The sequence below is a fragment of the Myxococcus sp. RHSTA-1-4 genome (assembly GCF_020037125.1).
Lineage (GTDB): Bacteria > Myxococcota > Myxococcia > Myxococcales > Myxococcaceae > Myxococcus.
Genome location: NZ_JAIQDG010000013.1, coordinates 1 through 115,343, shown reverse-complemented (window position 1 = coordinate 115,343; position 115,343 = coordinate 1). Strand labels below are relative to the sequence as shown.

Sequence of the window (115,343 nt, the reverse complement as noted above, 5' to 3'; positions counted from 1 at the left end):
GGCGGAAGAAATAGTCGCCAGTGCGCGAGGCTGTCAAGCCGGCCACCCGGCCGCCTAGGATGCCCGCGCATATGCGCAAGGCGAAGATCATCTGCACCCTGGGGCCGTCCTCGGACACCCCGGAGGTCATCGAGGGCCTGATCCGCGCGGGGATGAACGTGGCGCGGCTGAACTTCTCCCACGGCACGCATGAGGAGCACCGCCAGCGCGTGGCCACCATCCGCAAGGTGGCGAAGCGCCTGGGGATGCCGGTGGCCATCCTCCAGGACATCCAGGGCCCGAAGATCCGCCTGGGCAAGTTCGAGGGCGGACAGCTCACCGTGAAGACGGGCCAGACGGTGACGGTGACGACGCGCGCCGTCGTGGGCCAGGGCACCGTCATCCCCACGCCCATCAAGTCGCTGGTGAAGGACGTGGTGCGCGGGGACGACGTCCTCCTGGACGACGGCCGGGTGCGGCTGCGGGTGCTGAAGGTGTCGGGTCCGGACGTCACCTGCCGGGTGGAGGTGGGAGGCCTGCTGAAGGACAAGAAGGGCCTGAACCTGCCGGGCTCGCCCATGTCGGTGCCCACGATTACGCGCAAGGACGCGGAGGACCTGGCCTTCGGCCAGGAGGTGGGCGTGGACTACGTGGCGCTCTCCTTCGTGCGCACCGCGGCCGACATCCACAAGGCGCGCGAGCACGTGAAGAAGAACAAGACGCCCCTCATCGCCAAGATTGAAAAGCCCCAGGCGGTGGAGTGCCTGGAGGCCATCGCCGCGGCGGCGGACGGCATCATGGTGGCGCGAGGCGACCTGGGCGTGGAGATGCCGCTGGAGCAGCTCCCGGCCATCCAGAAGCGCATGGTGCGCGAGGTGAACCGCCAGGGCGGCCTGGTCATCGTCGCCACGGAGATGCTGGAGAGCATGGTGGGCAACCCCCGGCCCACGCGCGCCGAGGTGTCGGACGTGGCCAACGCCATCCTCGACGGCGCGGACGCGGTGATGCTGTCGGGCGAGACGGCGGCGGGCCGCTACCCCACCGAGGCCGCGGCCACCATGGCGCGCATCGTGGAGGAGACGGAGCGCGGCGTGGTGCGGCACCTGCACCACTCGCCCTTCGAGCGCTCGGAGGACCTGGGCACCGGCGTGGCGGCGGCGGCGGTGGCGGCGGCGACGCAGCTCAACATCGAGACGATTGTCGCGTACACGGAGAGCGGCCACACCGCGCGCCTCATCTCCGAGTTCCGGCCCCAGGCGCGCATCATCGGGCTGACACCGAACGAGGCCACGGTGAACCGGATGGCGCTCTACTGGGGCGTGACGGGCCACCAGGTGGGGCGGGTGACGTCCACGGACGCCATGCTCCGGCAGGTGCGCAAGCTGTGCCACGCGGAGGGCATCTGCAAGCCGGGCACGCCCGTGGTGGTGGTGGCCGGGGTGCCGCTCAACGAGCCCGGCAACACCAACCTGATGAGCATCCACCGCGTCTGAAGCAGCGGACGCCCTGCCCCGGCCCCTCGCTCACACGCGGGGGCCCGGGCCGGACCTCAGAGCACCTTCTGCTCGAAGTCGTAGAGCTTCTCCACGGGGAGCTGGCGGTAGCGCTCCACGTTGAGGGCGCGGCGGGCGCACTCCCAGACGAGCTCGTTGGGCGTGCGCTCCGGCTCCTTCTTCTTGCGGCGCTTCACCTCGGCCTTGATGGCCTTCACGGCGACGCGCGGGTGGTAGCAGAACGCGGAGGAGAACAGCAGGTGCCCGCCGAAGGGGATGAGGCGGGCCTCGATGATGTCCCCCGTCTCCAGTCCGGCGATGTGGCGGCGCTCCGTCACGTCGAAGTCCTTGCCGGAGTACAGCTCGCGCAGGCGGACTTCACCCTTGCCCAGCTTGCGGACCTCGAAGAGGCCATGGACGGTCTCCGTGAAGCTGCGGAAGGCGTTGGCCTCCTCGGGAGGCGCGTTCGCCAGGCGCTGCTCGTACAGCTCCGCGGCCGGCGTCCTGCCGGTGAGCGGCGAGACGCGGTCGTAGAGGTAGTAGTCGAGGAACGACGCCATCCGCAGCTCGAACAGCTTGTCGTCCTCGAACACCTCTCCCGTCAGGCGGAAGTAGTCCGCCTTGGCGGCGAGGAGGTCCTCCTTGCGGGGCTCCTGGCTGCCAAAGGCGATGAGCTGGTCCAGGTACGGCTGATACGAGAGCGGTGACAGCGGAGAGTCCATAGACGGTGCGCCATCCTACCCCGCCATCAGCTTCGCGAACCGGCCGAAGAGATAGCGCGCGTCATGCGGGCCGGGCGAGGCCTCGGGGTGGTACTGCACGCTGAAGGCGCGCGCGTCGGGGACGGCCAGGCCCTCCACCGTGCCATCATTGAGGTTGATGTGGGTGACGACGGCCAGGCCCTTGAGGCTGGCGTCGTCCACGGCGAAGCCGTGGTTCTGCGCGGTGATCTCCACCTTGCCCGTCGTCAGGTCCTTGACGGGCTGGTTGGCGCCACGGTGGCCGAACTTCATCTTGTACGTCCGGCCGCCCAGGGCCAGGGCCATGATCTGGTGGCCCAGGCAGATACCGAACACCGGAACCTTGCCCAGCAGGGCCGCCACGGTGCGGTCCGCGCCCTTCACCGCGGCCGGGTCGCCAGGGCCGTTGGCCAGGAACACGCCGTTCGGCTTGCGCGCGAGCACCTCTTCCGCCGTGGTGTTGGAGGGCACCACCGTCACCCGGCAGCCCGCGTCCACCAGGAAGTGGAGCATGGACTTCTTCAGGCCGAAGTCATAGGCGACGACCTCGAAGCGGGGCGTGGGCGGCGCGTGCATCTCCCCCACCCCGGTGAACACGTCCGGCGACGGCGTGGTGAAGGTGTACGGCGTCTTCGTCGACACGCCGGTGGCCAGGTCCAGGCCCTCCATGCCGTGCGCGGTGCGGGCGCGCTCGACCAGGGCGGCGTGGGAGTGCCCCTCGCTGGAGATGACGCCCATCTGCGCGCCGTGCGTGCGCAGGTGGCGCACCAGGCGGCGGGTGTCCAGGCCCTCGATGCCGGCCACGCCGTGGCGCTTGAGGTACGCGTCCAGCGACTCCCTCGCGCGCCAGTTGGAGGGCTGCTCCGCGAGGGCACGCACCACCATGCCCACCGCGTGCACCTTGGAGCCCTCCTCGTCCTCCGGGTTGGCACCGACGTTGCCCATCTCCGGGTACGCCATGGTGACGATCTGCCCGACGTAGGAGGGATCCGTGAGGACCTCCTGGTAGCCGAACATGGACGTGTTGAAGACCACCTCACCCACCGTCTCGCCGACCGCGCCAAAGGCCCGGCCCTCGAAGGTGGTGCCATCCGCCAGCGCGAGCACTGCCCGCTTCGTCATCACCGCGACTCCTTGCTCAGGCCGACCTGGCCGTTCTCGAAAACCTTGCGGCCACCCACCCACGTCTGCACGACACGGCCCTTCTGCTTGCGTCCGTGGAAGGGCGTATTCCGGCTGCGGGAATAGAACCGGTGGGCGTCCACCGTCCACTCCTCCGAGGGGTCCACCACGGTGACGTCCGCCGGGGCCCCGGGGGCCAGGTGACCGCCCGGCAGGCCGAACGCCTTCGCCGGCCCGTGCGTCAAGAGCTCCACCGCCCGGTTCGGGGTGAGCACGCCCGCGTGGACCAGCTCCATCGTCAGCCCCAGGGACGTCTCCAGCCCGACGATGCCGTTGATGCCCTTCTCGAACTCCACCAGCTTGTCCAGCACGCCGTGCGGCGCGTGGTCCGTGGCGATGGCCTCCACCGTGCCGTCGGCGATGGCCTCGCGCAGCGCCTCCACGTCCCGGTCCGAGCGCAGGGGCGGCATCATCTTCGCGTGGGTGTCGTAGCTGCCCACCGCCCGGTCATCCAGGATGAGGTGGTGCGGCGTCACCTCGGAGGTGACGCGCAGGCCGCGGCGCTTCGCCTCGCGGATGAGGCGCACGCTGCCCTCGCAGGACACGTGCGCCAGGTGCAGCCGGGCGCCCGTCTCCTCCAGCAGCACCAGGTCGCGCGCCACCATGGACACCTCCGCCGAGGCGGGAATGCCGCGCAGGCCCAGGCGCGTGGAGGTGGGGCCCTCGTGCATGGCGCCCCCGGCGGACAGCGTCAGGTCCTCCTCGTGGACCATGACGGGGACGTCGAACTGGGTGGAGTACTGGAGCGCGCGCCGCATCAGCGCCGCGTTCATCACGGGGCGGCCGTCGTCGGTGATGGCCACGCAGCCGGCGGACACCAGCTCGCCCATCTCCGCCATCTCCTCGCCCTTGAGGCCCTTCGTAATCGCCCCGGCGGGATACACGTGGCAGAGGTTGGCGGCGCGGGCGCGCGACAGCACCAGCTCCGTCACCATGCCGTTGTCGTTGACCACCTTGGTGTTGGGCATGGCCACCACGGCGGTGAAGCCGCCCGCCACCGCCGCGCGGCAGCCGGTGAGGACGGTCTCCTTGCCCTCCTCGCCCGGCTCGCGCAGGTGCACGTGCAGGTCGATGAAGCCCGGCAGCACCCACTTGCCGTGGGCCTCCACCACCTCCGCGCCCGGGGGCACGGGCAGCGGGGCCTCGGACACCTCGGCCACCTTGCCGTCGCGCACCAGCACGTCGCGGACGCCATCCACTCCATTGCGCGGGTCGATGACCCGCCCCCGACGGAAGAGCACCGTGGAGCTCATGACGCACACACCTCCAGGATGGCCCGCCGCACGGCCACGCCGTTGGACACCTGCTCCAGGATGACGCTGCGGGGCCCGTCCGCCACCGCGGGGGCAATCTCCACGCCGCGGTTGATGGGGCCGGGGTGCATCACCACCGCGCCCGCCTTCATCCGCTCCTCGCGGGCCGCGTTGAGACCGAAGAGGCGGGAGAACTCGCGCGTGGAGGGCAGGAAGTTCTCGCTCTGCCGCTCGAGCTGCAGGCGCAGGCACATCACCGCGTCCGCCTGGGGCAGCACCGCGTCCAGGTTGTGCGTCACCTCCGCGCCCATCGCCTCCAGCCCCGGGGGAATCAGCGTGGGCGGACCGCACATCACCACGCGCGCGCCCAGCGCCTTGAGGCAGAGGAGGTTGGAGCGGGCCACGCGGCTGTGCAGCAGGTCGCCCACGATGAGCACCGTGCGCCCGTCCAGCGAGCCCCAGCGCTGGCGCAGCGTGAAGGCGTCCAGCAGCGCCTGGGAGGGATGCTCATGGGTGCCGTCACCGGCGTTGATGACGGCGCAGCGCACGTGCTTCGCCACCAGGTGCGGCGCGCCGGAGGACTTGTGCCGGATGACGATGGCCACCGGCCCCGTCGCCTCGATGTTGCGCGCGGTGTCCAGCAGCGTCTCGCCCTTGGACACGGACGAGCCCGTCTGGGTCCAGTTCATCACGCTCGCGCCCAGGCCCTTGGCGGCCATGTGGAACGAGGTGCGCGTCCGGGTGGAGTCCTCGAAGAAGAGGTTCGCCACCACCTTTCCGCGAAGGACGTGGGTGGTATCCGGTTTGCCGGGCAGGTGTGCCTGCGCCCTGTCGAGCAGTGCTTCCAGCTCGTCCCGGCGCCAGCCTTCGATTCCGAGGAGGTGTCTCATGGCCGGGGCCGCCGCGTACCCCGCGCCGCACGGCGCGTCAAGCACCGTGCGCGAAGCGCCGGGCCGGCTGCCCGCGGGGTGTGCGTCAGCGGACCGGCTCGAAGAAGCGGTCCACCCGCAGGCCGGTGCCGCCGAAGAAGCCGTGCAGCAGGCCGTGGTAGCCCAGCGACAGCCACACCACCATGGCCTTGCCCTTGATGTGGCCGTACGGGACGTACTCCGCCCTACCGTAGCCGGTGACGCCCAGGCCGTGGCGGCTGTCCGCGCTGTAGTCCCGGTGGTCGCCCATGACGAAGACGTGGTCCGGAGGCACCTCGTAGGGGCCCTCGCGGTTGGGCATGCGCGACATCTCCTGGAGCATGAGGTGCTCCATGTCACCCAGCTTCTCCCGGAAGAGCGTCTCCTGCTGGTCGTACCAGCGCCCGTCGTCCGTGATGTTGTTGACGGTGTAGTCGGCGGCCACGCGCTCGCGCGTCTGCGGCTGGCCGTTGATGTGGATGACGCCGTCGACGATCTCCAGCTTGTCGCCGGGCAGCCCCACCACGCGCTTGATGTAGTCCTTCGACTCGTCCACCGGGTTGTTGAAGACGATGACGTCCCCTCGCTCCGGCGGCCGGACGATGACGAACGGCACCACGTTGGCGAAGGGGACGCGCACCCCGTAGATGAACTTGTTGACGAAGACCTGATCGCCAATCTCCAGCGTGGGCAGCATGGAACCGGACGGAATCCGGTACGGCTCCACGATGAAGGTGCGGATGACCAGGGCGATGAGCAGCGCCTTGCCGAAGCCGCCCACGAAGTCCAGGGCGGACTGCTTGCGGTAGGGCCCCAGGTGCTCCGCCGTCAGGTCCTCCAGCCCCTTCAGCTCACGGCGCAGCCGCTCCGGGTCGGCCTCCACGGACGCGGACTCCACTCGCAGCGCCTGCTCGGTGATGCGCTCGGGGACGTGTCCGCCCAGCTTCTCCCGGACGTGCGGCTTCTGGAGGATGCGCTCGTTCTCGGAGATGAGCTCGTGCGCCTCGTGGCGCAGCCCGCGCAGCGCCTTCTCCTTCGGGGACACGTTGCGCCACACCAGCAGCGCCACGAAGTACGCCACCATCAGCAGGCCCAGTCCCTTCATGGCCGGCTGCGCCCAGGCGGCCGCCGCGGGCACGTACTCGATGAGGACGGTGTACGGGATGAAGGCCAGGCCGATGATGCACAGCGGCGCCCAGAGGCTGGTGAGCAGCTCGCGCCACAGCAGGAGGCGGCGGGCGCGGAGCTGCTCGGGCGTGCGGCGGGCGGCCATCGCCGCGGCGAGCTTCACGGGAGGGGTGGCGGAGGGACTGGCCGCGTTCATGGACTACTGCTCCGTCTTGAGGACCGCGAGGAAGGCTTCCTGCGGGATGTCCACCGTGCCGACCTGCTTCATGCGCTTCTTGCCCTCCTTCTGCTTCTCCAGGAGCTTGCGCTTGCGGCTGATGTCACCGCCGTAGCACTTGGCGAGCACGTTCTTGCGCATGGCGGAGATGGTTTCACGGGCGATGATCTTCGCGCCAATCGCCGCCTGGATGGCCACCTCGTACATCTGCTTGGGGATGACTTCCTTCAGCTTCTGGCACACCTCGCGGCCGCGCAGGTAGGCGCGCTCGCGGTGCACGATGACGCTCAGCGCGTCCACCGGGTCCCCGTTGATGAGGATGTCCAGGCGGGCGAGGTCCGCCTCCTGGTACCCGGACAGCTCGTAGTCGAGGCTGGCGTAGCCGCGCGACACGCTCTTCAGCTTGTCGAAGAAGTCGAACACCACCTCGGCCAGGGGCATCTCGTACGTCACCTGCACGCGCTGGCCGGTGCTGCCCAGGTACTTCATGTCCTTCTGCACGCCGCGGCGGTCCTGGCACAGCTTGAGGATGGCGCCCAGGTGGTCGTTGGGGACGTGGATGTGGCAGGTGAGGATGGGCTCCTCGAACTTCTCGATCGTCTGCACCGGCGGCAGCTTGGCCGGGTTGTCCACCAGCAGCGTCTCACCCTTGCTGGTGGTGATGCGGTACACCACGCTGGGCGCGGTGGTGATGAGGTCCAGGTTGTACTCGCGCTCCAGGCGCTCCTGGACGATCTCCATGTGCAGGAGGCCCAGGTAGCCGCAGCGGAAGCCGAAGCCCAGCGCGGTGGAGGACTCGGGCTCGTACGTGAAGGCGGAGTCGTTGAGCTTCAGCTTGGCCAGCGCGTCGCGCAGGTTCTCGTACTCCGCGGAGTCCACCGGGAAGATGCCGGAGAACACCATCGGCTTCACTTCCTGGAAGCCGGGGAACGGGGCGTCCGTGGGGCGCGCCTCCTCGGTGACGGTGTCGCCCACCTTGGCGTCCTGCAGCTCCTTGATGTTGGCGACGAGCACCCCCACCTCGCCGGCCATGAGCTGCGACACCGGGCGGGAGAACGGGCTGAACACACCCAGCTCCTGCACCTCGAAGACCTTGTTGTTGCTCCACAGCTTGATCTTCTGCTTGAGCTTGAGCGTGCCCTCCAGCACGCGCACCAGCGTCACCACGCCCCGGTAGTTGTCGTACCAGGAGTCGAAGATGAGGGCCTTGAGGGGCGCGTCCGGTGAGCCGCTCGGGGGCGGCACGCGCTGCACCACCGACTCGAGGATCTCCTCGATGCCGATGCCCTCCTTGGCGGAGGCCGGCACGGCGATGGAGGCGTCGATGCCGATGACGTCCTCAATCTCCTCCCGGGTGCGCGCCACGTCCGCGCTGGGCAGGTCGATCTTGTTGATGACCGGGATGATCTCCAGGTCGTGATCCAACGCCATGTAGACGTTGGCCAGCGTCTGGGCCTCGACGCCCTGGGACGCGTCCACCACCAGCAGGGCTCCCTCGCACGCGGCCAGGCTGCGGCTCACCTCGTAGGCGAAGTCCACGTGTCCCGGGGTGTCGATGAGGTTGAGGACGTACTGCTTGCCGTCCTTGGCGGTGTAGTTCATCCGCACGGACTGGGCCTTGATGGTGATGCCCCGTTCGCGCTCGATGTCCATGTTGTCGAGGAACTGAGCCTGCGCCTCGCGCTTGCTCAGCGTCCCCGTCTTGTCGAGAAGGCGGTCCGCCAACGTCGACTTTCCATGGTCGATATGGGCGATGATGCAGAAGTTGCGGATGTGCGCGTTTTCAGCCGGCATGTTCGGGGCGCTCGTCGGAAGAAGCGGGCGTGAGTAACAGGGAATCGCGCGAAAATCTACGCGCGAACGCCCGCCTCGCGAGCAACCCGTCAGGGGAGCCCGTTTGTTCCCCGGCTGTCACGAGCGCCCGGAAGCACCCCCGCCCCACCTCCCCCCGAGCGCCCAGGCGCGGCAAATGCCCTCCCCCGCCGTCCGCCCGGGCTACACGGGGCCCTGGGCGGAGGCGCGGGGAGACACGGCCGCGTGGACCGGCCCTCAGCCGTGGGCGCGGGCGGGCGAGCCGGCCTTCTGCCGGAAGAACTCGATGGTGCGGCGCAGGCCCTCGCGGATGTCCACGGTGGGCTCCCACCCGAGCACCTTCTTCGCCAGGGCGTTGTCCACGCAGGAGCGCATCTGCTCGCCCGGCTTGGCCGGCGCGTGGGCCACCGCGGCGGTGGAGCCGGCGGCCTCGGCCAGCAGCGCATAGAGGCGGTTGATGTCCGTCTCCACGCCGGTGCCGATGTTGATGGCGCCCACGTAGTCCTTCTCGAAGGCGAGCCGGTTGGCGCGGGCCACGTCCGGACCGAAGACGAAGTCACGCGTCTGCTTGCCCTCGCCGAAGATGGTGCAGCCCTGGCCGGCGATCAGCCGCTGGCTGAAGATGGCCACCACGCCGGCCTCGCCATGCGGGTTCTGCCGGGGGCCGTAGACGTTGGCGTAGCGCAGCGCGACGTAGGGCAGGCCGTACTGGGCGCGGTAGTAGCCCAGGTACAGCTCGCCGGCCGCCTTGGACACGCCGTACGGGGACACCGGCCGCGTCGGGTGGCTCTCCGGCGCGGGGAACACGTCCTGCTCGCCGTAGATGGCGCCGCCGGTGGAGCTGAAGATGACCTTCTTCACCCCGGAGACACGCGCGGCCTCCAGCAGGTTGAGCATGCCGCGGATGTTCACGTCCGCGTCGAAGCCCGGATCATCCACGCTGCGGCGCACGTCCATCTGCGCCGCCAGGTGGCACATCACCTCGGGCTTCTCGGACTTGATGAGCTCCGCGGCCTCGCGGCTGCGGATGTCGTGCACGGCCAGCCGGACGCGCGGGTCCAGGTTCTCCCGCTTGCCGCCGGACAGGTCATCCAGGGCGATGACCTCGTGCCCACCTCGCAGGAACTCATCGCACACGTGCGAGCCGATGAAACCCGCACCACCCGTCACCAGGACTTTCACGCTACCTCCCGCCACCCATCCGTGTGGCCGTAGTGTCTACAGGTCTTGTATCGACCCGTGCTCCCCGCGAATCGCGAGGAGCGTCAATCCATCCGCGGGGCGGAACCTATGACGCGCGCCCCCGCCCGGCAACCTCCCGGAACCAGGCGATGGTCTCCTTCAGCCCCTCTTCCAGGGGGACCTTCGGCTCCCAGCCCAGCAGGGTGCGGGCGCGGGTGATGTCCGGCTGGCGCTGCTTCGGATCATCCTTGGGCAGCGGCTTCTCGATGATCTTCCCGCCGCCGCCGGCCGCCGCGCGCACCGCCTCCGCGAACTGGCGGATGGTCATCTCCCGCGGGTTGCCGATGTTCACCGGGTTCGGCTCGTCCGACAGCATCAGCCGCACCAGCCCGTCCACCAGGTCCTTCACGTAGCAGAACGAGCGCGTCTGGCTGCCGTCGCCGAAGACGGTGAAGTCCTCGCCCTTGAGCGCCTGGCCCACGAAGGCCGGCACCACGCGGCCGTCGTTCAGGCGCATGCGCGGACCATAGGTGTTGAAGATGCGGACGATGCGCACCTGCACGCCGCGGCTGCGGCCGTAGGCGGCCGTGATTGCCTCCGCGTAGCGCTTGGCCTCGTCGTACACCGAGCGCGGGCCGATGGGGTTCACGTTGCCCCAGTAGTCCTCGCGCTGCGGGTGGACGAGCGGATCTCCGTACACCTCGGAGGTGGAGGCCATGAGGAAGACGGCCTTGTGCGCCTCCGCCAGCTTCAGCCCGTTCTCCGTGCCGATGGAGCCCACGCGCAGCGTCTCCAGCGGGAGCTGCGCGTAGTCGATGGGCGACGCGGGCGACGCCATGTTGAACACGTAGTCGATGGGGCCCTTCACGGGGATGCCCTCGACGATGTCTGCCTTCACGAACTCGAAGCCCGGGCGCCCGTTGAGCGTGCGCAGGTTCTCCTCGTTGCCCGTGATGAGGTTGTCCACCGCGACCACCGACGCCGCGCCGTCATCCAGCAGCCGCTCGCACAGGTGCGAGCCCACGAACCCTGCCCCACCGAGGACCACCACCCGCTTGCCACGCATGCTCTTCACGTCACGCCTCTCTCTCACAGCTCGTCGAAGGTCGCCTGACCCGGGAGCTGAGCCTTGTACTTCTCGAGCACCAGATCGATGCCCTGGCGGATGTACTCGGCCACGGGCACCTTCGTCTTCTGGTTCAGCGCCTTGAGGAGCTCGTTCTGCTCCGGAGTGATGTAGATGGTGGTGCTGATCTTCTTTCGGGCCATGGCGATATGTGAAAATATATGAAATGACGTGGCTCGCGAAAGCATCTCGTGAGTGAGGTGTGAGCGCCCCGCTCCACCCCACCGGAGTCCCCTCATGACCTCAGGTAAGCGGCTGTTCTTGTTGGGTTTTCTGGCGGCGGGCGCCCTGTCCGGCTGCGCGGGTGGCAAGGCCTCCGGGCGTGGGGAGGGCGCGGAGGGCGCCCAGGCCCGCAAGGAGGCGGAGGCCGTCCGGCCGGAGCGCTCCGGGAGCGAGCAGGCGACGGAGCAGGACGTCAACGGCGACGGGAAGCCGGACGTCTGGACCTACACCGTGTCGCGGAAGGACGCGAACGGGGCGGAGCAGGAGCACCGGGTGCGCCAGGAGCTGGACCTGAACTGGGACGGCCGCGTGGACCTGACGCGCTACTTCGACGAGAACGGGGACCCGGCGCGCGAGACGCTGGACCTGGACTACGACGGCAAGGTGGACGCCAGCTACTTCTTCGAGAAGGGCGTCAACACGCGCCGCGAGCGGGACGTCAACGGCGACGGGCGCATGGACAGCTTCATCTTCTACGAGCGCGGCGCGCTGGTGCGCAAGGAGCGCGACACCAACACCGACGGCAAGGTGGACTACTGGGAGTACTGGGAGGGCGGCCAGGTGGACCGCATCGGCGAGGACCTGGACGGGGACGGCACCGTGGACAAGTGGACCCGCAACCCCAACAACGCGGCCCGCGAGTAGCACGCGGGCCGCGCGGGACGGCGGTGGCTACGGCTTGCTGGTGCCGGAGCGGCCGTACGCGTCCTCGAGCCGCACCACGTCGTCCAGCTCCGGGGTGCTGACCTCGAGGATGTCGCAGTCGGTCAGCGCCACCATGCGGTGCTTGGTGAGCGGCTTGATGTGGTAGCTCTCGCCGGGGTTCATCTCCTTCTCGATGAGCCCCTGGCCCTCGTCGACGACGAAGAGCAGCTTGCCGTTCTGGACGTGGATGGTCTCGTCCTTCTGGTTGTGGAACTGCAGGCTGAGCTTGTGGCCCTGCTTCACGTGCAGCAGCTTGCCCACGTACCGCTCGGTGTGGGCCCAGATGAGCTCGTGTCCCCAGGGCTTCTCCACCCGCCTCGTCGTCGTCATGATGCTTCCCGTCTTCCTCGCCCCGCTCTAGTTCGTGCCGGCCACGAAGGCGTCGAGCTGGGTCTCACGCTTGAAGTCCGCCAGATACCGGCTGGCCGCATCCCGGGTCGCGAAGCTCCCCATGCGGACGCGGTACCATGTGCCCTTTCCAGGCACCTCGGCCGCCAGGATATAGGGGGCATAGCCCCTGTCGCGCAACCGAGCGGCGAAGCGGTCGGCCTCCTGCCGGTCCTGGAAGGCTGAAAGCTGGAGGGTGAAGGCGCCGCCCTTCACGGCCTGGGCGGGCGGCTGGGCCGCGCGGGCGATGGCCTCCTTCAGCCCTCCGCCCTCCTTGTTGGTGGTGCGTGTAGGGACGGGCGCCACCTCCACCTTGCCCGACACGGGCACCGCCTTCACCGGCTCGGTCTTCTGGGCCACCGCGGGGGCGGCGGCCGGAGCGGGCGCGGGCGCCGGAGCGGGCGCGGTGGGCGCCTCGGCGGCGACGACCTTCTCCGGCTCCTCCTCCTCGGGCTCCTCCGGGGGCAGCTCGCCGGTGTCCGGGTCCGGAGTGGGGGCCAGCGTGGAGCGGCCGGCGACGGCCTTCTCCGCGGCGGGCTCGGCCGGCTTCGGGGGGGCGGGCTTCTCGGCCGGCGCGGGGGCCGGCGCCTTCGCGACGGCCTTGGGGGCGGGCGCGGCGACGGGCTCGGAGGCGGCCTTGCGGGTCAGCTCGTCCTGGAAGGTGAGCGGCGCGTCCTTCTGCACGTTCTGGAGCGCCTCGGCGTTGGCATCGAGCGCGGAGAGCAGGTCCGGAGCGGTGGCGGTCTGCGCGTTTCCCGCCAGCTTCTTGCCGACGACGACTCCCAGCACGAAGACGGCGCCCATGACGACGATGCCGGCAATCAGCAGGCTGACGATCTGCCGGTTGTCCAGGGAGACGTCGAACTTCTCCTTCATCCGGTGGGCGTCACGCATGGCTTGGCAATCCTCGGGCGCGGACGCAGCGGGCAACACGTTTTCCGTGTTGCGGCCTGTAGCGTCGGCATGGAGGGCAAGGTACGCCCCACCCCGGAGCGGGTCAAATTCACGGAAGGAGGCCCGCGGCCCGCGCCTTCAGCCCGTGGCGGGCGTGGCGAACGCCGAAGCCGTGGGCAGCGGTGGAGGCGCCAGCGGGGCGGGCGGCTCGCCGGGTGGGACGAAGGCCTCGGGTGGAGCCTCCGCGGCGGGTGTGGCGGACGGCGCCGCGTTGAGCCGCTCGCGCAGCTCCTTGCCCGCGGCGAAGGACAGCGTCCGGCGCTCCGGCACGGAGACGCTCTGGCCCGTCTTCGGGTTGCGGCCCGTGCGCGCGCGGCGGGTGCGGACGGAGAAGACGCCGAAGCCGCGCAGCTCGATGCGCTTGCCGGCCACGAGTGACTGGCACATGCAGTCGAAGACGGCGTGGACGATGGCCTCCACCTCTCGGCGGGGGACGTGCGGAGCACGCGCCACGATGCGCTCGATGAGCTCACTCCTCGTCATCGCACACCTCACTGGAGGGGACGGGGGACTCTACAGAAGCCGACCCCGCGAGGACAAACCTCCCTCCCCCCGGTGCTAGCGGCGACCCGCGTTGTACCCAGGTGCTAGGGTGCCGCTCCCTCGTGAACGTGAAGGGACACACGATGAAGCTGCACCGGGTGCGGAGCGGGCGGAAGGAACTCTGGTGGGTGGTGGGCGCCGCGCTCTGTGCGCTCCTGATGTCGGGCTGCTCGGCCTCCCGCGCGACGGCCGCCCGGCCCCTGCCCCCGCCGCTTCCGCCGGGCCCGCTCTTCGCCGCGCGCGCCTCGTTCCGCTACGCGCTCATCCATACGCCGAAGCCCGGCGCCCCCGCCCTCCCCTCGCTGGAGGCGCGGCTGCGTGAGCGCTACCCCGCGCTCCGGCTCGCGGGCGAGGCCTCGGACGCGGCGCCGCTGCCCACCGTGCGTGTCACGGAGCAGGCCTTGAAGGACTACCCGCTGCCCGACCAGGGGATGCTGGAGGTCGCCGCGAGGAACCTCGCGCCCGAGGAGCAGGCCCGGCTCGCGGCCTCCGAGCGTGTCACCCTCCTGCACTTCACCACCGAGCCGCCGGCCGTGGAGGCGGTGCGGCAGGCCCAGGCCCTGGCGCTGGAGCTGGCCCGGGACATGGATGCGCTCCTGTGGGACGAGCAGATGGTGGAGCTCTTCTCCGTGAAGGACTGGCACGAGCGCCGGCTGGAGGACTGGAACGGCGGCGAGCCGCTGCTGCCACGCCACTTCAATACCCAGGTCTACTCGGAGTGGGACGGCACCGTGAACCTCATCACCGCGGGCCTGACGACGTTCGGCCTCCCGGAGCTGGGCGTCCAGCAGGTGCCCGCGCCGCTGTCGGGGACCCTGGGGTCGTTCCTCAACATCGTCGCCCAGCTCATGCTGGAGGGCACCGCCGTGCGCGAGGACGGTGCCTTCCCCGTCGCGCTCGACGCGCTGAAGCTCGCCGACTGGCGCGAGGCGCTGAAGCAGCAGGTGCGGCCGGACGCGCGCCAGCGGACGCTCATCGGGCTGCTCCCGGTGGACCCGAACGACGTGGAGGGCCTGCGGATGGTCGAGGTCATCTTCCAGGCGCACCCCGGAGACACGCCCTCGGAGCGCCCCTATGCCGCCGTCGCCGAGCTCTTCGGAGCGCGGAGCGAGATTGTCTCCGCCGACGAGGATGACGCGGAGCTACAGGCCGCCAGCCGCGCCGCCCGCGAGGCCCTGCTCACGCGCATCAAGCCCCGCTTCCAGGAGGGACTGGAGTCGGAGTCCCGGCTGCTCGTGAAGGCGCCCTTCGACACGTCGGCGGGTGGCATCGAGTGGATGTGGGTCCACGTCACCGGCTGGGAGGGCACCTCGCTCAAGGGCACTCTGGACAGCCAGCCCGCGGACGTACCGGGGCTGAAGGCGGGCGCCCAGGTGACGGTGAGCGAGGAGTCCCTCTTCGACTACCTCCTGCGGCGGGAGGACGGCAGCGTCGAGGGAAACACCACGGAGCGCATCATCCTGGAGCGCGCCGGCAGGACGCCCTGACGGCGCACCTTCAGACGATCCACCCGCCGCCGAGCACGCGGTCCCTGTCGTAGACCACCGCGGCCTGTCCCGGCGTCACGGCGCGCGCGGGGGTGTCCAGCTTCACGGAGACGAGGCCGTGGGGCGAGACGACCACGCGGCCCGGGGCGCCCTGGTGACGGTGGCGGATACGGACCTCCACGGGCTGCTCGGGCGGAGGCGGCGCGTCCACCCAGTGCGGCTGCAGCAGGCCGAAGCTGTCGCGGGCCGTCCCCTCGGCGGGGCCGACGACGACGCGGTGGGTCTCCGGCTCCAGGCGCTGGACGTAGCGCACCTCGCCGCCGCCCAGGTTGAGGCCCTTGCGCTGGCCCACGGTGTAGCGGTGGATGCCCTGGTGCGTGCCGAGCACGTTGCCCTCGGCGTCCACGATGTCGCCCGCGGGCTGCGGCCCGGCGACCTTCTCCACGAAGCCGGCGTAGTCGCCGTCGGGCACGAAGCAGATCTCCATGCTCTCCGGCTTCTGGCTGGTCGTCAGGCCGTGGCGCTCGGCGACGGCGCGGACCTCGGCCTTCGTCATGTGGCCCACGGGGAAGAGGATGTCGCGCAGCTCGTCCTGGCCGAGCGTGAAGAGGAAGTAGCTCTGGTCCTTCGCGGCGTCGACGGCGCGGCGCAGGACGTAGCGGCCGTCCACCTCCTCCACGCGGGCATAGTGGCCGGTGGCGAGCCGGGCCCCGAGCGCACGGGCGCGCTTGAGCAGGAAGTTGAACTTCACGTCGCGGTTGCAGGCGACGCACGGAATGGGCGTGCGGCCGCCGAGGTAGGACTGGACGAACGGGTTGATGACCCGGTCCTGGAAGATCTCCTCGGCGTTGGCCACGTAGAAGGGAATCCCCAGCGTCTGGGCCACGGCGCGCGCGTCATCGATGTCATCCGGGCTGCAGCAGCTCCCGCACTTCGCGTTGCCCTCGTAGGACCAGACGCGCAGGGTGATGCCGATGACCTCATGGCCCTGCTCCTTGAGCAGGGCGGCCGCGGCCGAGGAATCCACCCCGCCGCTCATGGCTACGACGACTCGCATGGTGCTCCTTCCTACACGCCTGGGCGTCCCGGCGCACGGGGGAGGACGCCCGAGCGGCCTCTTTCCCGACGTGCGCCCGCGCCTTGACTGCCGCACCTGCTCCGCTTCGGGCCACCCGCGTCGAGAGCCTCGCCCCTCCCCCTCCAGACCGGGCGTGGGCCGGGTGGTGGGCGCCCGCCCCGTGGCGGAACGGACATTCCATTCCGCCAGGGGGGCGTGGGGCCGAGGGCAAGCCTCCCCCTTCTCACCGCCCCGAGCGGGCGTGCCACTCCTCGAGCCGGGCCTTCAGTGTGTCGGCCGTGTTCAGGGCAGGGTCGTCGAGCACGGAGTCCAGGAGGAACCGCGTCGCCTCGCCGACGATGGGGGAAGGCCCCACGCCCAGGGTGGCCATGATGTCGCCTCCCGTGAGCGCCAGCTCCTTCGCGCTCAGCGGAGGCTTCGCGGCGGCGAGCGACTCCAGCCGGGCGAAGAGCGCCTCGACCTCGGGCAGGCGCTCCGGCGCGCGGACCGTGACGCGGGCGCGGGCGACGGCGATGAGGTGCGAGAGCTGCGCGAGCCCCACGCGGGCCAGGAGCCTGCGGAGCGCGGGGTCCGACTCCCCCACCCGCTCCTCCAGCTTCGCGTGCTCCACGAGGAGCGCGACGTGGTCGGCCACCTTGTTGGGGAACTTGAGGCGCAGCCCGATGTCCCGTGCCAGGGGGCGGTCCACGAGGTCCGCGAGGAGCACGGCGAGCCGGACCTCCACCTCGACGGGAGCGGCCTGCACGGCGGCGCGAGCGAGGCGTGCGGCCTCGGGGCTGGCGCGGGCGACCTCGGGGAGGAAGACCTCCAGGAGTCCGGTGTCCGCGAGCAGCACCAGGCCTCCCTCGGCGCGCGGGGACAGGATCAGCTTCGTCAGCTCCTCGCGCACGCGCTCCAGCGCGACCTTGCGGAAGACGCCGAGCGTGGCGGGGATGGCGTCACGGGTGGCGGGGTCCAGCGAGAAGCCGAGCACCGCGGCGAAGCGCACCGCGCGCATGGGACGCAGGCCGTCCTCGGAGAAGCGCTCCTGTGCCGAGCCCACGCACCGGATGAGGTGGGCCTGGAGGTCCGCCTGTCCGCCGAAGGGGTCCACGAGGTCCCGGTCCAGCGGGTTGTAGGCCATGGCGTTGATGGTGAAGTCGCGGCGGGACAGGTCCTTGACGATGTCTCGCTCGAAGGCGACGGAGCTGGGCCGGCGGCCGTCGAGGTAGTCGCCCTCGGAGCGGAAGGTGGTGACCTCCACGTGGGTGCCGCCCTGCACGACGGTGACGGTGCCGTGCTGGATGCCGGTGGGGATGACCTTGCGGAAGGCGCGCTGGACCTCCTCGGGCAGCGCGCTGGTGGCCACGTCGAAGTCCTTCGGGTGGACCTTGCGCACCATGTCCCGGACGCAGCCGCCCACGAGGTACACGGCATGGCCCAGCTCGCGCAGCCGGGCGATGACGTCCAGCACGGGCCGGGGGATGTCTGCGTTGTGGAGGTTGGCGATCATCGGCTACGCGTTGTACCGAGGGGCACCCGGCAATCCAAGCCCGGTGCTTGCATCCTGGTCGCGTACTCAAAGGCCCCCCCTGGGCAGCGCGGCGCGGCCTGGCCCCTGGCCCGAAGGCCAGGCGCTCCTCGTCCGCGGGTGAGAGGCCTGGGAAGGGCCGGGCGAGCCCGGTGGCGCATGGACGGATGATGCGCACATGCGGTGAGATTCACGGCTGCCTCGCAGCGCCCGCCGTGAACCCCGACCGCACGAGCCCCTCATGCGCAAGCCCTCCGCCCCTTCTCCTCTCGGTGCCGAGTACACCCCCCTGGTCTCGCCGCAGCTGGAAAACCCCCACCCGTTCTACGCGCGGGCCCGGCGTGAGGAGCCGGTCTTCTACAGCCCGGTGCTGAGCGCCTGGGTGGTGACGCGCTACGAGGACGTCAGCACCGTGCTGGCGAATCCCGGCCGGTTCTCCTCCGCCGACTCCATCACCGTGGGCGCCGACAAGCTCCCGCCCGAGGTGCTCCAGGTCCTGGGCCAGGGGCTTCCGCCGCTCCCGAGCCTCGTCGACAACGATCCTCCGGCGCACACCCGCTTCCGCGGACTGGTCAGCAAGGCCTTCACCGGGCGCCGTGTCGCGGAGAAGGAGCCGCTCATCCGCGCCCTCGCCGAAGCGCTCGTCGACGGCTTCGAGCGGGAGGGCCGCGCCGACCTGTTCGCGAGGTTCGCCCACCCGCTGCCCTCGCGAGTCATCGCCGGAATCTTCGGGATTCCCCTCGAGGACATCCACCGGTTCCAGCAGTGGTCCGAGGACTTGAGCGCGGTGCTCGCGGCGAATGGCTCCGTCGAGACGCTGGTCCGGTGCGCGCATGGCGTGCTGGACTTCCAGCGGTATCTCGTCCAGGCGCTCGACGAGCGGAGCGCCGCGCCCCGGGAGGACCTGCTGACCGACGTCGTCACCGGGGCCCGGGAGCTCGACGTCAGACCGACCCAGGCGGAGCTGGTGGGGATGCTGACGCAGACCCTCTTCGCGGGCCATGAGACGACGGCGGGGCTCATCGCCGGGGCCATGGAATTGCTGCTCCGCAACCCCGAGGCGCTGAAGGCACTCCGGTCCGACCCGGGCCTCCTGCCCGGCGCCATCGAGGAGGCCCTCCGGATGACGTCCCCCGTGACGGCGATGTTCCGCACCACGACGGAGGAGGTGGAGCTCGGCGGCGTGCGCCTGCCCAAGGGCGCCCACGTCCGCATCGCGTTCGCCTCGGCCAACCGCGACGAGTCCCGGTTCCCGGAGCCCGACCGCTTCGACCTTCGCCGCGATGGGGCCCGCAAGCACCTCGCCTTCGGCCAGGGCATCCACTTCTGCATCGGGGCGCAGCTCGCGCGCCTCGAAGCGAGCATCGCGGTGGAAGTCCTGACCCGTCGCCTTCCGAACCTCCGGCTGGCGCCGGACCCGAAGCCCGTCCTGCTGCGAAGCGTGACCATCCGGAGGCTCGGGCGTCTCGATGTGGAGTGGAGTTAGGTCGCCCCGTTCAGGCTGGCCGTGATCGTCCAGCTCCACACACATTCCATGGGCATCCCGCCGGAGGAGTAACACGTCGAGGAGCGCCGGGTGTTGGATGAGGGACCCGCTCACGAGTCCACTGATAGGGGCATGCGATGCGCGCTCTACTGATCCACCCGGAGTTTCGTTCGGCTTCCTTCTGGAACTACCGCGAGACCTGCGGCCTCCTCGATGCCCGGTATCCCGCGGCGCCCCTGGGGCTCTGCACGGTGGCGGCACTGCTACCGCGCGACTGGGAGCTGCGGCTCGTGGACCGCAATGTCGAGCAACTCGACGAGGCGACGCTGGCATGGGCCGACATCGTCTTGATTGGCGCCATGCTGCCGCAGCAGCGCGACTGCCTGGACCTCATCCGGCGGGCACGCGCGCTGGGCAAACGGGTCGTGGTCGGCGGACCTGACCCCACCAGCAGCCCGCACGTCTACAGGGAGGCGAGCCACCTCGTGCTGGGCGAGGGAGAGGTCACCGTTCCCCAGTTCCTGGCGGACCTGGCGCGGGGAGAAGCGAAGCCCGTGTACCAGGACGCCGCCAAGGCGGATGTCTCTCAGTCCCCTGTGCCCCGCTTCGACCTGCTGCGGTTCAACCTCTACAACCACGTGGGCATCCAGTTCTGCCGGGGCTGCCCCTTCAACTGCGAGTTCTGCGACATCATCGAGCTCTATGGGCGCAGGCCGCGCGCCAAGACGCCCGAGCAGATCCTCCAGGAATTGCAGACGCTCTACGACCTGGGCTACCGGGGCCATGTCGACCTGGTCGATGACAACTTCATCGGCAACAAGAAGCTCGTGAAGGAATTGCTGCCGAGGATGAAGGTGTGGCTGGAGGAGCGGAACTGGCCGTTCGAGTTCACCACGGAGGCCTCCATCAACCTGGCGGATGACCCGGCGCTCCTGGAGATGATGCGGGACGTGGGCTTCTTCGCCATCTTCGTGGGCATCGAGAGCCCGGACGAGAAGACGCTGACGGCGATGCAGAAGCGCCAGAACACGCGGCGACCCATCGTCGAGAGCATCCAGAAGATCTACCAGCACGGCATCTTCGTGAACGCGGGCTTCATCATCGGCTTCGACAGTGAGCAGGGCAGCGTCGCCCGGGGCATCATCGAGTGCATCGAAGAGGCGGCCGTTCCCGCCAGCATGGTGGGCCTGCTCTACGCGCTGCCGAACACCCAGCTCACCCGGCGGCTCACCGCGGAGGGACGGCTGCACGCGAACCACGACCTCCAGCCGGAGGGAGAGAGCGACCAGTGCACGGCGGGAATCAACTTCGCACCGCGCCGGCCCCGGGCGGACATCCTCGGCGACTACCTGAAAGTGGTGGAGTCCGTCTACGCACCCGAGCGGTACTTCGAGCGCGTCCTGCGCGCCGGGCAACAGCTCGACTCACGCCACCGCCGGTACCGGCCGTCGCTCGGGAAGCAGCTCAAGGAGTTCCGCGGCTTCCTGCGGCTCGTGAAGAAGCTGAGCCTGAAGGAGTCCACGAGGAAGCCCTTCTGGAAGGCGCTCCTCGGGGCGCTCGCGTCCAACCCGGGCTCCATCCGGTACACGGTGTCGATGATGGCCCTGTACCTCCACTTCGGCCCGTTCTCGGAGTTCGTCTCCCGGAAGATCCGCCAGGCCATCGAGGAGGAGCAGCGCAGCCCCTCCCGGGTCGCCAGCGCGGCCTGAGCCCCGTCCCTAGGTGGGGATGGACGTTCCCGCGAGGGGCTTCGGAAGCCGGAGCCCCTCCTCGAAGAAGGAGACGTCCGGCACCGAGGCACGGACCTCATCGAGCGAGGCACGCTCCCCGTTCTCGACGTCCTGTACCTCCAGCAGCTTCCCCTCCCCGTCGTACTCGAAGGAGTACTTCAGGTCCTCGGGAGACTCCCAGTAGTACTTGGCAATCCGAGACACCTTCCTGCTTGCGTCGGCCGACAGCTCCATCCACTCGCACCGGGCCTCGTCCTGGAGGATGGTGGTGACCTCCGACAGCTCGCCCGTCGCCGTGAAGACATGCACGGCCTTCCAGACGAAGCCCTTCGTCCGGGAGAGCTGCCGGTGCGTCACGAAGGGGACCTGGCCATGCCGCTGGGCATGTTCCGTCTTGAGGGTGTTGTCCTGGGTCACGTCGAAGTAGTCGACGCGCCGCAGCTTCCCCTCTTCGTACTGCTCCACCTTCTCCAGGCGCTCCGCTGAACCATAGAACGCCTTGGAGTACCTCCGGGCCTTCTGGGCCTTCTCGGCGGGGACCTCCCGCTCGGAATCGACCAGGAACCCTTCGTAGTACTTCACACGGCTGTCTGTGCTCATCGGAAGCACTCCATCAGAAGGTGACGGACGGGTACATGTCCATCTTGCTGGACCTTCTCATGATGGAGAAGTCCACGGGGAAGTCCGGGGGGAGGCCCATGGCCTTGAGGACGTCCTCCTTGAAATCCTTGGTGAAGGTCCGCTCCGAGCTCCCCATGCCGTCATAGGCCCGCTCCCCACCCAGGCGGGGGAAGTTGTACATGGGGACGAAGCCCTTCTCGATGTGCCTGTCGAGCTCCTTCAAGTTATTGCGGGACTTCTTCGACGTGGGGTCCTTGAAGTTCGCCTCCATGGCATCCCGGCTTCGCTGCGCGAAGGCATCGAACACCTCGTCCGACACGAAGATCGCCACATCCACGTCCTTCGCCTCGGGCGTCCGCAAGGAAGAGCCCTGGATGACCATGGAGCCTTCGGGCAGGCCATACCTCTCACTGAGCTCCTTGATCTTCTGCTGGAACTCCGCCAGCTGCTCCTTGCTCTCGAACTTGTACGGGAAGCCGCGAGGCTCGATCTCGGTCTTCCAGTTCGTCATCTGCTGCTGCAGATCCTCGGCGCTCGGCACCGGCTTGTTCTTGGACTTCTTGATGGCGCCGACCTCCAGGAAGTCGGCGATCTGCTGGTCATTGAGCCCCAGCGAGCGACCGTGGTTGGCGACCTGCGCCACCTCTTCCGCCGAGTAGGTATTCCGGATGCCCTCGGACAGGGACTCGTACTTGAGCGGTGCGCTGTTGTGGGTCCGTGGGGTGACGTCGTCCTCCATCGCCACGTAGCCCCGGCCCGCCGTGAGCGAGTTGACCTGGGACTCATGGGTGCGGAGCTGGTTCTCCACGCTGGAGATGCGGCGCTCCAGGTCCGCGCGCTGCGCGGCCGTCTGTGGCGTGTTGGCGCCCGTCGCGCCCCTGATATCACCGTCGATCTGCGCCTGCGTGGCCTGCAGGCTCTTGAGGATGTTGTTGAGCTTCTGCACCTCCAGGCGTGACTCGAAGCCCTGACTGCCGTAGCCCGGCATGCCGGTGATGGCCTGCTTCACCTTGTCAATGAGCTGACGCACCTTCCCGGCGGCGCCCTCGTACCGCTGGAGCGCACGGGCCGTCTCCATGTGCGCTTCGATGTCCGCGCGCGTCGCATCCGGCCCCGCCTCGATGCGCACCCTTCCGCCGTCGTAGCGCACGTGCGTGGTGCGCCCGGGCAGGTCCGGGTTCCTCACCACCGGCACGGGGCGGCGCCCCGTGGTGGAGTCCGTGTCGCGCGGTGCCTCCGTGGCCCCTGGAGTGCCCGGCCGCTCCGTGCGCGAAGTCCCATTGTCCCGCGGCGTCACCGGCACGAGCTGCCCCGTGGCCGGATTCACCCGGTACTCGGTGGGCGGAGGCCGGTTCGCGTCTCCAGACGGCCGCTCCGTCCCGGGACTGCTGTCGCCCGCCGTCGACGTGTCCCCCGGCCTCCCCGAGGGCTTGTTCGTCCCACCCGTCGAGGCGCTGCCCGTCGAGCCATGGGTGCCGCTCGAGCCACGACTCCCGCTGGAGCCGCTGCTGCCGGAGGGGCCGTCACTGCCTCCGCGCCGCCTGCCGGGGCCGAGGCTGACCGTGGTGCCACCGTTGCCGCTGCCGCCCTCCGCCGTCACGTCGCGGTGCCGCGCGTTGACGTCGAAGTCCACCACGCCGAGCTTCGCCCCCAGCCCCAGCTCGCGATCCTTGAACGAGCCCGTGGTGACCTGCGCCTCCACCTTCACGTCGTCGAAGGCGTTCTCGAACTTCCCATCCAGCAGCTTCGTCGTGACGTTCTGCACCTCGTCACCGCTCAGCCCGCTGATCTCCGCCGTGAAGAAGTGGCCCTGGTTGCCCAGGTCCACCGAGCCCTCCACGGAGATGCTCGTCTCCGCCGGCCCGGCGAACATCGCGGTGGCCGGGCTCGCGAGGAACGCCAGCACGTCCTTGCCGTCCAGCTTGCTGGCATCCAGCGGCAGCCGCGTCTCCAGGCTCACCGTGCCGGAGACGTCCCCACCGACGTTGAAGCCCAGCTTGCCCTTGAGCCCCGTGGCCACTCCGGCGGCGCCCGAGCCCTCGATTTCCGTCGTCCGCACCAGGTGCGTCGGCTTGCCCTTGTCGAACTCCACCCGGTAGCTCGACGTCGCCCCCAGGCTGGCGGACAGCTCCGCGCCGCCAGGGCCGAACTTCGCGCCGAGGCCCGCCTCGGCCTCCACTCCGACGTTCACCTCCATCGCCGACAGGTGCTGCGCGAGGAACTTGTGATCCTCACCGCCGGACGCCAGCGCCGCGGGTCCCTTGCCCAGGATGATGGCCGCCTTCGCCGCCTCCTCGGGCGTGTCGAACTTGAACTCCATGCGGCCGCCCGCCGACACGGACGCCGAGCCCACCAGACCCACGCCCACGTCGCCCGTCACCTCCGCGGAGAGCTGGTACTTGCCGTCCGCGGTGCGCTCGATTTCGGCCTCGCCCTGGATGCCCGCCTTGAGCCCGACCTTGACGTCCAGGTTGCCGCTCAGCGTGAGCGTGTCGCCCGCGCTGTTGAGCTTCTTGATTTCGTCCGTCAGCTCCTTCTCCAGCGGCGCCGTCAGCTGGTCGATGGCGGCGTCCACCGGCGCGAGCACCACGTCCTTGGCGAAGCCCAGCGCGTCCGAGGCGACATCGCCGGCGAAGTTCGCCAGGTCCGACAGGCCCTCGGTGACGAAGTCCTTGGCGTCCTCGTACCAGGGAAGCTGACGCTCCTTGTCCAGCTCCTTCGGCTCCTTGCCCGGCACTGGCTTGCCGTCCGCGCCCGTCTCGAAGCCGACGTGGTCGTACTTCCACCGGTTGCCGCCCGCCTCCTGGAGGCTCTTCACCTCCGTGGGCTGGTACGACATCTTCGTCTGGCCGTTGGCGTCGACCGTGCCCGAGCCCTGCAACACCGTCTGGGTGCGGTTGGCGTAGCCATCGTCGAACTTGGAGCCGTCCGGGTCATACCCCGTCACGACGCTGCGCGCGGTGACGTTGCCCGGCGTCTTCGAGGAGATGGCGGGGAGGTTGTCGGTGACGACGGCGTCCCTGGGGCCGCGGGTGACCTCCTGCTGGGCGCGCGCCACCTGCACGCCGTTGCCATTCTTGTCCGAGGGCATCGCCTGGACGGACACCGACTCCGTCTTCTGCTTGGAGGTGGCGGGCTCGCCCTTCGCGTTGAAGCGCGTCTCCTCGGTGATGGTGAGGCTGGACTCGCCTGGCTTGAGGCCGTGGGGCCCGTTGTGGGTCTTGTGGTGGTCCTCGCCCTTGGAGGCGTTCTGCAGGGCCGTGTTCTGGCCGGACTCGAAGGAGCCCACCTTAGCGGCGTCGTAGCCGGGGGTGTGGATCTCCGTCGTCTTCAGCTGCTTCGTCGGGATGCCCTGCGCGTTGAACTGCGTCTCCGTCTTCATCGACGCGGGGCCCTGGGGCACGCCCTGCCGCTGCGCCAGCGCCGCGGGCGGCTTCTCCATCCGCACCTCTTCGGAGCGGGTCATGGGCACGGGCGGCGAGCGGCGGGCGTCGTACTGCGTGTTGCTGGAGGTGGTGGTGAGGCCCGTCTCCGGGTGCTTCTCCGTCTGCGTCTTGCGGGATTCGAGGCTGGTGGGATGACCCTTCGCGTCCGACGTCTTCGTCCACGCCGTCTCGCGCGTGCCGCCCGACTGCGTCTTCTCCTTCACCTGCACCGTGGACGTATAGCTGCCGTCCGGCTTGAGGGTGACGGTGTTGCCGCTGTCCTTGTCGGACAGCACCGTGTCGCCGGTGGTGACGTCCTTCTTCACCTGGTACTTCGCGCCGGAGGACGGGTCCGTGTACGTCTTGCCGTCCTGCACCTTGCGCGCGTCGGCGATGTCCTTCGCGTCGAGCGCGTCGAGCGACTCGGGCGGCTTCTCTCCCGCCTGGGGCTTGTACGCGGGCTCCGTCCCGGGCGCGGTGGTGCCCAGCAGCTTCTCCAGCTCCGCCTTGCGGTGCGAGCCATCGAAGGCGGAGACAAGCTCGTTCTTCTTCGGCTTGACGGCGTCGATGTCCTTCTGGGTGAAGGGCTGCGGCTTCTTCTCCTGGGTGGCGACGGTGTTCGCCTGGCCCATGGCCTCTTCGGCCTTCTTCGCCGTCAGGGCCACCTTCTCCTCGGCGGCCTGCAAGGCCCTGTCCGCGGTGGCGTACTTGTCCGCGGCCTGCTTCAGGGCCTTGTCGGCGGCGGCGGCGTCAGCCTTCGACTTCGCGGCGGCCTCGGGCGTCTGGCCCGGCTTCTGCGCGGCCTTCTGGGCATCCGCGGCGGCCTTCTGGGCGGCGGCCTGCTGCTGACGCGCGGCTTCAGCGGCGCGCCTGGCGGCCTCCGCGGCCTTGCGGGCGGCCTCCGCCGCGGCACGCGCGGCCTCGGCGGCACGGCGGGCAGCTTCCGCCCGTGCAGCCTCCGCACGTCGCGCGGCCTCGGCCGCTGCATTTGCTCCTGAAGCCCCGGAACTACCGCTGGTGGGTGCCAGACCCATGGAACGCTCCCCCGCAAGGAATGCGTCTTGATTATCGCGAGGGAGGTCAAAAAGTTCCCAGGGGTTTTATTGGACTCCATGCCTGTGTGCTGACGTCTGCGGAAATGGAGTCAAACGCTACCGGCGGACCGAATCCTTGCAGGCTCTTTGAAGTTATACGGGGGAGGGGCCTCCAGGTTTGTCGGGCATCGAATAGAGTGCCCCCTCAGGCCGGGGGAGGAGCACATCCGTGGGCAGTCCGGGGAGGGGCATCGCTGGAGACTCGCGCGGAGCGTGGCCCCACCACGTGACGCTCGCCGTCGTCCTGGCGCTCACCGGCGCGGTGCTCGCCACCGCCCTCCCCGCGGGCTTCATCTTCGACGACGCGGCGGATGTGGAGCACAACCCCGTGGCCACCCCCGCCGGCTTCGCCCCGCATCTGGCGCGCACCGTCCGCCCATTGCTCAAGGCGAGCTACGCGCTCGGGGTGGCGCTGCATGGCCCGGAGGCTCCGGCCCACCGAGCGGTGAACCTAGGCCTGCACCTGGCCGCCACCACGCTCGTCTTCCTCCTCCTGCGGCGCTGGCTCGCCTCGCACCGCCCGGATGATGGGAACGCCGCCATGCCTGCCCTCGCCGGCGCGGCGCTCTGGGCGTTGCACCCGCTGGCGTGCGACACCGTGATTCCCATCTCCGGCCGCTCCATGGGACTGTCCTCGGTGCTGCTCCTCGGCGCGCTGCTGGCCGTCACGGGCGAGCGGCCCCCTCGTGCCGCGGGAATGGTGGCCGGCGCCATGCTCGCCCTCCTGGCCCCCCTGGCTCGGGAAACGGCGCTGGTGCTCCCGCTGCTGCTCGCGTGGTGGCACGCCACGCTCGGGCCGCGTGAGCCCTGGCGCGGCGCCCTGCGCCGCCACGCTCCCGTCTGGGCGGGGACGCTCGCCTCGGCGCTGCTCGTCTTCCTGCTGCCGAGGCACCGGGAGTTGGTCTCCTTCAGCATCGCTTCGCGTGAGCCGCTCGAGGCGCTCCGGGGCAACGTCCACGCGCTGTCCTCCATGCTCCGCCTCTGGGCGGCGCCGTGGGAGCTGAGCATCGACCCGGCCCGCCCCCGTGAGTGGGGCTGGCTGGCCACGCCGACGCTGCTGCGCGGGGCGGTCCTCGCCACCATGGGCCTCGTGGCACTCATGGCCCGCCGCCGGGCGCCCCACCTCGCGTTCGCCCTGGGCTGGGTGCTGCTCGCGCTCGCGCCCGCCAACTCGCTCATCTGGCGCCTGGACCCGGTCGGCATCCGGCCGCTGTATCTGGCATCGCTCGCCCCCGCCCTGCTCGCCAGCCTCGTGCTGCTGCGCGCCCGGCCCACCCCGCTTCGTGCGGCCGCCTGGGGCCTCGCGCTCGCGCTGGCTGCCTCGCTGGGGGCCCTCACCACCTCGCGCGCCGCGCTCTACCGGTCCCCGGTGGCGCTGTGGAAGGACGCGGTGGAGAAGGCGCCTCTCCGGGCCCGCGCGCACGCGAACCTGGGCACTGCCTATCTCGCGGAGGAGCGGCTCGAAGACGCCGAGCGCTCCCTCACCCGCGCACTGGACCTGGAGCCCTGGAACACCTCGGCCCGGTGTGGACTCGTCGCGCTGCGGATCCGCCGTGGCGCCACCTCGATGGACAACAGGGAGCTGACGGAATGAGGGACTCGAGAAGGACCGGCCGCTGGCTGGGGGCGGCGCTGGTGGCGCTGCTCCTGACGGGAGCCGGAGAGGCCTGGGCGAAGGAGTGCAACAACTGTTGCCAGCTCCCGTGCGTGGAGGCGGCCATCCACACCGCGCAGGAGATGCGCAAGCTCTACGCCAGGCTGAAGGACACGAAGGGCCTCTCCCAAGACGCGTACGCGAAAGCGGTGGATCAGGAGCGGGCCCGGCTCGGGAGTGAGTGGTTCGCGTCCGTCGGGAGCCTGCCGCAGTGTCAGTTCGACCTGCCCGGGCCGGACGACCAGATGGAGATCCGCCGGCTGATGCGCGTGGGCTGGGGCGTGGAGCACCGGAAGGGGGACCTGGCCTTCAACATCTCCGTCGCCACCGACATGGAGTCGTGCTCCCTGCGCGAGGACCAGATGGCGCTGTTCAAGGAGATCGCCTCGTGCACGGAGATCGCCGGCGCGACCGAGGTACATGAGCGCAAGCACCTGGAGCAGTGCGCGGGGCGGAAGAAGGGCCAGAAGGACTCGACGAAGGTGCAGGCCACGCATGAGGTGGAGGCCTACGACGTGGAGCTGGCCCACCTGCGCAAGCTGCGCCAGTCGCTCGAGTCCGCGTGCATGCGGCGGTCGTGCAAGCAGGACGTGTCGGACAAGGATGCCAAGGCGCTGGGCCAGGGCCTCCAGCTCATGCGAGCCATCCAGGGAAAGGCGGGGCGGTGAGATGAGAACCCTCGTGATGAGTCTGGGGCTGATGTCGCTGCTGGCCGCTCCGGTGGCGCGGGCCAGCAGCGGGTTGCAGATCCGCGTGCCCACGGGCGCGAAGGCCGGGGACGTGACGGCGCTGGAGGCCGCATGCGCGAACCCGGGCGCGCAGGCGTGCGCGGAGGCGATGGAGGGCTATGCCGCCTTCGCGGAGCGGGAGCTGCTGCGCATCGCCGAGAGTGGAAAGCCCGAGTACAAGCCGCTGGCCCGGACGGCCGCCGCGCTCCCCTACCCCTCGCTGAAGGCCGCCGCGGCCGCGGCGCTGGGAAACCTCCAGCCGGATGCGGCCGACACGCCGCTGCTGACGGAGCTGCTCAACCACCCCGTGCCGAAGGTACGGCACGCGGCACTGCGCGCGCTGGGGGCCAGCTATGACGAGAAGGCGAGCCCCCTGATGGAGCGCGCGCAGGGCGATCAGGGCGAGGGCTCCACGCCGGACACCGCCCCCACGGAGAAGACGCTCCAGGTTCCGCTTCCGCCGGGCGCGAGCTACCTCTACTTCGCCAGCACCCCGGCACAGGGGCGCGCGGACTTCACCACGAGCGAGTCCCTGGACAAGGTGGGGGCGTTCTACTCGGGCCGCTTCGGGGCCGGGCTGACGCTGAAGCAGTTCGAGAAGCAGTTCGCCCGCGGCGACGAAGGCAGCGAGCAGCCGGATGAGCAGCAGATCGCCGAGTTCATGAAGCTCCAGCAGGAGGCGAACGAGGCGATGATGGCCGCGATGAAAGCGGGCAAGTCTCCCGAGGAGGCCGCCGCCGAGATGCAGCGCAGGTTCATGGCGCTCGCGCCGTTCGACACCGGCAGCTTCATGGCGGCGTTCGATCGGCCCGAGCTCTTCGGCTCCGTGCGCGTGTTCGTGGCCGAGAAGGCCCCCAGGAGCGGCAAGCCCGTGCGCCTGTGTGTCGTGTACAAGGACCTCGCGCTCGGCAAGACAGGCATCAGCGTGCTCACGCCTCCGCCCGGACAGTAGCGAGTCGGGACGGACTCCTGGCCGTCTCTTCGCCTCTCAGGCGCACGCGCGGCTCTCGGGCCTCGCGTGCGCCTCGGGACTGGAGACGGACACAGGGCGTGCCCACAAAAGCACATGGCTCAGGAGGCCCTGCGCACCGTGCTTCCGGGGCGGTCGCTCCGGACGACGAGAGCCGAGGCGACCTCTCCCGAGTCCGAACTGGACCAGACGAGCACCTCGTTGCCCCGGGCGTACCCGCGAGCGAAGGAACGCGCGGCGGCGGCAATCGCGATGGCTCCGCTCGCCGCTCCCGTGTCACCCAGGGACGTCGCGGGGCAGCGAGGCGTGACCGGCAGGTCGTGTCTGCCCGACATGCGAACGAGCGCATTTCCCCATTCTCGCGCCCGGGCCTCCTGTCCGTTCAGGTCGCCATAAGCGTCCGCGACGCCCCTGCGCCCCTCCAGGGTGCGAGCCAGGACACCCGCCAGGGCCTGCCCCGAACTGTGGCGCCGGCGCTCCCGGCTGTCAGGCTCCCTTCCGACGTGGACGGCCTCGATGAAGGCATCCACCCGGGCGCCACGGCGGCGCGCCTCGCTCTCGCCCTCCAGCAGGAGGGCCCCGGCGGCCTGCCCCGGCATCAGCCCCACGGGACGTTGAGGTGTCTTGAGCATCTCCCGCTGCGCCAACCACATGACGTCGTCCTCGCCCACGAGGCTGTCCAGGGCCAGGACGAGCACGCGCTTCAACCGGCCCTCCTGAAGCTCCTGCCGGGCCTCGTGGACAGCCTCCAGCACCGAGGCATGGCCGGACATGAAGCGGCGTCCCCGCCCGGCGGTGGCGGGCAGCCCCGTCTCTTCCAGGACGGCGGGAACGAGCCGCTCTTCCAGCAGCTCCTCGAAGAGGGCCCCCAGGTCCTCCAGGCGCGGACGCGACAGGCAGGGGAAGATCGCCGTCGATGCCCAGAAGGCCCTGTCCCGCCGGTCCAACCCGGCATACCGGACGAGGTCATCCAAGGCATGCGCCGCCATGAGGGTGTAGAGCCCGAGCCCCTCGAACCCGCTCGTGACGCCCTGGAGCGGATGTCCCACGACGCGCGCCACGCCTTCCTCTTCGTCCTCCGAGTAGACCTCGAAGCGCAGCGGCGACGGGCGCACCAGCCCGGCGCGGAGCGCCGCGCAGGAGGAGATGACGTCATCCCCCAACGTGCTGAGCATTCCCAAGCCGGTGATGGCCAGGCGCATGACCGAGTCCTGTTCTCCGCTCAGCCCATGACGGGCGAAGGCAGCATCCGCGTGAGGTCCCGCAGAATGGCCGCGGGAACGAAGTCGTAGCGGCCCTGGGTCTTCAGCCCCCGGAGCCGGGCCACCTTGACGAGCGCGGCCCCCTCGATGAACACATGGGCCTCCGTGCGGTCATGGTAGGGGTCCACGGGACGGGTCTCCCGCGCCTGCTCGATGGCGACACGCCAGTCATCCGTCAGCGTCCGCAACGCCTCGTCGAAGGCCCGTGCATCCGCGCGGAGCACGGCATCGACGGCATGCAGGCGGGCCGTGCCCACCTCCTCCAGCAGCTCCGCCAGCCGGCGCGCGTCTGTCGGCTCCACCTGCCCGTCCATGAGCGAGGGGAGGAGCTTGAAGAAGAGGAAGTCCTCTTCCTCCTCCACGTCGGACCACCACGCCGCCGGCATGGCCCCGTCCACTTCCCGGGCCAGGTCCCAGGCGCCGATGCAGAGCGCGTCCAGCAGGGGCACGCCCCGGCTGCGCGCCAGGAACGAGCGCTCCTTCTCCACGCCCGGCTCCCGCGTGCGCAGCAGCATCAGGTACGTCTCCGCGCTGCTGAAGAGGTTCTCGGTGAACTCCCGCACGTCGTGGTGGGCCAGCAGGTGGCCGCAGCCGATGCGACGGTAGAGCTGACAGAGCTCCAGCAGCCGCGAGGGCTCCGCCGCGTCCGCGTCCGCGAGCTGTCCCAGGTGCCGCACCAGCAGGCTCCCCAGGTTGCGGAGGGTGAGCTCGAGGCCCTTGATGCTCATGTGAGGAACTCGCCCAGCGGCAGCGTCACCAGCCCGCCGTCCATGTCCCGGGACTTGAGCGCGTCCAGCAGGTCCGAGCGGATGAGCTTCACGTCCGGCTCCTCGGCCAGCCGGAACAGCTTCGCGTCCGCCGGGATGTGCTCCTCCCGAACCTGGAGCTTCCGGATGGTGGAGATCTCCTTCACCCCGGGCGTGCTCACGGCCTCTCCCGTGAACAGGCTGTAGTCGGCGCGGTCGAAGTCGAAGCAGGGCACCTTCAACAGCGGGTTGATGAGGAAGTACTTCTCCGGCCGGACCTTGCCCTTCTTGTCCTTGAGCACGAACGGCAGGTACTCGGCCTGCTCGCGCGTGACGCCCTCGGCCAGGAAGAGGTCGCACACCCGCTCCGTGGCGAGCAGGAGGCGGGACGTCGTGTAGATGAAATCCGTGAAGCGGGGACCGGACTTCGAGGAGAGGGCCACCTCCGTGGTCGGCGGGAAGTCCATGCCGATGGGCACTCCCCGGCGGACCCGGATGGGCGTGGGAAGGTGACGCGCGGAGAACGGCTCGGTCGCGGCGATCTCCGGGCCCGGATAATGCGGCAGCGTGAAGTACGAGAATCGGGTCTGGGTCATCGTGGGCTACATCCCATGGTCAGCGAAGAATCTGGAAGCCGGGCCAGCCATCCCGCGCGGCGCTCTAGAGAGATACCTTCCCGGCGATGATTTGTTGATACATCGTCTCAGACAGCTCTTCCAACCGCTGCTTCAGACGAGCCCCGGCCTTCTTCTCGGCTTCGTGCGCCTCGTCCTCGCTCATCGCGAGCTCCTGGTCCATCTCCTCGGCGATCTTCTGAACCTTGATCTCGACCTGGTCCGAGTACGCGTCATGCCCCGTCGCGCCCCAGGGGCAGTGAGGCGGGAGGCCGAGAATGTCGGCGATGGTGACGTCATCCGGCAGCAGGATGACGTTCCCTTCGTTGTGGACGTTCCACTTCGCCTCCATCAGGGCCGAAAGGCGCCGATGGAAGGGGGTCTGCGCGTCGGGCAGGCGCAGGACGCCATTGCGCAGCGTCGTGTCCGGGACGATGTGGTGGTGCTCGTGGTCATACGGGTACCACGCACCCAGCCGTGCAAGATCGTGGTCCGGCGCGAAGCCCACGGGCGCCACCCCTCGCAACTGGGCCTTCAGGTTCCCCGCCATTCCCAGATACTGGGCATTGATGAAGCGCGACTCCAGCGTGTGTCCAACATCCCAGGCCTTCTCGTTCACGGCGAGCCGCTTGAAGGCATCCGCGAACGCGCCAAGGTACTTGTTCAGCAGCGCGCTCAGGCCCGTCTTCCGCATGGCCTCGACCTGCTTCATCGTCACGAACCACCGGTGATGGACGCGACCGGGGGGCGTCTCCCCGCTGGCCTTGGCCGCCGAGCGCTGCTGGGACAGGTCGCTCAGCTTCTTCTCCGCCGCCTGCTGGTGGGCCTTGATGGCCTCTTCGTATTGCTGCTTGAGCGCATCCTGATTGCCTCGGACCTTCTCGACCTTGGCGGGGTCCGGCTTGTACTTCGCGGCGCGTGCACCCTTCGACACCTTGAAGCTGTTGTTCTGGTAGTGGCAGGGGTGCGACTGCCAGTCCCCCTTGGGGATGTAGTGCTTCCAGATGCAGCCGCTCTCCTTGGGCTTCTTCTCGTGCTCCCGCTTGAGTTCGGGCTGCGTCTTGTAGTGCTTCGCGGCCATTGTGCCCCCTGGCAGTCTCGCAGGCCCGGAATGCTAGCACTCCGCCCCCTTCAAGTGGCCCAGCACGTCCGAGCGCGGCAGCCGGGCCCCGGGACGGGGTGGTCGCGGACGGCGGTCGCGTAGAATCATGCCGGATCCAAGGCCCAGGTGCCTTCCTCCCAGCGCTTCAAAGCCTGCTGCGCACCGAAGGGGATCATTCCTTCTCCCCTTGCAGCCTCCTCCAAGACAGCCTTCGCCTCCGCAGTCCGATGCCGGAGAAGATGCGCGGCGGCCATCACTCGCACGTCCATGCGTGGGTGCTTGAGGAGCACGGCGAGAGCATCGCGCCCTGCGTCGCCATGCGCCCGTAGCTTGTCAAACGCGGCGCCGTAGTTCCTGGCGTGCCTGTTCCCGATCTTGGCGTCGCCTCTCCAGATGGCATCGGTCTGCGCAGCAACGTTCTCGGCGAACTGTTCGACGAGATCCTCCAGCTTCATTACCGCCCCCCCTGTTTCCGAGCGAACTGGTTGATGGGGCTCACGGGAACTTGAGCGTACCCTCGCGCCACGCCTTGAGGGCGTACTCGGCTGGTGCCCGGACTGGTCCTGGACGGGCCGCAAGCTCCACCAGAACAGGTTCCCCCCTGCTCTGGTGCGAACCCAAGCGCGTGTGCCGCCACGCATGAGCGGACGTTCTCGTTCTCGCTCTTCAACAGCGGGAGGAGATGGGAGGCCGCCGCGCGCCTGCGGAGTTCACGGTAGGCGCTTGCAATCCTGTCGTGGGCCCGAGTGGCAGCACGATGATTCGCAGCGACCAGCTCCTGTCCGTACGCTACCGCCGCCTGTTCGTACTCTTGGACGAGTTCATCGACGCTCGCCCCTTGGAGGTCGCGCAGCGTCATGCTGGGTCCAAGGCCCAAGTGCCGTTCTCCCAGTTCTTCAACACCTGGGCAGCCTCGAACGCGGCGAGCCCCTCCCCCTTCGCAGCTGCTTCCAACACCGCCTTGGATTCTGCGGTCCGGTGGCGGAGCAGGCATGCGGCAGCTCCGACCCTCACATCCATGCGAGGATGCTCCAACAGCACTGCGAGAGCATCCCGCCCGGCGTCTCCAGCGGAGCGCAGTTTCTTGAAAGCAGCGATGTAACGATCAGCGTGCTCATCTCCGGTGCTGGCATCCCCGCGAAAGATCGCATCGGTCTGTGCGGCTACGTTTCGGGCGAACTCCCCAACAAGCTCCTCAATGGTCATCGCCAGATTCCCTTCTTGATGTTCTCGATGCCCTCTCTGCCGCCGCCATGTGGCGCTGGCGCTACGGACCCTGTGTGACGTCAGAGTTGGCGCCAGCGCTTCACGGCGGCTGTTCCGATCTCGAACTGCTTGGCAACTTCGTCAATCGTCAGTCCACGCTCGCACGCAGCAAGAACGCGCTCGCGCAGGTCAGCCGAATAGGGTCGGGGCATGTCGCACCTCCGATTCGCATCCAACCATACAGGTTGGATCAACGCAATTGAGAGGCACTATGAAAGCTGCGTAGTGTCATGCCGGGTCCAAGGCCCAGGTACCTTCCTCCCACCGCTTCAAGGCCTGTTGCGCCTCGAAGGGGACCAACCCCTTGCCTTTCGCGGCCTCTTCGAGAACTGCCTTGGCCTCTTCCGTGCGGTGGCGGAGCAGGAACGCCGCCGCTGTAACGCGGACATCCATGCGTGGATGTTTGAAAAGCGCGGCAAGCGCATCGCGTCCTGTATCTCCACGGGCGCGGAGTTCGTCAAAAACCGCCAAGCACTCATCAGCATGCCTATTGGCAGCTTTAGCATCTCCCTTCCAGCCAGCCTCTGTCTCTGCCTGCACATGCCGGGCGAATTGCTCAACCAGTTCTTCGAGCTTCATCACCAGACTCCATTCCTGATGTTCTCGATTGCCTGCAATCCGAATGCACGCTGAGCCTCGTAGGACTGCGTACTCAGCCATTGTCTCACGGTGAGTTCTCGCGAGCCGGTGACCCTCCGGATCTTCCGCGAATAGAAGGCGCTCACCTGGGTGTGCAGCCCTTCTTCCAGCGGGATGACGTTCTCGGTGTTGTGCAGGGCATGCGGCCCGAATCGCTCCACGTTGCCTGGCGTCTGCTCGACGATGTGGTGCCACTGCTTCCCCGGACCCGCTGGACCCAAGGCACTCTTGAGGCCGCTGAACGAGCCCCAGGACCTGAAGCCGGTAGGACTGACTCCCGCTACACCTCTCACGCCCCGGGCCGTCATGGCGACCGCCGTAGCGGGCAGGGAGACCACGACGGTGCTCCCTTCAACGGCCATCGCACTCACCTGCCCCACATTCGCCAGGTGGAGGCCTACTCGTGAGGCCCCAGCCGTCGCAGCCTCCGTGAAGCTGGGCAGCATCGATAGGCGAGAGGCCAGCCACGCAGCGCTACCAGCCATGCCATGACTCACCACCACGGTGACCGCCAGGACGAAGACGCGCGCCACCTCTGGCCCTACCCGGTGGGCGAAGCGCTGGCCGGCCTGCTCCAGTTCCACCCACGTCGCCGCACGGTCCGTGGCCCCCTTCAACTCCCGGCTCGCGTCCACCACCTCCAGGAACGTCTCCACTCCCAGGTAGATGAGCAGGACCGCCGAGACGATGGCCGCCGCCTTGGTGAACACCGGCTCGGGATTGGCCGCCAACACGGCCCAGGTGATGAGGCCCGTGGCGATGACGGTGTAGAAGAGCTGGGGCGCCAGCGTCTCCTCCACCGCCCGGGCGATGCTCTCCTTGAGGGGCTCCAGCGACAGGCCCAGGGCCACGCCCAGCTTGTCCCACTCGCCCAGGCCCATTCCGTCGTCGAGCAGGGAGAGGCAGGAGTCCCTGCGCTGGCCCGGCTCGCAGAGGCCTCCGAAGCTCTTGCGCATCAGGCGCTGCCATCGGGTGTCAGCACTGCTACCCGGGTGGGAGGCGCGCACCAGCCAGCCCTGCTGAGGGGCCCGGAGCGTCAGGGGCACCTCCAGCACCAGCCGCCCCAGCGCCTCCTCGAAGGCTTCCGCGTCCACCTTCACGGCCTGGCGCGAGGAGGACGGCCTGTACTCCAGGGGAGCGCCCCGCCCCGTGTCGAGTCGGACGACAGGTGGGGTGGCGCACGCATTGAGCAGGGCGAGCAGTAGGGCCGTGACGCCCATACGGGTTGCCATGAGACGCCTTCCAGCACGAGTAGGACTCCAGTCTACGGGAAGGCCCCCAGGGATGCTGGGGCTCCGTACTGGCCGAGCATGAGGAGTCCCGCCTCCCGCGTTGCATGGGAACGAGAAGAAGCTCCCACGGCCGCGCGGCTCCGGTGCCCTCCAGCACCTCGCTTGCCAGCCGGGCGTCAGGCTCACGGCCGAACAGAGCCACGCGGCCTGGGCCTCGTTCCCGTTGCGCGGGTCCGGTCGCCTGCTATAAACCGCTCCTCGGTCGACCCCGTAGCTCAGTTGGATAGAACGGCGGTTTCCTAAACCTTGAGGGGCCCCTTGGTCCTCGGGTGGTGGCGGCTAAGCCCCGGAGATTACTGGACGTGGGCGTTCACCCACGTTCACCGGCGGCCGGCCGATTACGTACCAATTACGTACGGCACCTCATCTTTCTCATTCTCACGACTCGATGGACCGTCAAATGCCATCTCCTCCTCGCCGCCTCATCCCGCCACTTTCTACTGCCCTACGACTTCCCGTGATGCGCGGCTGGAACATCGGGGGAGGATGTAGTTGGATGTCGGCCGTTGTTCATGGGCAACTCGGGAGTAGATGACCGATGGCACGGCGACGTTCCAGGGACAGCATTGCGCTCGGCCGTACTTTCCTTGAGGTCGCAGACGCTGTGGAGTCGCTTGAGCCGGACGAGATGCTGCGGATGGCGCTCGCGTTCAAGCAAGGAAAGACATGGTCGCAACTCCTTGAGCACCGCTACGTGGTCGTGCTCGGTGAGGCGGGTACGGGTAAGAGCACAGAGTTTGAGAGCCAAGCTGACGCCTTGGTAACGGCCAGTCGAGCAGCTTTTTTTGTAGAACTCAACGACCTTGCAGAGGACGGTCTCGTTGGAAGCCTCGATCCCGATGACGAGGAACGCTTACATGCGTGGCGTAAAACCAAGGAACACGCCGTCTTCTTTCTAGACTCCCTAGACGAGGCGAAGCTACAGAGACACTCGCTCCACCAAGCGCTCCGAAAGCTCAGGAAGGAACTGAAGGACGAATGGCAGCGAGTTAAATTGATAATCTCCTGTCGCGTTAGCGACTGGTGGGCTGACGCCGACAGAACTGCTTTGGAAGAGGTCATTCCAAAAGACAGCAATGAAAAGGCGTATGTGGTCCAAATTGCCCCATTGACTGAGGACCAAGTAGCTCGATTGGTTGCCCATATCGGGGTGACTGACGTCGGCGCGTTTATGATCGCCATCAAGGAGAACCACGCGCAAGTCTTCATAGGACGACCACTAGATGTGGAGTGGCTCGGAACCTACTGGATGCGTCAGCATCGCATCGGAAGCCTGCGAGAACTGGTCGCCGATAACATCAGCGAAAAGCTCCAAGAGCGAGCGACTCGCAGGTCCACTCTTCCGCGGGCCAAGGCGGCGAAAGGTATCCGCGCGCTCGCTGGAATCGCCACGCTCACACGTCGGCATTCCTTCCTTGTGCCTGATGAAGAGCACGATATCCACCGAGCCACATCGGCCATCGACCCACACGGGGTGCTGGCTGACTGGTCCAACGAAGATATTCAACAACTTCTACGGCTACCCATCTTTGATGAGTCTACCTACGGCAGGATACGCATACATCACCGCTCAGTACAAGAATACTTGGCTGCGAAGTGGCTGGTAGACCTCCGTGACGCAGGATTAGCTCGGAGCAAGCTGGAGGAGTTGTTCTTTCGAGAGGAAGATGATGAGCGCGTCATTCCAGAGCACCTCGGCCCTGTGGCGGCTTGGTTTAGCTTATGGGACGCATCCCTGCGTGAAAAGTTAGTCAGAGAAGCGCCCGCTCTGCTTCTTGGTCATGGAGATCCTAGCGGACTGAGTGTGGCTGAGCGCTCAAACATTTTGCGCAACCATGCGCAGAGCTACACAGATCGTAAACGTCTATTTGACAGATTTGAGCAGGCCAGTCTCGACCGCTTTGCGTCACCGGCCTTGGCAAATACAATTACCGACCTTCTCTCTTCCTCAGATCTCCCAGAAGAGCTAGCTGCGGTGCTGCTTCAGATCGTTGAGCACGGCCGAATCGTGGGATGCGTTCCAATCGCGTTACGCCTAGCACTTACTCAATCATGCTCGGCGCACGTGCGCTTCTTCGCCATCCGGGCGGTGGGAATCGCAGGCAACAAGGAACACCGAGAACAGCTACTGCCGCTCATCGAGACAACCGATAACTGGGAACAGGACGTTGCCGGTTCCTTTGTGCGTGCACTCTACCCAGAACTGCTCAGCATTGATGGCCTACTCCGAGTTCTCTCTCGCGTCGAACCCAAGCGCCGCTACACATTGACAAGCCTACAACTGGTGCTTGAGCGTGAGATTCCAGCATCTCATCCCGAGCATCGCTTGCAATTGCTTCAAGCACTCATGGCCTTCATTGGCAGCACCAACGGAAATGGGGAGCGAGAGATACGTCACGAGCGAACATGGCTCCTACGGGCAATAGGTAAACTACTGGCGGCCACGCTTGATGATTTGCCTAGCGATAGTGCCCACATGGCTCTTGTTAGTGCCCACATGGCTCTTGTTAAGGATGCCTTGGAGCTATTTCGGCGGCGCGACGAGATAGGACTCCAAACAGAGACAGAGTACGGCATGGACGAAGTCCGAGAGGCAGTGGCACGCCACGGAGAGATTCGCAGGATGCTGTTCTGGCAGCGGGTGGAGGCCCATCGTCAGCGCAAGGGAAAGACACCTACCCGTTATCACGAACTTCCTTACATTCACGATATTTTTGAGCTCAGCGTGAACGACGAGCAGTGGCTTACTCGTGACGCAAGCGAACGGGGCAATATCAGAGAACGCCTACTCGCCTTCGATACGTTGGGGTGGGTACTGAACATTCAAGGGAAGCTAGAGTATTGCCTCAGTCAATTGCGAAGTCTCGCGGCCAAAGACCCCGTGCTCCGCAAGCGACTGGAACGCTCAATGAACCGTCCTGCGCCGAATCCCCCGTCGATGACAAAGTGGCAACGGATGGAGCGGGCGCGGGAGCTAAAGCGCAAACGCCAGCATGACATTAGCTGCAAAGCGCTGGCGGATCACATTGAGACTATACGAAATGGCACCAACTCTCGTGCACTTTGGTTTCTCTGGGAGCGCTCAAAACAGGACGAGACCTATTCAAGCACAACAGCGCACACGTCTCTTCGGGAGCAATATGGTGACGCAATCGCCGATGCGGCCTTGGATGGATGGCGAGCGTTTTGGCGGCTCTACGATCCCCCCCTTCCCCACGAGCGCGAGCCACGTAACACATCGCCAAGTGGCGTCATTCTTGGTCTCACCGGCCTATCCCATGATATTCAGGCGGGACTTGATGTCGCAAATCTTGAAGAGACGCTCATCGCCAGAGCGATCCGCTATGCGGCATGTGAACTAAACGGCTTTCCCGACTGGATGGGAGGGCTTGCGGAGGCCCATCCAAAGGTCGTCGCTCAGACTTTGGAAACAGCCATCTCTGCCGATTACGAGCACCCGGATACCGGCACACTAATCAACGACGTCCTGGCAAAACTCCCGCGCTCTCACCATTCCGTTCGGTTCGCGTGCGCGCCCGTGCTCTCCCGTCTGCTTGGCGTGAAAGATCCACCAAGGGTGGAGGCACTGATTGCGACACTCTCGACGCTCCTCACGACCGAGGGTGTGGATGTCGCGATAGTTGATGCAATAGTTGAGAGTCGCTGCCGCGCTGTGCTCAAAAATAGAAGCCGGTTCGCTGTTTGGTGGTGCGCCTGGGTTGATCGGGATGGCGATTCAGCCCTCGACTTCCTTGAGAGAATACTGTGCGAGCCATCCCATGGCGATGGATATGGCTTGATCGAAGAGATTTGCAATTTTATTCACGAATGTCATGAATGTTTTGCCTTAATGCCAATAGCTGCGTTCAAAAAAGTTGGCACCCTGGTTAGATTGATACCGCTGGTGTACGAGTACATTGACCCGGCCGGTGATATACATCATGAAGGTGCGTACTCTCCTGGTCCACGAGACAACGCTCAAACGGTTCGCAGCCACCTTATTACGTGGCTCGCCGACATTCCGGGCACGGAATCAACGACTGCTCTGCGCAAAGTCGCAGAGGACCCACGAATGGGAGGCTTCCGTGACTGGATCCTTCATAGAGCTGACCAACGGCTGGTTGCAGACCTGAGCACGACAACTCCCAGCGTGGCCGACGCTCTCATTGGGCTCTTCAAACAATTTGGTCTCGATGCCATAAACAACCTAGGTCCCTTGAGTCACGAAAAGATGACAAAAATACACGTTGGAATAATTACAATGAAGGAAGAGGAATACACGGCCCTCCTCGAAAAGCTCAAGCCCTCGTCAACCAGAGCAGGGGGAAATCGAGACTACGATATTGCTGAAATTCAAACCCCCAATGGACTCTGCCGTGTCGCCATCACGCGATGTGCCCAACAAGGCAATACATATGCACAGACTGCTGCGGCAGAGATGTTGGCTGACCTGTCGCCTGCTTTCATGTTAGTCGTCGGCATCGGCGGTGGTGTGCCTACGCCAGATTTTTGCCTTGGCGACGTTGTTGTTTCCAGCTACATCCAAGACGTGACGCTAGAGGATACAGGCACAGACGACGACTCTAGGCGATTCGATGCACTAGGTGGGCCGTTGCATCCAGCGGCTAGTCGCATTATCGAGCGGCTACGCGCGATTGAGCTAGATCCTCGCAACAAAGATTGGAATAGCGCTGTCTCGATTGGATCCAAGCGCCCAGGGTTAGACGGCAAAGCCACAACTGATGATGGGGCATGGAACGCTGACATTTCCGATGCGCTCGCGCGGCACGCAAAGCGGGATGCTCCGATGTCTACCGCGAGAAAGATTGCGTCGAGCGATCGACTCGTCAAGAATCCGGATCTAGTCAAGACATGGCGTACAGTGTCGAAAGGTGTGGTGGTAGTTGAGATGGAGAGCACAGGCGTCTCTCTTCTGTGCCAACGCAACAACATCCCTGTTCTGGTGATTCGTGGCATTAGTGACATTGTCGGATGGAAGCGTGATGAGGCATGGACAGTATATGCTTGTCACACGGCGGCTGCATTCACGCGCATGTTGATCGGAGCTGGTCTCTTCTGCTCCGAGAGTCCTTGATTCGAATTTTCCTAGCCCGTGCCGCACAGTGCTGAGTTCAAAGCCGCCACGAGGTCATCTAGACGGAGGGCTCCTACACGGCAGTGGATTGGCCTCTCTACTAGCTGTTCAAGGGGGCCTAAGTTCAGACAAGAAAGCCCTCTTCCGGGAGGGCACAGGCGACTACCTCTCCGCCGTCACTACGGGCAAGGGCACCCAAGTCCATGTCTGCCGACAGTGCTGCCACTGCTAGGACTGGAGACAAGCAGGACACGGTCGGAAAGTTCAGCGAGCGACCGCCAGCCACGGGCGGCGTCCCCGCGACGCACCCGGTCGCTCGTCCGCCGTCGCACCTCCTCCGCGCCGAGGCCGCGTCGGTAGTGGCCGTTGCGTGCGTCCTGCCGGCCCTCGACGCGCTCGAAGCGGCCGGCGCCCATCAGCCGGTCCACCTCCTCCTCAAGCAGTACGGTAAGAGTCATGTGACGGCCTGGAGGAACAGCGCGCGCAGGTCCGCACCCACCTCCTCTTGGGTGGGCGGGACAAACTCGGTAGCCTTCTTCACGGGGAACTCCTTGGGCCTGCCCTGGCCGGGAGGTTTCGGTGGTTGGGTTCACCGAGGAGCTTCCCCGCTCCTTGCTGGCTCCGCGAAATCTCGGAGCCGGCCTGCTACACACTTATAGGGACACTTCCCCCGCCCCCCCAGCGGCTGCCTCAGGCAAGAGGAGCGGCGAAGTGAGGAAGGGAAGGTCATGCAGGGTCCAAGGCCCAGGTACCTTCCTCCCACCGCTTCAAGGCCTGCTGCGCCTCGAATGGGACCATCCCCTCGCCCTTGGCGGCCTCTTCCAGAACCGCCTTGGCCTCCGCCGTACGATGGCGGAGCAGGCAGGCCGCTGCTGTGACCCGGACATCCATGCGCGGGTGTTTCAAAAGAGCGGCAAGTGCATCTCGTCCAGCATCTCCATGGGTCCGGATCTTGTCGAACGCGGCTCCGTACCTCTTGGCATGCTTGTTCCCCGTCTTTGCATCCCCCCGCCAGATGGCATCGGTCTGCGCAGCCACATTCTCGGCGAACTGCTCGACGAGATCCTCCAACTTCATTACCAGACCCCCTTCGTGACGTTCTCAATCGCCATAAGCCCAAACTTGCGCTGGGCCTCGTACGACTGGGTGCTCAACCATTGTCGTACGGTCAGGCTCCTCGAACCGGTGATGTTCCAGCGAATGGACGAGTAGAGCGCGCTGATGCGGGTGTGCAGCCCTTCTTCCAGGGGGATGACGTTCTCGGTGTTGTGCAGCGCATGAGGCCCGAATCGCTTCACGTTACCGGGTGTCTGCTCGACGATGTGGTGCCACTGCTTTCCGGGGCCGGCTGCCCCCAAAGCACTCTTGAGGCCGCTGAACGAGCCCCAGGACCTGGAGCCGACAGGACCGACTCCCGCTGCGGCTCCTCTCACTCCCTGGGCCGTCATGGCGACCGCCGTTGCAGGCAGGGAGACGATGACGGTGCTCCCTTCAACGGCTACCGCACTCACCTGCCCCACGTTCGCAAGGCTGATGCCCACCCGTGAGGCCCCGGCCGCCGCGGCCTCCGTGAAGCGGGGCAGCATCGACAGCCGCGAGGCCAGCCACGCGGCGCCCCCGGCCATGCCATGGCTCACCACCACGGTGACCGCCAGCACGAAGACACGCGCCACCTCTGGCCCCACCCGGTGGGCGAAGCGCTGGCCGGCCTGCTCCAGTTCCACCCACGCCGCCGCACGGTCCGTGGCCCCCTTCAGCTCCCGGCTCGCGTCCACCACCTCCAGGAACGTCTCCACTCCCAGGTAGATGAGCAGGACCGCCGAGACGATGGCCGCCGCCTTGGTGAACACCGGCTCGGGATTGGCCGCCAACACGGCCCAGGTGATGAGGCCCGTGGCGATGACGGTGTAGAAGAGCTGGGGCGCCAGCGTCTCCTCCACCGCCCGGGCGATGCTCTCCTTGAGGGGCTCCAGCGACAGGCCCAGGGCCACGCCCAGCCTGTCCCACTCGCCCAGGCCTATTCCGTCGTCGAGCAGGGAGAGGCAGGAGTCCCTGCGCTGGCCCGGCTCGCAGAGGCCGCCGAAGCTCTTGCGCATCAGGCGCCGCCACCGAGTGTCCACATCGCGGCCGGAGTGGGAGGCGCGCACCAGCCAGCCTTGCTGAGGAGCCCGGAGCGTCAGGGGCACCTCCAGCACCAGCCGCCCCAGCGCCTCCTCGAAGGCTTCCGCGTCCACCTTCACGGCCTTGCGCGAGGAGGACGGCCTGTACTCCAGGGGAGCGCCCCGCCCCGTGTCGAGGCGGACGACAGGTGGGGTGGCGCACGCACTGAGCAGGGCGAGCAGTAGGGCCGTGACGCCCATACGGGTTGCCATGAGACGCCTTCCAGCACGAGGAGGACTCCAGTCTACGGGAAGGCCCCCAGGAATGCTGGGGCTCCGTACTGGCCGAGCATGAGGAGGCCCGCCTCCCGCATCGCATGGGAACGAGAAGAAGCTCCCACGGCCGCGCGGCTCCGGTGCCCTCCTCCAGCACCTCGCTTGCCAGCCGGGCGTCAGGCTCACGGCCGAACAGAGCCACGCGGCCTGGGCCTCGTTCCCGTTGCGCGGGTCCGGTCGCCTGCTATAAACCGCTCCGCGGCCGACCCCGTAGCTCAGTTGGATAGAGCGGCGGTTTCCTAAACCGCAGGCCACAGGTTCGATTCCTGTCGGGGTCATCGCCCTGCTTCCCAAGTCCGCGGAAGCAGGGCGTTTTTCTGTCCGGTGACGCTCAGGCGCGTTCGCTGGATTGGGTACCAGGAGTAGGCTCCGGAGGCCATGCGCTTCCAATGGTCCGTGCTCGCGCGGTCCTCTGTCGCCGCCTCCGAGCCCGGCGCGGCGTCACCGTGAGCGTCGGGCCAACAGAGCCGCATCCCAACGGAGTCCCATGCCCCACTTCCGAATCGAAACCGTGCGGGACGACGCCACCCTCCAGCAATGGGTGGACGTGGTGGATGCCGTGGACGTGTGGGGTGTGCCCTCATTCGAGGATGCGCGCTACCTGCGCGAGACCCAGGTGGGCCGCGTGGACTACGTGCTGAGGCGTGATGGCGTCCCGGTGGGCGCCGCGTTCGTCCGACCTCCCGCCGGGGGGAGCGGCGGGACCTGTGCGGTGGCCGGCCTGTGGGTGCGCCGTGAGCACCGGTGTCAGGGTCTGGGCTCGGAGCTGCACCGCACCCTGTCCGCCCACGCGCGCGGGTTCGGAATGACGGAGCTGGAGGTGGAGGCCTACGAGTCCCAGGAGGACGCGCTGCGCTACCTGGGCCGCCGCGGCTACCGGGAGGTGGCCCGGCACACCGAGCTGGTGCTGGAGCTGGAGGGCCTTCCCCTGCCCCAAGTGCGCCCTCCGGAGGGCGTGCGCATCGTCCCGCGGACCGGAAGGGACGACCTGCTCCCCGGCATGTACCGGGTGGCGTTGGAGGCCATCCCCGACATGCCCGTGGACGCGGCGGACGACGTGGGCACCTTCGAGGACTGGCGCGCCTCCGACATCGACCGGCCCATCCACACGCCGGACCTGACCTTCGTCGCGCTGCACGGAGACGAGGTGGTGGGCTACGCGGTGCTGCAACGGGGCCGGAACGGAGTGGCCTTCCACAGCCTCACGGGCGTGAAGCGTGCCTGGCGTGGGCGCGGCATCGCGAGCGCACTCAAGCGGGCCCAGATCGGCGGCGCCATCCAGGCCGGTTTCAAGCGGCTGGTGACGGAGAACGTCCTGGAGAACGCCCCCATCCGTCACCTCAACGAGGTGATGGGCTACCGGCCCCTGCCGGGCGCCGTCGTCTTCCGCGGCCCGATGTGACCCGAGACGTGCGAGTGCTCAGCGCTTGTTCGCCTCGATGATGCAGGTCCCGCCCGCCGTGGGGGTGATGCCCCGCAGCTCCCAGGAGGCCGTGCCCAGCAGCGCGCCAAACTCCCGGGCCGTGCGCTCGCGCCCGTCCACGAGCACCAGCATGTTGAGGTCCATCAACGGCACGGGCGAGGGCGTGCCGGCCTCCGGCATCACCATTTCCAGCACGAAGAGCCGGGCGCCCTCCGGCGCCGCCTGGTGGAGCTGGCGCAGCAGGGTGGTGGAGGAGCCGTCATCCCAGTCATGGAGGACGTGCTTGAGCAGGTAGGCGTCCGCGGACGGGAGGTGGGATTCGAAGAAGCTGCCTCCCACCAGCGCTACCCTGCCCGAGAGCCCCGCCGCCTCGAGCGGGGCCTTCGCGCCTTCGATGACGTGCGGCAGGTCGAAGAGCGTACCCCGGCAGGAGGGATGGGCCTGGAGCACCTGCGCCAGCAGCGCCCCCTGGCTCCCTCCGATGTCCGCGACATGGGGGAAGCGTGAGAAGTCGACAAGGCGCGTCAGCTCACCGCCCACCATGCTGGAGAGGTTGCTCATGGCCTGGGAGAACTGAGCGCCCTCGTCCGGTTCGCGCGCGAAGTGCTCCCAGATGTCCATGCCCAGCGCGGCGCGCGCGGTGGAGCGGCCGGTGCGAATCGCCTCGGCGAGCTGGCCCCAGGGCAGCCAGTGCGCGCTGTCACAGCTGGCAATGGCCAGGGAGCGCAGCGAGAAGGGGACGTCCGAGCGCAGGCCTTCGCCCATGGGCGTCAGGGCGAAGGCGCGGGGCGAGACCTCCTGGACGATGCCCGCGGTGACACCGCCACGCAGCAGCCGGAACAGGCCATCCGCGCTGATGCCCAGCTCGCTGGCCATGTCATCACTGGCGCGTGCTCCGCCCGTGAGCAGGTCCGCGATTCCCAGGCGGGCGGCCGTGCCGATGATCTGGGTGACCCAGTAGCCACCGATTCGCTCATACAGCTGCCGTGTGAGCAGGCTATCGCGTTCGGCAAGGTCCGAGAGAGAAGCCGCGATGAGGGTCGTTCCCGTGATGGACATGTCAGCCCCGGACGCTCAGCCCACGCGCCGCCGCAGCGGCATCGTCAGGCACCGCACGCTCCCATTGCCGCGCTCGAGCGCTTCGACCTCCACGCTGGCGACCTCAATCCCGAAGTCCCTCGCCAGCGGGCGCAGGTGGGGCGCGACGCCCTCCGAGGCGAGAATCAGCCGTGGCCCCAGGTAGATGTAGTTGGACAGGAACGGGTGCGTGCTCCCCGGCTCGAACGCGAGCACGCGCTGTCCCCGCTGCGCGAAGTAGCCCTCGAACGACTCCCAGCGGGGCGGCTGCCCGCGGACGCACACGCGCAGGGGGCAGTGACGCAGGAAGGCACGAGCCACGACGGCCTCCGGGCCCAGCACGTTGAAGGCGAGGTCCAGGTGGATGATGCCCAGGCTCTCGGGAATGCGGACGACCGCCACCTCCTCGAACCCGGCGCCCCAGGCCACCTCCACGAAGTCCTGCACCGACTGCTGGTCGCTGCGCAGCCCCACGTTGACGAGCAGCCGCCCCTGACCGAGCAGGAACACATCCCCGAACTCGACCCGGGCCGAAGCCGCCCACGCCGCGTCTTCCGCTGGCTGCCCCATCAACCGGGACAGCGCCCCATGCGCCACGTCGAACTCGGCCACCCTCGCGGGGAACGCCGCCGTCCCCCGGACGAGCCGCGAGCCCAGCGCCACCGCCGTGTCACGGACGAACACCCTGTTGACCGAGGTGTCACTGACGGCCCGGTCCGCCGGTGACAAGAAGTCGCCCAGGTCCACCGTCTTGCAGCCGAATGACTCCAGCGTCTCGCGCAGCCGGCCGAAGGCCTCGTCCGCCGCCGCTCGAGTCACGACCTGGGAGAAGCCCACCGCGGCGGCCTCTTCCGGTGTCGCGACGTCCAGCTCCGCGGGCCGGAACACCACCACGCTGTCCAGCTGGCCGCCTTCGGACCAGCACTCGACTTCACCTGACGCCATCAATTCGCACCTGCTACGCATGCATGGGCTGGATCGCGGTTTACGGATTGTGATAATAAAGTAATATTACAACTTAATCAATAAATTCAGACCTTGACATCCTCCGCCCGTCCACCCCTTGAACCTGCCTCTCGTCCCACCCGTACCGTCGAGGAAATCGTGGCGTGGCTCGTCGCCGCGGTGGCCGAGGCGGCGGACCTCCCGCCCGCGGAGGTGGAGCTCGACGAGCCCTTCGTCACCTACGGCCTCACCTCCAAGGAGGCGGTCTTCCTCACGGGAGACCTGGCGGACTGGCTGGAGCATGACGTCTCCCCCACCGCCCTGTGGGAGCACCCGACCATCGACGCGCTGAGCCGGTACCTGGCCGGACGGCTCGCGCCGCCCGCCCCCGCGCCCCAGGTCCCGGCTCCGGAGGTGGAGGCCGCGGAGGACGTCATCGTCGTCACCGCGGTGTCGTGCCGCTTCCCGGGAGCCCCCTCGCCCGAGGCGTACTGGGCGCTGCTCCAGCGCGGAGGTGACGCCATCACCGAGGTGCCCCCGGGCCGCTGGGACGCGCGGCGCTTCTACCGCGCCGAGCCGGGCACGCCCGGGACGATGAACACCCGCTGGGGCGGCTTCGTGGAGGGGATTGACGCGTTCGACCCGCTGTTCTTCGGCATCTCCCCCCGAGAGGCGAGCCGGATGGACCCGCAGCAGCGGCTGCTGCTGGAGGTCGCCTGGGAGGCGCTGGAGCGCGGGGGGCAGGCGCCGCGAGCCCTCCAGGGCAGCCGCACCGGCGTGTTCGTGGGAATCAGCACCAACGACTACTCGCAGCGGCAGTTCGGCGACCACGCCCTGCTGGATGCGTACGCGGGCACGGGCAATGCCCACAGCATCGCGGCCAACCGCCTCTCCTATCTGCTGGGCCTGCGGGGGCCGAGCATGGCGGTGGACACCGCGTGCTCCTCCTCGCTCGTCGCCGTGCACCTGGCCTGTCAGAGCCTCCGGGCCCGTGAGTGCGACCTCGCGCTCGCCGGCGGGGTGAATGCCATCCTGACGCCGGAGCTCACCATCGCCTTCTCCCAGGCGGGGATGATGGCGAGCGACGGCCGCTGCAAGAGCTTCGACGCCGCGGCGGATGGCTACGTGCGCTCCGAGGGCTGCGGCGTCGTCGTGCTCAAGCGGCTGAAGGACGCGCTCGCCGCGGGCGACCCCATCCTCGCCGTCCTCCACGGCTCGGCGGTGAATCATGACGGCCTCAGCAACGGCCTCACCGCGCCGAGCGGCGCCGCGCAGCAGGACGTCATCCGCCAGGCACTGCGGCAGGCGCGGCTGTCCCCCACGAGCATCGGCTACGTCGAGGCGCACGGCACGGGGACGCCGCTGGGCGACCCCATCGAGGTCGACGCGCTCAAGGAGGTCCTGTCCGAGGGGCGCGAGCCCTCGCGGCGCTGCTTCATCGGGTCCGCGAAGAGCAACCTCGGCCACCTGGAAGCAGCCGCCGGTATCGCCGGGCTGGTGAAGGCCGTCCTGGCGTTGCAGCACGGTGAGGTTCCTCCGCAGGTCCACTTCCGCCAGCTCAATCCACACATCGCGCTGGAGCAGACGGCCTTCCGGATTCCGACGAGGCCCGAGCCCTGGCCGCAACCGCCGGGTGCGCGGTACGCGGGTGTCAGCGCCTTCGGCTTCGGCGGCACCAACGCCCACGTCATCCTCGGCGAGCCTCCCGCGCGCGTGCCAGCGCCCGCGCGTGCACCGGAGCGCGCCTTCCACCTGCTGGTGCTGTCCGCCCGGAGCGATCCGGCGTTGCGCGCCCTGGCGCTCCGCTACCGGGAGCTGCTCGCCTCCGAGTCCGCGCCCCCGCTGGCGGAGCTGTGCTTCACCGCCGCGACGGGGCGCAACCACTGGCCCCACCGGGTCGCCGCGGTGGCGGGCTCGCGCGAGGAGATGGTGGAGCGGCTCGACGCGTTCCTCCAGGGCCGCTCCGTCCCCGGCCTGCACCATGGCGAGGCGCGGCGCGAGGCGCCTCCCCGCGTCGTCTTCCTCTTCCCCGGCCAGGGCTCCCAGTACCCCGGCATGGCGCGCCAGCTCCACGACAGCGCGCCCGTCTTCCGCGAGGCGCTCGAGCGCTGTGACACGCTGTTGCGCCCGCACCTCGACGTGCCGCTGCTGTCCCTCCTCTTCCCCGGCCCCGGCGAAGACGAAGCACGGGTCCACCAGACGCGCTACACCCAGCCCGCCCTCTTCGCGGTGGGCCAGGCCCTGGCGGAGCTGTGGCGCTCGTGGGGCGTGAAGCCGGATGCCGTCCTGGGGCACAGCGTGGGTGAGTACGCCGCCGCGCACGTGGCCGGAGTGCTCGGGCTCGAGGACGCGCTGCGCCTGCTGGCGCTCCGCGGACGCCTCATCCAGGCGCTGCCCCAGGACGGGGCCATGGCCGCCATCATGGCGGACGAGGCGACGGTCCGCTCCGCGCTGGAGCCCGAGCGCGCGGTGGAGGTCGCCGCCGTCAACGGCCCCCACCATGTCGTCATCTCCGGAGAGCGGCACGCGGTGGAGCGCGTGGTCCGGGCGCTGGAGGCCCGGGGCGTGGAGGCCCGCCCGCTCAACGTGTCGCATGCCTTCCACTCCCCGCTGATGGAGCCCATGCTCGACGACTTCGAGCGGGCCGCCGCCATCACCTCGTTCCAGCCGCCCCGCCTGCCCGTCATCTCCAACCTCACCGGAGCGCCGCTGGCCTCGGCCCCCACCGCGCGCGACTGGCGGCGCCACGTGCGCGAGCCCGTCCAGTTCTTCCGGAGCATCCAGCGCGCGGCCCATCAGGGGCCCTCGCTGTTCGTCGAGCTGGGGCCGCACGACACGCTGCTGGGCATGGCGAGGCGCTGCCTCCCCGACGGCGCCGCGGAGTGGCTCCCCAGCTTGAAGAAGCAGCGCGACGCCTGGGAGACGCTCCTGGGCACCCTGGGCGTCCTCTACGTCCGGGGCGTCACGGTGGACTGGAACGCGGTCCACGCGGGCCACACGGCGCCGCGGGTGCTGCTTCCGACCTATCCCTTCGAGCGGCAGCGCTATTGGCTCGAGACAACGACACCGACGATGGACACCCAGGCACCCGTGACTGCTACCCGACAGGAACGCTTCCTGAACGAGCTCCGCGCCCTGCTGGCCCGGCTGCTCCAGATGCCTCCCGAGAAGATTGGCTCGCACGTCTCCTTCCTGGAGCTCGGCGCCGACTCCGTCGTCCTGATGGACGCGGCCCGGGCCGTGGAGAAGCGGTTCGGCCTCAAGCTGTCCATGCGCCAGCTCTTCGAGGAGCTGACGACGCTGGATGCCATGGCCCGTCACCTGGACCTCACCGTCCCCGCTGATGCCCCGCTCGGCGAGGCGGCGCCTTCCGCCGGGAGCACCGCCGTGTCCGCGCCCGCGGTGGCGCCCCTCCTCCCCGTGGCGGCCACGCCCGGCGGTGAGGGCCTGGAGCAGGTCGTGAAGTTGCAGCTCCAGCTCATGGCCCAGCAGCTCGCGCTGCTTGGTGGACGGAGCGGGACGGTGGCCACGGCCACCAGCGCTCCGGCGCTTCCGGCCCCCGTGGCGGCTCCGGCGCCCCGGCCCGCGCCTTCGCCGGGTGCCCAGTCCCCCTTCGCCTCGGGCCCGAAGAAGGGCACGCCCGAACGCGAGCTGACGCCCACGCAGCGGCGCCACGTGGATGCGCTCGTCACCCGTCACGCGCAGCGGACGCGGAGCTCCAAGCAGCACGCCATCCGCCACCGCGCGCAGTGGAGCGACCTGCGCTGGCTGATGAACTTCCGCGCGGAGCTCAAGGAGGTCTGCTACCCCATCGTCAGCACCCGCTCGCGGGACGCACGGTTCTGGGACGCGGACGGCAACGAGTTCATCGACCTCTCCATGGGCTTCGGCGTGCACCTGTTCGGGCACCACCCGTCCTTCATCGTGGAGGCGCTGCGCGAGCGGCTGGAGCAGGGCATGGAGGTCGGCCCGCAGTCGGACCTCGCCGGCCGGGCGGCGGAGCTCATTTGCGAGCTCACCGGAATGAAGCGCGTCACCTTCTGCAACTCCGGCACGGAGGCGGTGATGACGGCACTCCGGCTGGCCCGCGCGGCGACGGGACGCTCGAAGATCGTGATGTTCACCGGCTCCTACCATGGCCACTCCGACGGAACGCTGGTCGTCGGGCGCATGGTGGACGGCGTCCCGCAGTCGCTCCCCATGGCCGCGGGTGTCACGGAGAAGGTCGCCGAGGACGTCATCGTGCTGCCCTACGGCGAGGACCGGTCGCTCGACGTCATCCGCGAGCATCTGGACGAGCTGGCGGTCGTCGTGGTCGAGCCGGTGCAGAGCCGCCGCCCCAACCTCCAGCCCCGCGCCTTCCTCCAGTCCCTGCGCGAGATGACGCGCGCGGCGGGCGTGCCCCTCATGTTCGACGAGGTCATCACCGGCTTCCGCCTCCACCCCGGCGGCGCGCAGGCGTGGCTGGGCATCGAGGCCGACCTCGTGACCTACGGGAAGGTCGTGGGCGGCGGCATGCCCATTGGCGTCGTGGCGGACCGCGGCGGCTTCGTGGACCGCATCGATGGTGGCGACTGGCGCTACGGTGACGACTCGTATCCGGCCGTCGAGACGACCTTCGCCGCCGGCACGTTCTGCAAGCACCCGCTGACCATGGCGACGATGGTCGCCACCCTCGCCCACCTGAAGCACGAGGGCCCCGCCCTCCAGGAGCGCCTCAACCAGCGGGCCGCCCGCCTGGTGGAGCGCATCAACGAGGTCTTCCAGCGCGCACAGGCCCCCGTGGAGATGGTCCACGGCGGCTCGGTGATGCGGTTCAACGTGGCGGGCAACTCCAGCTACCTCTTCCAGCCGCTGGAGATGGACCTCTTCTACTGCCACCTCCGCGACCGCGGCATCTACATCTGGGAGGGGCGCACCTGCATGCTCTCCACCGCGCACGGCGACGCGGAGCTCGACGCCATCGTCCGCGCGGTGGCCGACAGCGTCGCGGAGATGCAGGCGGGAGGCTTCTGGCCCCGTCCCCAGCCGGGCCCCGGCCTGGAGCTTCCGAGCCTCCCCGCCCCCAACGCGGTGGAGCAGACCCTGCCGCTGACGGAGGCGCAGCGGCAGCTCTGGATCCTCTCCCGCACGAACGAGGGCGGCTCCATCGCCTACAACCTGTCCATGAGTCTCCGGTTGGAGGGGGACCTGCGCGCCGACGTGCTGCGGCGGGCCTTGCAGCACGTCGTGGACCGCCACGAGGCGCTGCGCATCCGCATCGGCGAGGACGGTGAGCGGCAGCACGTCCTCCCCACGCTCTCCGTGGACCTGCCGGTGCTCGACCTGTCCGCGCTGTCTCCTCCGGCGCGGGCCGCCAGCCTCTCCGGCTGGTACTCGCGGGAGAGCGCCACCGCGTTCGACCTGCACCGAGGCCCGCTGCTCCGCGCCCACCTGCTGAAGCTGGATGCACGGGAGCACCTGCTGGTGCTGAGCACGCACCACGTCGTCGTGGATGGCTGGTCCCTGGGCGTCGTCCTCCAGGAGGTGGCGGCGGCCTACTCCGCGCTCGTGGACGGGGCCTCCCCGTCCCTGCCCTCCGTGAAGCAGTTCGGCGACTACGTCCGCTGGCTCCGCTCGCTGGAGTCCACGGAGGAGCTGGCGGCACACGAGCGCTACTGGCTGGAGCAGCGCGTGGAGCGGCTCCCCGCCATCGAGCTGCCCATCGACCATCCCCGCCCCGCGGCGCGGCGCTTCCGGGGCGCGCGGGAGACGGTCCGCCTGGACCGCGCCTTCAGCCTGGCACTCCGGGAGCTGGGCCAGCGGCAGCAGGCCACGCCCTTCATGCTGCTGCTCTCCGCCTATTCCCTCTTCCTCCACCGCCTGACGGGACAGGAGGACGTCCTCGTGGGCATCCCCACCGCCGGGCGCGGCCTGGAGGGCAGCGAGGGACTCGTCGGCTACTGCTCGCACCTGCTGCCCATCGCCAGCCACGCACGCGGTGACGAGTCCTTCCCGGAGTACTTCCGGACGCTCAAGCAGGTGCTCCTGTCGGCCTACGAGCACCAGGACTACCCCTTCGCCCGGCTGCTCAACCGGCTGGAGCTGCCGCGCACCGCCAGCCACACCCCGCTCATCAGCGTGACGTTCAACCTGGAGCGCCCGCTGACCGTGCGCGGCATGGGCGGACTGAAGGCGGGCTTCCACCCGCAGCCCGTCGCCTTCGCCGCCTTCGACCTGAGCCTGAACGTGCTCGACGTCGAGGACGGGCTGGTGCTGGACTTCGACTACAACACCGACCTGTTCGAGCCCGCGAGCGTCGCCCGCTTCGCGCGCGGCTTCCGCGCGTTGCTGCGAGGCCTCGTCGCCGACCCGCAACGGGCCCTGCACCGGCTGCCGGTGCTCACCGATGAAGAGCGGCACCAGTTCCTCGTCACCTGGAACCAGCAGCACCTCGTCGCCTACCCGAAGGAGCGCCTCACCCACCAGCTCTTCGAGCAACAGGCGGCGGCCCGGCCCGGCAAGCCGGCGGTGGAGTTCGAGGGACGGCACCTCACCTACGCGGACCTCAACCAGCAGGCCAACCAGCTCGCGCATCACCTGCGCGCGCTCGGCGTCGGCCCCGGCGTGCTGGTGGGCGCGCTCCTGGACCGCACGCCGGAGATGCTCGTCACGCTGCTGGCCATCCTCAAGTCGGGCGGCGCGTACGTGCCGTTGGATCCCGCCAACCCGGAGGAGCGCCTGCGCTTCCTCGTGGAGGACTCGCGGGTGGCCGTGGTCGTCACGCAGACCGCGCTCTCCGAGCGGCTGCCGGCTGGCGGCGCGAAGGTCGTCTGCCTGGACCGTGACACGGCCTCGCTGGCGGCCCGGCCCGTGGAGAACCTGGAGAACCTCGCGGACGCCTCCACGCCCGCCTACGTCATCTACACGTCCGGCTCCACGGGCGAGCCCAAGGGCGTCGCCGTGGGACACGGCGCGTTCGTCGTCCACTGCCAGGACGTCATCCCGCGCTACCGGCACACGGAGCACGACCGCATCCTCCAGTTCGCCTCGTTCAGCTTCGACGCCTCGCTGGAGCAGATCCTCCCGACCTTCATGGCCGGCGCGACGCTGGTGCTGCGCGGCCCTCGGGTGTGGACACCGGAGGAGATGGCGCGGCACCTCGTCGAAGACCGGCTCACGGTGGTGAACTTCCCGACCGCCTACTGGCAGCAGCTCACCCAGCGCTGGGCCGAGGCCCCGCCGGACTTCAGCACCCACTGCCTGCGCCTGGTCATCGTCGGCGGAGACACCGTGCTGGCCGGTGTGCTGGAGCAGTGGCAGCGCGGTCCGCTGGGCTCGGTGCGGCTCCTCAACGCCTACGGCCCCACGGAGACGGTCATCACCGCGACCACCTACGAAGTGCCCGCCCCCTCCAGCGGCCAGAAGCCTCCCGCGCGCATCCCCATCGGCCGCCCGCTCTCCAACCGCGCCTTCTACGTCCTCGACCGACACGGGGGCCCCGTCCCCATTGGCGTGGCGGGAGAGCTCCACATCGGCGGCGAGCTGCTGGCGCTCGGCTATCTCCACCGGCCGGAGCTGAGCGCGCAGCGCTTCGTCGCGGACCCGTTCTCGGACGCGCCCACCGCGCGCCTCTACAAGACGGGGGATGTGGTGCGCTACCTGCCGGATGGAACCCTGGAGTTCCTCGGGCGCACGGACCACCAGGTCAAGGTGCGCGGCTTCCGCATCGAGCTGGGCGAAATCGAGTCCGCCCTCAGCCGGCACCCGGCCCTGCGTGAGGTGGTGGTGACGGTCCGCCAGGAGCCGGTGGACGGCGGAGGCGGCACCGACAAGCGGCTGGTCGCCTACGCCGTGCCTGTCACTCCCGGGAGCGTCACGCCCGCCGGCCTGCGCCAGTTCCTCCTCGAGACGCTGCCGGGCTACATGGTGCCGGCCTTCTTCGTCCTCCTGGACGCCCTGCCCCTCACGCCGAGCGGCAAGCTGGACCGTCAGGCGCTCCCCGCCCCGGACCCGGCGGCGAGCGCGACCCTGCGCCCCTTCGTCGCGCCGCGCACACCCACCGAGCAGACGCTCGCGGAGGCCTGGATGAAGGCCCTGCGCGTGCCGCGTGTGGGCATCCACGACGACTTCTTCGAGCTGGGCGGAGACTCGCTGCTGGCCACCCAGGTGGCCTCGCGCCTCCGGGACACGCTCCAGGTGGAGGTGCCCCTGGAGCGCCTCTTCAAGGCCACCACCATCGCCGGACTGGCGGAGCACGTGGACACCCTGCTCTGGGCGGCGCGGCCGCAGGCGGGTGACGCCGCTCGCGAGGAGGGAGAGCTGTGAGCCCCTCCATGCGTCCCATCGACGAGCTGATGAGCCACCTGCGCAAGCTGGACGTGCGGCTGTGGCTGGAGGGCGAGCGCCTGCGCTTCAGCGCACCGCCGGGCGCGATGACGCCGGAGCTCCAGGGCGAGCTGAAGTCGCGCAAGGAGGAGGTCATCGCGTTCCTCCAGCAGGCCGCGGAGTCCCTGCGGAGTGCCACGGAGGTCATCCCTCCCTGTTCCCGTGACGAGGCGCTGCCACTGTCCTCGGGCCAGCAGCGGCTGTGGTTCCTGGAGCAGCTCGAAGGGCCGAGTGGCGCCTACAACATGCCCGCGGCCCTGCGCCTCGTGGGCGCGCTGGACTCGGATGCCCTGCTGCGCGGCCTCGACGCGATTGTGCGGCGCCACGAGGTGCTGCGAACGCGCTACGCCCTTGAAGGGGGACGGCCCGTCCAGCGCATCCTGCCCGACGCGTCCGTGCCGGTCTCTCGGGTGGACCTGGAGCCGCTGCCCTCCGAGGAGCGGCGCGCGCGGGTCCAGCATCTCGCGGCCGAGGAGGCGCGCAGGCCGTTCGACCTGACGAAGGACCTGCCGCTGCGCGCATGCCTGCTCCGGCTGGGTGAGCGCGAGCACGTGCTGCTGCTCACGCTGCATCACATCGCCAGCGACGGCTGGTCCCTGGGCGTGCTGATGCGGGAGCTGGCCGCGCACTATCAGGCCTTCACCGCCGGCGGGGAGGCCTCCCTGCCGGCGCTGCCCATCCAGTACGCGGACTACGCCCGGTGGCAGCAGCAGCGCTCGGACAGTGGAGCCCTGAAGCCGCACGTCGCATGGTGGCGCGAGCACCTCGCAGGCGCCCCGGCCCTGCTCGAGCTGCCCACGGACCGCCCCCGGCCCGCGGCGCAGCGCTTCCTCGGGGCCACGCGGCGCTTCACCGTCCCTCCGGCCCTCACCGCCCGTCTCAAGCAGCGTGCCCGCGAGGCGGAGGCCACGCTGTTCATGACGCTGCTGGCCGCGTTCGGCGTGCTGCTCTCCCGCTACAGCCGCCAGCGTGACGTCGTGGTGGGCTCGCCCATCGCCAACCGGCTCCCCCAGACGGAGCCGCTCATCGGCCTCTTCGTCAACACGCTTCCGCTGCGCGTCTCCACCGAGCGGGACCCGTCCTTCTCGGAGCTGCTGCGCGAGGTGCGCCGCGACACGCTCGCGGCCTACACCCACCAGGCGGTGCCCTTCGAGCAGCTCGTCGAGGCGCTCCAGCCGGCCCGGGACTTGAGCTACCAGCCGCTCTTCCAGGTGCTGTTCACCCTCCAGAACACGCCCACGGCCCCACTGGCCCTGCCCGGGCTGTCCATGGAGCTGCTGGAGGTCGAGAGCGGGACGTCGCAGTTCGACCTGTCGCTGTCGATGGCGGAGACGGACCAGGGCCTCGCCAGCGAGCTGACCTACAACACCGACCTGTTCGACGAGGCGACCGCCTCGCGGATGGTGGACCACCTGCTGTGCCTGCTGGCCCAGGTGGCGGAGACGCCGGAGCGCGCCGTCTCGCGGCTGCCCCTGCTGTCCGAGGCGGAGCGGAACACCCTGTTGCGCGAGTGGAACGACACCGCCGTCGAGCTCCCCGCGCCGCACACCCTGCACGGCCTGTTCGAGGCCCAGGCCACGCGCCGCCCGGACGCCACCGCCGCCCGCTTCGAGTCCCAGTCCCTCACCTACGGCGAGCTGGACGCGCGAGCCAACCGGCTGGCGAACCACCTGCGGCACCTGGGCGTGGGCCCCGGACAGCGGGTGGGCCTCTTCCTGGAGCGCGGGCTGGAGCTGCTGGTCGGGCTGCTCGGCATCCTCAAGTCGGGGGCCGCCTATGTCCCGCTCGACCCGATGTATCCGGCACCACGGCTGGCGCACATCCTCGAGGACAGCGGCGTCACGGTGCTGGTGACGGAGCCGGAGCTGGCCACCCGCGCCCCTGCCTGGAGCGGGCGCACCGTCCAGCCCTCCGACGCCGCCGGAGCCTCTTCCGCCGCGGTGGCTGTCCCCGTCACGGGAGCCGGCCTGGCGTACGTGCTCTACACCTCCGGCTCCACGGGCCTGCCCAAGGGCGTGGCCATTCCGCACGAGGCCGCCGCCAACTTCCTGATGTCGATGCGGCGCGAGCCGGGGATGACCGAGCGCGACACGCTGCTCGCGGTGACGACGGTCGCCTTCGACATCTCCGTGCTGGAGCTGTTCCTCCCGCTGAGCGTCGGTGCGTGTGTGGTCATCGCCAGCCAGGAGACGGCGGTGGACGGCACGCGCCTGCTGCCGCTGCTGGCGGCGAGCGGGGCCACGGTGATGCAGGCCACGCCCTCCACGTGGCGCATGCTGCTGTCACTGGGCTGGTCCGGCTCCCCGGCCCTGAAGCTGCTGTGCGGCGGCGAGGCCCTGGCTCCCGAGCTGCTCGCGCCCCTGCGGGCACGCTGCTCGGAGCTGTGGAACATGTACGGCCCCACGGAGACCACCGTGTGGTCCACGGTGGCGCGACTGGAAGCGGAGCGCCCCATCACCCTCGGCCGCCCCATCGCCAACACCCAGGCCTACGTGCTGGACGAGTGGCTCCAGCCGGTGCCTCCCGGCGTGCCAGGCACGCTGTACCTCGGCGGGCTGGGCGTGGCCCGGGGGTACCTGAACCGTCCGGAGCTGACCGCCGAGCGCTTCGTGCCGGACCCGCACGGGGGACGTCCGGGCGCGCGCCTCTACTGCACGGGTGACCTCGCGCGCAGGCGGCCCGACGGCTCGCTCGAGTTCCTCGGGCGGGGCGACGGTCAGGTCAAGCTGCGCGGCCACCGCGTCGAGCTGGGCGAGATTGAAGCGCGTCTGGCCCTGCACCCCGGCGTGGCGGAGACGGCGGTGCGGCTGTGGGAGGCCGCGAGCGGCCCCGAGCTGGTCGCCTACGTCCGGCCCGCCCCCGGCGCCTCTCCTGACGCCCCGGCGCTGCGCGAGCACCTGCGCGCCCACCTCCCCGCGTACATGCTGCCCACGCACTTCGTGGTGCTGGAGTCCTTCCCGAGGACGGCCAACAACAAGCTGGACCGCAAGGCACTCCCGCGTCCCACGCAGGCACAGCGCTCCTCGGCCGGCTACACGGCCCCGCGCACTCCCGATGAGCAGCGCCTCGCGGACATCTGGCGCGAGGTGCTGGGCGTGGAGCGCGTCGGCGTGGACGACGACTTCTTCGCCCTGGGCGGCCACTCGATGAAGGCCGTGCAGGCGCTCGCGCGCGTCCAGGAAGCGTGGCGCGTGGACGTGTCGCTGCGCGTCCTCTTCGAGCACCCCACCCTCGGCGCCATGGCGAAGCACCTGGAGACGTCCCGGCCCGCGGACTCGCGGCCCGCGCCGCCTCCGCTGGTCGCCCGCCCCAGACAGGCCCGCCGCGTCCAGGCGGACTCACGCGCCGAGCTCAACCTGCCGGACCCGCCCTCCAAGCCCGACTAGCGCCGCCGCCCACCTTCCGCCGCCACCTTCCGGGGCCGTCCCCCACACCCTTCCTTTTCCCGAACACCATGACCGCCGAATCCTTCGTCTTCCCAGTCTCGTTCGCGCAGCAGCGGCTGTGGTTCCTCCACCTCCTCCAGCCGGAGAACCCGAGCTACAACATCGCGGGGGCGGTGAGGCTCAGCGGGCAGCTCGACGTCGGCGCGCTCCAGCGCACCTTCGACGCGCTGGTGGAGCGGCACGAATCGCTGCGCACCACGTTCGCCCAGGAGGACGGCAACCCCGTCCAGGTCATCGCGCCGGAGGGCAGCGCGCCCGTCGTGCTCGTGGACCTGAGCGCCAGGCCCGAGGCGGAGCGTGAGGAGCAGGCCCGGCGGCTGGCCACGGAGGAGTGCCGCCGGCCGTTCGACCTGATGCGCGGCCCGCTGCTGCGCCTGCGCCTCTTCCGGCTGGCGCCCACCGAGCACCTCCTGGTGATGACGATGCACCACATCATCTCGGACGGTGGCTCGCTCGGCGTCCTCGTCCACGAGATGTCACGGCTCTACGAGGCGTTCTCCGCCGGCCGCGAGCCGGAGCTGGAGCCGCTCCCCATCCAGTACGCGGACTACACCCAGTGGCAGCGCGAGTGGCTGGAGACGCCCGGGGTGCTGGACGAGCACCTCGCCTATTGGAAGCAGCGGCTCGCCGGCGCGCCCGTGCTGCAGCTCCCCACCGACCGGCCCCGGCCCTCGGTGCAGACGCAGCGGGGCGCGGTGCTGCCCGTCCACCTGCCCTCGGCCCTGGTGGAGGACCTGCGGAAGCTGGGCCAGCGCGAGCGCGCCACCCTCTTCATGACGCTGCTGGCCGCGTGGCAGGGCCTGCTGTCCCGCTACACGCACCAGACGGACATCCTCGTCGGCGCCCCGCAGAACAACCGCACCCGCGTCCAGACGGAGGGGCTGATTGGCTTCTTCGTCAACACGCTGGTGCTGCGCACGGACCTGTCCGGCAACCCCACCTTCCGTGAGCTGCTGGCGCGCGCGAGAGAGGTGCTGCTGGAGGCCCATGCCCACCAGGACCTGCCCTTCGAGCAGCTGATGGACCAGGTCCAACCCGAGCGAAACCTCTCGTACACCCCGCTGTTCCAGACGGCGCTCAACCTCCAGACGATGCTGCCGCGCGAGCTGACGCTCCCGGGACTCGTCCTGAAGACCGTCGACCTCGAGACGGGCACCTCCAAGTTCGACGTCACGCTGGACCTGCAAGAGAGCGCCGACGGGCTGCGCGGCGTCATCGAGTACAACAGCGACCTGTTCGACCGCGCCACCATGGAGCGCTTCCGCGGGCACCTGCTCACGCTGCTCGCGGGCGTCACCGCCAACCCGGACCTGCGGCTGGATGCGTGGCCGCTGCTGACGGAGCCGGAGCGGCAACAGATTCTCGACGTGTGGCCGGCCCTGAAGCCCTTCCCCGGCGCGGACTGCCTGCACCACCGCTTCGAGGAGCAGGCGCGGCGGCGGCCCGACGCCATCGCGGTGGTCAGCGACGGCGAGCGCATCACCTACGCGGAGCTGGACCGCCGCGCCAACCAGCTCGCCCATGCCCTGCTGGAGCGCGGTGTCACGCCGGAGACGCTGGTGGGCCTGTGCGTGGAGCGCTCCGCCGCCACCGTGGTGGGCATCCTCGGCATCCTCAAGGCGGGTGCCGCGTACGTGCCGCTCGACCCGACGTATCCCGCGGACCGGCTGGCCTACATGGTGGCCGACAGCCGCATGCCCGTGGCCATCACCCAGCGCCACCTCGTGGAGCGGCTCCCCGCCGAGGGCGTGTCACTGCTCGTCCTGGAGGACGCCGCCGAGCAGCTCGCGCGGCAGCCCACCACTCCGCCGGGTGTTCCCGTCTCGGGAGACAGCCTCGCGTACGTCATCTACACCTCGGGGTCGACGGGGCGCCCCAAGGGCTCACTGCTGCCGCACGGCAACGTCATGCGCCTCTTCGAGGCGACGGAGGCGTGGTTCCACTTCGACGAGAGCGACGTCTGGACGCTCTTCCACTCGTACGCGTTCGACTTCTCCGTGTGGGAGCTGTGGGGCGCGCTGCTGTACGGCGGCCGGGTGGTGGTGGTGCCCTACCTCACGTCCCGCTCGCCCGACGCCTTCTACCAGTTGCTGCACGACGAGCGCGTCACGGTGCTGAACCAGACGCCCGCCGCGTTCCGCCAGCTCATCCAGGCCGAAGAGCGCCTGGCTCCCGCGGTGCCTCCGCTCTCCCTGCGCTACGTCATCTTCGGCGGTGAGGCGCTGGAGCCGGCCACCCTCGTGCCCTGGTTCAAGCGGCACGGGGACGCGCGGCCCCAGCTCATCAACATGTACGGCATCACCGAGACGACGGTGCATGTCACCTACCGGCCGATGACGGCCGCGGAGGCCTCGCTCACCCAGCAGAGCCCCATTGGCCTCGCCATCCCCGACCTCCAGCTCTACGTGCTGGACGCGAGGATGGAGCCGGTGCCCATCGGCGTCACGGGGGAGATCTACGTCGGCGGCGCGGGACTGGCTCGCGGCTACCTGGGCCAGCCCGGCCTCACCGCGCAGCGCTTCGTGCCCCACCCGTTCAGCCGCCGCCCCGGGGCCCGGCTCTACCGGACGGGAGACCTGGCTCGCTTCACGCCGGATGGACAGCTCGAATACCTGGGCCGCATCGACGACCAGGTGAAGATCCGCGGCTTCCGCATCGAGCTGGGAGAAATCCAGGTCGTCCTCAGCCTGCACCCTGCCGTGCGCGAGGCGCTCGTCCTGGTGCGCGAGGAGACCCCGGGCAACAAGTCCCTGGTGGCGTACCTCGCCACCGGCTCTCAGCCCGCGCCGAGCGTCACCGAGCTGCGCCAGTTCCTGCTGGCCCGGCTCCCGGACTACATGGTGCCGAGCGCCTTTGTCATGCTGGAGCAGTTCCCGCTCACGGCCAACGGCAAGGTGGACCGCAAGGCGCTGCCCGCGCCGTCCCTGGCGCGCTCGGAGCCGGCTCGGTACACCGCCCCACGCAACGACGCGGAGGCCGCCCTGTGCGCCATCTGGGCGGAGGTGCTCGGCGTGCCGCGAGTGGGCATCCACGACAACTTCTTCGCGCTGGGCGGTGACTCCATCCTCAGCATCCGCGTGCTGACGCTCGCGCAGCGCCAGGGCGTGCGCTTCACGTTGCAGCAGCTCTTCCAGCACCAGACGGTGGCCACCCTGCTGGAGGCGGCCGGGGCCTCGGGGGCCCAGCCGGAGCGTGAGGAGTTCCCGCGCACCGAGCCCTTCAGCCTCATCTCCGAGGAAGACCGCGCGAAGCTGCCGCAGGGCATCGAGGACGCATATCCGCTCGCACGCATCCAGGCCGGAATGCTGTACCACATGCAGCTCGCGCCGGACTCGAACATCTACCACAACACGGACAGCTTCCATCTGCGCATGCAGACGCCCGTGGACACGGAGCTGTTCGCTGAGGCGGTGCGGGTCATCGTCGCGCGCCACCCGGTGCTGCGCACGTCGTTCGACCTGACGACGTACAGCGAGCCGCTCCAGCTCGTGCATCGCGAGGCGAAGCTCTCCCTGGAGGTCGTGGACATCCGCCACCTGTCCCACGAGGAGCAGGAGGCCACCATCCGCCAGCTCCTGGAGGACGAGAAGCGCCGCCACTTCGACCTGGCGGTACCGCCGCTGCTGCGCTTCTACATCCACCTGCGCGGTGACCAGTCCTTCCAGTTCACGCTCACCGAGTGCCACGCCATCATCGACGGCTGGAGCCTCCACACCACCCTGGTGGAGATCTTCAACCACCACCACGCCCTGGTGAACGGCCAGCCGCCGCCCCCCGAGCAGCCGGTGAGCCTGACGTACCGCGACTTCGTGGCCATGGAGCGCCGGGCGCTCGTGTCGGAGACCCATCAGCGCTTCTGGAGCGGCCTGCTGGCCGGCGGCTCCGTGATGAAGCTGCCGCGCTGGCGGCGCCCGCTGGCGTCCAACACACCGCGCATCACCACCGTCAAGGTGCCCCTCTCCCGGGAGATTCACGACGGGCTGCTCGCTCTGACGCGCTCGGCGGGAGTGCCCCTGAAGAGCATCCTCGTCGCCTCCCACCTCAAGGTGATGGGCCTGATGAGCGGCCAGGACGACGTCATCACCGGAATGGGCGTCAACAGCCGCCCGGAGGAAGGCGACGGCTCCCGGCTGCGCGGCATCTTCCTCAACACCGTGCCCTTCCGGATGCGGCTGGCCCCGGGAAGCTGGGTGTCGCTGGTCCGGAGCGCGTTCGACGCCGAGCGCGCGCTGTACCCCTTCCGCCGCTACCCCATGGCGGACATCCAGCGGCAGTGGGGCCGCGAGCCCCTCTATGAAGTCATGTTCAACTACATGCACTTCCACGTCCTGCACGAGCTGGCCGGCACGCTCGCGCAGGTGGAGGCGCTGGGCATCATCCGCTCCGAGGGCACCAACGTCACCCTCGCGGTCCACTTCCAGACCGAGCCGCACACCCAGGAGCTGACGCTCGAGCTGGACTACAACGCCGTCGAGCTGGAGCACGCGCAGGTGGAGCAGATTGGCGCCGCCTTCCAGCGCGTGCTGAGCGCGCTGGCCTTCCACGCGGACCAGCCGCACCACACCTCCAGCGCGCTGCCCCCGGAGGAGCAGCGGCGGTTGCTCGTGGAGTGGAACGCCACCGGCGCCCCGTTCCCCTCCGAAGCGACCTTCCGGCAGCTCTTCGAGGCGCGCGCCTCCGCCACTCCGGACGCGCTGGCCGCGGTGGAGGGCTCGCGGACGCTCACCTACGGCGCGCTGGATGCGCGGGCCAACCAGCTCGCCTGGCACCTGCGCTCGCTGGGCGTGGGCCCCGAGCGTCTCGTGGCGCTCTGCATGGACCGCTCCCTCGAATTGCTCATCGGCCTGCTGGGAGCCGTCAAGGCGGGCGCGGCCTGGCTGCCGCTGGACCCGGCCTACCCCGCCGAGCGCCTGGCGTACATGCTGTCGGACTCGCGCGCGGACGTGCTGCTCACCACGAAGGCCCTCGAGCCCGGCCTCGCCTCCACGGGCGTGCGCCGCCTCTGCCTGGACGGGACGCAGGACGTGCTCGCCGGCTCGCCGGTCCACGCGCCTCCCGCGAGCGCGGGCGGTGACGCGCTGGCGTACGTCATCTACACCTCCGGCTCCACGGGCCTGCCGAAGGGCACGCTGGTGACGCAGCGGGGACTCGTCCACTACCTCGACTGGGCGCGGCGGGAGTACCGCGTGACGGAGGGACAGAGCGCCCCGGTGCACACGTCCGTCGCCTTCGACGCCACCCTCACCAGCCTCCTCACTCCGCTGCTCGCGGGTGGCACGGTCCACCTGCTGCCCTCGGGCCGGGAGCTGGAGGCGCTCGCGGAGTCGCTGCGCGCGCACCGGCACGGGCTCGTCAAGCTCACCCCGGCCCACCTCCAGGTGCTGTCCAACCTGCTGCCCGAGCAGGTCCTGGCCGCGCTGGAGGGTACCTTCGTCGTTGGCGGCGAGGCCCTGCCCGCCGCGACGGCGGAGCTGTGGCGGCGTCAGGCGCCCCGGGTCCGTCTGGTCAACGAGTACGGCCCGACGGAGACCGTCGTTGGCTGCTCCATCCACGACGTGAGCGCGGGCGGCGTGGTGGACGGCATCGTCCCCATCGGCCGTCCCATCGCGAACGCGGAGCTGTACGTCCTGGACGCTCAGCTCCAGCCGGTGCCCGTGGGCGTCACGGGCGAGCTGTACATCGGCGGCGTGGGCGTGGCGCGCGGCTACCTGCGCCGCCCGGAGCTCACCGCCGAGCGCTTCGTGCCGGACGCCTTCAGCGGGCGCCCGGGCGCGCGGCTGTACCGCCCGGGAGACCTCGCGCGCTTCCTGCCGGACGGCAACCTGGAGTTCCTCGGCCGCCGCGACGGACAGGTGAAGCTGCGCGGCCACCGCATCGAGCTGGGAGAGGTTGAGGCCACGCTGCGCCAGCACCCGTCCGTCGGCGACGCGGTGGTCCTGGTGCGCGAGGACGTGCCCGGAGACCAGCGCCTCGCGGCCTATGTCGTGCCCCACGCCGGGAAGACGGTGGAGACGGGCGACGTGCGCGCCTTCCTCCAGCAGCGGCTCCCCGGCTACATGGTGCCCTCCGCCTTCATGGTGCTGGAGTCCCTGCCGCTCACCTCCAACGGCAAGGTGGACCGCAAGGCGCTCGCCGCGCCGCCGTCGGAGTCCAGCGGCGGCGTCCAGGGCCCCCGGAACGGCACCGAGGAGCTGGTCGCCAGCATCTGGGCATCCGTGCTGCGCACGAACCGGTTCGGCATCCGCGATGCGTTCTTCGACCTGGGCGGCCACTCGCTGCTCGCCACGCAGGTGGTGTCGCGGGTGCGCGAGGCCTTCGGCGTGGAGCTGCCCATCGCCGCTCTCTTCGAGGACCCCACCGTGGCCGGGCTGGCGGAGCGCATCCAGGCGCTGCGCGCGCGGGCCTCGGGTGAGCCGCCTCCGCCTCCCATCCAGGCCACGCCCCGCGACGGCGAGCTGCCCCTCTCCTTCGCGCAGCAGCGGCTGTGGTTCCTCTACCGCATGGAGCCGGACAGCCCCGTCTACAACATGCCGGCCGTCCTCCGGCTGACGGGAGCGCTCGACACGGAGGTGGTGCGCCGCTGCATGGAGGCGCTGCGCGAGCGCCACGAGAGCCTGCGCACGACGTTCCGGATGAGCGGGCAGATGCCGGTACAGGTCGTCACTCCCGTGGAGCCCGGGGCCCTGGACGTCATCGACCTGACGGAGCTGCCCCCCGAGCGCCGCGAGGAGGAGGCCCGGCGCCGGGTGGACGAGGAGGCCCGCCGTCCGTTCGACCTGGAGCGCGGCCCCGTCTTCCGCTGCACCCTGCTGCGGCTGGATGAACAGGAGCACCTGCTGCTGCTGACGCTGCATCACATCATCGCCGACGGCTGGTCCCTGTCCGTGCTGGTGCGCGAGGTGGCGGCGCTCTACGAGGCCTTCTGCTCCGGCCGGCCATCGCCGCTGCCCGCGCTGCCGGTGCAGTACGCGGACTACGCGCGCTGGCAGCGGGAGTGGCTGTCCGGCCCCGTGCTGGAGCGCCAGACGGCCTACTGGAAGGAGCGGCTCACGGGCGCCCCGCCCTTCCTGGAGCTGCCCACGGACCACCCCCGCCCGCCGGTGCAGACCTTCCGGGGCACCACGCACCAGGGACTGCTCCTGTCCCACGAGGAGGCCGAGGCCCTGCGCACCCTCTGCCGCCGCGAGAGCGCCACGCCCTTCATGGCGGTGATGGCCGCCTTCCAGGTGCTGCTGCACCGCTACACGGGCGAGACGGACCTCGTCGTCGGCACGGACATCGCCAACCGCAACCACCTGGGCACCGAGGGGCTGATTGGCTTCTTCATCAACCAGCTCGTCATGCGCGGAGACCTCGCGGGCGACCCCACCTTCCGCGCGCTGCTCCGCCAGACGCGGCGCACGGCGCTGGACGCCTACGCCCACCAGGACCTCCCCTTCGAGGAGCTCGTCAAGGCGCTCAACCCCGAGCGCAGCGTGGGCTACTCGCCCCTCTTCCAGGTGAAGCTCATCCTCCAGAACGCGCCCGGCTCCGACCTGGAGCTGCCCGGGCTGGTCCTGAAGGAGGAGGCCAGCACCACGAACACCGCCCGGTTCGACATGACGTGGGTCGTCGCCGAGACGGAGCGCGGGCTGGAGTGCCTGTGCGAGTACAGCACCGACCTGTACGAGCAGAGCACCATCTCGCGGATGCGGGAGCACCTGCGGGAGCTGCTGGTGGGCGCCGTGGCGCGGCCCGAGGAGCACGTCTCGCGGCTGCCGCTGCTGCCCGAGCCGGAGCGCCACCGCCTGCTGGTGGAGTGGAACGACACGGCGGCGCCCCTGCCCGAGACGTGCCTCGCCCACCGCCTCTTCGAGGCCCAGGCGGCGCGCACGCCGGACGCGGTGGCCGTCAGCTTCGAGGGCCAGGAGCTCCGCTACCGGGAGCTGGACGCTCGCGCCAACCAGCTCGCGTGGCACCTGCGTGGGCTCGGCGTGGGGCCCGAGGTGCGCGTGGGCCTGTGCATGGAGCGCTCGCTGGAGCTGGTGGTCGGCATCCTCGGCATCCTCAAGGCCGGCGGCGCGTGGCTGCCGCTGGACCCCACGTACCCCATGGCGCGGCTCGGCCTGATGATGCGTGACGCGGGCGCGCCGGTGGTCGTCACCCAGGAGCACCTGGCGGACGAGCTGCCCGTCCAGACGGAGCTGCTGGTGTGCCTGGACGCGGACGCGGCCCACATCGCCAGGCAGCCGGTGGAGCCGCCCCCGGTGGCGCTGTCGCCGGACAACCTCGCGTACGTCATCTTCACCTCGGGCTCCACGGGCCAGCCCAAGGGCACGCTGCTGGCGCACCGGGGCCTGTGCAACACGGCGCTGTCGGCCATCCGCGCGCACCGCGTCCGGTCGGACAGCCGGGTGCTCCAGTTCGCGGCCATCGGCTTCGACGCCTCGGTGTGCGAGACGTTTTCCGCGCTGCTGGCGGGCGCGCGGCTGTGCCTCGCGCCTCGTGACGCCCTCATGCCCGGCGCTCCGCTCCAAGGGCTGCTGGTCTCCCAGGCCATCACCGTGGCCACGCTGACGCCCTCGGTGCTGGCGCAGCTCGACCCGGCGGGGCTGCCGGCGCTGGCATCGGTCATCTCCGCGGGCGAGGCATGCACGCCGGAGCTGGCGCGCCGGTGGGTGGACGGCCGCCACTTCGTCAACGCGTATGGCCCCACCGAGGCAACGGTGTGCGCCTCGGCGCAGGAGCACGTGGACGCGGCGCGGCCGGACATCGGCCGGGCGTGGCCCAACGTGCGGCTGTACGTACTGGACGCGTCGCTGCGGCCGGTGCCCACGGGCGTGCCCGGTGAGCTGTTCATCGGCGGCACGGGCGTGGCGCGTGGCTACCTGGGCCGCCCGGACCTCACCGCCGAGCGCTTCGTGCCGGACGCCTTCAGCGGCGTGCCGGGCGCGCGGCTGTACCGCACCGGAGACCGGGTGCGCTGGCTGGCGGACGGCCGGCTCGACTTCCTGGGCCGCGCCGACTTCCAGGTGAAGCTGCGCGGCTTCCGCATCGAGCTGGGCGAAGTCGAGGCCGCGCTGGCGGAGCTTCCCGAGGTGAGGGAGGCCGCGGTCGCGGTCGTCGAGGAGGTGCCAGGCCGCAAGCAGCTGGTGGCGTGGCTCGTCTCCAGCGGCGAGCAGGCTCCGGACTCCGCGGCGCTGCGGCGCGCACTGGAGGCCCGGCTGCCCGACTACATGGTGCCCTCGGCCTTCATCGCCCTGGAGTCCCTGCCGCTGACGTCCAGCGGCAAGGTGGACCGCAAGGCGCTGACGTCCGCGGCGCCACGGCAGCGGCAGCGCAAGGACACGTACGTCGCGCCGTGCACGCCCGTCGAGCAGACGCTGGCCGGCATCTGGGCCTCGGTGCTGTCGCATGAGCGCGTGGGCATCCACGACAACTTCTTCGAGCTGGGCGGCGACTCCATCATCAGCATCCAGGTCATCGCCCGGGCCCAGGAGGCGGGGCTGCGCATCACCCCGCGGCAGTTCTTCCAGCACCAGACCATCGCCGCGCTGGCGCCCCACGTGGGCGAGGCCCGGGCCCCCCGCGGCGAGCAGGGCGTGGTGACGGGCCCCGTGCCCCTCACGCCCATCCAGCACTGGTTCTTCGAGTCGCGGCTCCCCCAGCCGCACCACTACAACCAGTCCGTCCTGCTCGGGCTGCGCGAGCGCCCGAAGCCGGAGGTGCTGCGCGACGCGCTGAAGGCGCTGGTGGCGCACCACGACGCGCTGCGACTGCGCTTCGGGGCGGCACCGGAGGGCTGGCGCCAGGAGAACGCCGGCCTGGAGTGCACGGTGGATCTGCGCGAGGTGGACCTCGCGTCCCTGGACGAAGGACCCCAGCGTCAGGCGCTGGAGGCGGAGGCACAGAAGGCGCAGTCCGGCTTCGACCTGGCGCGGGCGCCCCTGGTGGCCGCCGTTCTCTTCGACCTGGGCCCCCGTGGCTCACGCCTGCTGCTCGCCATGCACCACCTGGTGGTGGACGCCGTCTCCTGGCGCGTGCTGCTCCGCGACCTGGGGACGGCCTGCCAGCAGCTCCTCCAGGGGGAGCCCGTCGCCCTGCCTCCCAAGACGACGTCGTTCCAGGAGTGGGCGCGGCGGCTGGAGGCCCACGCCCGGAGCCCGGAGCTCGCGGACGAGACCGCGTACTGGCTGCGGCAGGGCGGAGACGTGCCCCCGTTGCCGCTGGACATGCCGGGCGGCGACAACACGCGCGCGTCGGCGCGCACGCTGACCGTCGCGCTGGAGGCCGCGGAGACCCGCGCGCTGCTCCAGGAGCTGCCGGGGGCCTGGCGTGCCCGCGTCGACGAGGCGCTGCTCGCCGGCCTGCTCCGCGCGCTCGCCGGATGGACGGGACAGCGCCTGCACCGCGTGCAGCTGGAGGGACACGGCCGCGAGGAGCTCTTCGATGACGTGGACCTCGGCAACACCGTGGGCTGGTTCACCAGCATCTACCCGGTGACGGTGGAGCTGCCGCCGGACGGCACGCCGGGCGACGGGCTGCGGGCGGTGCGGGACGCGCTGCGGCGGGTGCCGCGCAAGGGCCTGGGCTACGGGCTGCTGCGCTACCTGCGCCAGGACGGCGTGCGCGCGCGGCTGGAAGCCGTGCCCGAGCCGCAGGTGGCCTTCAACTACCTGGGCCAGCTCGACTCGGCCCTGCCGCCCTCGTCCCCGCTCATTCCCGCCGACGAGTCCATCGGCGCCCAGCAGGGCTCGCTGGGACGGCGCCGTCAGGTGCTGGAGGTGAATGCCCACGTGCTGGAGGGCCGGCTGGAGGTGTCCCTCACCTACAGCGAGGCGCTGCACCAGCGGGCCACCATGGAGGCACTGGCCCAGGGCTACCTCCAGGCGCTGCGCGAGCTGGTGGCACAGCGGGACTCGGAGGACGCGAAGCGGCTGTCACCCTCGGACTTCCCCCTGGCGAACGTGACGCAGGCCACCCTCGATGGCCTGCTGCGCGCCAACCCCGGGCTGGAGGACCTCTACCCGCTGTCCCCCATGCAGCAGGGCATGCTCTTCCATGCGCGGCTGGAGCCTCGCGCGGGCGTGTACTTCGAGCGGGCCGCGTGGACGTTGGACACGGACCTGGACCGGGAGGCGCTGCGCCTCGCGTGGCAGGAGACGATGGAGCGCCACCCCATCCTGCGCACGAGCTTCGCGTGGGAGGGCATGGAGGAGCCGCACCAGCTCGTCCACCGCGCGGCCACGCTGCCCTGGGAGGAGGCGGACTGGAGGGATTTGTCCGGCGAGCAGCAGCGGGCCCGGCAGTCCGCGTGGATGAAGGAGGACGAGGCGCGCGGCTTCGACCTCGGGCGGGCGCCGCTGATGCGGGTGGCGGTGCTGCGCCTGCGTGAGAAGACCTGGCGCGTGGTGTGGAGCTTCCACCACCTGCTGCTGGACGGGTGGAGCGTGGGCCGCGTGCTGAACGATGTGCTGGCGCGGTACGACGCGCACCTCCGCCATGAAGCGTCGCCCATGGAGGCGCCGCCGCTGTTCCGCGACTACATCGCCTGGCTGCGCGAGCAGGGCACGGCGAAGGCGGAGGCGTGGTGGAGGCAGTCACTGGCCGGCTTCACCGAGCCGACACCGGTTCCCTGTGAGCAGGGAGGCCAGGCCCGGAGCGCGACCCCGGTGATGGGTGAGCGGAAGGTCCTCATCCCCGCGGACGCGACGGAGCGGCTCCGCGCCTTCTCGCGCCGCAACCAGGTCACCCTCGGCACGCTGGTCCAGGCCGCGTGGGCGCTGGTGCTGGGGCGCCATGCCGGCGCGGAGGACGTCCTCTTCGGCGTCACCGTGGCGGGACGTCCGCCCGAGCTGAGCGGCGTGGAGCAGATGGTGGGCCTGTTCATCAACACCGTGCCCGCGCGGGTGCGGCTGCCCCCGGACAGGAAGGTGGTGGACTGGCTGAAGGAGCTCCAGGCCGCGCAGGTGGAGCGCTCGCCCTACGAGTCCGCGCCGCTGGTGCGCGTCCAGGGCTGGAGCCAGGTGCCCCGAGGCACCCCGCTCTTCGAGACGCTCCTCGTCTTCGAGAACTACCCCGTGGAGCAGTCGGTGCGGCAGGGCGCGAGCGCGCTGGAGGTCCGCGATGTCAGCGCCCAGGAGCGCACCCACTACCCGCTCACCCTGACGGCCCACGCCGACAAGGAGCTGTTGCTGCTCATCGACTTCGAGTCCCCCCGTCTCGAGGAACGCGCCGTGGAGCAACTGCTGGAGCAGCTCGCCACCGCCCTGGTGGGGCTCGGCGCCTCCGAGGACCGCTGCCTGGGAGAGGTGCCCATCCTCACGGAGGCGGCACGGCACCGGCTGCTGGTGGAGTGGAACGACACCCGCGTGGCCCCGGGTCACGACGCCTGCGTGCACGAGCTCTTCGAGCTCCAGGCCCGAAGGACTCCCGATGCCCCCGCCGTCTCCGCCCCCGGAGGCGCGACGCTCACGTACCGCCAGCTGGACGAACGGGCGAACCGCCTGGCCCACCACCTCCGGGCCCGAGGCGTCGGCCCCGAGGTCCTCGTCGGTGTCTACCTGGAGCGCACGCCCGAGCTGTACGTCGCGCTGCTGGGCATCCTCAAGGCGGGTGGTGCGTACGTTCCGCTCGACCCCTCCTACCCCGCCGAGCGCGTGGCGCTGATGGTCTCCGAGGCCCACCTGTCGCTGCTGCTCACCCAGCGCGCGCTGGAGTCCGCCCTGGGCGCGTCCTCGGTGGAGCGCTACCTGCTGGACGAGGAGGAGCCGGCCCGCGCCGCGCTCTCCACCGCGCCGCCGTCGCGGCTCGCCGGCCCCGGCGCGCTGGCCTACGTCGTCTTCACCTCCGGCTCGACGGGCACGCCCAAGGGAGTGATGGTCTCCCACCGGAGCTGGGCCAACGCATACCTCGGCTGGGAGCGGAGCTACGGGCTGCGGGAGCACTGCCGGAACCACCTGCAGATGGCGAGCTTCTCCTTCGACGTGTTCGCGGGAGACCTCGTCCGGGCGCTCCTCTCGGGCGGCCGGCTGGTCCTCTGCCCCCGCGAGTGGCTGCTCGAACCCGCGCGCCTGTACGCGCTGCTGCGCGACGAGGACATCCACTGCGCCGAGTTCGTCCCCGCGGTGATTCGCGGCCTCCTCCAGCACCTGGAGGAGACGGGCCAGCGGCTGGACTTCATGCGGGTGCTCGTCGCCGGCTCCGACGCCTGGTACGTCAATGAGTACCACCGCCTCCGGGGCGTCATCGGAGACGCGACGAGGCTCATCAACTCCTACGGCATCAGCGAAACCACCATCGACAGCACCTGGTTCGAGAGCGATGGGCTGGAGGGAGCGGACACGCGGCTCGTCCCCATCGGACGTCCCTTCGCCAACGTGCGCATCCACGTACTGGACGCGCGCTTCCAGCCCGTGCCCGAGGGCGTGGCCGGAGAGCTGTTCATCGGCGGCGAAGGCGTGGCCCGCGGCTACCGCCTCCGCCCGGAGCTGACAGCCGAGCGCTTCGTGCCAGACCCCTTCGGTGGACCGGGAGCGCGGCTCTACCGCTCGGGAGACCGGGCGCGCTGGCTGCCGGACGGCAACCTCGAGTTCCTCGGACGCGCGGACACCCAGGTGAAGCTGCGCGGCTTCCGCGTGGAGCTGGCCGAAATCGAGTCGGTGCTCGGCAAGTACCCGTCCATCGAGGCCGCGGTGGTGCTGCTGCGGCAGGACCCCGGGAGCCCCGCCCGGCTCGTCGCCTACCTCGTCAGCGCGACGGAGCCGGACACCTCGGCGCTGCGGGACTACCTGCGGGAGCGGTTGCCCGACTACATGGTCCCCGCCCTCTTCCTCCGGCTGGACGCGTTCCCGCTGACGCCCAACGGGAAGGTGGACCGCCGGGCCCTGCCGGCGCCGGACGCGGGCCTGCGCGCGGTGGACGACCCGCTGGTCGCCCCCCGCACGGAGACGGAGGCGGCGCTGCTCGCCATCTGGCGCGAGGTGCTCGGGCTGGAGTCCCTCGGGGTGATGGACGACTTCTTCGCCGTCGGCGGCCACTCGCTGCTGGCCACGCAGATCATCTCCCGGGCGAATGCCGCCTTCCAGGTGGAGCTCCCCCTGCGCGCCCTCTTCGAGCACACCACCATCGCCGGGCTGGCCGAGCGCATCGTCCTCGCCCAGCTCGAAGCCGCGGACGACGCGGCGCTCGCGAGCGTGCTGGACGAGGTGGACGGGCTGTCGGACGAGGAAGCCGCGCTCCTGGCGGAGGGTTCCAACAATGAGTGACGCACTCCAGAAGCGGCTGGCCGGACTGTCCCCGGAGAAGCGCGAGCTGGTGCTGAAGAAGCTGCGCCAGCAACAGCAGGCCACGACGCCCGCGGCGGCGGCGCGCCCGTCCTCCATCCCCCGCGCCTCGCGCTCGGGGCCGCTGCCGCTCTCCTTCCCCCAGCGCCGGCTCTGGTTCCTGGACCAGTTCGAGCCCGGGACGCCGGCCTACAACATCCCCGAGTTCGTGCGCCTGCGCGGCCCGCTCCAGGTGGAGGCACTGGGGCGCGGCCTCGACGAGGTCATCCGCCGGCACGAGGTGCTGAGGACGACCTTCGCCGCGGAGGACGGCGAGCCCGTGCAGCACATCGCCCCGCGGCTGGCGCTCTCGCTGCCCGTGGTGGACCTGACGCACCTGCCCACCGAGGAGCGCGAGGCCCGCTGCCGGGAGCTGGCACTGCGGCAGGCCGGCATGTCCTTCGACCTGGCGCGCGGCCCGCTGCTGGCGGCCACGCTGGTCCGCATGGGACCCGAGGACCACGTGCTGCTGCTGGTGATCCACCACATCATCTCCGACGGGTGGTCCACCGGCGTGCTCGTGCGCGAGCTGGCGGCCCTCTATGACGCCTTCTCGCGAGGCCAGCCCTCACCACTGCCGGAGCTGCCCATCCAGTACGCCGACTTCGCCGTGTGGCAGCGGCAGTGGCTCCAGGGGGACGTGCTGGCGTCGCAGCTCGACTACTGGCGCAAGCAGCTCGCGGACGCGGACACGCCCCTCAAGCTGCCCACGGACAGGCCGCGCCCTCGCGTGCGCACGTACGCCGGTGGCAAGCGGACCTTCACCGTGGACGCGGCGGTGACGCGGAAGCTCCGGGCGCTCGCGGGCCAGGAGAAGGCGTCGCTGTACATGGTGCTGCTGGCCGCGTTCCAGGCGCTGCTCTACCGGTACACGCGAGAGCCGCGCATCAGCGTCGGCACGTACATCGCCAACCGCAACCGCACCGCCGTCGAGCCGCTCATCGGCTTCTTCCTCAACACGCTCGTGATGCGCACGGACGTCTCCGGCAACCCCGGCTTCCGGGAGCTGTTGCGGCGCGTGGTGGACGTGACGCTGGGGGCCTACGCCCACCAGGACATCCCCTTCGAGAAGCTGCTGGAGGAGCTGGCCCCGGCGCGAGACACCAGCTTCCCGCCCTTCTTCCAGGCCATGCTGGTGCTGCAGAACACCCCCGAGTCCGAGGCGGCCGTCGGGCCGCTGCGCCTGGAGCCCTTCTCCGTCCAGGGAGAGGCCTTCGCCCAGTTCGACCTCACCCTCTGGCTCATCGAGGAAGCCGACGGACTGCAAGGCACCTGGGAGTACAACCGGGACCTCTTCGACGCCACCACCGCCGGCCGCATGGTGTCCCATTTCCAGACGCTCCTGGCCGGCATCGCCTCGCAGCCCGACACGCGCATCACCTCGCTGCCCCTGCTCCCCGCGGACGAGCGGGATCAGCTGCTGCGCGGGTGGAACGATGCCCGGTGTGACGTCCCGGAGGGCACCTGCCTCCATCACCTCATCGCGGCTCATGCCGCCAGGACGCCGGACGCCATCGCGGTCACCGACCCGGAGCGCCGCCTCACCTACGCCCAGCTCGATGCTCGCGCCAACCGGCTCGCGCACCACCTGCGCTCCCTGGGCGTGGGGCCGGAGCGGCTGGTGGGCATCTTCCTGGAGCGCTCCGTGGACCTGGTGGTGGCCGTCCTCGCCGTGCTCAAGTCCGGAGGCGCCTACGTCCCGCTGGACCCCTCCTATCCGCCTGACCGCGTCGCGCTGATGCTCTCGGACAGCCAGCCCTCGGTGCTCGTCACCCGGCGGGCGCTGCGCTCCACGCTGCCCGCGCCGCTGCCCACCGTGGTGAGCCTGGACGAGGACGCTCCCGCCATCGAAGGTCACCCGGACACGGCCCCCGTGGGTGGCGCGGGGCCGGACCACCTCGCCTACGTGGTCTACACCTCGGGCTCCACGGGACGTCCCAAGGGAGTGATGGTGGGCCACCGCGGGCTCGCCAACGCGTACTTCGCGTGGGAGCGGGACTACCGGCTGCCTACCCTGCGCGCCCACCTGCAGATGGCGAGCTTCTCCTTCGATGTCTTCAGTGGAGACCTCGCGCGGGCGCTCGGCTCGGGCGCCACGCTCGTCCTCTGCCCACGCGAATGGCTGCTGGAGCCCGCGAGCCTCTACGCGCTGATGCAACGGGAGCAGGTGGACTGCGGCGAATTCGTTCCCGCGGTGGTCCGCCTGTTGATGGGCCACCTCCAGGAGCACGGGCTGCGGCTGGACTTCATGCGGCTGCTCATCGTGGGCTCGGACACGTGGGACATGCGCGAGTACCACCAGCTCCGCGGCCTGTGCGGCCCGGACACGCGGCTGGTGAGCTCGTATGGCCTCAGCGAGGCCACCATCGACAGCACGTATTTCGAGTCCGTCGCGCCCGTCCCGAGCGAGCAGACGGTCCCCATCGGCCGCCCCTTCCCCAACGCGTGGATGTACCTGCTGGACGCGGCGCTTCAGCCCGTCCCCATTGGCGTCCCCGGGGAGCTGTTCGTCGGCGGCGTGGGACTGGCCCGGGGCTACCGGGGGCAGCCGCACCTCACGGCCGAGCGCTTCGTCCCGCATCCCTTCAGCGAGGAGCCCGGCGCGCGCCTGTACCGGACGGGCGACCTGGCACGCTACGCGGCGGACGGCACGCTGGAGTTCATCGGGCGCAACGACACACAGGTGAAGCTCCGCGGACACCGCATCGAGCTGGATGAAATCAAGGCGAAGCTGCTGGAGCACGAGGGCGTGCGCGCCGTGGAGCTGCTCGTCCATGGCGACGGCGCGGCCCGGCAGCTCGTCGCGTACCTCACCCTGACCGCGCCCGGCGTGGTGGGGGCCGAAGTGCTACGGCAGGACCTCAAGAAGCACCTGCCGGCCTACATGGTGCCTTCCGCCTTCGTCATCCTGGAGTCGTTCCCCCTCACGCCCAACGGCAAGGTGGACCGCAAGGCGCTGCCTCCGCCCGAGGAGTCCCGGCGTGACACGTCGGACGGCTTCGTCGCCCCGCGAGGGGACACCGAGCAGCGGCTGGCGGCCATCTTCGAGGAGCTGCTGGGCACTGGGCCCATCGGCGCGCACGACAGCTTCTTCGACCTCGGCGGCCACTCGCTGCTCGCCGTCCGGCTGGTGGCGAGGATTCGCGAGCGCTTCGGGAAGACGCTGCCCCTGGCGACGCTCTTCCAGGGCCCCACGCTCGAACAGCTCGCGCGGGCGCTCGAGGAGGACGAAGCCTCGCGTCCCTGGTCTCCGCTGGTGGTGCTCCAGGCCGGAGGCGACGGTCCACCGCTGTTCTGCGTGCCGGGCGCGGGAGGCAACGTCCTCTACTTCCGGGAGCTGACGCGGCGGCTCGGCACCACGCGGCCCATCTACGGCTTCCAGGCGCGAGGGCTGGATGGGCACGCCCCGCCCCACGCGTCCGTCGAGGAGATGGCGGAGTGCTACGTCGAGGCGCTCCAGCGGGTGCGGCCTCACGGCCCGTACCACCTGCTGGGCCACTCCTTCGGAAGCTGGGTGGCCTTCGAGATGGCGCAGCGGCTCCGGGCGAAGGGCGAGGACGTCGCCTTCCTGGGCCTCCTCAACACCCCGGTGCCGAGAAGCCAGGAGGTGCCCGCGGAGGAGTCCACGTTCGACGACGCCGACTGGATGGCCTCTGTCGCCAGCACCGCCGGCCGCCTGTACGGCGTGGACCTGGCCATCTCCGCCGAGACGCTCCGGCCCCTCACTGCCGCGGAGCGGCTCGCCCACCTCACCGGGCGGCTCATCCAGAGCGGCCTGCTGCCCCCCGAGGCGGACAGCCAGCAGGTGCACGGCCTCATCCAGGTCTACAAGCGCGCCTATGAAATCACCTACGTCCTCCCGGAGGACGCGCGCCCCGTCCCCATCACCCTCTTCCGGGCGAGGGAGCGGCATGAGGAGGATGGCGTGCTCCCCGGAGAGTTCGCGGAGGATCCAACGTGGGGCTGGCGGCGCCATGCCAGCCGCTCCGTCACCGTCGAGGACGTCCCGGGAGACCACATGACGATGCTGGGCTCGCCGCACGTCGAGGTGCTCGCGGAGCAGGTGCTCCGGCACCTGGACCGTGCCACCACGGAGCCGGGCCGATGACGGCGGTGGGAGCGGCACCCGCGCCGGGCTTCTCGCTCGGGCGTTCCCTGGCGGTCTGGCTGGGGCAGGTCGTCTCGCTGCTGGGCTCCTCGCTGACCAGCTTCGCCCTGGGCGTGTGGACGTACCAGACGACGGGGGGCGTGACGCGCTTCGCGCTCATCATGCTGTGCGCCACGCTCCCGGGCGTCCTGCTCGGGCCGGTGACGGGCGCGCTGGTGGACCGGTGGAAGCTCCGCCGGGTGCTGCTGCTGAGCGACTTCACGGCCGGCCTGATGACGCTGCTGCTCGCGGTGCTGCTGCTCACCGGCCAGCTCCGCCCGTGGCATGCGTACTTCACGACGGCCGTCGTCTCCGTGGCCAGCGCCTTCCAGCAGCCGGCCTTCGCCGTGCTGGTATCCACGGTGGTGCCGCCCGAGCACCTGGGCCGCGCCAACGGCTTCCTCCAGCTGGGACTGGCCTGCGCGCAGCTGGGGGCGCCGCTGGCGAGCGCCTTCCTGCTGGCGGCCGTCGGACTGCAAGGCATCCTGCTCATCGACGCGGCGAGCTTCGTCCTCGGCGTCCTCCCCCTGCTGGCGCTGCACATCCCGGAGCGCCACCTCGCCAGCCCATCCGGGGAGCAGCGGCCCTCGCTCCTCGCGGCGGTGCGCGAGGGCGGCGCCTATCTGAAGAACTCTTCCGGCCTCCTGGCCCTGCTCGCCTTCCTCGCCGCCAGCAACTTCGTCACCGGCGTCGTCGAGGTGCTGGTCACTCCGCTGGTGCTGGCCCTCGCCGACGTGACGGCGCTGGGCATGCTCACCACCGCGGGCGGTGTCGGGCTGCTGGTGGGCAGCGTGGTGATGAGCGCCTGGGGCGGTCCCCGGCGCCAGCTTCACGGCGTGCTGGCCTTCCAGCTCACCTGCGGCCTCTGCCTCGTCCTCGTCGGACTTGGGACGTCCCTGCCGCTGCTCGCGGGCGTCGCCTTCGCCTTCTTCTTCGGACTTCCCATCATCAACGGCTCCAGCCAGTCCATCCTCCAGCGCACCGTGCCCCTGCCGCTCCGGGGCCGGGTCTTCGCGTTCAGCGGCGCCATCACCGGGATGATGGTGCCGCTCGCCTACGCCGTCTCCGGGCCCCTGGCGGACCTCGTGTTCGAGCCCGCGCTCCGTCCGGGCGGAGCGCTCGTTCCGCTGCTGGGGACGCTCGTGGGCACGGGGCCTGGACGTGGCATCGCGCTGATGTTCGTCCTCGCGGGCGCGCTGACCCTGCTGCTGACGGGACTGGCCGCCCTCTATCGCCCCCTGCGCACCCTCGAATCGAAGCCCGAGGAGGACCCCGGCCCCGCCGCCGCGGGTCCGTCCGCCCACCCCTCCTCTGAAGGAGTCACACCGTGACCGCAGCCATCCCCTCGTCCATCACCACGTTGAGCGCGCTGCTGCGCTGGCGCGCCGAGTCCAAGCCCCAGGCCCGTGCCTATACCTTCCTCACCAACGGAGAGGACCAGGAGCAGGTCTGGAGCTACGCGGACCTCGACCGCCACTCCCGCGCCATCGCCGCGACGCTCCAGGAGTACGGGGCCGCGGATGACCGCGCCCTGCTGCTGTTTCCTCCGGGGCTGGAGTACGTCGGCTCCTTCTTCGGCTGCCTGGATGCCGGCGTGGCCGCGGTGCCCGTCTACCCGCCCCAGAACGAGCAGACCCTGGCGCGCCTGCTCTCCATCATCGCGGACGCGAAGCCGCGCTTCGCGCTCACCACGAGCGAAATCCTGGAGAGCGTCAAGGCCTTCTCGGAGGCCTACCCCGTGCTGAAGGAGATCCGGTGGATTGCCGTGGATGCCCTGGCGGCGGGCATCGAGCAGCGCTGGAAGTCCCCGCACCTCACGGGCGACAGCGTGGCCTTCCTCCAGTACACGTCCGGCTCCACGGCGACGCCCAAGGGCGTCATGGTGCTGCACCGGAACCTGCTCGCCAACGAGGAGATGGTCCGCCAGGGCTTCGGCAACGACGAGCACGCCTCGGTGGTGGGCTGGCTGCCGCTGTACCACGACATGGGCCTCATCGGCACGGTGCTGCAGCCCATGTACCTCGGCTCGCAGGGCGTGCTGATGTCGCCGTGGGCCTTCCTGCAGCGCCCGGTGCGCTGGCTGCGTGCCATCAGCAAGTACCGGGGCGTGGTGAGCGGCGGCCCGAACTTCGGCTACGCGCTCTGCGTCCGGAAGGTGAAGCCCGAGCAGCGCGAGGGCCTGGACCTGAGCTCGTGGAAGGTCGCCTTCAACGGCGCCGAGCCCGTGCGCGCCGACACCCTGGAGCTCTTCGCCCGGACCTTCGCCCCCCACGGATTCCAGAGGGCGGCGCTCTACCCCTGCTACGGGCTCGCCGAGGCGACGCTCTACGTGTCGGGCGGCGCAGGCATGGAGCCGTACCGCACCCTCTCCGTCGACGCGGGCGCGCTGGAGCGCAACCGCGCCGTCGACGCCGCCCCTGACGCGGCGGGCGCGCGGACGCTGGTGGGCTGCGGCAGGGCCTGGGCAGGCGGGCAGGTGCGCATCGTCAATCCGGAGACGTCCGAGCCCTGCGCCGATGACGTGGTGGGCGAGGTCTGGGTGTCCGGGCCCCACGTCACCCAGGGCTACTGGGGCCGCGACGAGCTCAACGCGGAGACCTTCCAGGCCCGCATCCGTGGCCACGAGGCGGAGGGCTCCTTCCTGCGCACGGGCGACCTGGGCTTCCAGCGCGCCGGTGAGCTGTACGTCACCGGGCGCCTGAAGGACCTCATCATCGTCGACGGCCGCAACCACTATCCCCAGGACCTCGAGCAGACGGTGGAGGCGCAGCACGAGGGCTTCCGGCTCGGCTGCTGCGTGGCCTTCTCCGTCGACCAGGCGAACGAGGAGAAGCTCGTCGTCCTCATCGAGGTGGACCGCAAGTACACCCCGCCCGGTGAGGGACAGGGGGCCCACGTCCTGGATCCGCGCGAGACGCTCAAGAAGGTGCGGCAGGCCGTCGCCGCCGCGCACTCGCTGGACGTGCACGAGCTCGTCCTGCTCCAGCACGGCGAGGTGCTCAAGACGTCGAGCGGCAAGGTCCAGCGCCGGGCCTGCCGGACGAAGTACCTGGAAGGCACGCTCCAGCGCTGGCCGGGCTGAAGCGCTCCCGCCGAGGCGTGAGGCGCCCGGCCTCCACGCCGGGCGCGCATGTGCCGGGGCGGGCCTTCCGCCCCGGACGTCCCGCTCCGTTAGAAGCAGCTCGCGGGGGATGGCGCGACGAGCTGCGGCGCCATGGCGCAGGCCGTGCTGTCACACTCCTCCCCGATCATGCAGACACCGCAGCACCGGACCTGACCGGCGGGACAGGGAGACTCGCACGCGCCACAGTCCACGAGCTCGCCGCAGGCATCCACCACACAGCCGCACTGGTTATCGCAGGTGTCGAGCGGCGGGACGCAGCTGGACTCGCAGGTGTTGTTGCTCCCGCACGTGGTGCCGGAGGAGCAGGTGCCGCATTCGAGCACGCCGCCGCACCAGTCGGAAATCGACCCGCACTGCGCGCCCCGGGTCGCGCACGTCTGGGGGACGCAGCCCGTCGAGTACAGCTCCGTCTGCTGGCGCACCCAGGCTTCGTTCGAGTCCCTGCCCCACCCTCCCGTAATGAGCATCTGGTCTGGCGATGAGCCCACCAGCACCACCTGGGAGTCTCGCCGGGCCAGGGCCAGGGCGGGAGCATAGGTCCAGAGGTTCGACCAGGGGCTGTACAGCCTGACTTCGCTCCTCGGGGTGCCCTGTGTCGGGTCGGCGCCCCCGAGGACCAGGACCGTTCCGTTGTTCAGCTCCACCGCCTGGTGGCCCCTGCTCAACTGGGGCCACCATGAGCTGGACGCGCTCGAGACCGAGTCCCAGGAGTTGGTGGTCGGCGTGTAACGCCAGACCGCCTGGCTGGCGACATCGCCCGTCCACGCCGGCCCCACCACCAGCACGATGCCCTCCGGAGTCTGACTCAGCAGCGTCGCGGTGTGGCCCGTCGCGACCGTCCCGGGACTGTTCGCCGTCAGCGACCAGGTGTTGGTGCTCGGGTTGTAGAGCTCATGCTGGGGGCGGTTGCCCAGCACCAGCACGGTGCCCTGCTTCAGGAGCGTGGCGGTGTGGCCGGAGTAGGCGAACGAGGGCGCGGCCGCCAGCGTCCACTGGTCCGTCGCCGGGTCGTACAGCTCGGCCGAGGCCAGCCCCCGCGTCGTGGTGGGGTTGTCCCCCCCCACTACCAGCACCTTCCCGTTGGGAAGCAGGGTCTGCGTGTGGCGGGCCCGCGCCACATTGAGCGAGCCGGTGGGAGCCCACGTCCCGGTGGTCGGGTCGTACAACTCGGCCTTCCGCGAGTCGCCATCCGCGGTGATGCCGCCAGAAACCAGGACCTTGCCGTTCTGGAGGCGCGTGGCGGCATGGTCATGGCGGGCCGTCACCAGCGGGCCGGTGGCCGACCAGGGCGACGAGGCGCCCGGCGTGTACAGCTCGCAGTGACGAAAGTCCGGCGGCGCCCCGTTCGTGGTTCCTCCGGCGAGCAGCACCTTGCCATTGGTGAGCAGCGTCAGCGTGGCCCCCGTCCGGATGTAGGTAGGCGAGGTCGTGACGGCCCGCGACTCCTGGGAGGCCAGGGATGACGCTTCCGACCCGCCTCCCGAGTCCTTCTGCTGACCACATGCCACTACCATGGCCGCGGCCAGCAACACCGCCACCCCTCTCATTCGAGGCTGCTGACGCACGTCCCCTCCCGGGTTCCCTTCAATGGCATACGGACCTACCACGATTATCTGGCAGTCGTCTGGCGGCGGCGGGCACCGGGGACGGACGGCCTACAGCTTGCGGATGTTGAGCGTGAAGGCCCCGGACGCGCCGCCGTATCCATCCACCACGATCATGATGGGCTGGCGCTCCTCCAAGGGCAGGGCGAGCACGGACGTGCCGCTCATCCCTCCATCATTGTCGCACCACTGCGCGTACGAACCACAGCTCTGCGGGTAGATGGCCAGGACGGTGTTGAACGAGGAGCCCATGGTGTCGATCAGGTAGTAGCCCTCGGAGGGGGCGACCCAGAAGAACACCTGCTCCGGCGACGCATCCGTGGACGACTGGAAGCAGTTGCTGTGCGAGATCTGGCTCGCTCCGGACGTCGTGCCCTGCCACTGGAGAGGCAGGGCCCCGCTGAGCACCGTCGCCGGCACCGTGCGGCACGTCGTGTCCTCGCTCCCCGCACTGGCCGAGGCGCACCCCGGGTCATTGGGGTAGTCCACCAGTTCGTCCTGGTAACCCGCGGGTTCGTTGTCCAGTCCATCGCTGCAGACCGGAAGCACGTCCGGATCCAGCTCGTCGTCATCCAGGGCCGACTCGCAGCCCGGCTCGTCGGGGAAGTCCACGGCCCCATCGCCATCGTCGTCCGCCCCATTGCTGCAGGCCGTGGCCGGATCGATGGTGAGTGTGAACGCACCCGGTTGCTCGGTCTCGACAATCAGGACGATGCGCTGCCCCTGCTCGAGCCGGATCCAGTTGTCGGAGTTCCCAGACTCGCAGACCGCCACCGAGCTCCCTCTGCACGAATCCCTCCGGATGGACAGGCTCGCGCCGGATTGGGTGCCCTCCGCCCGGATCCGATAGGCGCCCTTCTGGGGTGCGATGAAGTCGTACGTCCGCGCCGGATACTCACTGCCCGTCTCGCCACCGCCACACCTGCTCATCACGCTCTCCGCGAGGGTGGTGGTGCCCTCGACCACCACGGGCATCGCGGGCATGGGGCTCGTGTCGAGCAGGGTGCCGCAGTTGACCTCATCTCCGTCAACCGCGCTCATGCACGCCAGGTCCTGGGGATAGTCAATCAGCCCATCCGTGGCTCCAGCGGGCTCACTGTCCTGGCCGTCGCCGCACACAGGGAGCGGCAGCGGATCCGTCTCGTCATCATCGGTCGGGTCCTCGCAGCCTGGATCCGTCGGATAGCCAGGCTTGCCGTCACCATCACTGTCCGCGGAGTCCTCGCAACGCGAGAGGCGGCACCGGGACTCGACCGCGGAGGTACCGCCGTCCGCCAGGAGCGCTGGCAGACACGTGGAGCCGACCTCACACCGGAACCAGGGCTGCTGGGGATCGCACGTGGTGCCCTCGAACAGTTCCCCGAAGATCTGGAGGTTGGCGGTGCCCACCCCCTCCGCGACCACATACAGGGTGGTGCCCGGCTCCTCGACGTAGGTGGAGACGCCGACGTCACCCTCCGTCCCGGCATCCGACTCGTCGGGCACGTTGCAGGTGACGGTGCGGCTGTCACGCATGCAGGCCTCCCGCAGGGAGAGCGCCGTGAAATGGTCCTCGCCGTAGGCAGCCAGGTAGCCACTCCCAGGCATTCGCACGCCCACGATCCGATCCACGGCGCCACCGCCCGCGCACTCCACCTGCTGGTCGTCCGAGGCCGTGGTGAAGTCAAGCGGGATGGAGGTGCCGTAGGTGCCGGGAACCCCCGCGTCCACCGAGTCGATCGGGGCCGCGCAGGTCTCACCCGTCCCGCCCTCCTCGGTGTTGCCGGCCGCGCTTCCGCAGCCCGGGTCCTCGGGCCAGTCCTTCCGCCCGTCCTTGTCGTTGTCGATACCATCCGAGCAGAGCGGATCCTCGGTGGGGTTCACCTCGCTGTCGCCCGAGGGCGACTCACACCCCGGGTCCTCCGGGTAGTCCACCCGCTCGTCGCCATCGTTGTCCTGGTCGTCGTCACACTGCTCCGTCTTGCAGCGGTACTCGGACGACCCCTCCGCGACCGGGAGGCACGCTCCGCGGCCGCACGTGAACTGCGTCGAGTCCGGCTCGCACAGGGCCCCCGTCCCCAGGACGGCGGAGGCGAGCACGACCTTGCGCAGCGTGGAGTAGTGGTAGTTCCCATCGATGAGGACCCGGGCGTCCTTCGAGAGCGGGCCAGTCGTCATCGTGGACGTGTAGCTGGAGTTGTATCCGGAATACGAGCACGTGGTCGTGCCGCTGACCGGGGTGCACGCCGGTGAGCCGGTCATGTCCTGCACGATGACGCGCGGCAGGTTGGCTCCGTCCACCCCCGTCAACGTGATGCTCTCGACAGGCCCGTCGAACGGCAGCGTGTGCCACGAACCGTTCGGGAAGTTGTAACCGCCGCAGTACGACGACGTATAGGCCGTCGAGAAGGTCACGATCCCCGGCTGGAAGGGGACACCCTTCGGCATGGGCACCGGCGTGGCGCAGGACGCGCCGGACCCCGCCGGCATCACCTGGAGCGAGACGGGCGCCGCGCTGGCAAGGAGCCCCGGGTAGTCCGTCGCCGCGGCGGTGAGCGTCACCACCCCCGCATCCGTCGGAGTGAACGACCGATCCACGTTCAGCGGCGTGCTCAGGGAGGCCGAACCGCCCGTGTAGCGGCTGCCCACCAGGGCTCCGTTCGCGTAGAGCTCCACCCAGCTCAGCCGCTGCTCGTCGAGCACACTGGCACGCAGCGTGACGGGTGTGCCCGCCACGGCGTAGTCGGTGAGCGCCGCCACGGACACCTGCGGCGCCTGGTTCGGCAGCACCGTGTAGCTCGAGGTGGCCGTGGTGCTCTTTCCGGAGCTGTCCGTCGCGGTGGCGGAGAGCGTGAAGCTCCCTTCCGCGAGCATGTAGGACGAGATCTGGGCAGAGCAGCTGGACCAGGAGCAGCTATTGCTGGCCTGTACGGTGCCTCCATCCGGCAGGGACGCGCTCGTCGTCACCGTGGCCATCCGGACGTCATCCGAGGCACTGCCCTGGAGCGTGACCGGGTACCCCGCGGCCAGCGCCTGGTTCGCCGTCCACGACGAGACCGAGACGGACACCGTGGGCGGCTGATCCGCCAGCAACTGAACCCGGAGGTATCGCCGCGTCTCGTGGCCTACCTCGTCGGTCACGATGGCCAGCACCGCCATCTCGCTCTGCCCATTCAGCCGCTCGTCCGTGAGGACCGGGTAACTGAAGTACGTCCCGAGGCTCGTGTCCGGCTCCTGGAGGATGAGCACCGGCGCCCCACCACCGTCCACCTGCCCGGTCTCCGCATTCCAGACGCCTCCGTAGACGGCCCAGACGCTCACGCTCTTCAGGTCCTCGTCCGTGTCCGCCGCACCAAGGCTGATGTAGCCCTGGGTGCTTTCGATGACCGGCGTATCCGCCTCGAAGTAGCTGATGGTGGGCACCGCCACGGGAGACTGGAGGACGTAAGCCACCTCGCCCGTGTCCAGCTTCTGGCCAAGCGTGTCCTCGACCACCACCCGCAGCCGCACGGTCTCCCCTGCCCGGCTGGCCGGGAACTCCAGCGTGTGCTGGAGGCCATTCCAGTATCCGATCGACGCGTTGAAGTTCGAGGCCACCACCACCCCATCCACGTACAGCCGCATGATCGACGCGCCGTCGTCGTAGGCGGAGAGGGTCAGCGTGTTCTTGCCTGGCGACGTGCGCAGTACCGTCGGCATCCCCTGCAGGTCTCTCGGCGTCTGCGGCGTCGAGTACAGGTAGACGTAGCGCGAGAACCGCGCCGTCTGGCCCGCGGCATCCACCACATCGACGTACAGATAGGTCGAGTTGGGGATGGTCGTGGGCATCCGGAGCAGCGCCTCGTAGTAGCCCGGCGAGCCCGGCTTCGGAGACAGCACGCCCAGGAAGGTGTCGCCCAGGCTGGCCGTCACCGTGTACGGCGCGCTCCCTCCACTGACGTATGCCTCGACGCTGATGGGTTGGCCCACGGTGTAGGTCATGGACCAGCTCGGAACGGAGATGCTGCCCGACACCGCGGGCGGCGACTGCCGTGCGATGACCCGCACGCTCCGGGCCGTGGACAGGGCCTCCACCCCGCCAGCACCTCGCGCCCGGACCTGCAGCGCGAACTGCATACCGGGGCTGGCCATCGGCGGAACGCGCCACTGGGCCTGTGCGTACTCGGGCTCGAGCCGCGACACGGGCTTGCCGTCCACCAGAAGCTCGGCGTCGTCCACCCTCAGGCCGGACACGAGCGCCTCGATGGAGACCAGCGCTCCGGGCTGCACCTCCAGCTCCGAGGCCGGCAGCAGCAGGTGCGCGGACGGAGCCACCGGCTCGCCGGGCGCGGGGAACACCTTCACGCCCTCGTAGCCCTGCGCCACCACCACGTGCTGCCCCGCGATCACCGCGTCCCGCGCATCCGGCGCGCTCAGCCGCGACCGCCGGACCGGGGCGTCCTGCGTCAGGTCCCACAGCTCCACGCCCGCGCTGGTGGTGACCAGCGCCAGCCGGCCCTCCAGGCGGAGGCGGCGCACGGGGCTCTCCGTCGCCGCCGTCCCGCGCGGCACGGGCACTGCCGCGCTGCCCAGGGCGTACACGCGGAAGCCGGCGTCGTTGCCCACCACGGCGAGCTCGCCATCCATCGCCACGGAGGACGCGGCGGCGTCCGTCACACTGGCGCTCCGGATCAGATCGCCCGCGCGGTCGAGCTCGACCACGGAGAAGCCCTCGTCACCCAGCGCCACCAGTGCGCGGCGCTCGTCTCCGGCCACGTCCACCGCCGGCCCCTGCATGTCGAGCCGCTTCATGCCCTGGACGTCCGGCAGCGTCACCGTCGAGACGACCCCCGCCCCCACGGACCACAGCCGGCCCGGCAGGACGTGGAAGCGCTGCACGACGCCGAGGTTCCCGAGACGCCCGACGCGGTCCGTGGAGCCGTTGTCGTACGTGTTGGAGTAGGCGTTCATCGTCCGCAGCGACAGGGTCGTCCCGTTGAGCGTGTAGACGTCACGCTGGATGCGCTCCACCTGCCGCAACTGCGTGCCCGTGGCGACCACCTGTGCCAGGGCGGGAGCCGAAGGCGTACCCAGATCCACCAGGGCCACGCCCTCCCGGCCCGCGGCCATCAGCACACCCCTCCGGGACGGCGACAGCGCCACGGCGGCATCCTGGCTCGTCGGGTACCGGCCCAGGGCCAGCGGCGCCTCGCCAGCGCCGGCCACGGGCAGCGTCCTCAAGACCAGGCCGTCCTCGGTGGTGGCCACCAGCAGGCCACCAGAAAGGGTGAGCGCGCTGACCGCGAGCGGCTCCTGGCCCACGAGGCGCAGGGCGAACGGCTCACGCACGTCCACGACCCGCAGCATGCCGTCGTCGCAGGCGACGTAGGCCATCCCCCCGGCCACCGCCACCGCGCGCACCCCCGTCCCGAGCGCCAGCGAGCCCTGTCGGTACAGGGTCGCGGCGCCAAGGCTGAACAGATCCAGTCCCTGCGACGTACCGGCCACCAGCGTCGTCCCCGACACGTCCAGGGTGCGAATCGTATTGCTGGCGTTCCCGGAGAACGCGCTCCCCACGGACCCGGACGGGAGCACCGGTACCACGTAGAGCGTGCTGCTCTGGGCGACGAACACCTGGCTCCCGCTGGCCGCCATGACGGCGGGAGCGCTCATGTAATAGGAGTACCAGAGGTAGCTCAGCGCCGGGGACGCGGGGTCGGTCAGGTTCACCTCGTAGAGCGAGGTGCCACTCGTCACGAAGGCGCGGCCCGCCGCCTTGAGGGCCGTGACGCTGTCCTGCACGCGGCCCACCACACGGGGCTGCTCGGGCTGAGACACGTCCACCACCGCCACGATGCCCCCCTCCAGGGAGACGAGCACGTGGCGGCCCACGAAGGCCACGTCCTTGGGTGGCTTTTCGAACGCCACCGTCGCCAGCGTCGTGACGGAAGGTGACGCGCCACGCACCAGCCGGCCCACCGACACGCCCGTGGGCGTCGTGGCCGCGACCAGGTCTCCCAGCAGCGCCACGTTGCCGGCACGCGCGAAGGCGCCACCGAAGACACCTCCGCCCTCGGGCATGGCCGCAGCCAGCACCTGCCGCTGCTCCGCCTTCTCCGTCAGCAGGCCCTTGACGTCCCGGGCCCACGCCTCAACCCGGAGCACGGTGCCCGCGGGCGTGCCGGAAGGCACCACATAGCGGAGGGACGCTCCGCCCGTGGCAACCAGCGTGTCGCCCAGCTTCACACGCAGCCCCAGCCCATCCAGCGCCAGCGCGCCGTCGTTGGCGGCCATCGTCGCCGTCACCGTCGAGCCCGCCGTGATGAGCGTGCCCGGCGGCTCCACGACGAACGAACTGATCACCGGCGCCGTGTTGTCCGCCGCCACCGCCACCTGCGTGCTGGCGGACGTCACGCGCCCATCCCCGTCGGTGAGCTCCGCGCGGACCTGCACCTGCTGGCTGACCACGCCCTCCGGCAGGGCCGGCATGAGCAGCGTGGCCGTGCGGTTCGGCGAGAGGACGACCTGCTGCTCCTGGAGCGACTGCGCGTCGAGGCCCACGGAGAAGCGCAGCGTGTACTCCGCCGGCACCCCGCCATTGAACACCGCCTGCACCGTGGCGATACCGCCCTCGGTCACCTGCGCGCCGCTGTGCGACAGCGAGAAGGTCGCGCCCGCGGGAGTTGAATTCCGCAGGATGCGGATCGGCCTCGTCGACGTGGTGCTGACCTCAGCCGTCTCGTAGGCCACCGCCTCGATTGTCACATCGAGCCCCGCCTCCGGCAGGCTGGCGCCCAGCAGGGGCACCGCCAGCGTCGCGGTGAGCGCCGGCGCGTTGACCGTGACGCTGTCCAGCGCCGTGACCCCATCCGCGTCACGCAGCGTCACCGTGACCCACTTCACCCGGGCCGGATCCACCGGCTCGGGGATGACACGGAACCGCGTCCCCTCGAGCACCGTCGCGGGAGCGTGGACGTCCGCGAGCATCGGGCCGGAGCCCGCGGCCGACAGGGACACCGTGGCCGCGGAGCTGACGGCATTGCCGGCGTGATCGCGCACGCGCAGCTCCACGGCGGCGGACGTGCCGGAGGTGGGCAGATCCACCGAGGCCGGCAGGCGGCCGTCGAGCACCTCGACGGTGCGCCCGTTGACCTTCAGCTCCGCGGTGTACGCATTGAAGGTGTCGGCTTCGTCCTGGAGCTCCGGCGCGAGCGCGAGGCGGGCACCCGCCACGCCCGCATCCGGTGCGCCGAGCGATACCTCGGGCGCGGCCGTGCCACGGCCCAGCGCCAGGCGAGCCACCGCGCTGGAGCCGGCCGCGAAGATGTCCCCGCCAGCGGCCCCCGCGGCACCCTTCAGGGCCGGGAACTCGCCCACGCCGGACGGATAGGTGCTGCCCTCCACGGGCGTGGACTTCGCGTCGTGAATCCGCACGCCCTGCGCCGTGCCCACGACCAGCCACGGGCCGAAGGCCGAGGCCGACACCGCGGGCGAGTCCAGGCTGGCGTCGAGGCCGCCCAGCCGCACGAGGCTGCTCCCCGTGTCCTGGAAGCAGCGGATGGCGCTGGCGCCCAGCACACAGGCGCGATCCTCGCCCACCGCCGCGACGTGGGTGGCGGCGCCTGCCTCCACCGACGCCTTCACCTCCGGCGCATGCGGGATGGAGAGGTCCAGCGCCTGGAGGTTGACACTCCCCAGCACCAGCGCTCTCGGCCCGTTGGCCGCGAGGGCCTTCACCGGCTCACCCGGCAGGCGGGCCGCCAGCTCACCGGAGGCGTTGCGAACCTCCACGCCCTCGTCGGTGCCCACCAGCAGCAGCGCGCCACGCACCGCGGCGAGGGCCGTGGGCGGCCGCCGCAGCGGGAGCGTGGTCGACGCCAGGTCCGGCAGCGACAGCAGCTCCACGGCCCCGGCGCCGGCACGGCGCACGGCCACCGCGAGCCGGTCCTCAACGAACGCCAGGCCCACCGCGCGGCCCACCAGCGTCCGCGTTCCCATCACGTCCAGCGTCGTGCGCGAGCGCAGCTCGACGATGCTCCGGCCGGCCGCGTCATCGCGCAGCACCGCCCAGGCATCCCCCCGCACCGCCACGCCTGCCACGGCGCTCGAGGGCTCGGCCCTCACCGTCGCCGGGCCACGGGTGAAGACGGCCAGCGTCCCCGCCTTCGTGCTCACCAGGCGCTGAGCTCCGGTCTCCAGGGCCTCCACCGAGGCGAGCACGGGCGCGCCCTCCTCGCCGAGCGGCAGCTCGAAGGCGTTTCCGCCCACCGGGGGCACGGAGGCATCCGCCACCTGCAGCGACGCCAGGGGTGTCACGCCGCCATCGACATTGTCCACGCGGAGCGTGGAGCCGCCCAGCCAGCGCGGCCCCTCCGCGCGCGTGACGACCTGCACCAAGGGCGCGGGCACGGAGCTGCTGTCCAGCACGGACAGATGCAGCACCGCGGGCTCGCTCTCCTGACCATCCTTGTCGGTGGCCACCGCGGCCACCCTCACGAGGCGGGACTTGTTGTCGACCAGCACCGGCGCGCGGAAGGTGTAGCGCCACGGCGCCTGGGTGAGAGTGACCACCTGCGAGTCGAACTCGAGGCGGACCGAGGCCACGCCCGCGGGCGCGATCACGTCCGCGGATACCCGCACGTCCGCCTTCTCGGAGAAGGAGGAGGTGGGTTCGCGGAGGCTCACGTACGGCCGGGAGGCCCCGGTGACCGGCTTGAGCACCGTAATGGTGATGGTCTTCGCTTCCTCGTTGCCGCGAGCATCCCGCGCGAGCACGCGCAGCTTCATCGGCGTGTCCTGGGACACGGCGGGCGCCACCCAGCGCACCGGCTCCGGCGTGCCTTCGAACGTCTTGAACACCTCGGGCGTGGCCGTGCCAAGGGCCTGCGTGAAGGACGTGTGAGTAATCGTGTTCGTGTCGGACACCGACACGCGCAGGTCCAGCGTCGAGCCGGAGGGCACCTTCGCCCCGTCGGAAGGCAGCTGCCAGGCCACCGCCGGCTTCGTGGTGTCAGGGACCACCGTCACCTGGAGCAGCGCCGGAGGCGAGGTCTGACCACGCGAGTCGATGGCCACGGCCACGAAGTCGCGGGCCTGGGGCGCGCCGTTGACCTGCTCCATCCGGAGGCGGTCCGTCAGCGTCGCGCTCGTCGAGGTGAGCCCGGTGACGCGCTTCAGCGGCGCGCCATTCATGCTCAGCTCGATGGAGCTCAACTTCTCCGGGTCCGTGGCGGCCACCGCCAGGTCGAGCATCGAGCCCTCCTCGCGGGTAATGGCCGAGCCGCCGTCCGGCTGCGTGAAGGACACGCTCGGCGCCCGGTCATCGGTCAGGGTGACCGTGGCCGTGAGCGAGGCCGTGTTGCCGCTGTAGTCGCTCACCTGCGCCACCAGCGTGGACGCCTTGTTCACCGCCGACGCCGGCCAGGTGTAGCGGAAGCTCTTCCCGTCCGTGGACGAGAGCGCGACGTTGTCGATGGACAGCTTCGCGGAGTGCGTGCCGCCGCCGTTGTCCGTCCCGGTCACCACGAAGGTGTACTCCGTCCCGGTCGCCAGCACGGCGTTGTTCACCGGCTCGGTGCGGTTCGCCATGGCGAGGCTCACCTGCGGCAGCACGTCGTCCACGGTGGTGAACGTGTGCGTCAGCACACCCGTCTCGTTCCCCGCCACGTCAGGCACCTTCGACAGGCGGAGCACGTAGCTCTGCAGCGAGCCGAGGTCCGCCGCGCCCGCGGGCCGTGTGAAGGTCAGCGTCGGGCCACTGACGCTCACGGTTCCCGCCAGGGCGGTGCCGTCCGGGCCGCTGAGCTGGACCTGCGCACGGGCCGCGGTGTCGGGGTGCAGCGGCTCGTCGAACGTCGCGGTGAAGACCTTCTGGCTGCGCGCCACCGGATTCGCGGGCGCGTACGCCGGCTTCTCCGTCGGCGCGCGCAGGTCGCCGCGGTAGAGCACCTCCGCGAGCGTCAGGCTCATCCCGGGCTGGGTCAGCTGCACCGGCACGAAGCCCGTGCCCCCCGCGGGAACGAGTGCATCCACTCGCGTCGGCTGGAAGTCCTTCGTCTGCGCCAGCGTGGTGCCGAAGCGCACCTGCAGACTGCGGGTGAAGCCCGTGCCCACCAGGCGCACCCAGCCACCCGCGGAGTCCACCTTGTTCGGGACGACTTCGCTGACCGTGAAGGGCGCGGTGTAGACGAAGCCTCCCGGCACTTCCACCTCGCCCGCCGCGCTGACCACGCGCACGCGGACGGGGCCCGAGTACAGAGTCGCCGGCGCGAGCACGCGCAGCTCCGTCGCGGTGGCCGTGTGCGACGTATCGTCCTCCGCCAGCGTCGCGCCGAAGTACACGCGTGTCTCGCCGTCGAAGCCGGTGCCATGCAGCGTCACCGAGGTGCCGCCGGCAGTGGGGCCGTTGTCCGGCGAAATCGAGCTGACCGTCACGGGGGCCGGGCTGGCGCCGCCGCGGAGCTGGAACGTCCAGTCTCCGCGCACGTTGCCGCCGACGAAGGCCGTGGGTCCGAGCTTCACCCGCGCCTGGTAGGCGCGGCCCGCCGTCAGCGCGGCCTCCGGCTGGAGGCGCACCGTCGAGCCGGACTGCGTCACGGACGAAGCCGGGACGACGGTGCTCCCATCCAGCAGCGCGAGGGTGGAGCCCGCCGCCACCGTCAGCGGCAGCTCGCTGGCGAACGACACCGCGACCGGCTCGCCCGGCGCCAGCATGGCGCCCGGCTGTGGCGAGACGCGCGACACCGTCGGGTACGGCAGGGTGTCGTAGAGGCGCGTTGTCCAGGACTGGCCCACCAGCGCGATTCCGTCACCGAGCAGGACACGCGGCTCGGCCTGCGAGCCGGCGTATGCGTGCATGACGAAGGTGCGCTCGACGGGGCCGGAGTCACCCGTGATGTCAACCCATGCCGCGCGCGACGTGCCGGCGGCGAACAGCCACGGCCCGGACAGCGCCACCGCGACCGGCGTCTCCCCCGCCTTCCCGCTGGACGTCCACGAGCCCAGCGGCCGCGGTGCCGACGGAAGCATCGCATCCATCAGGTGGACCGAGGCGCCCGTGGCCACCGCCACGCGGCTGCCATCCACCGCCAGGGCGCGCCCGGCCCCGGACAGCCCGCCCACCGTGCCCAGCAGCAGCAGCTCGCCATCCTCCAGGCTGCGGAACTCGACGCGCGAGCTGCCACCCTCCTCCAGCAACACCGCGAGGGCGCCGCCCGCCACGCCCAGCCCGCGGATGTACGCGGGCGCCACGGAGCGCTGGGCCACCACCGCCAGCCGTGCCTGCGTCTGGCCGCTCTCCGTCAGCTCGCCCAGCAGCGCCAGCTCGCTCGAGCCCGCCACGGCCACCGTCTTGGCCCGCGCATCCGCGGCCACCGACGTCAGCACCGGGCTGCTCACCAGCTGCACGCGGTCCAGCTCCACCGGGCTGCACGGCACGCCCGGTCCGCTGCCGCACGTGCCCAGCTCGTAGCGCACCACCTCGCGCTCACCGAGCAGCACCGCGCGCGTGCCCGCCACCGTCAGGGCCGTGGCGGCCGTCACGCCCGGCACGCGTCCCAGCTCGAGCCTGCTGCCCGAGCTCGACAGGTCCACGGCCACCAGCTCGCCACCCCGCGCCTGCAGCAGCGCGCTGCCCACCAGCGCAATCGCCTCCGCCCCCGTGTCCAGCGTCTCGCGTGGGGCCAGCGTGAAGGTGAAGCCGCCCGGCAGCACGCTCGCCAGCCCGCCCTGCCCGTCCGGCGTCTCCACGCGCAGGTCCACGGGGCCCACCACGCCATCCGGCACCGTCACCGTCAGCGTGCCCGCCACGTCCACCGTGGTGCTGCGCGCCGGCACGCCGGAGAAGGTCACCCGCGAGCCGCTGTACAGGCCCTCGCCGTGGATCTTGATCTGCTCGCGGCTCATCGCCGCCACGGAGGCCGGCTCCACCTTCGTGATGTTCGGGGGCACGAGGTACCGGTACGCCCCCAGCCGCCGGGCGGAGAGCCCGTCCGGGTTGATGATCTCCACCGCCGCGGCCCCGGCCACGCCCTGAGGCGCGGTGACGGTGACGGTGCGGCCCTCGTCGGACACCGCGCAGCTTCCCGCCTCCGTGGCCCCCGCCGGCTGGCCGCCGATGTACACGGAGCAGCCGGACATGAAGCCCTCGCCACGCAGGTACACCGTCTCGCCGCCCTTCGTCAGGCCGAAGGCGGGCACCACCTCCGCGAGCACCGGGCCGGCATCCGTGGCCAGCGACGCCGTCTGGAAGCGGACCTCCGTGTTCGTGCCCAATCCGCCATCCTGCAGGTCGGTCAGGCCGCTGCCCACCTTGAGCACATAGCCCGTCCCCACTGACAGGTCCTGCACCGGATCGAGCACCACGCGAGCGCCGCCCTCGTCGGAGCGGGCCTCCACCAGGGCCTCCACCGTGCCGCCGTCCGCCGTCTCCAGGCGCACCTCGGCCTGCGCCGAGGACGCGCTCGGCAGCTCCGACAGGAGCACCGCCGGGGAGATGCCCACCGGCACCGTCTCACCCTCGGACGGGATGGTGCCGCGCACCTCCACGTGGTCCAGCTGCACCGACGCAATCATCCCGGCGAGCGGCCCTGTGCCGTCCTCGGGGGGCTGGATGGGCAGCTCCACCGCGCGCCCGCCCTTGTCCAGGACGAGCGTACCCGCCAGCAGGTAGCGGCCCATGAGCGCCAGGGTGCTCGTGTCACCGGTGACGATCGCCTGCTCGAGCCACACCGGCGAGCCAAGGAGCGGCACCCTGAAGCGCTGCACCTTGCCTCCGCCCGCCGCCACGTAGGCAATGCCCGCGGCAATCCGCGTCTGCTCCGCGGACACCCGGCCGCTGCCCATCACGTCCTGCAGGTACAGCACGCCGGTAATGGAGGGGCTGGCCGGCGTGGCCAGGTTGACGATGGCCACCTGCGCCTTCGCGCCGAGCGAGACGAACGCACGGGAGCCCTCGGAGGTGATGTGGCGCGCCCGCCCGGCGAGCGGCACCTCTCCCACCTGCGCCAGGTCACCCCGGCGCGCGTTCAGCACGAGGAGCCGGGGCCCGCTGGTGCCGTCGTTCGCGGCAAGCAGGTACCCGTCGTGGAGCGCGAGCGCCGTCACGCCGCCAGGAATGGCTCGGTGGTACGTCTGCCGCGGCTGTGCGTCCTCCGTCGTCCGGTAGGCCCGGATGCCCGTGGAGTCCGCCGCGAAGACCATCTCCCCGCTGGCCACCACGTCCACCACCGTCGCGCCCGCGTTGGACAGCGAGAACTTCAGGGACGGCGCGGAAGGCCGCGTCACGTCCACCACCTTCAGGCCGCCCGTCCCGGCGGCCACGTACAGGGTGTTGCCGGCCCGCGCGAGCCGGTATGCCCCTGCCCCGGTGCTGTCGCTGAAGGTCAGGCGCCCCACCTCCTTGACGGCCGTGGGCTCCGAGGGGTCCGCGACGAGCAGCCCACCCGGCGAGTACGAGCGCGGGCCGCCGCCCGTGACGGCGGCCCCGTTCGGCCCGGTCACCTCCACCTCGCCGCCAATGGCGGCGAAGATGACTCCACGCTCCACCAGCATGTGCCGCAGGGGCGGCGTCTCCAGCCGCGCCACGGCGCCCGCGCCATAGAGGAACGCGCGAACACGCGTGTCCTGCTGCACCTCCGGCGTGCCGCCATCGAAGGTGGCCACCGTCAGCCGCCCGGAGACGTCCACGACACCGGCCGCGTGCGGCGGGGCCACCGCCGTCACGCTCTCGGACGAGCTCACCCGGACGTCGAAGGACTCCGTGTCGCCGAAGAAGACCTGCATGCCGGGCACGAAGCCCGAGCCGGAGAACGCGACCTCCGTGCCCCCCTGCTGCCCGGAGTGGTCCGGCGTGGGTGGGCCGATCTTCAGCGGATCCCTGTAGAGGAAGCCACCGAGCCGGACGGCGGAAGTCCCCGCTGGCTCGTAGGCCACCGAGAGGGCGGCCGGGCCGGCCACCGCCGAAGGCGGCACCTGCACCGTCAGCACCTGCGCGGTCTCGTCGACCACCACGCTCCCGGCGCTGATGGCCTGGCCTCCCACCCGGACCGTCAGCCCGCTGCGGAAGCCCGAGCCCTCGATGCGGATGGGCGTCGTCGCGGTCCGCACGCCGCTGGCGGGAATGACCTTCGTGATGACCGGCTGCGGCTGGTTCGCCTGGCCGATCTTGAACTGGAAGGACGCGTCCGCCGCGAGCAGGCGCGGGCTGGCGCCCACGGACTTCACGCTATTCGCTGGCAGGGTGACTTCGATCTCCTCGCCCGGCTGGAAGCCCTGGCCCTCGTTCGGAGTGAAGACGATGGAGGAGCCACGAACCTGGGTGAAGATGACCTCGCCCGTGCCCGAGACGAGGCGGCCCAGGGGCCGTGGGTGGGTCGTGGAGAAGGCCCGCACCACGATCTCACTCTCCGTGGTGTTCTCGATGAACCCCAGCGAGCCGGGGTCCACCGCCAGGGTGAAGTCCATGCGCACCTGCGCGTCCGGCGGAGCGATGGAGCCCGGCGCCGGGAAGTAGCCCACCGGGAGCAGCTCCGTGGGCGACACCTCCACCACCGTCTGCGTCGAGTCCCTCGTGGCCACCAGCAGGCTGCCGCCGTACCAGGTCAGACCCGAGGCCTCGGCCACCAGCTCGGCGGACTGGAGCCTCACCGGCGCCGCCTCGTTCGCCTCGGACACGTCATAGACGAACAGGCGCTGGCCCACGGTGACGTAGGCTCGCTTCGCGCGGACCGCCACGCGGCTGCGCAGCAGCAGGTCGGTGGACGTGATCGACGCATCGACCGTGACCCCGCCCTTGCGAGCGCCCGTGCGGTCGTAGATGGACAGCCGCAGCCCGTTGCCGCCCGACTCGGTGACACGCGAGGTGAGCACGTAGAAGCGGCCCGGCCCCAGGTCGAGCGCGAGCCCGTCCTCGGGGTACAGCGGGATGTTGCGCACGAACGGCAGGTCCGGCCGCGCCGCGTCGAAGACCTGGATCTTGCCGCTGCCAGAGCTGGGCTCGGTGACGCTCACGTACGCCTCGGTGCCCTCGATGCGCACACCCGCGGCGATGCCGCCCGTGACGGCGCCTCCCACCCGGAAGGGACGCTTCGGGTCGGACACGTCCACCGCGGTGATGCCAGGGCCCGCGGCCAGCAGCGCCAGCCGGCCACCCACGTCCAGGCTCAGCACCGGATTGTCCGTCGCCGTGCCGCCCTCGCGGATGGGCCGCTCCTCGATCTTCACGTCGAGGATGTCGAGCCCCGTCGAGCCAGTCGGGCCACTCACGCCCACGTACAGCGTGTCGCCCACCAGCTTCATCTCGGACGCCTGCTTCGGCGGGAAGCCCGGCAGGTCGAGGTTCGCGCCGAACGGCATGTCGTACGCGAACAGGCCCACCTTCGTTTCCACCGGCGGAGTGCCGGGAATGACCAGCTCCACGTCCGCCAGGCCCGCCTGGTCGGAGGCCGGTGCGATGAAGCGCACGGTGCGCAGGTCGATGACGTCGACGTCGTCCGCGTCGATGTCGCCAATCTTCACCGTCATGCCCGGCCGGAGCGCGTCGCGATCCAGCGTCAGGGTGACGGGCGTGCCACCGGCCACGGGGCCATGGTCCGGAGACAGCGTCGCGTTGGCCTTGCCCAGGTCCTCGACGTAGAAGAAGGCCGACGCCAGCTCCGAAGAGGGGCCACCCGGATGGGTCACCTTCACGTCCACGGGGCCCGACTGGTCGGCCGCGGGAGCCGTCAGGGTCAGCACCGTGCCGCCCTCCGTGGCTGCGCAGCCACTGCCAGCCACGCCGCAGTTCACCACCTTGGCGCCAATCTGGACCTGCTCGCTGCCAGTGAAGCCCGAGCCCTCGAGGGTGATGGGCCCGCCGCTCTCGCGCGAGACGGTCTGCGGCTTCACCGCCACCAGCGACGGCATCCGGCTGCCCGCCTTGCCCGTGGTGAAGCCCGCGCTGAACGGCAGCAGCAGCCGTCCGCCGCGCTCGTCCGTCACGCCCGTCGTCAGCCGCAGCTCATAGGCCGTCTCCGGCGCCAGCGTGCCCTGCACGGTGGCCTTCACCGTGTAGATGCGCTTCGTGTGGTCGGTGCCCACCGTCAGCGACAGGCCCACCTTCTCGCCGTCGGCCCCGCGCGCCGGATTCCCGTCCGCGCCGAGGAAGTGGACGGTGCCCGTATTCACGCTGTCCGCGTTGATGGGCCGGTTGAGGCGCACCACGAACTCGGGGTTCTCCGGCGGAATGAGGGACTCTCGCTCGGGCGTCACGGCGGTGACGAACGAGAACGGCACCTCGAGCTCCGTCAGCTTCGTGCGGCTGGCGACCAGCAGGCGGTCGCCCGCCGCCAGCGAGTCCATGGCCACCTCGGTGTTGCCGCCGCTCACCAGGCGCGGCTGGCGCGGGTTCGCCACGTCCACCAGCACCACGCCGCCCTCGTTGGCGGACACGAAGAGCATGTCACCCATCAGCCGGAGCCGCTGCGGCTGGCCCGGCGTGTTGGACAGGCTCTCGTCGAACCGGATGCGCAGCTCTTCCAGCTCATGCGCGTTGGCGGGGACGCTCACGTCGATGAAGAGCAGGCCCAGCTCGGCGGCCGCGACGATGGCCGTGTCCCGCACCACCACCACGTCCGTGATGTTGGCGTCATACGACAGGCGCTTCACGCGCGTGGCGCCCGGGCGTGCCGAGTCGTAGATGTCCAGGCTGCCGGACACCTTCTGGCCCTTGCTGGCGTGGTATGTCGTGCGCTGCCCGCCACGCGCGCCTCCGCCCAGCGAGTAGTCGGGAGGCGGGGGCAGCGTGCCGGTATCGTTGGGGCAGTAGTGCACGCCCTCGTGGGCGCCGTTGGCCACGTAGAGGCGGCCCCCGTGCACGGTCATTCCATAGGGCTCGCCGTCCGTGGCGACGGTGCCCACGAGCAGCGGGTCCTGCGGATAGCGGGTATCCACCAGGCGCAGCACGCCACCGGCCCCGGCCGCCGGCTCGACGGACGTGCACGGAGGCGCGTCCGGCGGCGGGTTCGGCACCATGTTGTTGAACGCGGCCCAGCTTCCAATCGGCGTCGGCAGCAGACGGGTGGCGAACTCCGGCTCGCCCCAGTCACCGAACTTCGCCCGGCCCAGCTCGTTCATGGCCCGGTTGTTCGAGGTGACCACGGCCACGCCCGCGGCGCCGTTGGCGATGAGCACCTGTCCGGTGCGCGTCGCCACGTCCAGCGAGTCCGGCATGAGGTTCATGTCCGGCCACGGCGTCTCGGGAGGCAGGTAGCCATAGAGGATGGCGTGGAGCAGGTCGACCTTCGCCATGGGCGGATCGACGCTCGTCGTGGTCGAGGCCACCGGCTTGCCGGGCATGCCCACGTCGAAGCTGGCCAGCATCTGCGAGTCGTTGAACGTGCCGCTCGTGTAGGTGCCGGTGTAACCCTCGGGGGTGATGTTGCCGTTGATGGCCGCGCCCGCGGACGCGTACACGAACAGCGGGTCGGCCTGATCCACGGCCAGCGCCTTCGGATAGACCTTCACCGCCTCCGCCTCACCCGCGTTGCTCGGGCCGGGCCGGGGCGTGTCCAGCGGCAGACTGCGCTCCAGGCCGTAGCCCACCACCTTCGCCAGCTGGCCTTCCTCGAGCAGGTCGGCGCTGGCGCCCTCCCCCTTGCTGTCGGGGAGCACCGAGCGCACGGTGACCTGTGCGTAGCCGTCCGCGCCGAACGAGCCCGGGGGCGCCGTCACCGACAGCTCCCCGGTGGACACCACGCTCACGGACGGGGCTTCCATGGAGCCCACGAACACCCGCGGCGCCCCCAGGGCCCCGTAGGCCCAGGACGGCAGGAAGCCGTCACCGGAGATCTTCATCTTGCTGCCGCCGCGCGGGTTGAGGAAGCGCGGGGTCGCGGTGCTCACGAAGAGCGGCGGCTTGTACAGGAAGCCGCCCGGCCGCCGATCCGACAGGCCGGAGCCCGACACGCGCTGGCCGTTGACGTCGTACACGGCATTGATGACCACCACGTCCGCCAGGCCCGGCAAGCCCGGGGGCACGATGACCTCCAGCCGCGTGGGGTCGTGCACCGCGGCGGGCAGCACGATGGCCGGCGCCCCGCCAATGAAGACCGTCGCCTCGGCATCGAAGCCGTCGCCGAGGAGCTGCACGATGGAGCCGCCCGCCGTGGGCCCCACGCGAGGCACCACCTGGGCGATCTCCGGACGCGAGCCGTCCGCGTGGGCCGCCTGGAAGTCCACCGCGAAGGGGGCCAGCAGGTGCTTGGCGTCCGGCGTGAGCAGGTCCGTGGACACCGACAGGCGCAGGCTCGCGCTCGCGGGCAGGGGCTGCTCCGGCCGGAAGCGGATGAGGGCCGTGCTGACGGGCTCCGTCGCGGTGCCCGCTTCCAGGTCCGCCAGCGGCTCGGCCGTGGCAACCCACTCCGTCCCATCCACCGTGAGCGACACCGCCTCGCGGGCGCTCTCCGGGGTGATGGTCGTGGAGAAGGTGAACAGCAGCGAGGACAGGTCCAGGGGCACCACGTCGCCGGGCTTCACGCTCGCCGACACCAGCGTCAGCTCGGCCGCCGGGCCGAACTCCAGTGCCCAGCCGGCGCCGCCGCGGTTGCGCGCGGTGACCACCCGGCCCCCCGCCACCGCCACCCGCAGCGCGGAGCCACCGCTGGCCCCCGCCACGTGGTGGAGCAGCTTCGGCGTCATCAGGTTGCTCAGGTCCACCACCGCCACACCGGCCTCGCCCACCGCCACGTAGGCGATGTTGCCCACCAGCCGCACGTCCGAGGCAAAGCCCTTGAGCACGTCCGTCCCCAGCGAGGCGCCCCGCTTCGGGCTCGCCGGGTCGGACACGTCCACGAGCACCAGGCCCTCGGTGCCGGCGGCCACCACCGCCCACGAGTCCCTGCGCAGCCGCACGCGCTGCACGTCCAGGGTGAGGTAGCCCAGGTGCGACGGCTGCTGCTCCACCCGCACCGTGTGCAGCCGGCCCAGGGTGAACCGGTGCCCGGGGTTCCACTGGCCCGTGCCCACCACCGCCAGCCCGTCCTCCACCGCCAGGGCGCTGACCTCCTTGGCCCCGCCCTTGGCCCCCATGGGAGACTCGAGCGTGTGCAGGTGGAACGGCGTGTGGGAGATGTCGAAGCTGCGCAGGCCGGCGGCGCCCGCGGCCGTCAGCAGCCGTTCGCCCCGCGCATCCAGCCCGAAGGCCGCGCCCGGACCGGTGGCCGTGGACGACACGCTCCTGGGCGCGAACGGGTTGGAGATGTCCAGCTCGAAGACCGTCGCCCGGTCGTACTCGCCCTGCTTGTTGCGCACGCCCGCGCCCAGGAAGAGCCGGTCGCCGCCTTCCAGCGGGTAGGAGATGGAGAGCAGATCCCCGTCCCGGTAGTCCCACTTGCCGACGATGCGGTCGTCGACCCGGTCACCATCCTCGTCCACCAGCTCGTTGCGGCGCTCGGGGGGAATGGGCGTGCCGGCCAGCCGGCCGCGCGTGTAGAGGCCGGACACGTCCACCACGCGCATTCCACCCTCGCCCACCATGTAGACGTGGTCGCCAATGGACACCATGTCGCGGATCTCGCCCTTGAAGGCGACCGCGGAGTCCGTCGGCTGATCGAACACGAAGGCATCCGCCAGCGTGTCCCGCGGGCCGTTCGGGTGCACCACCGTCACGTCCACCGCGCCCCGCAGTCCGTTGGGCGTGAAGGCCTCGATGCGGCCCATGCCGAGCACGCGCACGAGCAGCGCCGGCACCTCGCCGAAGAGCACCTGCATGGGGGCGCTGGTGGTGAAGCCCGCGCCCTCCAGCAACACCTTGGTGCCGCCCGAGGACGGGCCCCGGCCCGGAGTGACGGACACCAGGTCCAGGGGCTGGGTGTAGAGGAACGCGCCCGCGCGGATCAGCGTGCCACCCGAGGGATTGCGCACCTCGAGCGTCGCCGCGCCCGCGGCCGTCGCCTTCGGCGTGAGCAGTTGGACTGTCGTCTTGTCATTCGAAACGGAGACGATGGTCGCCGGCGTGCCCGCGAAGCGCACCTCGAGCTCCTTCTCGAAGCCGGTGCCCGTCAGGGTGACGAGCGTCCCACCCGCCACCGGGCCCTCGCGAGGCTCGAGCTTCGAGAACGTCATCGGCACGACGTCGTTGCCGCTGGAGGTCTCGAACTCCGACGCGAAGCGGCCCGCCATCACCGAGCCGTCCAGGCCGGTGAGGCCGGAGACCACCACCCTGTAGCGCGTGCGCGTCGCGAGCGGCTGGCTGGGGCTGAGGCGTGCCTGGGTGCCTTCGGTGCCCAGGGGCGCGACGCTCGCCGTCACCGGCGAGCCGCTGGCGGAGCCATCCAGCTTGAAGAGCTGCACCGTGAGGGGGGACAGCCCCTTCACCGGCACGTTGAACTCCAGGTCGATGGGGTCCACCGGCCGCACGCCCGTGGCGTTCGGCTGCGGGTAGACCGCCACGACGATGGGGAACGGGACGGCGATGACCGCGAGCCCGTCGTTCGGAGCCGTCTGACCCGCTCCGACCACCTTCACCGCGCTGATGGAGGCGGCCACCACGCCACGGTCGATGGCCACGTCCGCCAGGGAGGTGGCGGGCCACAGGTCCACCGCGTCCACGGGGAGCGGCGCCGCCGGCTCCGAGGCCACGGTGAGCTGCACCACGCTGCTGCCGGCGCTGGCGCCCAGGTGCGGGCCCAGCCCGGACATGAAGAACCGCGTGCCCACCAGCGCGGGCACCTGCGCCACCTTGCGCGGCAGCGTGGCCGGCAGCAGCGACACCGTGTGCGCCTGGGTGGCCGCGGACAGGCCGTTCGTCCCATACAGGGCCAGGTCTCCCAGCCCCTCCGTCTCGCCCACCACCGGGAAGCCCGGCCGGGCCAGGTCCACCACGAGCGTGGACGCCTGCTGCCCGATGGCGGCGTTGAGGACGGCATGGCGGCCCATCGCCCGCACGCGGGTGATGGAGGCCGTCTTCAGGGTGCCGCCCATCAGGAACGACTGAATCGACCCGAGCAGCGCCGGGCGCTGCGGGTCCGCCAGCGAGAAGAGCGCCAGGCCCCCGTTGCCCGCGGCGACGAGCGCCAGGTCATCCACCACGGCCACGTCATGCGCCTGCCCCTCGTAGGGCAGCGCGTACACGAGCTTGGGCGCCGTCGGAGTGCTCACGTCCACCACGAGCAGCGACGGCCCGCCCTCCCCCACCATGTCGACCGCCGGCAGATCCTGCGCGTCGGCCACCACGTAGGCGAGCGTGTCCCGCACGGCGAGCGCCTGGGGCTTGTAGGGCGGAGGGAAGGACACGCCGCCCATGACGCTCGCGGACTCCGGGACGGCCACGTTGACCACCGCCAGCGCGCCCTGAGTGCTCTTCTTGAGCACCTCGATGACATCCGCGCCCGCCACGATGCTGGCGTCCGACAGGACATACGCCTTGCCCCCGGTGAGCACGAGCTGCCCGGGGCGTCCCTGCGGCAGCCGGTCCGCCGGGCGGCCCTCCTTGCCGTCGATGGCCGGGGTGTAACGGGCAATCCGCCGCGTCACCTCCAGGTTCGAATAGAGGAAGGCATTCTCCGCCACGGCGCGCTGGCCGTCCGGGTTGATGACGATGATGTCCGCCGGCCCGAAGCTGCCGTCCGGCGTCGTCACCCGCATGTGCCCGGGGGACAGGACGGTCGCCGACAGGGCCTTCTTGCCCAGCGCGCTCTCCGCCGCCGCGCCCCGGAAGTAGACCTCCGCGCCGAACTGGAAGCCCGCGCCGGACAGCTCCACCTCTTCATTACCGCCCAGGCTGCCCACGGCCGGGGTGGCGAAGTTCACTTGCAGGATCGGCATGTACACGAAGCCACCCAGCAGGCTCCCCTCGAGCCCGCCCGGGTTGACCACGGAGACACGCACCGGCCCCTCCACCTGCTGCGGCGTCCGCGCGGTGAGGAAGTTCCCCGTCTCGTCGACGACGACCTCGGTCGCCTCCGCGTTGGAGAAGTACACCCGGGCACCGGGCTGGAAGTGCTGGCCGTCGATGCGCACGCGCGTGCCGCCGTCCACCGGGCCGGCGCGCGGCGCCACCAAGCTCACCACGGGCAGGACACCCTCCTGGGTGCGGGTGCGGAAGCGCGCCATGAAGCGCTTGCCCAGCTCGAGGCCCAGCGTGCTCTTCACGGTGGGCTCCACGGTGATGGAGTACTCCTTGCCGCGCTGCAGCTTCGTGCCCGCCGGCAGGGTGAGCTCGATCCTCCGGTCGTCCACCGTGCTCACCGCCACCGTCACCCCCGCCACCGGGTTGCCGTTCAGCAGGCCCTCGCGCAGCACCACCGACGCGCCGGAGACCGTCGCGGCGTCGAGCGGCTGCGAGAAGCCCACGGACAGCGCCGTCAGCTCCGGCGCCCCGAGCGCCACCTGCTCCTCGCCCTCGGCGGGCACCGAGTCCGTGACGATGAGCCGCGGCAGCGTGTACTCCGCCACGCCCTGGTGGCCGAAGAGCGTCATCGGGCTGCCGTCCACCATCAGCACGTCCTGGGCGGCCGGCACGTTGGCGCGCACGAACGTCGTCGCGAAGCCCTTGTCGTCCACCACGGACGCGGACAGCAGCCCCTTCACCGGCCGCGCGTCCTGGTCGATGAGCGGCACCGTGGACACCGACACGTTGCCGGACGAGGCGATGGAGCGCTGGCCGGTGGCCAGCAGGTCGCGGCGGCCGGGCATGTGCGGCAGCAGCGAGACGACGCGCGGCGTCCCCTTGAGGTCCACCACCGCGAGGGAAGCCGTGGCGCCCTGGCAGCCGACGTAGGCGCGCTCGCCCACCACCGCCACCGTCTCCGCGCCACCCGGCAGCGGGACGAAGCCCAGCTCTCCCAGCTCCGGGTCCAGCAGGTCATGCACGCGCAGCCCGGCCGGGCCCGCGGCCACCAGCAGCCGGTTGCCCGCGACGGCCACGTCACGCGCCGTCCCCGTCACCGGCAGCGTCGTCAGCCGCTGCGGGTAACGCGGGTTGGCCAGATCCACCACCACCACCCCGGACTCACCATTGGCCACGAAGGCCAGCTGGCCCCCGGCCGCCAGGCCATTCGTCTCGGGGCCGGGCAGATCGATGGAGCCCTCGCGGAGGATGTTGCCGGCGTTGCTCACGTCGAAGACGGTGAGCTGGCCGCTGCGGCCCACCTGCGGATTGCGAACGAGCACCAGCGCCAGGTCCCCGTGGAAGAGCGACGCCTCCACGTTCCCGTCCAGCTGGGTCGCCGAGATGGGCTGGAGGCGCTCCTCGGTGACGCGGAAGAACTCCACGCCTCGCCGCACGGAGGCCCCCTCCGGCAGGCCCCAACCGCCCACCACGCCCAGGCCCGCTCCGTCCAGCGCGAGCCCGCCCAGCCGGCTCCCCTCGCCCAGCGCGCCGAAGGGCCGGTAGGGCGCGCGCGCGGGGCGCATGCCGCCCTCGACGGTGACGATCTGCGAAGTGCCGCTGTTGTGCGTCAGGTCCCTCGCGCGGGCCTGAATCGTGCGCGTCTGCCCCGCCAGCGGCGTGGGCAGCAGCCAGGTGTAGCGGTATACGGGCCGGCCGGCGGGCCCGGGCACCGGCACGCCCGTGGTCCCCACCTCCTCCGTCACGGTGCCCCCGTCCGGCGTCGTGGCGCCGGCGATGAACGCCACCTGGTCCACCACGGCGTTGTCCTCGGCGAACGCGGACAGCTGCAGCAGCTCACCCTCGGTGACCACGTCCAGGTCCGGCGGATCGACGAGCTCCACCTCCGGAGCCGTCGTGTCGGCGATGGTGCCCACCACGCGCTTCGCGGAGGCCGTCTCCTGGCCCACCTTGTCCACCGCCACCGCATGGAGGGTGAAGGTGCGGCTGCCACTGCCGATGGGGGCCGTGAAGCTGGCGATGTAGACGTTGGGCTTGCCGGGGATGCCCGCGGGCGCGGTGGACGTGGCCACCTTGCGCCCGTCCACGAAGAAGGACACCGACGCGATGCCGCTGTCCACGTCGGACGCTTCCGCCTCCAGGCGCATGCGCGAGCCCTCGAAGACGGCCGCGCCTTCCACCGGCTTGAGCAGCGCCACGGACGGCGGCTGGTCCGCCACCACGTTGAACGACACCTCGGGGGACAGGGTCTCCTGGCCCATGGTGTCCGTCGCCCGCGCACGCAGGAGGAGCGTCTGGCCGACCTGCGACTTGTCGGCCACGTAGATGTGCTCGAAGGGCCGCTGGAAGCGCCGGCCCACCTCGACCAGCTTGTCGAGCGCGGGGCCCACCAGGAACGTCACGTGGGCCACGCCCACGTCATCCCCCGTCTGCGTGGTGAAGGAGCTCGGCAGCCCGGCCACCACCCGCGGGGGGGCGTTGACACCCACGGCCGGCGGAACGTCGTCGATGGCCTCCACCGTCACCTGGGCCGAGGCCGTGTTGCCGCTGACGTCGAGCGCCTCGGCGCTGAAGGCCAGGGACACGGGCGGGGCGTTGTCCGGTACCAGCTCCTTGGGCACGAGGTACGAGAAGCGGTACGGCGGCGCGGGAACGCGGGCCACCACCTTCTCCTCCCCCGCCCCCACCTTCAGCTTGAACGTCACGCCGGCGAGGCCGACGTTGTCCTCCGCGCGAGCCTCCACGTTGACGTACAGGCCCTCCACCACGCGCGAGCCCCCCGCGGGGGACACGAACGCCACCTCGGGCGGCTTCTCGTCCTTCACGACGGTGACCTGCACCGTCTGGGCGCGGACCTCCTTGCCGGACGAGTCGCGGGCGAGCGCGTTGATCGTCAGCGTGCGGGACGCCGACCCGTACGGCAGCGGCACCCGGAAGGAGTAGGGGCGCGTGGAGCTGGCGAAGTGCAGCGGCCCGTCCAGGCCGCCCTCCACGGTGGCCTCCACGTTCCGGATCTCGACGTCGTCCTGCGCGGCCACCAGCAGGGAGAAGTCCCGGCCCTCGGTGACGATGGCCCCCGCGCGCGGCTGCGCGATGGCCACGGTGGGCTTCTGGTCGCCCCTCACCGGCAGGATGACGGTCTGCGAGAAGACCTCGTGCCCGAAGCTGTCCACCGCCTTGCCCCGCAGCTTCAGGGTGGTGGCGTCCGCCGGCACGTTGACGATGAAGTTGAAGGGCGGCGTGTACAGCGTGGCGTAGGCCGTCGGCGAGTCGTCGAGGAACAGCGACACCGCGGTGACGGCGACGTCGTCTTCCGCCGCCATCACCACCGGCAGTGGGTTGGCCGCCACCGCGGGCGTCCCGTCCGACGGAGACACGATGGACAGCGCGGGCTCACGGTCCCGCACCACGTCGATCTGCTGGTACTCCAGCTCGCTGAAGTTCCCGGAGACGTCCCGGGCGCGCGTGGCCACGAAGTACGGCACGATGTCCAGCCCGCCCAGCTCCGCCAGCTTCGGCACCGTGTGCTGGAACGTCACCACCGGCGTGTACACGTCGAAGGGCGAGCCCGGCAGGCCGTTCTCCGGCGGGAAGCCGCCGGCCACGTGCACCAGCTCCAGCGCCTCGGCGCTGGGACCGGCGTAGATCTCCACCCGGTCCACGAAGGCATTGTCATGCGCCTGGACCTGGATGAGCACCGGCGTGCCCTCGATGATGTCGCGGCCCAGGCTGGGCCGCAGCACGCTGGTCACCGGAAGGCGGGTGTCCTCGGCGATGCGCAGCTTGCGCTCCACGGAGGAGCGATTGCCCTCCAGGTCGGTGGCCTCCACGCGCAGGTGGACGAACGTCTCCGTGCGGGTCGGGTCCAGCCGCACGAAGCCCGGCGGCAGCGACAGCAGTCCGCGGAAGGTGCGGTAGCGAGAGATGTCCTCGGGCGCCACCCGCATGGCCGCGAGCACCTCGCGGATGGTGACGTCCGAGGCGACGGGCTCGCCCTCGTCGTTGAAGAAGGTCTGGACGGGCTTCCCGTCCCCCTCCTGCATCTGCATCGCGGGCTGGCCGTTGACGAAGAACTGTACCCGCGTCACCTTCGTGTCATCCGCGGTGATGGCCCCCAGCCGGAGCTGGATGCTGCCCTCCACCAGGTAGGCCCCCTCGGCCGGCTCCAGGATGGCCAGCTCGGGCGCGCGGGGCCGGCGGCCCTCGATCACCAGCCGCGCGCTCTGCTCGTGGCCCTCCGTGTCCCTCACGATGATGGTGAGCACCGTGGGCTCGCCGTCCGGTCCCGCCGGCGGCTTGAACGTCACGGACTTCGACGTGCTCTTCACGGGAGGGAGGAAGTCGCCGCTCCCCGTGAGCACCTGCCCGTCGTAGTTGAACGTCACCGAGGCCACGCCCACGTCGTCCTTGAGGGACACCGTCAGGGTGGCGTTCTCCTCCTGCAGCAGGCTGATGAAGCCGTTCTCCAGCTCCGTGCGGTAGAGCGTCTCCCCGGTGGAGACCAGGCGCTCCATGACCAGCGTGGGCGGCGCGTCCGGGACGATCTGCACGAAGGCCGGGTTGGACACGGCCGTGTTCGAGGCCCGGTCCGTCACCTCGGCGTAGAGCTCCGCCGGGGCGAACGCGCTCTTGCTGACGCGGAACTCCACGTCCTGCGACGTGCCCACCAGCATCACCTCGCCCTGCGACACGCCGTCCATCAGGAGGCGGACGCGGGCTAGGCTGGCGTTGTCCGACACGCGCACCTTGACGGGGAACTCCTGGCCAGCCACGGCGGACGCGCCCTCGGCGAGGCCGATGATTGCCACGCGCGGCTTCTCCGAGTCCGGAACCGCACGGAAGGGGCGCGGGTCACGGGTGATGGCGTTCTGCGTATCCACCGCGATGGCGGTGAGCAGCGTGTCACGAGGCGCCCACCCCGCCGGGATGCGGAACGCCACCGGACGCGTGACGGGCTGGCCCGGCCGCACGTCCGTGGCCAGCGGCTCCACCGCGAGCCGCTGGCTGGCGGCCACGGCGCGGAGCTGGTGCGCCTGGCCGGACTGGTACCGGAGGGCCAGCTGCGAGACGAGCAGCGGCCGTGCGTCGCCCTCGGCGGGCTGCAGCTCCACGAGGACCTGCTCCACCTCCACCGCGTCCGCCGGGAAGCTCAGCACGGCCGCATAGCTGGTGCCGGCGTTGAGCACCACGTCGCGGCCCTGGGCGAAGTCACCGTTGCGGAAGAGCGCCTTGAACTCGTCCAGCTTCGTCTGGTTGGCGGGCGTCAAATTCGCCTTGGGACGCAGGTGGTAGAAGACACGGGCACGGGCGCCCACGCCGTCATCCGGCACCGCCAGCGTCAGGACCTCGGGAGCCCCGTCCGGCTTCAGCGGTGTATGGGGCGTGACACGCACGGCGCCGGCCTCACCCGCCACCGCGAAGACGGCGGGTGCACCCAGGGTTCCGTTGGAGTTGCGCTCCGCCCCGAAGGACAGGGTGGCGCCCGGCACCGCGTAGTCCGAGGCATCGAAGGGCTCCGCCGTTTCGAGCACCGGCGCGGCGATGGAGAACGAGGTCCCGGTCCCGCCCTCCTGCTTCACGGCCGACGTGGAGGCCACCCACCAGGCGGCCTTCAACCCCACGTCGTCCTGGAACTCCACCGAGCCCTGATACCGCTGCTCCTCGACGAGGTCTCCGCCCGCGGGAGACACCCACCGGACGAAGGGCGGCGCGTCCGGCACCAGCGTGCAGGAGTACGTGGTCACCGTCGTCCGCTGCAGCGTGTCCACGGCCGTGGCCTCGAAGATGACGGTGCGGGGCTCCGCGCCCTCCAGGGGCGGAAGGGTGAAGGGCCCGCTCAGGCTGATGCTCGGGGCCGTCCCGCTCTCCGGCTGCCGGGTGAGCCCCGTCACCGCGCTGTTGTTGAACTTCACGGACAGCGTCTCCACCTGGCCGTCATCCGAGGCGCTGACCCGCAAGCCCACCTTCGAGCCGGCCACGCACGTCTGCGCGCTGGGCGCGCCGTCCAGCGAGATGCGGACGACGGGAGGCAGCTTGTCCTGGAAGGCGACGATCTCGAAGGACACCTCGGAGGTGTCCTTGAGGTTGCCCGCCGGGTCATACGCGCGCGCCCGGATCTTGTGGATGCCGGGCTGGAACCGCGTGTCACTGGACGGCCTGAAGGGAACCGTCCCCGAGAAGGTGCCCACGTAGCGGCGGCTGACCAGGATCTCTCCGGGGCCGAGCGGGTTGGGTGCGCGAACCTCCTCGAACTCCTCGTGGGTGGCGCGCAGGAACGGCGTCTCCGGCTGCGGCGACGGCAGCTCCTGGTCGTCCAGCATCACCACGACGCGATCGACACGGACGTCGTCCGACACCTCCACCCGCAGGCCGAGGCTGCCCCCCTGCGCCACCTGCAGCACCGGCTCCCCGGCCCTGGCCGGCAGCGGCGCCGCGAGCAGCGCCGTGGGCTGCTCGACATCGTCCGCGATGTCCAGGGTGACGTCGGCTTGGCCCTCCTGGGGCTCGGGGCTGACGTCCTTCGCGGCAATGCCCACCGAGCGCGCCGAGGCCGGCGTCGAGGGCGTCACCACCGGAGCGCGGACCACCATCTTCTGCTGGATGGCGGGGTTGATGGGGCCGGTGAACTTGCCGGAGGTGACGCCGCCCGAGCGGGCCGCCACGCTCGCCACGCCTTCATCATCCGCCACGGTGAAGGTGACGGTGACGTCCTGGCCCTCCTTCACCGGGGTGCGGGGCGCGGGCGTGACAATCGATACGGTTGGAGGCGTGTTCGCCACGGCCTGGAGCACGAGGGTGCGCTCGGCGGTGCGGTTCCCGCTGTCCGCCACGACGGCGCGCAGGGGCAGCCGCTTGCCCGCGAGCTCCGCGGGCACGTCCAGCTTCCACTTGAAGAGCTGGTACAGGCTGCCGTCATGGACGCCGCTGATAGGCCCCGAGCCCACCAGCGTCTCGGTGGCGCTGGGATTGTCCGGGTCGTTGGGGTTTCTCAGGTACAGCCACGCCTGCTTCACCTGCACGTTGTCCGTCGCCACCACCTCCACGTCCACGCTCCGGCTGGGGCCGGCGTAGATGCGCAGGCCCTCGGAGGGGCTGCGGAAGGCGACGAGGGGCGGCTCGTCATCCGCCTTCACGTCCAGGGTGATGGAGACTTCCTTTACGTTCTTTTCGCCGGCGCTGTCGGTCACCTCCGCTCGCAGCGTGAGGGGCCCCGGAGCCGACGGCAGCAGCAGGTCGAAGCGGTACGGCGGCAGCATGGCCGAGCCACGCAGCTGCGTCGTGGTGCCGCGGACCTCGTACAGGTCCACCCGGGCCACCGCCACGTCGTCGTCGGCCTGGAGCAGCACGGGAATCGTCGTGGCCGCTGTCACCTCCGTGCCGGTGAGGGGGCTCACGAACTCGACGGTCGGCGGCCCATCCTCGCTGAGGTGGACGGTGTGGGAGACCTGGTCGTGGTTGCCCGCGACGTCGTACGCGCGCGCGGTGATGATGAGGCTCTCCCCGGTGAGCCGCTCCTGGGGGATGACCACGTAGCTGATGTACGAGCCCGGCACTCCGGCGTTCTCGCCGGGGGATTCGTCCGTGAAGAAAGGCTCGGTCTCCCCACCCAGGTAGACCTCCACCCTGGCCGGGTCCACGTTGTCCAGGCCGGCCACGGTGACGAGCAGGCCCTGCGAGTTGGGCACGCGAACCCCGTTCTTCGGCGTCACGATGGACACCGAGGGCTTCGAGGTGTCCCTGCTCACCGTGACACTGATGGGGCTGCTCTCCTTCGGATTGCCCTGGGCGTCACGCGCGACGGCCGTGAGGGTCAGGGTCATCGACTCGCCCGAAGGAGTCGGCGTGATGTAGGTGGTCCGGTACGGCGGCGTGCTCGACTGGCCCACGGCGGTTCCGTTGACCTTCCACGTCACCTGGGGGGCCTCGCCGCTGTCGTCCGTGGCGGCGGCCGTGAGGAAGATGGGCGTGCCGCCCACGAAGGTGGACTGATCCGTCGGAGAGAGGATGGACACGGAGGGCGGCCCGTCCGCCTTGACCACCGCCTCGAAGCCCACCCGCCGCTCCAGCCCGGCGTGATCGATGGCCTGGATCTCCACGTTCGCGCGCTTGCCAACGAGCGCCGCGGGGGGCGTCCAGGCGAGCTTGAAGTCCTGCGAGCCCATGGCCGTCCCGGCCAGCCCGCCCTGGTCCAGCCGCGCCGTGGCGACGGAGCTCCCGTTCACCAGCAGCGCCACCTTCACGCCGAAGGACAGCGCATCGTCACCGACGGTGCCCTCCACGGACAGCGGAATGCCCGCGGTGACATCCACCTCGTCGCCCTGCGGCATCCGGCGCGTGATGAGGGGCGGCGCATTGGCCACGATGCGCACGAGCAGCGAGGCGCCTTCCGCGGTGGCGCCGTACCGGTCCACGGCCGTGGCCTTGATGGCGGCGGAGGTGCCCGCGGTCCCCGGAGGCGGCACATAGTTGATCTCCCACAGCGGCACAGCCACCAGCTCCAGGGGGCTGGAGTTGGGGATGGGGCGCATCTCCACCCGGGCCGTCTGCGAGGAGCCGATGGGCGCGCCGTCCACGGTGAAGCGCACCACCTGGAAGTCGAGCGGCGACAGGCTCTTCGACTTCCAGTCTCCGCTCGTCACGCGGATGACGTGCGGCAGGCCCTCGATGAGGTTGCTGCCCGCCTCGGGCGCCTCGTAGACGACCTTGCGCGTGCTGGGCCCGGCGGGAGGCACCACCTTCACGCCGAGCTCGACCGCCTCCTTCGTCTTTCCGCCCGTGTCCACCACGATGGCGCCCAGGCGCAGCGTGGTGCCCGCCACCGGCGGGGCCTGGATCTGCAGCACATAGGGGGCGGTGTCATCGATGGCGGTGGGAACGTCGTTGATCCGGAACTCGACGTGCTTCACACCCACGTCATCCGTGGCAATGGCCTTCACCTCGAAGCTGCTGCCCGCGGCGATGGAGGTGGGCCCGGACAGGCGGATCTTCGGCTCGCCGTTGGCCGCGTCCACCAGGCGGGTCGCCTCCCAGAGGACGTTCTCCGAGGTGGTGTGCCGCGCGGTGACGGTCACCGTCCCCGGGCGCTTGGAGGTGGCCTTGCCGTCCGCGGAGATGGTCACGATGCTGGTATCGCTCGACTGCCACACCGTGTTCAGCGCGGCGGGGGTCAGGTCCACCGTCCGCCCGGTGACGGAGTCGTCCAGCAGTCCCTCGAGCCGGAGCTGCACGGACTCGCCCACGTTCGCAATGGTGACAGTGGCCGGGGCGATCCGGACCGCGGCGATGCGCGAGGGGTCGGTGACGAAGACAGGCACTTCCGCCGTGCGCTCGGCGTAGGTGATCTTGATGGTGGCCTCGCCCTGCGCCAGCGCGATGACCTCACCGGACTGCGTCACCGAGACGATGCCGGAGTTGCTCGACTCGTAGACGACACCCCGACGGCCGCCGGACAGGTCCACTTCCCCCGCAACGGCGAAATTGCCGAACACCTTGAGCTGCTCACGCTGGCCCACCTGGTCCATGAGCAGCGACCTGGGCTGCGGGGAGAGGGTGAGCAGCGGATCGAACGAGGCCGAGCTGGTGAACTCGACCGCCGAGGTGTGCACCGTGCGGCCGAAGGCGTCGCGCAGCGCCACGTCCGCGATGACCACGCCGTCCGGGGGGATGGTTCCATCCACCGAGGGGATGAAGAAGCTGATCTTCCCGGGCGAGCTGGCGCGCGGGCGGCCCACCATGCGGCGGGCGGTGGCGAACGCGTGGGCCTCGGCCTCGTTCAGGTCGCCAAACACCGTGCGCAGCGCCAGCGCCGAGGCGCCCATGACGGACAGCTCGGCCTCGGCCACCTGGCCCGAGTAGTTCACGTCCAGCACGATGCCGCCCGCGGTGGTGTCCGCGCGCACTTTGATGGGGGTGGGAGCGAAGCCGGGGGGGCTGGCCTTGGCGTCGAAGGTGGTGACGAGCTCCGCGCCAGGCACCGAGTCCGCGCCCACGGGGGTGGCGGTGACCTTGAGCACGCCGTCCTCGGGGAACGGCATCTTCAGGGGCACGAACAGGTGGAAGGGCACGGCACCGGCGAAGTCGCGCTCCACCAGGAGATCGGTCAGCGTGGCGAAGGTGCCCTTGCTGGCGGACACCCCCTCGACGCTCACCTTGACCTGGATGGCCTGCTGTTCGACGTCGAAGCCGATCTCGGCGCTGGTCACGCCCGGGCGCAGCGGCGCGAGCGGATAGGCCCCCGTGACGACGGGCGGCTCCGCGCTCGCGCCCAGGGCAAAGCCCAGGCAGATGACAGCCAGCACAGCGCGAACACCGTTCGAGCTGAAGCGTTGCACAGCCCCTCCGAACCTACGCCCCCTCAGGGACGTGCAGGCACATCAATTGTTACCGCCAGCCCCATGCAGCCAGGCGGGCCATGCTTCGGAATCCGTCGTCTTCCACCCCGCCCCCACCGCCCCGCCCCTACCTGGGTGGCCCACCACGCCCGCCTCGCGCCCAGGGCCAGATGCACTCGTGGGCGCTTGTCCATCATGAAGCTCACTCGCGGGGACTGCCTGGCGGGAGGCGCGAGCAGACGCGTGCACGCCAGCGGCAGTGCCGGCGCGAACAGCTCGAGTCTGCGATGGTCCTGCGCCGTCACTGTGTACCGCCCCCTCTGCACGCCAGCCCGCGCATGCCGCCGATGGCGGCGCACATTGCGCGCTACTGGATATACGGGGCAAGGGTGGATTTCGGGTCGCACCCCTCCCACTTGCACGCTTTTTGCCCTGATTTCAGGGGGTTGCGCCCCCCTCCCGTCGTAGCCCCAACCGACGCCCGGCGTGCGCGCCAGAATTGCTCTTGGTTTGGCGCCATTCGACATGTGGAACGGAAAGGCCGCGTGCCAAGAGAGTCCGAGCGAGGCAAGCAGCAAGCACCTCTTGAAGCCCTCTCGAAGATCAGGAGCCGCGGCTTTCTCCCGGGAGATGGCCGCTCTCTATTTCAGTGTTGACGCGCACGTCTGCTGATGGGCGAATAAACCGGCTGGTTGATGGGCATCCGTCAGGAGCAAGCGAGCCGTCA

At 70.2% G+C, this 115,343-nt stretch carries 47 protein-coding genes and 1 tRNA gene; 17 read left to right on the top strand and 31 right to left on the bottom strand.

From position 1 onward, the window contains the following. The first annotated feature begins 71 nt into the window (after positions 1–71). Positions 72–1,472, top strand: coding sequence for a pyruvate kinase (gene pyk, locus K8638_RS19005; RefSeq protein WP_223755969.1), 1,401 nt, complete (start codon positions 72–74; stop codon positions 1,470–1,472). Between the two features lie 56 nt (positions 1,473–1,528). Here the strand turns inward: pyk and K8638_RS19000 are convergent, their stop codons facing one another. From K8638_RS19000 to K8638_RS18960, 9 genes are all read right to left on the bottom strand, one after another. Further along, positions 1,529–2,194: a hypothetical protein gene (locus K8638_RS19000; protein WP_223755968.1), complete on the bottom strand. Its 666-nt coding sequence runs from the start codon at positions 2,192–2,194 to the stop codon at positions 1,529–1,531. A gap of 15 nt (positions 2,195–2,209) precedes the next feature. Then, positions 2,210–3,334 (bottom strand): glutamine-hydrolyzing carbamoyl-phosphate synthase small subunit, encoded by a 1,125-nt coding sequence (gene carA / locus K8638_RS18995; protein ID WP_223755967.1) that lies wholly within the window; start codon positions 3,332–3,334, stop codon positions 2,210–2,212. Then, positions 3,334–4,647: a dihydroorotase gene (locus K8638_RS18990; RefSeq protein ID WP_223755966.1), complete on the bottom strand. Its 1,314-nt coding sequence runs from the start codon at positions 4,645–4,647 to the stop codon at positions 3,334–3,336. Before K8638_RS18990 ends, carA begins: the two co-directional genes overlap by 1 nt. Further along, the gene (locus K8638_RS18985) at positions 4,644–5,537 is read right to left on the bottom strand and encodes an aspartate carbamoyltransferase catalytic subunit (protein ID WP_223755965.1); all 894 of its coding nucleotides are present in this window, start codon (positions 5,535–5,537) and stop codon (positions 4,644–4,646) included. Before K8638_RS18985 ends, K8638_RS18990 begins: the two co-directional genes overlap by 4 nt. Positions 5,538–5,622: 85 nt before the next feature. Then, complete coding sequence (gene lepB / locus K8638_RS18980; RefSeq protein ID WP_223755964.1) at positions 5,623–6,879, bottom strand: signal peptidase I; 1,257 nt, start codon at positions 6,877–6,879, stop codon at positions 5,623–5,625. Positions 6,880–6,882: 3 nt separating this feature from the next. Then, positions 6,883–8,694 (bottom strand): translation elongation factor 4, encoded by a 1,812-nt coding sequence (gene lepA, locus K8638_RS18975; RefSeq protein WP_223755963.1) that lies wholly within the window; start codon positions 8,692–8,694, stop codon positions 6,883–6,885. Positions 8,695–8,949: 255 nt separating this feature from the next. Then, positions 8,950–9,894 carry an NAD-dependent epimerase/dehydratase family protein gene (locus K8638_RS18970; protein ID WP_223755962.1) on the bottom strand — a complete coding sequence of 315 codons (945 nt, stop codon included), beginning with the start codon at positions 9,892–9,894 and terminating at the stop codon, positions 8,950–8,952. A 106-nt stretch (positions 9,895–10,000) separates the two neighbouring features. Beyond that, on the bottom strand, positions 10,001–10,960 hold the full coding sequence (locus K8638_RS18965; RefSeq protein WP_223756073.1) for a UDP-glucuronic acid decarboxylase family protein: 960 nt from the start codon (positions 10,958–10,960) through the stop codon (positions 10,001–10,003). Positions 10,961–10,983: 23 nt separating this feature from the next. Next, on the bottom strand, positions 10,984–11,163 hold the full coding sequence (locus K8638_RS18960; protein ID WP_169348516.1) for a ribbon-helix-helix domain-containing protein: 180 nt from the start codon (positions 11,161–11,163) through the stop codon (positions 10,984–10,986). A gap of 94 nt (positions 11,164–11,257) precedes the next feature. Between K8638_RS18960 and K8638_RS18955 the strand changes: the two genes are divergently transcribed. Continuing rightward, positions 11,258–11,887 carry a hypothetical protein gene (locus tag K8638_RS18955; RefSeq protein ID WP_223755961.1) on the top strand — a complete coding sequence of 210 codons (630 nt, stop codon included), beginning with the start codon at positions 11,258–11,260 and terminating at the stop codon, positions 11,885–11,887. A gap of 27 nt (positions 11,888–11,914) precedes the next feature. Here K8638_RS18955 and K8638_RS18950 read toward each other — a convergent pair whose 3' ends face one another. The 3 genes from K8638_RS18950 to K8638_RS18940 all read right to left on the bottom strand — a co-directional run bounded on the left by K8638_RS18950 (position 11,915) and on the right by K8638_RS18940 (position 13,771). Next, positions 11,915–12,277: a cupin domain-containing protein gene (locus K8638_RS18950; protein ID WP_223755960.1), complete on the bottom strand. Its 363-nt coding sequence runs from the start codon at positions 12,275–12,277 to the stop codon at positions 11,915–11,917. Positions 12,278–12,304: 27 nt separating this feature from the next. Beyond that, on the bottom strand, positions 12,305–13,228 hold the full coding sequence (locus K8638_RS18945) for an SPOR domain-containing protein (protein ID WP_223755959.1): 924 nt from the start codon (positions 13,226–13,228) through the stop codon (positions 12,305–12,307). 138 nt (positions 13,229–13,366) lie between these two features. Continuing rightward, positions 13,367–13,771: an integration host factor subunit beta gene (locus tag K8638_RS18940; protein WP_223755958.1), complete on the bottom strand. Its 405-nt coding sequence runs from the start codon at positions 13,769–13,771 to the stop codon at positions 13,367–13,369. 143 nt (positions 13,772–13,914) lie between these two features. On the opposite strand from K8638_RS18940, the gene K8638_RS18935 reads away from it, so the two are divergent. Continuing rightward, positions 13,915–15,318: a DUF2314 domain-containing protein gene (locus tag K8638_RS18935; RefSeq protein ID WP_223755957.1), complete on the top strand. Its 1,404-nt coding sequence runs from the start codon at positions 13,915–13,917 to the stop codon at positions 15,316–15,318. A 10-nt stretch (positions 15,319–15,328) separates the two neighbouring features. On the opposite strand, the gene mnmA is transcribed toward K8638_RS18935, so the two are convergent. Together mnmA and K8638_RS18925 are read right to left on the bottom strand one after the other, a co-directional pair. Then, positions 15,329–16,375 carry a tRNA 2-thiouridine(34) synthase MnmA gene (mnmA, locus tag K8638_RS18930; RefSeq protein ID WP_223755956.1) on the bottom strand — a complete coding sequence of 349 codons (1,047 nt, stop codon included), beginning with the start codon at positions 16,373–16,375 and terminating at the stop codon, positions 15,329–15,331. A gap of 244 nt (positions 16,376–16,619) precedes the next feature. Continuing rightward, positions 16,620–17,888 (bottom strand): CCA tRNA nucleotidyltransferase, encoded by a 1,269-nt coding sequence (locus K8638_RS18925; RefSeq protein WP_223755955.1) that lies wholly within the window; start codon positions 17,886–17,888, stop codon positions 16,620–16,622. A 259-nt stretch (positions 17,889–18,147) separates the two neighbouring features. Here K8638_RS18925 and K8638_RS18920 point away from each other — a divergent pair, with 259 nt between their 5' ends. Both K8638_RS18920 and K8638_RS18915 read left to right on the top strand, forming a co-directional pair. Then, a complete protein-coding gene (locus tag K8638_RS18920; protein WP_223755954.1) occupies positions 18,148–19,392 on the top strand; it encodes a cytochrome P450 in 1,245 nt (414 codons plus the stop codon). 137 nt (positions 19,393–19,529) lie between these two features. Continuing rightward, complete coding sequence (locus K8638_RS18915) at positions 19,530–21,101, top strand: B12-binding domain-containing radical SAM protein (RefSeq protein WP_223755953.1); 1,572 nt, start codon at positions 19,530–19,532, stop codon at positions 21,099–21,101. A gap of 9 nt (positions 21,102–21,110) precedes the next feature. Here the strand turns inward: K8638_RS18915 and K8638_RS18910 are convergent, their stop codons facing one another. Both K8638_RS18910 and K8638_RS18905 read right to left on the bottom strand, forming a co-directional pair. After that, positions 21,111–21,722: a hypothetical protein gene (locus tag K8638_RS18910; protein WP_223755952.1), complete on the bottom strand. Its 612-nt coding sequence runs from the start codon at positions 21,720–21,722 to the stop codon at positions 21,111–21,113. 13 nt (positions 21,723–21,735) lie between these two features. Then, a complete protein-coding gene (locus tag K8638_RS18905; RefSeq protein WP_223755951.1) occupies positions 21,736–26,202 on the bottom strand; it encodes a hypothetical protein in 4,467 nt (1,488 codons plus the stop codon). Positions 26,203–26,488: 286 nt separating this feature from the next. Here K8638_RS18905 and K8638_RS18900 point away from each other — a divergent pair, with 286 nt between their 5' ends. From K8638_RS18900 to K8638_RS18890, 3 genes are read left to right on the top strand one after another with little or no spacing between them, the layout of a single operon-like run. Then, on the top strand, positions 26,489–27,856 hold the full coding sequence (locus K8638_RS18900; RefSeq protein ID WP_223755950.1) for a tetratricopeptide repeat protein: 1,368 nt from the start codon (positions 26,489–26,491) through the stop codon (positions 27,854–27,856). After that, positions 27,853–28,584: a hypothetical protein gene (locus K8638_RS18895; RefSeq protein WP_223755949.1), complete on the top strand. Its 732-nt coding sequence runs from the start codon at positions 27,853–27,855 to the stop codon at positions 28,582–28,584. The genes K8638_RS18900 and K8638_RS18895 overlap by 4 nt, the downstream gene beginning before the upstream one ends. 1 nt (position 28,585) lies before the next feature. Beyond that, on the top strand, positions 28,586–29,596 hold the full coding sequence (locus K8638_RS18890) for a HEAT repeat domain-containing protein (RefSeq protein ID WP_223755948.1): 1,011 nt from the start codon (positions 28,586–28,588) through the stop codon (positions 29,594–29,596). A gap of 119 nt (positions 29,597–29,715) precedes the next feature. Here K8638_RS18890 and K8638_RS18885 read toward each other — a convergent pair whose 3' ends face one another. From K8638_RS18885 to K8638_RS18845, 9 genes are all read right to left on the bottom strand, one after another. After that, positions 29,716–30,816, bottom strand: a complete 1,101-nt coding sequence (locus K8638_RS18885) for a hypothetical protein (protein WP_223755947.1) — start codon at positions 30,814–30,816, stop codon at positions 29,716–29,718. Between the two features lie 20 nt (positions 30,817–30,836). Then, the gene (locus tag K8638_RS18880) at positions 30,837–31,604 is read right to left on the bottom strand and encodes an immunity 49 family protein (protein WP_223755946.1); all 768 of its coding nucleotides are present in this window, start codon (positions 31,602–31,604) and stop codon (positions 30,837–30,839) included. Next, entirely contained in the window at positions 31,601–32,218 is a 618-nt protein-coding gene (locus K8638_RS18875; protein ID WP_223755945.1) for an imm11 family protein, read from the bottom strand. Before K8638_RS18875 ends, K8638_RS18880 begins: the two co-directional genes overlap by 4 nt. Before the next feature lie 64 nt (positions 32,219–32,282). Continuing rightward, positions 32,283–33,317, bottom strand: a complete 1,035-nt coding sequence (locus K8638_RS18870) for an AHH domain-containing protein (protein WP_223755944.1) — start codon at positions 33,315–33,317, stop codon at positions 32,283–32,285. A gap of 125 nt (positions 33,318–33,442) precedes the next feature. Beyond that, the gene (locus K8638_RS18865) at positions 33,443–33,793 is read right to left on the bottom strand and encodes a DUF2019 domain-containing protein (protein WP_223755943.1); all 351 of its coding nucleotides are present in this window, start codon (positions 33,791–33,793) and stop codon (positions 33,443–33,445) included. Positions 33,794–34,193: 400 nt separating this feature from the next. Then, positions 34,194–34,544: a DUF2019 domain-containing protein gene (locus K8638_RS18860; protein WP_223755942.1), complete on the bottom strand. Its 351-nt coding sequence runs from the start codon at positions 34,542–34,544 to the stop codon at positions 34,194–34,196. Between the two features lie 80 nt (positions 34,545–34,624). After that, entirely contained in the window at positions 34,625–34,756 is a 132-nt protein-coding gene (locus K8638_RS18855; protein WP_223755941.1) for a transposase, read from the bottom strand. Positions 34,757–34,832: 76 nt separating this feature from the next. After that, entirely contained in the window at positions 34,833–35,183 is a 351-nt protein-coding gene (locus K8638_RS18850) for a DUF2019 domain-containing protein (RefSeq protein WP_223755940.1), read from the bottom strand. Beyond that, positions 35,183–36,475 carry a hypothetical protein gene (locus K8638_RS18845; RefSeq protein ID WP_223755939.1) on the bottom strand — a complete coding sequence of 431 codons (1,293 nt, stop codon included), beginning with the start codon at positions 36,473–36,475 and terminating at the stop codon, positions 35,183–35,185. The genes K8638_RS18850 and K8638_RS18845 overlap by 1 nt, the downstream gene beginning before the upstream one ends. Positions 36,476–37,073: 598 nt before the next feature. Between K8638_RS18845 and K8638_RS18840 the strand changes: the two genes are divergently transcribed. Then, the gene (locus K8638_RS18840; RefSeq protein ID WP_223755938.1) at positions 37,074–41,630 is read left to right on the top strand and encodes a hypothetical protein; all 4,557 of its coding nucleotides are present in this window, start codon (positions 37,074–37,076) and stop codon (positions 41,628–41,630) included. 726 nt (positions 41,631–42,356) lie between these two features. On the opposite strand, the gene K8638_RS18835 is transcribed toward K8638_RS18840, so the two are convergent. Both K8638_RS18835 and K8638_RS18830 read right to left on the bottom strand, forming a co-directional pair. Then, positions 42,357–42,707, bottom strand: coding sequence for a DUF2019 domain-containing protein (locus K8638_RS18835; protein WP_223755937.1), 351 nt, complete (start codon positions 42,705–42,707; stop codon positions 42,357–42,359). Continuing rightward, positions 42,707–44,002, bottom strand: coding sequence for a hypothetical protein (locus K8638_RS18830; RefSeq protein WP_223755936.1), 1,296 nt, complete (start codon positions 44,000–44,002; stop codon positions 42,707–42,709). The genes K8638_RS18835 and K8638_RS18830 overlap by 1 nt, the downstream gene beginning before the upstream one ends. Before the next feature lie 267 nt (positions 44,003–44,269). Here K8638_RS18830 and K8638_RS18825 point away from each other — a divergent pair. Further along, positions 44,270–44,343 (top strand) — tRNA-Arg (locus K8638_RS18825). A 209-nt stretch (positions 44,344–44,552) separates the two neighbouring features. Then, positions 44,553–45,467 (top strand): GNAT family N-acetyltransferase, encoded by a 915-nt coding sequence (locus K8638_RS18820; RefSeq protein ID WP_223755935.1) that lies wholly within the window; start codon positions 44,553–44,555, stop codon positions 45,465–45,467. Between the two features lie 18 nt (positions 45,468–45,485). On the opposite strand, the gene K8638_RS18815 is transcribed toward K8638_RS18820, so the two are convergent. Continuing rightward, on the bottom strand, positions 45,486–46,547 hold the full coding sequence (locus K8638_RS18815) for an acetylserotonin O-methyltransferase (protein ID WP_223755934.1): 1,062 nt from the start codon (positions 46,545–46,547) through the stop codon (positions 45,486–45,488). Between the two features lie 15 nt (positions 46,548–46,562). Then, entirely contained in the window at positions 46,563–47,510 is a 948-nt protein-coding gene (locus tag K8638_RS18810) for an arginine deiminase family protein (RefSeq protein ID WP_223755933.1), read from the bottom strand. Positions 47,511–47,669: 159 nt separating this feature from the next. On the opposite strand from K8638_RS18810, the gene K8638_RS18805 reads away from it, so the two are divergent. From K8638_RS18805 to K8638_RS18780, 6 genes are all read left to right on the top strand, one after another. Beyond that, positions 47,670–55,817, top strand: a complete 8,148-nt coding sequence (locus tag K8638_RS18805; RefSeq protein ID WP_223755932.1) for a non-ribosomal peptide synthetase/type I polyketide synthase — start codon at positions 47,670–47,672, stop codon at positions 55,815–55,817. An 8-nt stretch (positions 55,818–55,825) separates the two neighbouring features. Continuing rightward, the gene (locus tag K8638_RS18800) at positions 55,826–59,263 is read left to right on the top strand and encodes a non-ribosomal peptide synthetase (RefSeq protein WP_225937413.1); all 3,438 of its coding nucleotides are present in this window, start codon (positions 55,826–55,828) and stop codon (positions 59,261–59,263) included. Positions 59,264–59,379: 116 nt separating this feature from the next. Continuing rightward, entirely contained in the window at positions 59,380–73,569 is a 14,190-nt protein-coding gene (locus tag K8638_RS18795) for an amino acid adenylation domain-containing protein (RefSeq protein ID WP_370644037.1), read from the top strand. Next, a complete protein-coding gene (locus K8638_RS18790; RefSeq protein WP_223755929.1) occupies positions 73,562–77,734 on the top strand; it encodes an amino acid adenylation domain-containing protein in 4,173 nt (1,390 codons plus the stop codon). The genes K8638_RS18795 and K8638_RS18790 overlap by 8 nt, the downstream gene beginning before the upstream one ends. Further along, a complete protein-coding gene (locus tag K8638_RS18785; RefSeq protein WP_223755928.1) occupies positions 77,731–79,104 on the top strand; it encodes an MFS transporter in 1,374 nt (457 codons plus the stop codon). Before K8638_RS18790 ends, K8638_RS18785 begins: the two co-directional genes overlap by 4 nt. Next, the gene (locus tag K8638_RS18780) at positions 79,101–80,855 is read left to right on the top strand and encodes a fatty acyl-AMP ligase (RefSeq protein ID WP_223755927.1); all 1,755 of its coding nucleotides are present in this window, start codon (positions 79,101–79,103) and stop codon (positions 80,853–80,855) included. Before K8638_RS18785 ends, K8638_RS18780 begins: the two co-directional genes overlap by 4 nt. 89 nt (positions 80,856–80,944) lie before the next feature. Here K8638_RS18780 and K8638_RS18775 read toward each other — a convergent pair whose 3' ends face one another. Together K8638_RS18775 and K8638_RS18770 are read right to left on the bottom strand one after the other, a co-directional pair. Beyond that, positions 80,945–82,462: a kelch repeat-containing protein gene (locus K8638_RS18775; protein ID WP_223755926.1), complete on the bottom strand. Its 1,518-nt coding sequence runs from the start codon at positions 82,460–82,462 to the stop codon at positions 80,945–80,947. Positions 82,463–82,552: 90 nt separating this feature from the next. Beyond that, the gene (locus tag K8638_RS18770) at positions 82,553–114,583 is read right to left on the bottom strand and encodes an Ig-like domain-containing protein (protein WP_223755925.1); all 32,031 of its coding nucleotides are present in this window, start codon (positions 114,581–114,583) and stop codon (positions 82,553–82,555) included. Between the last annotated feature and the right edge of the window lie 760 nt (positions 114,584–115,343).

Excerpts from the sequence above, each read along its gene's own strand:
- K8638_RS18790 (WP_223755929.1), top strand. The coding sequence starts at position 73,562 with ATGAGTGACGCACTCCAGAAGCGGCTGGCCGGACTGTCCCCGGAGAAG.
- lepB (WP_223755964.1), bottom strand. The coding sequence starts at position 6,879 with ATGAACGCGGCCAGTCCCTCCGCCACCCCTCCCGTGAAGCTCGCCGCG.
- carA (WP_223755967.1), bottom strand. The coding sequence starts at position 3,334 with ATGACGAAGCGGGCAGTGCTCGCGCTGGCGGATGGCACCACCTTCGAG.
- K8638_RS18925 (WP_223755955.1), bottom strand. The coding sequence starts at position 17,888 with ATGATCGCCAACCTCCACAACGCAGACATCCCCCGGCCCGTGCTGGAC.
- K8638_RS18960 (WP_169348516.1), bottom strand. The coding sequence starts at position 11,163 with ATGGCCCGAAAGAAGATCAGCACCACCATCTACATCACTCCGGAGCAG.
- K8638_RS18950 (WP_223755960.1), bottom strand. The coding sequence starts at position 12,277 with ATGACGACGACGAGGCGGGTGGAGAAGCCCTGGGGACACGAGCTCATC.
- K8638_RS18905 (WP_223755951.1), bottom strand. The coding sequence starts at position 26,202 with ATGGGTCTGGCACCCACCAGCGGTAGTTCCGGGGCTTCAGGAGCAAAT.
- lepA (WP_223755963.1), bottom strand. The coding sequence starts at position 8,694 with ATGCCGGCTGAAAACGCGCACATCCGCAACTTCTGCATCATCGCCCAT.
- mnmA (WP_223755956.1), bottom strand. The coding sequence starts at position 16,375 with ATGCGAGTCGTCGTAGCCATGAGCGGCGGGGTGGATTCCTCGGCCGCG.
- K8638_RS18990 (WP_223755966.1), bottom strand. The coding sequence starts at position 4,647 with ATGAGCTCCACGGTGCTCTTCCGTCGGGGGCGGGTCATCGACCCGCGC.
- K8638_RS18920 (WP_223755954.1), top strand. The coding sequence starts at position 18,148 with ATGCGCAAGCCCTCCGCCCCTTCTCCTCTCGGTGCCGAGTACACCCCC.
- K8638_RS18840 (WP_223755938.1), top strand. The coding sequence starts at position 37,074 with ATGGCACGGCGACGTTCCAGGGACAGCATTGCGCTCGGCCGTACTTTC.
- K8638_RS18965 (WP_223756073.1), bottom strand. The coding sequence starts at position 10,960 with ATGCGTGGCAAGCGGGTGGTGGTCCTCGGTGGGGCAGGGTTCGTGGGC.
- K8638_RS18865 (WP_223755943.1), bottom strand. The coding sequence starts at position 33,793 with ATGAAGCTGGAGGATCTCGTCGAACAGTTCGCCGAGAACGTTGCTGCG.
- K8638_RS18850 (WP_223755940.1), bottom strand. The coding sequence starts at position 35,183 with ATGAAGCTCGAAGAACTGGTTGAGCAATTCGCCCGGCATGTGCAGGCA.
- K8638_RS18810 (WP_223755933.1), bottom strand. The coding sequence starts at position 47,510 with ATGGCGTCAGGTGAAGTCGAGTGCTGGTCCGAAGGCGGCCAGCTGGAC.
- K8638_RS18915 (WP_223755953.1), top strand. The coding sequence starts at position 19,530 with ATGCGCGCTCTACTGATCCACCCGGAGTTTCGTTCGGCTTCCTTCTGG.
- pyk (WP_223755969.1), top strand. The coding sequence starts at position 72 with ATGCGCAAGGCGAAGATCATCTGCACCCTGGGGCCGTCCTCGGACACC.
- K8638_RS18880 (WP_223755946.1), bottom strand. The coding sequence starts at position 31,604 with ATGAGCATCAAGGGCCTCGAGCTCACCCTCCGCAACCTGGGGAGCCTG.
- K8638_RS18875 (WP_223755945.1), bottom strand. The coding sequence starts at position 32,218 with ATGACCCAGACCCGATTCTCGTACTTCACGCTGCCGCATTATCCGGGC.
- K8638_RS18910 (WP_223755952.1), bottom strand. The coding sequence starts at position 21,722 with ATGAGCACAGACAGCCGTGTGAAGTACTACGAAGGGTTCCTGGTCGAT.
- K8638_RS18860 (WP_223755942.1), bottom strand. The coding sequence starts at position 34,544 with ATGACCATTGAGGAGCTTGTTGGGGAGTTCGCCCGAAACGTAGCCGCA.
- K8638_RS18945 (WP_223755959.1), bottom strand. The coding sequence starts at position 13,228 with ATGCGTGACGCCCACCGGATGAAGGAGAAGTTCGACGTCTCCCTGGAC.
- K8638_RS19000 (WP_223755968.1), bottom strand. The coding sequence starts at position 2,194 with ATGGACTCTCCGCTGTCACCGCTCTCGTATCAGCCGTACCTGGACCAG.
- K8638_RS18870 (WP_223755944.1), bottom strand. The coding sequence starts at position 33,317 with ATGGCCGCGAAGCACTACAAGACGCAGCCCGAACTCAAGCGGGAGCAC.
- K8638_RS18885 (WP_223755947.1), bottom strand. The coding sequence starts at position 30,816 with ATGCGCCTGGCCATCACCGGCTTGGGAATGCTCAGCACGTTGGGGGAT.
- K8638_RS18985 (WP_223755965.1), bottom strand. The coding sequence starts at position 5,537 with ATGAGACACCTCCTCGGAATCGAAGGCTGGCGCCGGGACGAGCTGGAA.
- K8638_RS18940 (WP_223755958.1), bottom strand. The coding sequence starts at position 13,771 with ATGACGAGGAGTGAGCTCATCGAGCGCATCGTGGCGCGTGCTCCGCAC.
- K8638_RS18890 (WP_223755948.1), top strand. The coding sequence starts at position 28,586 with ATGAGAACCCTCGTGATGAGTCTGGGGCTGATGTCGCTGCTGGCCGCT.
- K8638_RS18815 (WP_223755934.1), bottom strand. The coding sequence starts at position 46,547 with ATGTCCATCACGGGAACGACCCTCATCGCGGCTTCTCTCTCGGACCTT.
- K8638_RS18855 (WP_223755941.1), bottom strand. The coding sequence starts at position 34,756 with ATGCCCCGACCCTATTCGGCTGACCTGCGCGAGCGCGTTCTTGCTGCG.
- K8638_RS18820 (WP_223755935.1), top strand. The coding sequence starts at position 44,553 with ATGCCCCACTTCCGAATCGAAACCGTGCGGGACGACGCCACCCTCCAG.
- K8638_RS18955 (WP_223755961.1), top strand. The coding sequence starts at position 11,258 with ATGACCTCAGGTAAGCGGCTGTTCTTGTTGGGTTTTCTGGCGGCGGGC.
- K8638_RS18845 (WP_223755939.1), bottom strand. The coding sequence starts at position 36,475 with ATGGCAACCCGTATGGGCGTCACGGCCCTACTGCTCGCCCTGCTCAAT.
- K8638_RS18800 (WP_225937413.1), top strand. The coding sequence starts at position 55,826 with ATGCGTCCCATCGACGAGCTGATGAGCCACCTGCGCAAGCTGGACGTG.
- K8638_RS18785 (WP_223755928.1), top strand. The coding sequence starts at position 77,731 with ATGACGGCGGTGGGAGCGGCACCCGCGCCGGGCTTCTCGCTCGGGCGT.
- K8638_RS18830 (WP_223755936.1), bottom strand. The coding sequence starts at position 44,002 with ATGGCAACCCGTATGGGCGTCACGGCCCTACTGCTCGCCCTGCTCAGT.
- K8638_RS18835 (WP_223755937.1), bottom strand. The coding sequence starts at position 42,707 with ATGAAGTTGGAGGATCTCGTCGAGCAGTTCGCCGAGAATGTGGCTGCG.
- K8638_RS18895 (WP_223755949.1), top strand. The coding sequence starts at position 27,853 with ATGAGGGACTCGAGAAGGACCGGCCGCTGGCTGGGGGCGGCGCTGGTG.
- K8638_RS18935 (WP_223755957.1), top strand. The coding sequence starts at position 13,915 with ATGAAGCTGCACCGGGTGCGGAGCGGGCGGAAGGAACTCTGGTGGGTG.